Origin of the sequence: Bifidobacterium sp. N4G05, from assembly GCF_002742445.1 — a bacterium.
Taxonomy (GTDB): domain Bacteria; phylum Actinomycetota; class Actinomycetes; order Actinomycetales; family Bifidobacteriaceae; genus Bifidobacterium; species Bifidobacterium hominis.
In genome coordinates this window covers 229815-345157 of record NZ_NJNQ01000001.1, presented here as the reverse complement: position 1 = coordinate 345157, position 115343 = coordinate 229815, and the positions used below count along the sequence as shown (strand labels likewise).

The following is a 115343-nucleotide window of genomic DNA, read 5'->3' as shown; positions in this document are numbered from 1 at the left end:
ACTGCCGACATCGACCGCCCGAATCCGGATAAGATCTCCGCGCTGCAGCTAAGCACGCTCGAAAAGAACTGCAAGGATTTCGGCGTACGTCTGTGCCCGCTGGGAGACGCCGATCAGGGCGTGGTGCACGCGTTCGCGCCGGTGCTGGGCCTGACGCAGCCGGGCATGACGATCGTGTGCGGTGACTCGCACACCTCCACGCACGGCGCGTTCGGTGCCATGGCCATCGGCATCGGCACCTCCGAAGTCGAACATGTTATGGCAACGCAGACCCTGAGCCTGAAGCCGTTCAAAACCATGGCCGTGAATATCGAAGGTGAACTGCCGAAGGGCGTCACCGCAAAAGACATTATTCTTGCGATTATCGCGAAGATCGGCACCGGTGGCGGCCAAGGGCACGTCATTGAATATCGTGGTGAGGCCATCAAGAAACTGTCGATGGACGCACGCATGACCATCTGCAACATGTCGATCGAAGCGGGCGCTCGCGCCGGCATGATCGCGCCGGACGAAGTGACGTTCGAATATCTGAAGGGACGCCCGCATGCGCCGGAAGGTGAAATGTGGGACAAGGCCATCGAATACTGGAAGACGCTGAAAACCGATGACGACGCCGTATTCGACAAGGAAGTGACCATCAAGGCCGAAGATCTCGAGCCGTATGTGACGTGGGGCACCAACCCGGGTCAGGGCATCAAGATTTCCGGCGTGGTGCCGGATCCGGCTTCGTTCAACGATGAAACCGAGCGCACCGCGGCCGAGCGTGCCATTGCCTACATGGGCTTGACGCCGGGCATGCGCATCAAAGACATTGCCGTGGATACCGTGTTCATCGGTTCCTGCACCAACGGACGTCTCGAGGATCTGCGTGTGGCCGCTTCCATTATGAAGGGGCATCACAAGGCCGAAAACATTCACCGCGTGCTCGTGGTGCCGGCCTCCTCTCGCGTGCGTTTGCAGGCGGAAAAGGAAGGACTTGACAAGATCTTCAAGGACTTCGGTGCCGAATGGCGTAACGCAGGCTGCTCCATGTGCCTGGGCATGAACCCCGACAAGATGGTGGCCCGCGAACGTTCCATCTCCACTTCGAACCGCAATTTCGAAGGTCGACAGGGCAAGGGGTCGCGTACGCATCTGGCGTCGCCGGCGGTCGCCGCCGCAACGGCCATCCGCGGTACCATCTCGTCTCCGGCTGATCTGTGAATCGTTGAGAATGCTTGAAAACCTGAGAAATCTTGGATTTCCGGCATTCTGTGAATCGTTACATCGAAAGAAATAGTGAAATGGAAAAACTGACTACTCTTACCGGCGTGGCCGTGCCGCTTCGCCGTTCCAATGTCGATACTGACCAGATTATTCCAGCCGTGTTCTTGAAGCGCGTGCAGAAGTCCGGTTTCGACGACGCGCTGTTCTATGCGTGGCGTCGCGATCCGGAATTCGTGCTCAACCAGCCGGAATACAAGCGGGGCAAGATTCTCGTTGCCGGACCGGATTTCGGTATCGGATCTTCTCGTGAACATGCCGTGTGGGCATTGCATGATTACGGCTTCCGCGTGGTGATTTCATCTCGTTTCGCCGACATTTTCTACGGCAACACCGCCAAGAACGGTGTGCTGGCTGCGATTATGCCGCAGGAATCCGTTGAGTTGCTGTGGAAGCTGCTTGACGAGGAGCCGGGCCGTGATATGACGGTGAGCCTGGAGGATCGCACGGTGACGTGCGGCGACGTGACGCTGCCGTTCGAAGTGAACGACTATACCCGTTGGCGCCTGATGAACGGCTATGACGATATCGATCTGACGTTGCAGTATGAAGACGATATTGTGACATACGAGAAGATGCGTGCCGAAAAGTTCCCGTTCAAGCCGAAGACGCTGCCGGCGAAGCGTGAGCCGGAGCAGTTGATCGCGTCCGCGCGCGAAGGCGAATACCCGGATTGGCAGGGCCCGCTTGCCGATCGCGGCATCATCTGAGTTGGCGGCTGGCTAGGTGCGAGGGCTGTTTGCGGGGTGATTCCTCCAGTGGGTGGAAGGATCACTCCGCTTGCGTTGTTGCGCGGGCTGTTTGCGGGGTGATTTTTCCAGTGGGTGGAAGAATTGGGACGTCGGGATGATTGTTCGCGGGAGGATTCTTCCAGTGACTGGAAGGATTGGGATGTTATGTGATGCGTGAGCGGGAGGATTCTTCCAGTAGGTGGATGTTTTTGGACTTTGAGACGGTCCGTAGCGGGGTGATTCCTCCACTGGGTGGAGGTTTTGGGACGATTAGGGGACTCATATTGTCCGGATTCTTCCAGTGACTGGAAGGATTGGGACGTTGGGATTGCTGATTATGTGAGATTTGCGCGGGTTTTGCATATGAGACGCGCTATGGTGGGCTTATTGTTTCGTGCTTTCGTAGCTTTCGGAGAGAAAAATGAGCCAGGGTTTTGCGCCGTTTTATGATGTCAATCGCACGTATGAAGACAACTATTTGCAAGGGCCGTTCGGCGCGTTTGCCGAAGTGTTGCGGGCTGATGCGTCCGATTCTGCGGGATCGGTCACGTCTGTTGTTGCTGAGGTTGCGTCCGATTCCTCCAGTGAGGTTCAGGGCGTTCAGACCATTCAGGCCGCTCAAGCGCAGGAATTCCTTGGTTTTCGTGTGAATCTGCCGTTCGGTATTCCAGCTGGTCCGCTGCTGAATGAGCGTTTCACCACGGCCGCTTTCCGTATGGGCTTCGATCTGGCGGTATACAAGACGGTTCGTTCCCGCGCATGGGGCTGCAATGCGTTCCCGAACGTGCTGGCCGTGCATCCGCGGAATGCCGATGGTTCGCTGGTTCCGGGCAGTGTCGAACTTGACGAGGGTGTGCTTGCCGATACCCGTTATGAGCTTCCGATTTCGATTTCCAACAGTTTCGGCGTTCCCTCCCGTGATCCCGACGAATGGCAGCCGGACATGCAGAAGGCAATCGCCGCAGCCGGTGACGGCCAGCTGCTGGTGCCGAGCTTCCAAGGCTCCCGCGTGGAGGGCATGGATCGTGAAGCGTATATCGCCGATCATGTCACCACCGCGCATTTGGTTGCCGAAACTGGCGCTGGCCTGATGGAAATGAACACCAGCTGCCCGAATGAGGGACATAATCGTCTGTTGTGCCACGATCCGCATTTGGTCGGCGAGATTACGGAAGCGGTGAAGAACGAAATCGGCGATCGTCCGCTGATCGTGAAGCTCGCATACATTCCGAATGATGCCGATCTGGAAATCATGGTGAAGGAAACCGCCGGCCATGGCGCGGTGCAGGGTTTCTCCACCATTAACACAATCTCCGCGAAGCTGGTGGATGCGAACGGCAATCAGGCATTGCCAGGCGCGGGGCGTGACCGTTCGGGCGTATGTGGCAATGCGATTCGTGGTGCAGGTCTCGATATGGTTGGCCGCCTGAATGCGATTCGCGAGAAGCTGGGTCTTGATTTTGCGATCGTTGGCGTGGGCGGTGTGATTCGTCCGGAAGATTACAAGGCGTACCGCGAGGCTGGTGCAAACGCGGTGATGAGCGCTACGGGTGCCATGTGGAACGCCCGTTTGGCGCAAGACATTAAAGCCGCACTGTAGTCACAGGTTCAATTGCGCCTGATTTGCGCTCTGTTGCGTTTCACCGTCCATTTTGCCCATTCGCTGGAAGGATTAGTGCAGCACGGGGGTAGCTGTCCGTCCTGATTCTTCCAGTGACTGGAGGGTTTTGCCCGCTGAGATGCAGTTTGGTGGGATGATTCTTCCAGTGACTGGAGGTTTTTGGACGGTGGAGGGGCTTGTATCGGGAGGATTCTTCCACCGACTGGAAGTTTTTGCCCGATGGGATGCGGTTTGGCGGGTGGATTGTTCCAGTGGCTGGGAATTTTGGTCGAAAGTCGAACGAAATTGGGAGACACTGCGCTGAACGCGGCATTTCACGAGCCCACTACATGCCTTATGGCAAACTGAGGGTTAGTGTGTTTCAAGCTTGAACCGTATAAGGGAAGCGAAAGAGGTTGAGCGTGTCTGACAACAACAACGACATTCTGCACGTCGAAGGTGGCAAGCCGCTGAACGGCACCATCAAGGTGCGTGGCGCGAAGAACTTCGTGAGCAAGGCCATGGTGGCGGCGCTGCTCGCCCCGGGTACGTCCGTGTTGAAGAATGTTCCGGAGATTCGCGACGTGCATGTGGTCTCCGACTTGCTGCGTCTGCATGGCGTGGACGTTACGGTGGATGGCGATCACGGCGTGGTCACGATCGACGCCACGAATGTGCAGCTTGCCGATGTGGCCGACGTGGATACGCTGTCTGGTTCGTCGCGTATTCCGATTCTGTTCTCCGGCCCGCTGCTGCACCGTTTGGGTGAGGCGTTCATTCCGGCTCTCGGCGGATGCAATATCGGCGGTCGTCCGATTGATTTCCACCTGGAAACGTTGCGCAAGTTGGGTGCCAACGTCGATAAGGAACATAAGGACGGCATTCATATCACCGCTCCGAACGGTTTGCATGGCGCGAAGATTCACCTGCCGTACCCGTCGGTGGGCGCTACCGAGCAGACGTTGCTTGCCGCCGTGCTTGCTGAGGGCAAGACGGAGCTTTCCGGCGCTGCCACCGAACCTGAAATCATGGATTTGGTGTGCGTGCTGCAGAAGATGGGCGCGATCATTTCCGTGGATGTGGACCGTACGTTCCGCATCGAAGGCGTGAAGGAACTGAAGGGTTACACGCACACTTCGCTGACCGACCGCATCGAGGCCGCTTCCTGGGCTTCCGCGGCATTGGCCACGCATGGCGACATTTTCGTCAAGGGTGCTACGCAGCCTGAAATGATGACGTTCCTGAACGTGTTCCGCAAGATTGGTGGTGAGTTCGACATCACCGATAACGGCATTCGTTTCTGGCATCCGGGCGGCGATTTGAAGCCGGTCGCGATCGAAACCGACGTGCATCCGGGCTTCATGACCGACTGGCAGCAGCCGCTGGTGGTGGCGTTGACGCAGGCGAAGGGCCTGTCGATCGTGCACGAAACGGTGTATGAGAATCGTTTCGGTTTCACGAAGCCACTGGTGCAGATGGGTGCCACGATTCAGCTGTATCGCGAATGCCTCGGATCGCTGCCATGCCGTTTCCAGCAGCGCAATTACAAGCATTCCGCGGTTATTTTCGGACCGACCCCGCTGACCGGCCGCGATATTGACGTGCCGGATCTGCGTGGCGGCTTCAGCCATCTGATTGCCGCGTTGGCGGCAAAGGGCCCGTCCAATGTGCAGGGCATTTCGCTGATTGACCGCGGTTATGCCGATTTCCGTGGCAAGCTCGAAGCTCTCGGCGCAGATTTCGACTGATTTGTTGCTTGATTTATCGCTGATATAGCTTGATTGGCTTGGTAAGGCCGGTGTTCACAACAGTGGGCACCGGCTTTTTGCTTACACATTGCCGTTGCTCGTTCTCAAAAACTTAGTAATTCAGTGTATAAATTATTGAACTTAATTTAGGGGGTTATGGCGCATAATAGTGATGCAAAAAGTTTTATTGTTTTTGAAAATAATGCCGATTTTCGGCAGAGATTCTTTCGGAATAGCATTATGATTGTCGATATCGAATGGCGTTTGCAACGAGGTGAACAGCCGAAGATATAAGGGTTTCCCTCATCGTTATTGTGTTTACTGCATGTCCAGACGGATTCTAGGGATAGTCGCAACATCTTCGTCGTCAATCGTCCTCCAGCCTATCCACCAGTTCCGCCTTTTTCGTATATTCCGTGTTTTTGTATTTCGTGTGTGCGTCGTGCATGAGCGCAATCGTTCCAACCAAGCGGAATGGGTGGTGGCAGAATGGAACGCATGGCATCCAAAGGAAAACCCTCGCCGCGTTCCGCGGTCAAACCGTTAAGCGACGAACAAGTCGCAAAGCTCGCACAGCGTCACCATCTTGTTGACCCAACCCACGACTTTCCATGCGGGCCGCGCAAAGCCAATGAAGCCGAAATCGCGGCGCAGAATCCGAAAGCGACCCATCGTCTGCTCACCGGATGCGACATCGTATTCCGCAACCGCACCAAACTCAAGGCGTGGGGCATCGAACACGTGCCGGAAACCGGTCCGTTCATCACCGCGGCCACGCACGTCACCATGTTTGACGTGTTCGTGCCCATGATCTCCATGTTCCATCAAGGCCGCCGTCCGCGCTACATGGCCAAAGCCGAAATGGCCTCGTGGCCGCTGATCGGCAAATGGTTCCAACTGGTAGGCATGCAGCCCGTGCAACGCCGTTCGGGCAAGGCGAAAGCCATTGAGGAAACCTCCGTGGAAATCCTTACCTCCGGCCGACCCCTAACCGTATGGCCGGAAGGTACGGTAACGCGCGACCCGCAGAAATGGCCGATGAGCATGAAAAACGGCGTGGGCATGATCGCGCTTGAGGCTTCGCGCCGACTCGGCTACCAGATTCCGCTGTATTGCGCGGTAACGTGGGGCGCGGCAAGCATCAACCATTGGTGGCCGTGGCCGCGTAAAAACGTGGTCATGTGCTACGACGAGGCGCTTGATTATGCGGATCTGCTCGCCGATTGCGATTTCTGGGGTGAGGAAGTGCCGGAGGATCTCGCCAACGAACTTACCCGACGCATCCGCGTGCGTATGACCGAAGTCATGGCCGAAATCCGCGGCGAACAAGCCCCCGATGGATATTGGGATTATCGTACGATGAGCCGAGTGAAGGACTGAATCGAAGAAGGCCGAATCGAAAAAGACCGCACACGCGATTGCTGAAATGCGGTAATCGAAATACTGCCAGCCGATTGCGCATACGTATGGCGCGTATTGCGGCATATATCGCGGTGTGCGTAGCCGGCGGTAGCATAGGAAAAGCAATTTTTGAGCCAAGACTCCGGGTTATGAATGATGCCCGGAGTAATGCAAGGAGCAAATATGACGAACGTGACGGTACTGGGCGCAGGAGCTTGGGGAACCGCTTTCGGTCAGGTGCTTGCCGATGCAGGCAACAATGTGACTATGTGGGCCATCGAACCGGAGATTGTGGAAGGCATTCGCGACCACCATCACAACGGTGTTCGCCTGCCCAGCGTGAAAGTGCTGCCAAGCAACATGACCGCCACCGGCGACCGTGCCGAAGCCGTAGCCAACGCCGACATTGTGATCGTGGCCATCGCCGCACAGTTCGCCCGCGTCGCGCTCGTCGAATTCAAGGACCTGATTCCCGAAACCGCACTCGTCGCCTCGCTGATGAAAGGCATCGAACGCACCACCGGCAAGCGCATGGATGAAGTCGTTATGGAAACGCTCGACCTGCCGGCCGACCGCTTCGCCGCGATTTCCGGACCGAACCTGAGCAAGCAGATCGCCGACCGCGAGCCGGCCGCAACCGTGGTCGCCTGCGAAAATCTCGACAATGCGCGCAAGATCGCAGCCGCTTGCACCACCGACTATTTCCGTGCGTTCGTAACCCGCGACGTGATCGGCTTGGAAATGTGTGGATCGCTGAAGAATGTGGTCGCGCTGGCCGTGGGCATGGCCCGCGGCGCCGGCTACGGCGAAAATACCGCCGCCATGATCGAAACCCGTGGCCTGGCCGAACTGACCGCCCTGGGCGAGGCGGCAGGCGCCGATCCGAAGACGTTCGCCGGTTTGGCTGGCGTGGGCGACCTGATCGCCACCTGCGGATCCCCGTTGAGCCGCAACTACACGTTCGGATCCAACTTGGGCAAGGGATTGAGCGTTGAGGAAGCCACCAAGGTGAGCAACGGCGTGGCCGAAGGCGTGCCGACCACCGATGCGGTGGTGGCGCTCGGCAAGCAGTATGGCGTGCCTACACCGCTCGCCACGGCCATGAGCCACGTGCTTTCCGATGGCATCTCCTGCGCGCAGATGCTGTCCGAACTTTTCGGCGAAGGCATCAGCGAAGAATAAGCTTTCCGCAACATCGCGATTGCAGATAAGACCGCACTTTCAGGTGCGGTCTTTTTATTTTTCGAGGCATGCGATTGCGTAAAACGTCAATCGGAATGTGTCAATCGTCAATCGCCATATATTTCGGCAATAATAGTAAATCTGTATAAAAATAGTCTAATCGTGATTAGTCTAATCGTGATTAGACAAAGCGATTAAGCTCGGTTTTTCAGGTTGCAATCGCATCATTCCAACGTTTGATTCCGTATTCTATGATTCATGAAAATAGGACATGAGTGACGGGCGTGTGCAATTATGATTCGTCGTGTGTGGGCTGTGGGGTGCGGTTTGTATACTGAACTGCGATATTGCGAATGCGTGGTATCGCGGGCGAACAGAAGTGCGAACCGGCGCGATATTGCGAAGACAGACAGTACAGACAGTATTGGCAGACGGTATTGGGCGCGCGTGCGTTCAACGGACCAACTTATGGAGCATAAGACAAAGATGGCAAAACAGCGCATTGTGGTGATGTATGGCGGCAAAGCCGACGAGCATTCGATTTCCTGCATCTCTGCGGCGGGCGTGCTGCGCGCGTTGGATACTGACAAGTTCGAAGCCATTGAGGTGGGAATCACCAAGAACGGCGAGTGGATCGTAGGCGGCGAGGATCCACGCAAGTGGAACATGAGCGAAGGCCTGCCGATGGTGGAGAAGACGGATTCCTCCAAAGATGTGGTGCTGGATGTGGCACTCGGCCAGGATGGTTTCTTCGCTCGTGAAGATGACGGCACGCTGACTTCGCTTGGCCACGTGGACGCCGTGCTTCCGGTATTGCATGGTCCGTACGGTGAGGATGGCACGATTCAGGGCCTGTTCGAAATGATGAACGTGCCGTACGTTGGCTGCGGTGTGCTCGCTTCCGCCGCTTGCATGGACAAGCATTATACGAAGGTATTGCTGGCTGCGGCCGGTATTCCCGTGGCTCCAGGCATCACGTTGGATGTGCGCGATTATGATGCCGCTTCCGAATTCGCCGCCGAGGCGGACGAAATGCTTGCCGCGGTGCAGCAGGCCGGATTGCAGTACCCGCTGTTCGTGAAGCCGTCCCGCGCCGGTTCCAGCTTCGGCGTGACCAAGGTCGAACATGAGGGCGATGCGGCCGAGCTTGCCGCCGCAGTGTTCGAAGCGTCCCACCATGATTGGCGTGTGCTCGTGGAACAGGGCATCGACGCGCGCGAAATCGAATGCGCCGTGCTCTGCCCGAAGGCCGGCGAGGCTCCGCAGGCCAGCTGGCCGGGCGAAATCGTGCTTGACAAGCGTGCCGAGGGCGACGACCAGTTCTATGATTTCGACAGCAAGTACATGAACTCCGACGCAAGCCATGTGGAAGTGCCCGCAAGTCTGCCGGAAGAAACCCTGAACCGTGTGCGCGAAACCGCCAAAAAAGCGTTCATCGCGGTCGACGGCACCGGTCTGAGCCGCGTCGATACCTTCGTGACGGCCGACGGCGAAGTGATGGTCAACGAAATCAACACCATGCCGGGCTTCACCCCGATTTCCATGTATCCCAAGGCATGGGAGGCGACCGGCGTGAACTACACCGACCTGATCACCATGCTGATCGAAGGCGTGCTGCGCTAATTTCGATTGTGTGGTGGCTTGATTTATATTGGCCCGCTTTAGGCTGATTCGATTTGCATGAGACTGGCATCAATGCTGACACTGCGTTGGTGCCAGTTGACATATTTCGCCAATTTACCTGCAGTTTAGGAAAATTTAGTTTTTCCGATTCAAAATAAACTGCATATTTACTGTAAGGTCAGTATTACGTTGATTTGAGGGCTTATCTTCTTTCTTGTTGTTATGAACAAGGCATAAGAAAGATATTGATGTCCATGATTTCTCTGCGCAAACTGGCCGCCGGCTCCCTTGCGGCCGTTCTGGCTTTCTCCATGGCCGCCTGCGGATCGGGCAGCACGGATTCCTCCGCTGATTCCACTTCCGGCAAGGCTGTGAAGGTTGATGAAAAGTCTGCAAAGGCTACTTCCTTGGCTGATTTCGGTACGATGGACGATCTGGTTGCCGCCGCCGAAAAGGAAGGCCAGCTCAACGTCATCGCACTTCCTCACAACTGGTCCAACTATGGTGAGGTTATCAACGGCTTCAAGAAGAAGTATCCGAACATTAAGATCAACGAGCTGAACCCGAACGCCTCCTCCAAGGAAGAAGTGGACGCAGCCAAGACCAACAAGGGCACCGATGCTGCTCCCGACGTGTTCGACCTCGGCTTGGCCGTGGCCTCCACCAGCACCGACAACTTCGCCTCCTACAAGGTGCAGGCTTGGGATAAGATTCCGGATTCCGTGAAGAATGCCGACGGCAAGTATTACGCCGACTACACCGGCATCATGTCGATCGGTTGGAACGCCGACAAGTACGGCGACATCAACAACCTCGACGATCTGATGGATCCGAAGTTCGCCGGCACCGTGGCGCTGAACGGCAAGCCTGCCGAAGCTGGCGCCGCATTCAACGGCTACCTCATGATCAACCAGCTTGCAGGTGGTGACATCAACGACCTGCAGCCGGGCCTCGACTACTTCAAGAAGCTCAAGGACGCTGGCAACCTCACCACCGTTGACGTGACCGACGGGACCATCGACTCCGGCCAGACCGGCGTGGTGATGGACTGGAGCTACAACCAGGCCTCCTACCAGAAGAGCCTCAAGGAGAAGGGTGTGAACTGGAAGTTCAAGACCTTCAAGAACGCCCAGGTGGTCAGTTACTACAACCAGGCCATCAACGTGGACGCTCCGCACCCGGCCGCAGCACGCCTGTGGGAGGAATACCTGTACACCGCCGACGCTCAGAACGAATGGTTCAAGGGTGGCGCCAACCCGGTGCTCCTCGACTCCATGAAGGAAGACGGCACGGTTGACCAGAACACCCTGAAGACCGCCATCACCATCGAAGGCGATCCGGTGACCTATACCAACGACGATTCCACTCGCATCACCGAATGGCTCCAGAACAACTGGGACAAGACCATCGGCAACTGATTGGCAACCGCTCGTAAGCAATGCAAACGAGCGTTGGAACGCAATCGGAAACAATGTAATCCAAGGCCGGTAGACCGGCGGATACGACGGGCTGAAGCAAGTTCCCCGACGTCTTCTGCCGCAACAGCCGGCCTTGAAGCATGTCTCCAGCGCAATAGCGCAATCCCACAATCCTATGCAATCTCATCGCATATCAATCGTATGAAAGCATGCATGCAACCATGACTGCAGCAATCACCCCCAAAGCGGGAGTTATCGGCGGGCGTAACGCACGCGAAGCCCGAGGGACGCGAGAAAACGGCCCCTCCGCAACCTCCGATTTCGCTACGCATCGCCGCGAAATCGGTACATTCGTCGTGACCATCCCGTTCTTCGCCTACACCGCCTGCTTCCTGCTTGCGCCTACCGTTATCGTGATTGTCGGCGCATTCCAGAACGTCGATGGCGGATTTACCCTCAATAACTTCAGTAAACTCTTCGAAGCGAACACCATCGCCGCGTTCGCCACCTCCATTCTCGTTTCCGTGATCTCCGCACTCATCGGCGCGGTCGTGGGTGCGGTCGCCTCGTATGCGCTGGTGATTGGCAGCAAACCGAATGGACTGCTGCGCCGAATGATCAGTGCCATTTCGTCGGTGCTTGCACAGTTCGGCGGCGTGATGCTCGCTTTCGCCTTCATCGCCACCATCGGCATCAACGGTGTCGGCACCATGCTGATCCGCCAGCTGACCGGACTGACCGTCAACCCGAACTGGTTGAGCTCCCTGCCTGGCCTAATCACGGTCTACTGCTACTTCCAGATTCCGCTGATGATCATCATCTTCCTGCCTGCGGTCGATTCGATTCGTCCGCAGTGGCGTGAGGCTTGCGAGTCGCTCGGCGGCAACACCTTCCAGTATTGGACGCGCGTTACGGGGCCGATACTGGTTCCGCGTTTCATTTCCGCATTGCTGCTGCTGTTCGCCAGCGCGTTCTCCGCATATGCGACAGCCGCCGCATTGTTCTCACAGCGTTCGATTCTGGTGCCGCTTATGATTCAGGGCGCCATGCGCAACGAAATGGATCCGAATCAGCAGGGATTCGCGCAAGTTCTTGCCTTCGCGATGATCATCGTGGTCGCTCTGGTGATGATGCTGAGCCACGTTGTAGAAAAGAGGACCGGACAATGGCAGTGAATCATACTAAAACAATGCCCCCGCAGCTGCGTGCCGCCCGCGTGCGCAAGCAGCGCGTGATCAAGGCGATCATTCTCACGTTCACGCTGCTGTTTCTGTTCGTGCCACTGGTGTCTATGTTTGTGTTCACCATTCGACACCCGCTTTCCGGCAAGTGGAGTTTGGATCCGTGGATTGCGATTTTCACCGGCGATGGCAGTGCGCTTGGTGCTGACTTGTCCACATTGTGGAGCGGCCTTGGATCGTCCATGGGATTGTGTGTGGTGACCGTGGTCATCATGCTGCTGCTCATGGTACCCACTATGGTGATCGTGCACATTCGCTCCAAGCAGTTGGAACGCGCCATCGAATGGGTGGCCACCCTGCCGCTGACCATCCCCGCCATCGTTCTCGTAGTCGGCCTGGGGCCGATCTACCGTTGGCTCAGCGCCGACGTGCTCAGCACCAACCCGATCTGGCTGTGCTTCGCTTACGTTATTCTGGTGATGCCATTTGCATTCCGCGCGCTCGCCGTGGGCCTCAACTCCATTGACGTGAAAACGCTGTGCGAGGCATCCCGCTCGCTCGGAGCCTCCTGGCCGCGTGTGTTCTTCCGCGTGCTCATTCCCAACCTGTGGCAGTCGATCCTCTCCGCATCGTTCATCTCCATCGCCGTGGTGCTGGGCGAATACACCGTCGCATCGCTGCTTGGACGCATGAACCTGCAGGTGGCGCTCTACCAGCTTGGTCAATCCAACTCCCAAATCTCCACCGCCATGTCGCTGCTGGCACTACTGTTCGGCGTGATCCTGCTGGTAGCCCTCGATCTTATTTCCGACGCACTGCGTAAATCCAAAGAAAGCAACGAATCATGACTCTCGCTGATCAGAAAGCAACCATCGCACGCACTTCGGAAGCGTTCGTAGACACCGATCTGAGTGCCGAAACCGTAACCCGAGCCGCACGCGAAGTCCTCAATGACTCCGCGGAACGCGGCGGCGGCGTGCAAATGCTTAATGTAGACAAAATCTACCCAGGAGCCACCAACAAGGCGCTCGACAACTTCAACCTAGAAATCAATCCTGGTGAAATGGTCGTGCTGCTCGGCGGCTCCGGCTGCGGCAAATCCACCGCGCTGCGCTCCCTCGCAGGCTTGGAAGACATTCAGGCCGGCCGGATTCTCGTCGGCGGGCAAGATGTGACCGGCGTGCCCGTCAACAAGCGAAACATGGCCATGGTGTTCCAGGCGTACTCGCTGTTCCCGCACATGACCGCTCTGCAGAACGTGGAATTCGGCTTGGAGATCCGCGGCATGGGCAAGACGGAACGACGTAAGCAGGCCGTGGAGAAGCTGGAACTTGTAGGCCTTGCCGATCAGGCCGGCAAATACACGCAGCAGATGTCTGGCGGTCAGCAGCAGCGTGTGGCGCTCGCCCGCGCACTGGCCGTGAACCCCCGCGTACTCCTGCTCGACGAGCCGCTTTCCGCACTTGACGCCAAAGTTCGTGTGCAGCTGCGCGACGAAATCCGCCGCATCCAGCTCGAAGCCGGCACCACCACCGTGTTCGTGACCCACGATCAGGAAGAAGCGCTCGCCGTTGCCGACCGCATCGGCGTGATGAACCACGGATGTATCGAACAGATCGCCGACCCGCAGACGCTGTACCGCCGTCCGGCCAGCGAATACGTAGCCACTTTCATTGGCCTGACTAACCGGCTCCCCGGCATCACGAATGGTGAGGAAGCCGTGGTGTTCGGTCAGCGCGTGCCTCTGCTTGAAGCCTCCAAGCACGACGCCTCCACCGTGCTCGTGCGGCCGGAAAACCTTGTGATCACTCTGGCCGCAAACGATGGCAACATGGTAGGCGAGCATGGTCGCGTCGACATGGTGCACTTCCTCGGCGCGCTCGTCCGCGTTGACTTGACGGTTGCCGCAGGTGCGGGCCACCTGCCCGTCACCGTGCAGCTGCCGGCCAATGAGCTTCCTGCCGGTCTGACGGTTGGATCCGAAGTGGTGGTGGCTCCGCGTCCGATCGCCGCGCTCGCCGTATGAGCTGTTTCGTTGCGGACGCTTATGGCGACGGTCGTGAGATTGTAAGCTGATATTCAGCATTCCTGTACTAAGGTGCTGAGTATCAGCATTTTCATATATGCACTTCCGTGCACGTCGTCGCAAAGGCAGATATGACGTTTCCGCAGTACCCCCAATATCCGCAGCGGCCGCAACAACCGCAGCCGCGGCAGAATCCGCAACAACCATCCCAATATCAGCAATATTCGCAACAACCGCAGTATCCGCAGCCGCAAGCCAATCCTTATGAACTTTGGCTCAGGCGCGTGAAAAGCGTGTTCTCCCGCATCGGCGGAAGCATGTGCCTGATGGTGGTGATCTGGTATGCGCTTGCAACGGTGCTTTCCAGCGTGCTCTATCAGGTACTGCACACCACGAATCTGCCGAATTGGGCGGCATATGTGGCATCGGATGTCCCTTTGTATCTCGTGGCCATGCCGCTCGCGGTACTGATCATGGGCAAATCGTCGGTCATTGCAACACGCAAGTTCGACATGAAACCGAGCCAATTCTTCAAACTGCTGGTCATGTGCTTCCCGCTCATGTATGCGGGCAGCCTTATCGGCAATATGCTGTCGTCGCTGCTCTCCGGAGGCAACGCCAGCAATTCGGTAAGTGACCTGGCCATGCAATTCGACGTGTGGAACGTGGTGTTCCTCGTGATTCTCGGACCGTTGTTCGAAGAATGGATCTTCCGCAAGGAACTCATCCGCCGCACGCGCAAATACGGCGAAAAAACCGCGATTGTGTTCTCCTCGCTGTTCTTTGGCTTGGTGCACATGAACCTGTTCCAATTCTTCTACGCATTCGCATTGGGGCTTGTGTTCGGCTACGTGTACGTGCGTACCAGCAAACTGCGTTATTCGGTGGCCATGCACATGTTCGTCAACTTCATGGGCGGTGTGGTTGCGCCGTGGGTGGTGAAGAACATTGACATCGACAGCCTGATGAACGTGCTGACAAGTGCGGAAAACGGCGACGGAACGGCCATGATGCAGTGGATAGATCAGAATGCGACGGGAATGATGATATTCGGCATCTATATGCTGCTGTATTACGGTCTGATCATTGCGGGTGTCGTGCTGCTTATTCGTGAACGTAAGAATTTTGAATTCTATACCGCGCCCGAAGAATTGCCTCGCGGCGTTCGCACGAGCACGGCAATAATGAACGTCGGTGTAATTACTTACATTGTAGTGGCGGTTATTATTACGGCAATCAATCTAATGATGTAATAATTTCAGCATAAAAAAGTGCCGCATGTAGAATACTGCATGCGGCACTTTTTATGTATGGGCCAATCGCGATTTTCTCTGTTCGCGAGGAAATCACGATTCCTCGTTAATGGCGCGATTCTCAAGAAAATCAGCATTGGCGATGGAACGTGCCACGACGTTGATCATGTCGGAAAGTAACAATCCCGGCTTGGCAAACGCGCACACTTCAGCATTGATGCCGTAAGGGGAGTAGCCGGTCAGCCTCACTTTCGGAGGGAAGCGCGGATCAGCCAAATCGGCGGTGTCGCGCTGCACGGCCTCCACCACCTGACGGGTCATCTCGTCGATGTCAGTGCCGGCCTTGGCGGTGAACGGCACACGAACCATCATCTCATTGGATGGATTGAGTTTTTCCAGCGACGCGGTGTTCAGAATCGAATTCGGAATGATTTTGATATTGCCGTTGCGCTCGCGCACCACGGTCTGACGCCAGTTGATGTCTTCGACCACGCCATCGGTGCCCGCAACGTTTACCAGATCGCCCGGCTGGATCACACGGCCAAGCATCAGACCGAAACCGCCGATGATGTTCGCGATCGTATCTTTCATACCGAGTGACACCGCAAGACCGCCGATGCCGAGCGCGGTGAAAATCGTGGTCGGATTAATGCCGAACACAGGCTGCAGCACAGTGCCCACAGCCAACGTCCACACCACCGCACGCAGAATATTGATGAAAATCGAAGCGTTCGGCACTTGCGAACGGTCCAGCACTTTGCTCACGATTCGGGTAAGCGCCTTGTCGATAACGGCCGCAAGCAGTGCGACGACAATGAGCAGAATGATTTTTCCGGAATTGGCTTTCAGCCAATCCACAGCGATTTCAATCGGTTCCATGGTGTTCTGGAGCGTCCCTTCATAAGTTCGATTCGCAAGTATTACTGGTGCGCGACTTGCGTTCACTGCACCTGCGATGTGTGTTCGCAACTTGCGTTCGCACATATCCTACAGTGTGTGGCTGAGTCGGTTTGAGCGTGGGCGTGCGGGGAGCGCGTGCGAACATTTGGGGGAATGCGCGTGGTGACATGTGGTCGGAACTGCGGACGGGCTAGAGTTGAGGCATGGGCAATGTTGTGGATTATGTGCGCCGCGAGTTTCGCGGGTTCGGCGAATTGGCGTTCAGCAATGTCGATTCCCTGGTGCTTTCCGAGCTTTCCTACATGCGATTGCTGGGTTTGGTTCCGGCATTCGGCGAGGCCAAGTCGGTGGCGACCGTGCCGATCCGTGAATTGCTGCGCGCCGAAAGCTACGATGAGATGTTTGTTTCGAATTCCTCTGAAATGAACGATTATCGGCTTTCGATACTGCGTGCGGTTTGCGAATCGCCGCGATTCCGCGGGTTGCGGGTGGGGGAGTATGCCGAACGTTTGGATGAGGACGAGCAGCAGCAATTCGCTGCGATGACTTTCGATTTGGGTGCTGATTTCGGCTTATATGTTGCATTCCGTGGCACTGATGGCACGCTTGTCGGTTGGAAAGAGGATTTCAATATGGCGGTGCGCTGCCCAGTGCCGTCGCAAGAATCGGCATATCGATATGCGGACTCGATTTTGGACAGGACGGAACGTTTCCTTTCGGCGAAGGAATCGCCCGGCATTATGCTCGGCGGGCATTCCAAAGGCGGCAACATGGCGGTATATGCGGCCATGCAAATCGCGCAAAGCGATATTGAAGCGACCAACGAGCGCGCGCAACGGCTCGGACTGCTGCCGGCGCTCGGCGGAAGCGTGCCGGGACGTAACTGCAGAATCTTCCGCATCTTCTCACATGACGGTCCTGGAATGTCTCAAGTTATGGTGCATAGCCGCGCATATCAGGCAATCGCGGCACGAATCGACAAAACCGTGCCGGAATCCTCCATCGTCGGCATGCTGTTGCAATCACAAGTCAAACCGACCTTTGTCAAAGCCGACGCCATAAGCATTCTGCAACATATGGGATCAAGCTGGCAGGTGGCGCAATCCGGCGAATTCGAGCGGGCAAACGAGCTGACAGGCGGCGCGCAACTCATCGGCAAAACCATCGACGGATGGTTCGACCGCGTAAGCCAGGAACAGCGCGAACGGGCCATCAACCAGATATACGACATCTTCGCAGCAGCAGGGTACGGTAATATCGCTGATTTGGTGGCGAATTGGACGGATTCGCTGCCGAAAATCGTGGCGGCCGCCAGGGGTACCGACGTTGAAACGCGTGAACTCATCAAAGATGTGCTCAAGGCGATTCCGGTCAGCGCGGCGAAAGTCGCTGTCGGTGAACTGCGAACCGACGGTGAACTGCGAACCGACGGTGAACTGCGCAACGACAAGGAGATGGATGCGTGATGGGCAACATTGTGGACTACGCGCGCACGGAAACGCGCAGTTTCGAAGCATTGCCATTCCGCGAGGCCGACGCATTGGTGTTGGCGCAGCTTTCGTACGACGAAGTACCGGAATGCGTGCTGCTATTGGACGATTTGGTAGCGAAATACGGTACGTTGCAGGCGCGTGCGAAGCAATTCGATATTCGGCGTCCGATCGCATCGTTACGTATGCTGCACAAGCCCCCGTTTGGAGGTGTGACGATTGCGCGTGCCGATGACGAGCTGAACCACGACAAGCCCGTGGCCGACCATGATGTGGAGAACGTAGGATTGGTCGATCCGCAGGTGACGCACGACTTCTACCATGCTGTGGCGGCGAATCCGCGGTTTTCCGACGTTGAGATGAGTGCGTACTGCGAGCAGTTCGATGGTGGTGCGCAAACGCAGTTCGCGGCGGTGACTTTCCGGCTGCCGTCGGGAACGCTGGTTGTGGCGTTTCGAGGCACCGATGATTCGCTGGTCGGATGGAAGGAAGACTTCAACATGGCCTTCCAATACCCGGTTCCAGCACAGGTTTCCGCAGCTGAATACCTGAAAAAAGTCGCCTCGCTGTGGGATGGGCCGATACTGCTGACCGGACACTCCAAGGGCGGTAATCTGGCCGTATATGCGGCCATGAACGCCGAAGACGAGATCAAGGGTCGAATTGAACGCATCTACTCGCTCGACGGGCCGGGTTTCCCCGAGGAAGTGGTGAAAAGCTTCGAATATGCGAGCGTGAGCGATCGCATTGTGAAAATCGTGCCGGACTCCTCGGTGGTGGGCATGGTGCTGGAAACCCCCGAACGTTGTGTGGTGGTGAAATCCGACGTGGATGGCATCATGCAGCATTTCGCCTTCTCGTGGCAGATGCACGGGGGTGAATTCGCCAAGGCCGAAGACGTGGCCAACAGTTCCGTGGTGTTCAACAAGTCACTGAACGGCTGGCTTGCGGGACTTTCCAAAGAACAGCGAGAGCATGCGGTCGACGCGCTGTTCTCCGTGCTCGAGGCTTCCGGGGCGGGCAGTATTTCCGCGATTGTGGCGGCCGGGCCGAAGGTGATTCCCGAAATGCTCGGCACATATGTTGGCTTGAGCGGTGAGGATCGACGCAACATCAATCAGGCGCTGGTGATTCTGTTGCAGGCGGCGCTCGCGCGCAACCCGAAGGTGCAACGCAAGTAGGGCGCGGGCGAGTGCCGTGGGTGGCGTGCGTATGCGACGTGCGTGACGTGTGCGACGTAAGTATGGTACTGCCGGCTGTGTTGTATTTGTAAATTCGTATGCGACATTCGGTGAAAAATGGTCTAGACAACTTGTACAATAAAACGTGGTTATGAGGCAACGTGACTAATTATCAGGGGGTACTGATGCCACGACCACGTAGGGATTCGGAAATCCTGCCAGCGAAAGATCGTCTTGAAAACGCTTTCTGGGAGCTGCTTTCGGAACGCGAGTACAACAAAATCACTGTCACCGACATCGTGCGCACGGCGGACGTGAATCGCAATTCCTTCTACTACCATTTCTCCGGATTACCGGAACTGGCCGATTCCGCCATTCTGCACGCCGTCGAAAACACGCCAATGCCGGGTGTGCCAGGGCGAGATTTCGATCCTGACACCGAATGGCGCAAGCACGTCACCGCGCTGATGCGTGACCCCGAACAGCGCCAGCGTCTCGACCGATTGGCATTGCTTGCCGGTCCGCACAGCTCACCGGAACTCGTTTCGTCGCTGAAAGAATTCGGGCGTTTGACCATGATTTCCGTGCTTGGACTGGATGTGGGCCATCTCGATCTGAAAACCGATCTTATGCTCGACTTCACTGTCGGAGGTATGTTGGCGGTGTTGCAGCGCTGGCCGAAGTTGCATGAGAAACTGCCACTCGACACCGTATTCAACGAGGACGTCGCCGTGCTTGCGGCGGGCATGTTCATGTCGATGTCAAAAGCGGACATGCTTGAATATTGGCGCAGAATCTTCAGCAACGGTTTCGTGCCCGGCATGGAGGCCGCGCAGCGCAATCGACTGAGGGAAGCCGGGGAAGTCGAGGAAGCTAAAAGGACTGTCGAATAATACCGTTACATGACACCCTGCCCGCGATTGTGACAAAGCAGTGGTAGAAACGAAAGTGTTGCACGTTCGCCGCCATGAGGTGAATTCGCGATTGACTGACTGAATTGAGCCGGGCGCGGGCGTGCATGATACATGCGTCAGAAGTACGACAGTACGACAGGGAGGTTGTTCATGATCAACGAAGCCTACAAGGCCATGCTTGGCGGAAAGTCCGTGATCCGCGAGCTGAGTGAATACGCGACCGCGCGTGGCGCCGAAATCGGCTACGAGAATGTGTTCGACTATTCGCTGGGCAATCCAAGTGTGCCCTGCCCGCAAAGCTTCACCGACGAAATGATCGCCCTGTATAGGGATGCGGAACCGGTCGCACTGCACGGATACTCGCCGTCGCTGGGTATTACCTCAGTGCGCACGGCCATTGCGGAAAGCCTCAACCGCCGCTTCGACATGGACTATACGGCCGACTACATCTTCCCGACCACGGGTGCGGCCGGAGCACTGGCCCACGCGCTGCGCGTGGTGACCAAACCGGGCGACGAAGTTATCACGTTTGCCCCATACTTTCCGGAATACCAGCCGTACGTCAACGGAACCGGCGCGCACCTGACCGTAGTGCCGGCCGACACCGAAAACTTCCAGATCAATTTCGACGCATTCGAACAGGCGTTGAACCCGGAAACCGCAGCGGTGCTCATCAATACGCCGAACAATCCTTCCGGAGCCGTCTATTCCGCCGAAACGCTGACTCGACTGGCTGAAATACTGCGGGCCAAGCAGATTGAATACGGGCATGACATCTTCCTGATCTCCGACGAACCGTACCGCGAAATCGTATTCGACGGGGGCGTGCAGCCGTATCCGAGCAAGTTCTACGACAACACGCTTTCGTGCTACTCGTACTCCAAGTCGCTGTCGCTGCCGGGTGAGCGCATCGGCTATGTGGCGGTGAACCCGCGTGCCACCGACGCCGAACTGATCGTGCCCATGTGCGGCCAAGTCAGCCGCGGAACCGGACACAACTGCCCAGGATCCAGCGTGCAGCTGGCCGTGGCCAAGGTGGTGGATGAGACCAGCGACCTTTCCGTGTACGAAAAGAACATGAACCTCTTGTACGACGCGCTGGTACGCCTCGGATTCGACGTAGTACGACCGGGCGGTACGTTCTACATTTTCCCGAAGGCGCTTGAGGAGGATGCGAACGCGTTCTGCATGAAAGCCAAGGACTACGACCTGATTCTCGTTCCGTCCGACAGCTTTGGCGTGCCCGGCTATTTCCGCATGGCGTACTGCATCGACACGGAGAAGGTGGAGCGTTCCATCGCCGCGCTCGAAAAGTTTGTGCACGAAGTCTACGGCCGCTGAGTTCCTGACTGGAACCTCTGACTGGAGCAATCCGGACACAAATATGCTAAGGGGCGTGTGTCTGCCTTATATATGGCAGATACACGCCCCTGTTCGGAGCTATCTCGCTTATATATGGCAGTTCGGTTGGCTAAAACCTCCAAATCGTACCCTCGAAGTGCTGTTTCGCCGAGAGCGTCTGCCATGTATAAGCGAAATAGGCGTTCTTAAGCTGTGTGGAGTGTCCGTTTCTGCAGAATCGGACACTCATGGGCTGGTTTTGGGTGTTTGGATGTCCGATTCTGGTGAATCGGACAGTTGGGCTGCTGTTTTTGGATTCTGCTTGTCCGTTTCTGCAGAATCGGACATTCAAAGCACTCTCAGTGGGTGGCGACTTCGTCGATCTTGGTGACGTGGCCGCCGAACTGGGCGCGCATGGTGGAAACAACGCGCAGAATGTCATCCGCGCCGCCGCGGGAAGTCTGCCGCGCGTAAAGTGCGGCCGCGGTGGCGGGGGTCGGCACGCCCAGTTCGAGCGCCGCCTCGATCATCCACTTCGCCTCGCCGGACTCGTTGGCCACCGGCGGCATGGATTCCAGCGTCGGATCGGACTTGAATGCGATCGCCAGCAGATCCAGCAGCCAGGACTGTACCACGGAACCGTCTCGCCATGAAGTCATCACGGCAGCGGGATCCTTGATGAGGTCGGACTTCACCATAGTGGCGAAGCCTTCGCCGAACGCCTGCATCATGCCGTATTCAATGCCGTTGTGCACCATTTTGGCGAAATGGCCGCCGCCGACCGGGCCTGCGAGCGCCAGTCCGGAATCGCCCTCAGGCTTGAGCGCTTCGAAAATCGGTCGGGTGCGTTCGAAATCCTCTTCGCTGCCGCCCACCATAAGCGCATACCCACGGTCGATGCCCCATACGCCGCCGGAAACACCGCAATCCATGAAGTGAATGCCCTTCGGCTCAAGTTCAGCCGCGTGGCGAGCGTCATCGGTGTAGCGGGAATTGCCACCATCGATAATCATGTCGCCAGGTTCCAACAGTTCCGCCAGTTCGTTGATAGTGCTGTCGGTCGCCTCGCCTGCGGGCACCATTACCCATACGATGCGCGGCGCGGCGAGCGCGGCCACCATTTCCTCAAGGCTTGCCACAGTGCGGTCCGATTCGGGGGAGCGGTCGTATCCGACTACTTCGTGTCCGGCCGCAGCGATGCGCTTTGCCATATTTCCGCCCATTCGGCCCAAGCCGATCATTGCCAGCTGCATGATGTTCTTCTTTCTACGGTTTTTTTTGATGTGGATTTAAATTGGGATTTAAATTGGATTCGAATTGGGATTGGTGCCGCCCATCCATTTTCTGCATCTTCCGCAACGCAGAAAAGAAGATGCTTAAAAACGAATGGACGGCAAGTTTTTTGTATTTCAGATATGTTTTTCAGATATGATGCACGCGAATCGCAATCGCAATTTGTGTGCGAAATGTCGTGCGTCAAAGCACCAGCGAAAGCAGCATGACGCAACCCAAGCCGGTGACCGACAGAATCGTTTCCATCAGCGACCAGGTCTTCAATGTCTGACCGACCGACATACCGAAGTATTCCTTGACCAGCCAGAATCCTGCATCATTCAGGTGCGAGAAGAACACGGATCCTGCGCCGATGGCGAGCACCAGCAGAGCCAGATGCGTTGGGCTCATGCCGGTGGCGAGCGGCACCATGATGCCGGATGCGGTGACGGTGGCCACGGTTGCGGAGCCGGTGGCGAGACGGATGAGCACGGCGACCAGCCAGCCTGCGATCAGCGGATTCATGGCGGATTCGGTGATCGAATTAGCGATCACGTCGCCAATGCCGGAATCGACGAGCGTCTGCTTGAAGCCGCCGCCGGCGGCGACGATCAGAATAATGCCGGCGACCGAGCTGAAGGATTGGCCGACCATGCCGTTGACCGCGTCGCGGGTGAATTTCTGCATGTAACCGAGCACGACCATCGCGAAAATCGTGGTGATGAGCAGCGCGGTCAACGGAGTGCCGATGAAAGCGAGTGCACGACCCCACGCGGTTTCGCTCTGACCGGTCAGATCCACTATGGAAGAGGCGAGCATGAGTACGACCGGCAGCAGGATGACGGCGATTGCGGAAGCGAAGGATGGGCGGTTTTCCGCGGATTTCGGAGCTTCGGCCTCAGCCTTGTTTTCGGGGGCGGCGATCGGCACCCACTTGGCGGCGAGTTTGCCGAAGAGCGGGCCGGAGATGATCACGGTTGGAACGGCTACGAGCAGGCCGAGCGCCAGGGTGATGCCGAGGTTCGCATTCAGAGCGCCGATGGCGGTGAGCGGGCCGGGGTGCGGCGGCACGAACGCGTGCAGGGTGGAAAGGCCTGCGAGGGCTGGAATGCCCAGCAGGATCACCGGAGCTTTGGCGCGGCGAGCGGCAAAGAGCACCACCGGAATGAGAATGACCACGCCGACTTCGAAGAACATGGGAATGCCGACGATGAACGCGATCAGGGCCATGGCCCACGGCAGACGTTGCAACGGCGTTTTGGCCATGATGGTGTCGACGATGGTGTCGGCACCGCCCGACTTGAACAGGATTGTGCCGATGATCGAGCCGAATGCGATGAGCAGGCCGACGTTGGAAATCGTGGAACCGACGCCAGAGGTGAAGCTGTCGAACGCCTTGCCGTACTCCACTCCCGCGCACACGGCCATCGCGAACGAGCCGGCAAGCAGGGAAAGGAACGGATGCACTTTGCATACCGCGATAAGTAGAACGATGATGGCGATGCCGATGATCGCCGCTGCAATGAGGTTCATGAATCCTCCTCGATTCATGGGTTTGGTGTGCCGGATTTGTCCGATTCTGCAGAATCGGACAGTTGTGCTGCTGTTTTTGGGTTCTGTTTGTCCGTTTCTGCAGAATCGGACAAACATGTACCAGTTTTGGGTGTGTAGTTGTCCAATTCTGGAGAATCGGACACATTTGGACCGGTGGATGGTGGATTAGGAGGCTTGGGTTGCGGTTTGGGCTGCCGCGGTTGCGGCCACGGTTGCCACATAGGCGTTCAGCGCTTCGATGGCACGGTCGACCATTTCGTCGACGCTGCCTTCGATGGAAATTTCCACGCCGTTCTCTTCGGAGACGAGCGGCTCAAGAATGGCGAACTGGCTTGGCAGTAGCGCGGGTGGCATGAAATGTCCCTTGCGTTCGCTGAGCCTCTGCTGAATGAGCTCGTGGCTGCCGTTGAGATGAATGAAGAATGTGGGCACGTCTTTGGCGAGCACCTCGCGGTAGCTGCGCTTCAACGCGGAGCTGGACACCACAGTGTTTTCATCGAGCGCCTCGCGTGCCACCATCCAGGAGTTGATGACGTTCAGCCATGGCCAGCGGTCCTCATCGGTGAGTGGAATGCCGGCTGACATTTTGTCGATATTCGCTTGCGGGTGGAAGTCGTCGCCTTCCGCGTACACGTATCCGAGTCGTTCGTGGATAGCTTCTGCGACGGTGGATTTGCCACATCCTGCAACGCCCATCACCACTACGTGAATGCTCATGTTGCTCTCCTTGCTGTTGACGATCCTGTGCCGCTTCGCACCAGGAATAAGACTACTATAAACCATAAAAGTAGTATCAGTCAAATAAAAAGTACTACGAATTGGAAAAATCGTGTGACTTGCTATGCTGGAGATAGTGCAAAATAGCGGTAAATCACGCAATCGTAGATATGCGATCATCTGCGATTTGTGATTGCCGTGCATGTCGCAGAATATGTGAAACATACCGTGAAACAAAGCAGGCATGTTATGGAGTGAGCGAGGGAGGAACGGTCGATGGCTGAAGACACGGTAATCGCAGAAAATGCCGGCGGTGAACTGATGCAGGATTCGGTGAGCCGAACGCTTGCCATCGAAATGCTCGACGGCGTGTGGAAGGCTGGCGAAAGCCTTACGTTGGAAGACCTGCAAAGTCGTTTCGGTATTTCCAGAACCGTGGCGCGAGAAGTCGCGAAAACACTTGAATCCATGAACGCGGTACTTGTCAAACGTCGCATCGGACTTGTCGCACGCCCATTCGGCGAATGGCAGGCGCTCAACCATCAGGTGATCGAATGGCGTCTCCACTCCACGCAACGCGAGCAGCAGCTGTCATCCCTCACCGAACTGCGGCTAGCGGTCGAACCGGCTGCAGCGGCTTCCGCCGCACGTCTTGCCCCCATCGACGTCAAGGCGAAATTCCCCGTGTATGCGGCGAAAATGCGGCAGACCGCCGAATCCAACAAGGAAGGCGAAGCCGGACTTGCGCAATTCCATGATCTCGACGTGGAATTCCATACGTTGATCCTGCATGAAAGCGGCAATGAGCTGTTCGCCGCGCTTTCCGACACCATCGCCACCGTGCTGCGCGGACGCGTGGAACTCGGCAAATACCCGATGAAGCCGAAGCCTGACGCGCTCGACGCACATGATGCCGTAGCCGACGCAATCGCCAAGGGAGAGCCTGAACGTGCGCGCAGCGCCATGCTTGACATCGTCGACGAAGTGGCACGTGCCCTCAACTTTTTCTGATTTTCGAATCAGCATTGCTTTTCTCCGTAGACCCTGAAGAAGATTGCAATTGCGATTACTATGCGATCGACTCTTGCCATGCATGACTTTTCAGACGTGAGGCGACATCGGAAATACGACATGAAGGCAGCTGGTTGCCGAAAAACAGACAGAAGTTAAACGGCGAAACTACTTGCGGGTGGGGTCTTTTTGCACCAGGAGGAAGATGAGGGCAACGATCAGCAGGATTGCGATTGAAAGCACGCCTACAGAGGCGTTGCCTGTCAGCGAAGTGGTGGTCGCAACAAGGAAGGTGCCGATAATCGAAGCGGTTTTAGGGAAGAAACAATAGTGAGACCGGGGAACCCTTGAAATCATTGGGGAATCATGGTGGCGATGCATGCGATTAACACATGTTGTTAACACAGATGTGGAATGAGGAGGCGCGTGAGGCTCGTGGTCTGCGACGCATGAGTGTGACCGTGAGCTCCCCAGCTGATGAGCGCAAAGGCAGAGATTGGTTTCACGCGGGATTGTCTGCCGAAGAGCGGCGATTGATGCAGGGTCTGTGCGATGCTCTGCAGCAGTTGCTGAACAAGCAGTACCAGCGGCACATGTGGGACTGTTCGATAGCCTGAAAAATTTTGCCGCAGACAATCTAGGCAATGTGCTTGGCGGGGATTTCAATCTCGGTTCGATTGGTGATTTGCCGGCGGTAATCGGTGAGCATTTCAATGCCGATCAGTTGGGTGAAATCAACAGGTCGTTGGCGACCATTTGAACGCCGACCGACTTGACGAGCTGCAGGCGCTGGCGGAGGAAAACATCTCCGCCGACCAGATCAGTCAGGTCGCTGGCGCAATTCAGGAGCAGGGTGCCAATCTGGACCTCGGATCCATTGCCGAACAAGCAGGACTGCCCGCTGACATCATCAGCCAGATTTCCGGACTATTGGGCAAGTAGTCGCCTTAAGCTTTAACGCTGACGGTGTTGTCTCGGCTATTGCGTGTTTTGCGGTCGCTCAGCAAATCATATGGGTCGTAGGTAACCGATTGCGAGCGCTGCTGTACACAGATGTGTACGTGGGTCGAAGCGGATTCGTGGTGGCAGGTGAGACAAGCTGCCCTCGCATGGCTGGAAAAGCTTCGGTCTCGTGGAGTGCGATGTTAAAGCTGCTCAGGTCAACGGAATGGCGGAATTCCGCCGATGCAACTTGTGGTTGCGTTCGAATAACCGGCGATTGCAACCCAAAGATGGTGGCGGGTGACATGGACGGCATGCCATAGTGAGCCCATCGGCCGAACATGACATGATAAAGATTACGTATGAAGGGACATTCCAATGAGTTTTCGCGCTAACCTGCAGTACCTACGTGCGCAACGCAACCTGACCCAGGAACGATTGGCCATGTTGCTTGGCGTCTCGCGTCAGGCCATTTCGAAATGGGAATCCGAAAAGGCCTATCCCGAGATGGACAAGCTGCTTATGATCTGCGACCTGTTCGGCTGCACGCTTGATGATCTGGTACTTGGCGATGTGAGTCGGCCTGCCGCGTCGGCTTCTGCGGCCGGTTCGTCGAATGTTGACCCCTCGGCTGAGACGGCATCGCCTTTAGCCGCTTCTTCCAAAACGGCGGGCATAATCGCTCCTATCGCGGAGCTTGCGCAGGATATCACTGGCTACGATGAACATCGCCGCCGATTCGCGCTGCTGATTGCCGGCGGTGTTGCTGCGATTGTCGCCGGGGTTGGCATCGGCAACCTGTTCGATTCCAGCAATTCCATTCTCGGAGCGACGCCGCTCAACGATTTTCTGACGTTTCTGTGCGTCTGTGTGGGTGTGATTGCGGGGCTGGCGATGCTGATTCCAGGAGGTCTGTCGCGTATTGACTTCAAACGGCGTCACCCATACGTAGAAGATTTCTACACCGGGGAGGACCGCAGCCGAGAATTGCGGCTGCTGGTAATCGGCATCGTCGGTGGCATCTCGGCTATTCTGATTGGCATTGCGGTGACGGTGTATGCCGATGACATGCTCGGCGTCTCCGATGGCTGGCCCAACGCAATTTTTCTGCTGCTCTGTGCGCCCGGTGTTTTCGGGTTTGTCTACTGCGGCATGAGATACAGTCTGCTCAATATCAACGCATACAACAAAGCGGCCGAGGACGACCGCAAGGAGCATGCGGGCGAACAGGATTTCTATGCCAGACTGACCGGCGCGGTGTGCGGCATCATTATGCTGATAGCCACGGCGACTGGCTTGTGCCTGCTGTTTTTGAACCCTGCGGCATTGCGCGGCGATTGGTCGGCCGTCGGGTCGAGCGCCGCGGACGGGGCGATGTTCTGGCTGCCGTGGCCGATTGGCGGTGTGCTGTGCGGCGTTGCGGCCGTCGCCATTCAGCTGATCAAGGATTATCGCGAGCGTAAGTGATCAAGTGGCGATGGTCCATTGCTATTAGGGCCCGTTGCAGGGGTTGCGAGATGTCGCCCGCGGCGCAGAGTTGCCGAGGGCCGGCAAATCACTCCCGCGTCGGGTCCTTTTGCAGGAGCAGGAAAACGAGCGCCACAACGAGCAGGACGGCGATGGACAGCACGCCGAACGAAGCGTTGCCGGTCAGGGACGTGGTGGTGGCCACCAGGAAGGTGCCGATGATCGAGGCGGTCTTGCCGAAAATATCGTAGAAACCGTAATATTCGTTGGCACGATTCTTTGGAATGATCTTGCCATAATACGAGCGAGACAACGCCTGGATGCCACCTTGGAACAAGCCGACAAGAATCGCAAGAATCCAGAATTCCGTAGCGGAACGCAAGAAGAACGCGGCAAACAGCACAATGCAGATATAAGCGATCACGGCGGTGGTGATCATGGTTTTTGCGCCAAAACGCCCAGCCAGCTTACCGTACGCGATCGCGCTCGGGAATGCCACGAACTGCGTGACCAGCAGTGCCATTACCAGATGCGTGGAGTCGATGCCCAACTGCGTACCGTATGAGGTGCTCATGGAAATCACCGTGTTCACCGCGTCGATATAGAAGAAGAACGCGATCATGAACATCCACAGCGGCTTGTTGCGACGGATCGCGCGGAACGTGGTGCGAAGTTCGTGGAATGTGCCGCGAATCGCCTTGCCGGCCTGGTTCGCGGTAGCGCGGTAATGCACCTGCTTATAGCTGGTGAGCAGCGGAATGGTGAACGCAACCCACCACAATGCGGTGATTACGAACGAAGCGCGCGTGCATGCCACCGTGGACCATCCGAACAACGACGGACCGCCGAAAATCAGCGCGATGCAGGCAATGAACGGAATCGTGGAGCCAATATAGCCCCATGCGAAACCATGCGAGGACACGCGGTCCATACGCTCATTCGACGTGATATCGACCAGCATGGAATCGTAGAACGTGAGCGAACCGTTCAGTCCGACCGTGGCGAGAATGCACACCACCAAGAAAACGAGCCAGCTGAGCGGCAGCGCCATCGCACAGCAGGCGACCACGCCCGTCAGGAAGAATCCGGTGAAGAACTTTACCTTCATGCCCTGCACGTCGGCCATGGATCCGAGCACAGGCATCATCACCGCGATGATCAGCGATGCGATGGTTTGCGCGTACCCCCATGTCGACACGATATTCGATTGGCCGGCGGACTGCAGCAGCGAGTTCGCGTAGATTGGCACGACGGCGGTCGATAGCATTACGAATGCGGAATTGCCGACATCGTAGACGATCCACTTTTTTTCGCGTGTGGTGAGTTTTTCGTTGGGTTCTGGCAGATTTTCTGCAGATGTTGCAGACGTTGTGGGCGCGGAAGTTGCGGCGGGCGCAGTTATGGGCGCGGTTGCGCGTTCAGACATGATTGTTGACTCTTTCGAATAAACCGTCAATTCACTATTGTATACACTACAGTTCATCTTAAATGGGCGTAAGGGGAGCGCTCTGCCGTTACGCATGAACAATGTATGAACATTGTGACTGATGTGTGGTTGTTGTTCAGCTATTTTGAACAAGCACCATGATTCCGGGGAATCCGAGGCGATTTCTATCCACATGTCTGCGGTCTGGTTTGCGATTGGCTGGGGCTGGTTGTATAGTTGAGAAGTTGTGTGTTCTGCCGTGCATTCAGTTGCATGGTGTCGAATGCGCAGACTTGCAAGTCAATAGTAATTTATAGGGAGTCCATTATGGCAGCTCGTTGCGCAGTGTGCGGCAAGGGACCGCAGACCGGTTTCACCGTTTCGCACTCACATATTCGCAATAAGCGCACCTTCCGCCCGAACCTGCAGCCGGTTCGCACCACCATCGACGGCGAGAACGTTCGCGTTCGCGTTTGCGTCAAGTGCATCAAGGCTGGCAAGGTTCAGCGCGTTGAAGCGTGAATCGCGAAATAACAGCTTGAAACCCCGGTAGACCACTGGTCGCCGGGGTTTTGCTTTATGCGCCCAGGTCTTGAGCGTCCGGATTGTTCCAGTGGGTGGAGGTTTTGGGGCGTTGGTGGGGATCTGAGCGTACCGATTCTTCCAGTGGGTGGAACAATCTTCCCGTTGGAAGGCTGTGTTGCGTCCGGATTTCTCCAGTGGGTGGACGTTTTGGGTCGTTGAGTGGCTTGTTTGCGGGGTGATTGTTCCAGTGGGTGGAGGATTTTGCCCGTTGAAGGGCTTGTGAGCATCCGGATTGTTCCAGTGAGTGGGGAATTTTGCTCGCTGAAGCCGCATCTGTCGGCATAACTGGGGAGAATGGTGCATTATGAGCACCACACTGGAAACGCCGATTTCATCAATCGAAAGCAACCGCCGCAGAGTTGGTGCGCTGAAATCGCTTGGCGTGGTGTCCGTAGGCGACGCCCTGACCTACTATCCGTTCCGCGTAACCGACCCCGTTCCAGCACGCGCACTGCACGAGGCGAAAATCGGGGAGAAAATGGCATTCGCCGCGCACGTGCTCGAAACGCGTGTTTTCCCCATGGCTCGTCGTGGCTTCCGCCTGATCGCAACAGTCACCGACGACGATTTCGCAGCCCGTCGCAACACCCCAAAATCGTTGGCGTCGCTGGTTTTCTTCTCATATCGCAAATCGTATGTCGATTGGGTGCAGCGCAAATTGCACACGGGAGCGCTGCTGGTCGTCGCAGGCGAGCCAAGCGTGTATGACAATCGTTTGCAATTCACGCATCCCGACCTGCTTACCATCAATCCCGTGCAATCGCAGGCAGAAAGCGGGGAATGGAATGACGGTTTCAGCGATCCTGCAAATCCACCGCTTGGCAATCTGAAATACGATGCGCAAACGGTTGATGAAGCATTGAAACGAGTCTGCCGTCCGCGACCGGTATATCACGCGAATTCCAGGATTTCCAGCGAACATATTCACGAATCGGTATTGAAATACATGGATGCGTTGCGTGGAAGCGAATATTTGGCGGCGCAAACGGCAAGTAATTCCTCAGATAATATCGCGCAAGAAGGGGGGTGTGACGCTCCTCAAATAAATCGTGAAGTGCAGATTAAATCGTTGTCCGTCGCTATTCCCGACATCATTCCGGAAGATTTTCGCGAGGAATATGGGCTTATGCATCGCGCTGAAGCATTCATGGCGATTCATGATCCGGTCGATCGCAAGAATTTCGACAACGCCCTGCAAACGTTGCGATACGAGGAAGCGCTGATCTGCCAGACCGCGCTCGTCAAATCACGCGACGCATCACGCAAAAACAAGGCGAACGCATGTTCCGTAACGCAATTGAAAGACGATTTCATTGCCTCGCTGCCGTTTGCTCTGACGAGCGGTCAAAGGCAGGTTATTGCCGATATTTCCGCCGATATGACGCGCGACTACCCTATGCGACGATTGCTGCAAGGCGAGGTTGGATCCGGCAAAACCGTGGTCGCGGTCGCAGCCATGATGCAGGCTGTGGGATCGGGCGGGCAGACCGTGCTTGTAACGCCAACGCAGGTTCTTGCCGAACAGCATTATGCGAGCATTTCCAAAATGGTGGCGAAATTGGCGAATGCGGACGGTAAAACGGCTTCCGAAATCCGGGAAAATACGGCGCCAACTCAAGTGTCAGCAATCCAACAAACTGGGGAATCCACACAACAAACTATCAACAATAATGCTGTGGATAAAGGTGCACAACTCGTCGACCTGCTTGACATAGCCGAAATTTCCAATGTGGATAACTCGAATAACGACGATTTGATTACATTGCGAAGTGAGCAATCGCATATTTCCAATGCGCAAAAAACGGGTATTCCAAGCAAAGGGAACGATATATTCGGCACGAAAGATGGGGAAATTCCCGTATTTCTTCTTACGGGAGGCATGCGACTTGCCGAACGTCGCCGCGTACTCGCCGCAGCCGCATCAGGCATGCCATGTATCGTTGTGGCGACGCACGCCGCATTTTCCAAGAGTTTCCAGGCACCGAACCTCACACTGGCGGTAATTGACGAACAGCATCGCTTCGGTGTGGAGCAACGCGAATCGTTGAATTCCAAGGGGTCTACTGCTCCGCATCTGCTGGTCATGACGGCCACGCCGATTCCGCGCACCGCAGCCATGACCTGGTTCGGCGATCTTGATATTTCCGCGCTGACCGAACTTCCTGGCGGCCGCAAGCCAATTCGCACATTCGTGGTGCCGGAAAGCAATGCGTCGCTGATGGGCGAAATGTTCGCCCTGATCCGTAAACGCATTGACGCGGGGGAACGCGCCTACGTGGTCTGCCCGCGCATCGACGATGATTCCGAAAATGCGGACGACTCGTTGGCGGCGTCGGCTGCTTCGGATTCGAAAACCGCAGGCTCGCCGGTTCCTACCTTTGACGAGGCATACGATCTTGGCGAAGACGACGACCAGCGTGCGCAACGCCCCCCGTTGCATTCCGTCGCAGAAATCGTGGAGCGTCTGCAATCGTTGCCGCAATTCAAAGGCATTCGCTTCGCAACATTGACCGGGCGCGACGATGACACCACAAAATCGCAGGTTATGGCCGATTTTGAAGCCGGCATAACGCCGATTCTGGTAGCGACCACGGTAATCGAGGTCGGCGTGGACGTGGCGAAAGCCAGTTGCATCGTGATTTTCGACGCAGATCGGTACGGACTTTCGCAATTGCACCAGTTGCGAGGGCGCGTTGGCCGTGGCGGCACTGATTCGGGGGCTTTCCTGATTTCGCGTGCGCCTGCGGACAGTGATGCCGCCCGCCGTCTTGACGTGATTCAGGGCACGTTGGATGGTGCCGAAATCGCACAGGCCGATTTGGAATTCCGTGGAGCCGGCGACGTGCTCGGAGATACGCAATCCGGCGGAAAAACGGGATTGAAGCTGCTGCGTGTGGTCAAGGATGTGAAAATCATCGAACAGGCACGGACCGAGGCCACGCAGCTTGTTGCAGCCGATCCCGATTTGCTTGGATTTTTGCAGCTGGCTGGAGCGGTATTGGATTTCACACGCGGAAACGAAATGTTCCTGACCAGCAATTAGTTTGGCGCGTCTAAAAGAGCCGGGCGCGCCAAAATTAAGCCCGCCACGCTAGAGTAGTGCGTATGCGCGTAATTTCAGGACGATTCAAAGGTGTGGCATTGACCACGCCGAAGTCGGGTACCCGACCTACTACAGATCGCACCAAAGAGGCGATTTTCTCGCACCTTGATTCGTGGGGAGTGCTGGACGATGCCCGCGTGCTCGATTTGTTTGCAGGAACCGGCGCTTTGGGCATCGAAGCATTGAGCCGTGGCGCGCGAGAGCTGGTGGCGGTGGAATCCTCCGCTCCGGCGGCCGCATTGATCGCGCAGACGCTGACCGCGTTGAAGCATAACCGTTCGTGGGAACATGGCATGAGCGCCCGCGTGGTGAAGGCCCGCGCGGAAAAATACGCGTCTTCGGCTTCGGCCGTTGAACCGTTCGACATGGTGTTCATCGACCCGCCGTACGCCTTCGAAACGAATGATTGCAACCAGCTGCTCGCCGATCTTGCCAGCCGTGAACTGACCTCCAGCAACACGGTGATCATGCTGGAACGATCCACCCGTTCCGAAGCTCCCGCGGCCCCCGCAAACTGGGAAATCACCGATCGGCGCGACTATGGCGAAACCGCCGTCTACTACATTGAACCCAGCGAGCCAATCTCCGATAAAGGTCAGCACTGATCGCAAGAAAAACTTGTGATCATTCCGCGTAAAACAAACGTTTGAAAGCTAGCGTTTGCGCGGGTGGGCGGAGGAAACCTCCCAGCCGAGCGCCATCAACGTCTTGCGATCGGCTTTGTCAAGCTTGGTGCAATCCAGTGCTTCGATCAGATCTGGACGTAACTCGTCGGTTTTCTGGAGCGCCTCATCGCGGCGGAAACGATTAACTTTCGCATGATTGCCGGAAAGAAGCACATCCGGAACCTTGATGCCACGCCATTCGGCAGGTTTCGTGTACTGACGATGCTCCAACAGCGCATTATCGCCCGTATACGATTCCTCAACAATCGAAGCGGCATTGCCCATAAAACCAGGCAGCAAGCGGGTGATCGCTTCCAACATGACCGAAACCGCGACTTCGCCGCCGTTCAACACATAATCGCCAATCGAATACTCGCGCACATCAATGCCTTGCGCACGGTAATACTGCGGAATACGCGCGTCATACCCCTCGTAACGGCCGCAGCCGAACAGCAGATGATCGGCATGACTCAATTCCGTCGCATCCTGCTGTGTGAACAGTGGGGCGGAAGGATTCGGAAAAATCAACACAGGGCCTGCGGAAGATTGTGCAATATTCGTTTTTTCGGAATCGTCGGATTTTGCGGGAACTGCAACAGTTGCAGAATTGCCAGAATCGCACGTATCGTAAGTATCGCAAGAAACTGCAGAATCCTCAATATTTTTCGTATTCTCAACTACCGCCGGCTCAAGCTGCAGCAGCTCGTCGAGGCACTCGCTCCACACTTCCGGCTTCATCACCATGCCTGCGCCACCGCCAACTGGAGTGTCATCGACGGAATGATGCACGTCGTGCGTCCAGTCGCGCAAATTATGGGCGGTCACTTCCACAAGACCTTTCGCCTGCGCTTTGCCGAGCAGACTGAGGTTCAGCACTTCGAAATATTCCGGGAAAACGGACACGATATCAATCTTCATAATGGTTCCAGAATACCGGTATGTCTGCCAAATAGCAGAAAACAAAAGGTGGGCATGGAAATCCAATGCCCACCTGATAAGTAATTGCGATCACAGTCCCGGAATAAGGCCTCCGGGCGGATCGAGGGTCAGATAGCCCTCTTCAAGGTCGATGTCTGGCACGAGCTCGTCCACAAACGGCACGAGCGCGCTGTTCTCAACCACAACGCCGTCGGCATCCTTCACCGGATTGGCGAGACGAATCTTCAGCAGCCATTGGGCCACTTCTATCACGTCAACGACTTTGCCTACCACCATGCCCGGTTCAAGGCCAAGCATATTGTTTTCAGCCAGTCGCGCCTCAAGGCCAATAAGGTCTTTCGGATACCATTCGTCGGCTTCAAGCATGTCTTCCGGATCGTCCGCCTCGCCATACAGCACAATGCCGTTGGCCGCTTCGGACTGGTCGCGGTTGTCAATGCCTTCGAACTTGATGATCCAACGGTTTTTGAAGGTACGGGAGTGTTCTACCACGTACTCTTCTTCGCCGTCTTTCGTATACAACACAGCACCGGGAGCGAACCGGTATTCCGGTTCGTCCGTATAGATCTGCACGGTGACTTCGCCTTTGAGTCCCTGCGCACGCCCGATACGACAGACCCTCAGCAGCTCGGGCTGTTGAGGGTCGTCAGAATGCATATCACGCACCACGCTAGGATCTCACCTGCGCACGTCCATGATGTCGACGCGCACCTTGTGGTCGGCCAGTGCCTGTACCACGGTGCGAATCGCATTTGCCGTGCGTCCGCTGCGTCCGATGACGCGACCGATGTCTTCCGGGTTGACGCGCACGCGAATGAGTTCGCCGCGCGCGTTCTCATGGGACTTCACTGAAACATCGTCGGGGAAATCGACGATGTTCTTAATCAGATGTTCCACAGCCTGGGCGAGCATGATCACTCAGCTTCCGCAGCCGGCTCTTCGGCCGGAGCTTCCTCGGTAGCGGCGGCTTCGGCTTCAGCCTTGGCCTTGGCATCAGCTTCGGACTTTGCAGCCTTCAGCTTCTGAGCCTGAGCCTCAACGGCCTCAACGCGAGCGGCGGCATCCGGGCCAGCCTCAACGGTCTTCAGAGTGCCTTCAGCACCTTCAAGGCCCTTGAACTTCTGCCAGTCGCCGGTGATCTTCAGCAGGTGCAGCACCTGTTCGGTCGGCTGAGCGCCAACGCCGAGCCAGTACTGAGCGCGCTCGGAATCGATAACGATGGTCGAAGGCTGGGTGTTCGGATTGTAGGTACCGATCTCTTCGATGGCGCGGCCATCACGCTTGGTACGGGAATCCATGATCACCACGCGGTAGAACGCGTAGAACTTCTTACCCATGCGCTTCAGACGAATCTTGGTTGCCAAAATGGCTCTCCTTGTATAACTAGGGGTGTGCGTTTCGTTTTCTGTGTGGGGCACGGAATCCGAAACCCACATGTTCCTCACGTCACGCGATAGTTAGAGGGCCTCGCGCGCGCGAATAACTTACCAAGTATAACCGTGGGGTACGGACGGATGGGTCTTAGGATGTTTCCCGCTCTATGCGACTTTCCGAATCCGTGCAAAACCGGGAAGTCGTTTGTCTGATTCTGCGGAAACGGTCAATTATGCGGCGAATGTGATGCCTTGAATGACCGAATCGGCAGAATCGGACATTTGCTGGCATTCGTGAGATGTTTGCGTGGGTCTACATGGCGGAATCGTCGGAATCAGGCAGGCTGGCTACACTTGGAGGTTCCGAGTTTGCGTATGTCCGTTCGGAGTGAACGGTTTGCATAGGGGGAGTTGCCTGAATGATTATCGCGCTTTGGATTGCGTTGATTATTTGCGTTGTATGGATTGCGCTTGGCGAGATGCCGGCTGGTTGGGATGGCCATTTGCCGCTGCCGTACTTGATTGCGTTGATTCCGTTGCTGTGGATTCCGACGCTTGTGATCGCCGTCGCCGGTTTCGCGTTGCATGAGCCGGCTCTCGGGGGAGTCGCTGCGGTGGTCTGTCTTGCGTCGCTGCTACGCAAAATCGCATATTGGATGGAAAATCTTAATTCTCCCAATACTGCGCAGAGGGTTGCCGAAAAACTTGCGGAAAAGCGTGAAACATCTCGTGAAACAGGCAGTGAAGCTGTTACGGAATCCGCGAAACATGGCCGTTTCCGTGTGATGACGCTGAACTGCCGATTTGGTCGCGCCAACGCTGCGGCAATCGTCAGTGCGGTCAAAAAACATGATATTGCAGTACTTGCATTGCAGGAATTGACGGACGATCTGGTTGCGCAATTGGACGCTTCGGGATTGTCTGATTCGCTTCCGTACCGTCAGTTGGGGGAGAGCAAGGGAACGGACAATGGCGGATTCAACGGTGTGTGGATTCGTATTGAACCAAGCGACATGTCTCCGGTCACTGCGGTGATTCCCGCGGCCGACGTGCCGGGCGTGTGCTTCCCGATCGATTCGATGCGCGGCATCACGTTTGTTTCGGCACATCCGAAGTCTCCGATGCGCGGATGCAGGGAATGGTCCGCCGGCATCATCGGTTTGGGGGAGTTGGCGACCACTCAGAAGCAGGGCGACATCACCGTTGTGTTGGGTGATTTGAATTCCGGTACCGATCATCCAAGCTTCCGCAAGCTGCTGAATGCGGGCTTCAAGGATGCGGCCTTGTGCGAGGCGAAGGGCCGTCATGCCACGTTCCCATCATGGCTGCCGTGGCCGCGCATCATTCTCGACCATGTGCTTTTCACCAAGGGATTGGACGCTTCCGACGTGAGTTCGTTCTGCGTTGAAGGTAGCGATCATCTTGCGCTTGCTGCCACGTTGACGTTGAAGTAGTTGATGGCGATTATAAGGTAGTCGATTCAGCTGAAAACAGCTGATTGGAGTACGCAAAAAGGGGATGCGATTCGTCTTGAACCACATCCCCTTTTTATACGTTACCGTTTTCGCGTCGCTTGCTTTAGTGCAGCAAGCCGGACAGTCCGCCGCCAAAGTTCGGCGGCAGCTCACCGGCATCGCCCATCAAGTCTTGCAATCCGGCGGGAAGTGCAGGATTCTGCGGCTTCTTGGCAAAAGCGGAACCGCCGGAAGACTTACCGTCGGAGTTCTTGCCGGCAAGCTTGTCGCGCAATGCCTTCTCTTCAGCCTCGCGCTTCATCGGATTGCCGGACTTACCGCCCTTCTTCTTGCCCTTCTTGCCTTTACCCTTGCCTTTGCCCCCGCCCATGGCAGGGCCGCCAAAGCCAGGCATGCCAGCGCCGGCCTTGTTGCTCATACGCTTCATCATCTTCGCGGCCTGCTCGAAACGCTGCAACAGCGCGTTCACCTGCGAAACGGTCACGCCGGAACCGTAAGCGATACGAGCTCGACGAGAACCGTCAATAATCGAAGGATCACGACGTTCCGCAGGAGTCATCGAACGAATAATGGCTTCAGTACGATCGATTTCCCTCTCGTCGAACTGCTCAAGTTCTTTACGATGCGCGGCCATACCCGGAATCATGCCAAGCAGATTCTTCATCGGACCAAGCTTGCGCACCTGCTGCAGCTGATCGAGGAAATCATCCAAACCAAAGGAACCATCGGAAATCTTGATGGCGGCCTTACGAGCCTCTTCCTCATCGAACTGCTTCTGCGCCTGCTCGATCAGGGTAAGAATATCGCCCATATCGAGAATGCGGGAAGCCATACGATCCGGGTGGAAAACCTCGAAATCCTTCAGACCTTCGCCAGTGGAAGCGAACAGAATCGGCTTGCCGGTAACGGAGGCGACCGAAAGCGCGGCACCGCCACGGGCATCGCCATCAAGCTTCGAAAGCACCACGCCGGTAAAGTCCACGCCCTCATCGAACGCCTTCGCCGTCTGTACGGCATCCTGACCGATCATCGCGTCGATTACGAACAGGATTTCGTTCGGCTGCACGGCATCGCGAATATCGCGAGCCTGCTTCATCAGCTCTTCGTCAACGCCGAGACGGCCTGCGGTATCGATGATGACCGTGTCGTACAGCTTCTGCTTGGCCAACGCAACAGCGTCACGCGCCACCTTCACCGGATCGCCGGTAGTCAGACCCGGGGAAGCGACGGCTTCGCCACCGTCGGACTGCACACCCTTTTCCGGAGCGTACACGGGTACGCCTGCACGCTCGCCAACCACCTGCAGCTGCGTCACTGCGTTCGGACGCTGCAAATCGGCTGCGACCAACAGCGGAGTATGGCCGGAATCCTTCAACCAGTAGCCGAGTTTGCCTGCGAGGGTGGTTTTACCAGCACCCTGAAGACCGGCGAGCATGATGATGGTCGGCGGATTCTTGGCAGAATTCAGCGGGCGGTCAACGCCAGCGCCAAGCACGGCCGTCAACTCTTCGTTGACGATCTTCACGACCTGCTGGGCCGGATTCAGTGCCTGGGAAACCTCGGTGCCGAGCGCACGCTCGCGGATTCGGCCGGTGAAGGAACGCACCACGTCGAGCGCCACATCGGCGTCGAGCAGCGCACGGCGGATTTCGCGGATCGTACCGTCGATATCAGCCTCGGAAAGCTTGCCTTTGCTCTTCAAATGCTTGAACGCAGTCGAGAGCCTATCTGTCAAAGAACTAAATGCTGCCATAATGTTCCTCAGTCTAGCCGTCCCGCGGGAAATTTCGCATCGGCGTTCGGGCTGTCAATAGTGTAGACTTGCATATATGCAAGCCGATGAACTGTTACGAGAGCTTATGAAGAACGCCGGTCTGAACGCGGCGGATTTTTCGCGTGCTTCGAACATGGCTGAATCCGTTGTTTCGAGAACGTTGAGTGGCAAAACCGTTCCCACCCTCAATAAGGTTGATGCTGCGGCGCGTACTTTGGGATATGAGCTGACGCTTTCCCCCCTGGAGCGTGCGACTGTTCGCGTAATCGGCCCTGCAATGAGTGATCTCATGCAGTCGATCCAGCAGTATTCGGGAACGGAAGAGCAATGGACCCGTGTTTCAGCTGGAATGCGCAATCTGATGGAATTTCCTGATGATGAGCCTGCCGATTTTAAGAAAGTCACTAAGGGGATGGACGTGCATTGGCAGGCCTTTATGGCTGGGCTCTATGACTATCAGCACTGGAGTAAAGGGAACGTGTCCCCTCAATCGCTGAAACTTGATGCCGAGTGGACCCCGTTGCGAAAGATTTATCGGTCCGCCACGCCTCCGGATGAGTTCTTTGCATGGTACAACGTAATCATTCCGCGAGGTGAACTGCTATGGAAATGACCAGACAAAAACTGATGCAGCTTCTTAATGAGCTGATTGAAGAGTGTCATACTCGCGGAATCGAAGGAACTATCGCCATTTATGGCGGGACCGCGATGGTCTACTACGTTCCGGAATTGCGGACTACACAAGATGTCGATTCCATGTTCCGTCCTTTTTCTGAAATTCAAAGTGCGGCGGAAGTTGTCGGGAATCGTAATAATGTGCCAAATAATTGGCTTAATATGCAAATCCATGATGTTATGCCGCCCATAGGGGATGACAATCCGGAAGTAAAGATAGATTTAGGAATGACTTTTAGGTTTCTGATATGAAATTGGCCGGTCTGGAGTAGACCGGCCAACGTTCCTCTAAAAGAAGACGGGGAGGATTATTTGAGAGTCCAAGTAGAACCTTGGGGGGTGTCTTCGATGGTGATTCCGGCGGCGCCCAAGGCGTCACGGATGGCGTCGGCGCGGGCGAAATCCTTGGCCTTGCGGGCTTCGGCACGTTCTTCCAACTGTTCGGAAACCAAGCGGTCAAGCGCGGTGTGCTCAGCGGAATCGGCACCAGCTCCGGCAGTGCCGCCGGCCGCACCCTCGCTTACCCACGGTTCCGCCAACGGATCCAGACCAAGCGTATCGAGCATCGCACGCACATTCACCAAAACAGTACGCACTTCACCTTTCGCAATATCCGAATCAACACGATCGGCAAGCTTCGAAAGCAACGTGTTACCGAAACGAATCGCAGTGAAAATCGCAGCGGAAGCGCCGGAAACATTAATATCGTCATTCAGCGCGGCAACGAAATCAGCCGGCAGATCATCGGCGGAAATCGAAACGATCTCCTCACGAGACGGCTGCTCGCCAACAGCGGCACCGGCACGTTCGATGAAATTCGACACACGATCGTACGCGGACTGCGCTTCGGCCAACGTTTGATCCGACCATTCCAGCATGGAACGATACTGTACGGAACCAAGCGCATAACGCACCACCCAAGCGGAATTTTGAGTCAAAACCGCAGGAACGGACAAGCCGTTGCCCAGCGACTTCGACATCTTCTCACCCTTGGCTGTAACCCACGCGGAATGCATCCAGCGAGCTGCCGAATCGTAGCCGGCAGCGCGAGTCTGCGCCATTTCGTTCTCATGGTGCGGGAAACGCAAATCCAGTCCGCCGCCATGAATGTCGAACATATCCTTCAAATAACGGTGGCTCATCGCCGAGCATTCAATATGCCAACCCGGGCGACCCGTGCCGAACGGAGTGTTCCAACGCGCGTCGAGGGGATCGGAATCCTTCGGAGCCTTCCACAATGCGAAATCACGCGGATCATGCTTGTCTTCCGACATGTCCGCAGGATCAACCGGATTGTACTTGTCGTTGCCCGTATTGTCGACAGACGGACCCATGGCATCGGCCACCTCGGAAGCAGCATCAGCCACAGCGGTCTGCTTCTGATGCGTCAACTCGCCATAGTGCGGCCAGCTGGCAACGTCGAAATACACGTTGCCGGTAGGATTGCCGTCCTCGTCAGTCACCACGTAGCCGTGGCCATTGTCGATGATCTGCTTGATCAGATCGATCATGTCGATCATGTGGCCGGTCGCACGCGGCTCATACGTAGGCGGCTCAACACCCAACGTGTTGTAAGCCTCGGTGAACTCGCGTTCGTAGATATACGCACGTTCCCACCACTGCTGGCCGGCGGCCGAAGCCTTATCGAGAATCTTGTCGTCGATATCGGTGACGTTGCGCACGAACGTGACCTTGTAGCCCAAACGCTCGAACCAGCGACGCACCACGTCAAACGCGACAGCCGCACGAATATGGCCGATATGCGGCGAGCTTTGCACGGTGGCGCCACACACGTACATGCCGACCTGACCGGGCTTGATCGGCTTGAAATTCGACACGGCGTGCGATGCGGTGTCGTACAGCTTCAGATCGGCAGCGGCGCTCGCCACTGCGTCAACTGCGGTTGCGACGCTAGAAATGTTGATATTCTGCGGTTCTTGCGTGTTCGTCATAACCACGAGAGTATTGCCAGAATCGGACATGCATGCGAGATAAAAATGAACGTCAAAACGGTTTTTGTTGGATTTGTGAACATTGTTTACGTAGGTAATGCAACAATAGAACGTATGACGCAATCGCAGGTGCTGATTTTGCAACACGTTCCGTGGGAGAGACCGGGACGCATTTTAGACAGTCTGGATGATTTGGGACTGCAGTATCAAATCATCAATGTCGCCAAGCAGAAGAAACCGGATTTGCCTGATTTTGGCGAGGTTTCCGGCGTGGTGATCATGGGCGGCCCGATGGGTGCGCTCGACTACGACAAGTATCCGGGATTAAAGGCCGAGGCCAAGCTCGCGCGGGCTGCAGTCAGTGTGGGCAAGCCGGTGTTGGGCGTGTGCCTGGGACATCAGATTATCGCCACCGCGCTGGGGGCGAAGCTCAAGTCGGGAGAGGCGCCGGAAATCGGTTTTGCGCCGATCAAACGCATTGACAAGCATGATTATTTTTCCATGTGGAACAAAACCGTGGACGTGCTGCACTGGCATAACGACGTGGTGACGTTGCCGGAGGGCGCGCAACCATTGGCGCGATCCGAGAAGACTAAGGTGCAGGCGTTCCGTTTTGGTTCCGCTCTGGGCATGCAGTTCCACTTGGAGGTTACCCCTACCTTGTTGGAGGAGTGGCTTGACGAATCAAGCATGGTCAAGGATTTGAAGGCTGCCGGTGGGTCGAAATCGCAGTTGCGGGAGGCGTTTGCCGAATATAATCCGCAATTGCAGCCGCTCGCGGATCAGGTGTTTTCAAGTTTTGCCGCCCGTTGCAATTCGTATGGGCAGGGTTTGGCTCAGGCGCAGCAAGGCTGATTGCCGAGTTGCGTGCGGTTCCGATCGCTGCGTAGCACTGGCGGCGATTCGCAAGTTGCGGCATTGACTGTAAGTTTGGGAGATGTTCCCGCTACATTGGTGACTTATGCCGACTTATGATTTGGGACTTGAACACGTTTCGCTTGCTTTTGCGACCAAGAATATTTTCAACGATGTAACGCAGGGTGTTTTTGAAGGCGACCGCATCGGCATCGTCGGTAAGAACGGCGACGGCAAATCCACGTTGCTGCATTTGTTCAAAGGCACGCAGGAGCCGGATTCCGGCCGTGTGACCATTCGCGGAGGGCTTACGTTCGGCATGCTCGACCAGCGTGATCCGCTCGACGACAATGCCACCGTGCGCGAAGCTGCGCTCGAAGGCCGTGAAGACTACGAATGGGCTGCGGAAACCAAGTCGCGCGAAATCGTCGAAGCATTGCTTGGCGGCATTAGCTTGGAAGCGAAAATCGGTTCGCTTTCTGGCGGTCAGCGTCGCCGCGCCGATTTGGCACGCCTGTTGCTCAAGGATTGGGATATTCTCGCTCTCGACGAGCCCACGAACCATTTGGATGTGGTGACCATTCACTGGCTGGCGGAACATTTAAAGAATCGTTGGCCGGCCGGATCCGGCGCACTGCTGCTCGTCACCCACGACCGTTGGTTCCTCGACGAAGTGTGCGAATCCATGTGGGAGGTGCATGACGGCGAAATCGAGCCGTTTGAAGGCGGCTATTCCGCATACATGCTGCAGCGCGTGGAACGCGATCGCCAAGCCGACGTGCGTGAAACGAAGCGTCGCAATCTGGCTCGCAAGGAACTTGCCTGGCTTACCCGCGGCGCCCGCGCCCGTTCCACCAAACAGAAATTCCATGTGAAGGCCGCGCGTGAGCTCATCGCCGACGTGCCTCCGGTACGCAATACTCTGGAATTGAAGCAAATGGCCACATCCCGCTTGGGCAAGCAGGTGGTTGACCTGATCGACGTGACGCAGATTTTCGAACATGTGCAAGGCGAGGCTGATATCGATCCTGACGTTGCCGAAATGGAAGCGTCGGCATCGCGCGTCGATGTGGTGCCGGCCATGTACGCCGAGCCGCAAGCGCATGGTTCCGTGGAAGTTGCCGTCGATGATCTGACTGATCCGCGATTGGTGGATGCCGGTGTTGCAGCGGCGCAAGTTGCTGCGGCTGCGAAAGAATCGCAAGAAATTCAGGGATCACAAGAAAATAACACTGATGATTCTGCAGAAGAAATTACTTCTGCAGCACAAAAAATTACTGTTACCGGTCGTAAGATTCTTGACGACGTGACATGGCTGATCGGGCCTGGCGATCGTTTTGGCATTGTCGGCGCGAACGGTGCCGGAAAATCGACGTTATTGAAGATTCTTGACGGCACGATCACCCCTACTGTAGGTCATGTGAATATCGGCAAAACCGTGAAATTCGCGGTGCTTTCACAGCGTCTCGACGAGTTGGAGAAGCTCGGTAAATACAAGATCAAGGAAGTGCTGAGCCGTTATAAGCCGAGCTATATCGTTGACGGTAAGGAAACGACGCCGGGGCAGATGATGGAGCGTCTCGGATTCGAGTCGGCGCAGCTGATGACACCGATCAAAGACCTATCAGGTGGTCAGAAGCGCCGTATGCAGCTGCTGCTGATTTTGCTGGACGAGCCGAATGTGCTCATCATGGATGAGCCCGGCAACGATCTCGACACCGACATGCTTGCAGTTATGGAAGATCTGCTCGATACGTGGCCGGGCACGCTGATCGTGGTTTCGCACGACCGTTACCTGCTGGAACGCGTGACCGACCAACAGTTCGCGTTGATCGGCGGCAAAGTGCGTCACCTGCCCGGTGGCGTGCAGGATTATCTGGACATGACTGAGGCAATCAAGAACGGCAAGGATCCGTTTGCGGGCGAAAAGGCAGGTGCCGGCAAAGGCAAGAAGAGCGGTTCCGCTGGGGCTAGTGTTGCCGGTTCCACAACCGAAGGCACCGCAGGTAACTCCGCAAGTGGGTCTGCAACTGCTGAAGCATCTTCTGCGCCTTCTACGCCGAAGCTTTCCGGCAAGGCCTTCCATGAAGCCTCCAAGCGCGTATCGGCAATCGAGCGTAAACTCGCCAAACTCGAAGAGCAGAAAGCCGATCTTGAACAGCAAATGGCTGCGCACGACCCCAGTGACTACGAGGGCTTAGGCAAGCTCAACGAACAGCTTCAAGCCGTCACCGACGAGTCCGAAGAACTCGAACTCGAATGGATGGAGCTTTCCGAACAGCTCGAGTAGCATTCGTATCGCCCGCGCCAATTACCGGACAGGGTGTGTATGTTGTGGCGGCGGCGTAGCTCCTCCAGCGTTTCCGGTGAATGTTGACCATTCGTGCGACAGCGATGCGTGGCATTCCATGTGCCAATGTCATATTCTTGTTATTGCAGGAAACCTTAGCTGTTCTTGTCGGAGAGACCAATGGAGGTGCCTTATGAATCAAGTGATGCGAAGAAGCGCCTGTTGCTTGTTGTCCACCTTGTTGTTGTGGTCATGTGTTGGCTGCACGAAAGCCGTACATGAAAGTTCCGGTGATGGCTCCGTACAGAGCAGCAGCGAGAATGATGATGCCGCAAAACAGGCATATAAAGCATTTACTGTGGACGCTCTGGACCGTGTCGCCGTCGATGATCTCAATAACTCGGACAAACTGGTTCTAGTGAACAAGCTGGGCGCGAAATCCGTGCGCGGCGATGATGCTATTCCATTTGCCAAAAAGATCGATGAAAACAATATGTATTATGTCATCTCCATGTGTAAGCAGAAGGAACAAGCTCCTTATTCGTTTGTTCTCTACAAAGATGGACAGCCACACACCCTAACCACTAGGGAGGCCTGTACATCTAACGGAATAGAAACGATTTCACTTCCGGCGAAGAATTTCCCAGATGCCACCTCATTGTCCATTATCAATATCGGCAATACGGATCTTGTTGTTTCCGTATATGAAGTAAAGGAACACCATCATGAATAATTTCAGTCATAACGCTCCCTGTCGTGCTGCCATCATCATAGTTTGTGACATCACGATGAATGCTACTGGGCTAGTTGTTGCAAAACTGGCCGATTAGGTAGATGGGGTAGTAGGTAATATTGAGGTCGGTTTCGATGTTGCCGGGGCCGAAAACTAATCCTTGGCGAAGGTGATAACTTTCCTCTGCCAACACATTATTAAGCGCTCGATGAACCTTGTTTGATATCTTCTTGTGCCTGACGAACGTCTATGAGACTGTTGTTTTGCGCAAAAGATGCTACTGCATCTGGCATGCCTCCAATAATCAGATATTTTCTAAATATCGCAGATTTAACAACAAAAAAGGCTTTCCCGCGTTGAAACGGGAAGCCCTGTAGGTTTGTGATTAGGCTGATTGGATCAGCGACCGGTGATTTCGGAACCGATCACCTTTTCGCTCAGCGCCTTCGGACCTCGCGTCACGGCGACCGCACCGGAACGAACCAGCTCGATAACGCCGTAATGCTCTAAAAGCCCCAGCAGTGCGTCGATCTTGCCTTCGGCACCGGTGGCCTCGATGGTCAACGACTCCGGATTCACATCGACCACGCGCACGCGGAACAGACGAACGATCTCAAGCACGTCGGAACGGTTGGATTCGTCGGCAGCCACCTTGATAAGCACCAGTTCGCGCTCCACAGTGGTGTCCGGATCCAAATTCACGATTTTCAACACGTGCAGCAGCTTGTTAAGCTGCTTGATGATCTGCTCGAGCGGCACTTCATCCACATCGGCAGTCACCGTGACACGCGAGATGTCAGGGCGCTCGGTGGGGGAGACGGACAGCGAGTTGATGTTGAACGCACGACGGGCGAACAGGCCAGCGATACGCGCCAGCACGCCCGGACGGTTCTCTACGAGCACAGAAAGCGTATGGCGCTTGGAACCCGGCTGAGATGCAGGATACATTGGTAGACCCTTCCTTACTACTTACTCGATACTCGTTTACTCGTTGTCGGCAACAGCATTCGGACGCTGCAGCGGCTTGATTCCGGGCATATACGTGACATTATCGTTGGAATCGCCAGCTGCGACCATCGGCCACACCATGGCGTCCTTCCATACGCGGAAGTCGATAAGCACCGGACGATCGTTGATTTCGTTGGCCTTCTTGATCGCTTCGACGGCTTCTTCTTCCGTGAACGCACGCATGCCGACGCAACCATATGCTTCGGCAAGCTTCACGAAATCAGGAACATCCACGATTTCCGGCGCATTCTCGCCATCCATCAGATTGGTGGCGGAATAATGCTCGCCGTAGAACAGGGTCTGCCATTGGCGAACCATGCCATACACGGAATTGTTCAGCAGCGCGATCTTGACCGGCGTGCGGTCGTGGAATGCGGCTGCCAGCTCTTCAGACGTCATCTGGAAGGAACCGTCGCCGTCGATCAGCCACACCGGCTTCTCGCCCTCATGGAAACGTTCGGAACCGACACGAGCGCCGATGGCGGCCGGCAGTCCGTAGCCCATGGTGCCAAGGCCGCCGGAGCTCAGCCAAGAATGCGGCTTCTCGAAATCGATGAGCTGCGTGGCCCACATCTGATGCTGGCCCACACCGGTAACCCAAATCGTGTCAGGATCAGCCAGGTCGGAAAGCTGCTTGATGACCCACTGCGGGGCGAGCGAACCATCGGTCGGTTCGTCCCACTTGATCGGGTACTTTTCACGCCAATCATTGATGATTTCCCACCAATGCGAAGTGTCAGGCTTGCCATGCACAGCCTGTTCGCGCTTGATTTCTGGAATGAGATCCTTCAGCACGGTTGCCACATCGCCAACGATCGGCACGTCCGGCTGACGGTTCTTGCCGATTTCCGCCGGATCGATATCAATGTGAATCACACGTGCACCCGGAGCGAAAGCGTCAAGCTTGCCGGTCACACGATCGTCGAAACGAGCGCCGATCGCAACAAGCAGATCGCAACGCTGCACGGCGCCGGTAGCGGCAATCGTGCCATGCATGCCAAGCATGCCGAGCACCTTCGGATCGGAATCAGGCACAACACCGCGTGCGGGCAGCGTAGTGACAATCGGAGCGTTCGTGACTTCCGCCAGTTCCTGCACGAACTTGCCGGCATCGGAACGTGCCGCACCGCCGCCCACATACAGCACCGGACGGTACGACTGCTCGAACAGCTTCGCAGCGTCGGAAAGCACACGGCCGTGCGCTTTCGTAGTGGGGTTGTAGCCGGGCAGAATCATGCGCTGCGGCCACGAATAGTACATATCGCCGGTCTGCGCGGTCTTGGTGACGTCAACCACCACCGGGCCGGGGCGACCGGAACGTGCCACATAGTGCGCTTCAGCCAGCACGCGTGGAATATCCTGCGCACGCGTGACCAGATAGGAATGCTTGACCACCGGGTAGGTTGCGCCGACGATATCGGCTTCCTGGAAAGCGTCGGTACCAATGGCGTTCACGCCGACCTGGCCGGTGATGACCACCATCGGCACGGAATCCATGTTCGCGTCAGCGATCGGGGTGATCATGTTCGTGGCGCCCGGGCCGGACGTGACGATGCACACGCCGACTTGGCCGGTCGATACGGCATAGCCTTCAGCCGCGTGGCCTGCGGCCTGTTCGTGGCGCATCAGCACAAAACGGAAACCGGTCTTATCATTGATCGCATCGTAAACCGGCAGAATCGCACCGCCTGGAACGCCGAAAACATCCTTGACGCCCAGATCTTCCAGCGAACGTACCAGCGCCTCGGCGCCGGTCATCTTCTCGCCGTCAACAATGGTCTGCTTTTCAGTGGTTGCGGCTGCTTTGGGCATGCCGCTGAATGCCTGCAGAGGCGTAGGTAACACCATGTTCCCTCTCATGTTCGTTCGTGGAACTCTCTTACAGGGGTATGCTTCCGCGTTTCGGTGCACGCAATCAGCCGAACCCCATCATCGGAAAGCGGTGCAATCGCTTGTGACGACTTGCGAATCGCAATCCTTCGCTAATAATCAGTCTATGCTATCGGCTGACAGGAGAATATGCCGGATTCGTGCCATATTCTGGCGCGTTGCGTTCCACGGTGGTATGAGAGGGTGAATTCGTAGCTGTTTTTGTCCGCTTGTGACTACTGATTGTCGTTGTCGTTGCTGTTGTTGCTGTTGTTGCTGTTGTTGCCGTGCTTGTGATGATGTTTGCGATGCTTACGGACGTTTTGTGCTTCAGACTTGCGATTATCCAGCGCCTTCCAACCTTCTTCAGCTGCGGCGAGTTGCGCCTTGCGTTTGCTGGTGCCTGTGCCGGTGCTGATGATTTCGTCGCTTTCGCCCAGCATGACGTTCGCGGTGAACACTTGCGCATATTCCGGACCGGAAACCGACATCTGGTAGCGCGGCTCGCCGAAGCCCATTCCATGCGCTTTGACGGTAAGCGAGGTTTTCCAATCGAGGGCCGGGCCTTCCGTGGCGACTTCCGCAAGCGTTTCGTCAACAAGATGATGCACAACGCGACGTGCCTCGTCAATGCCGTGCTGAATGAACGTTGCACCGATCAACGATTCGACGATATCGCACAAAATCGAGCTTTTATCGGCGCCGCCCTGATCGCTTTCGCCATGACCGAGCAGAATGTACGGGCCCGCATGTAGCTTTTCGCGGGCGATTTTGCTTAGGGATTCCTCGGAAACGGCTTTCGCTCGCATTTTCGCAAGCTGACCCTCGTTCATGTCGGGGTGCGCCTTGTAGAGGGTTTCCGTGGAAACGAGCTCAAGCACGGCATCACCGAGGAATTCCAAACGTTCGTAGTTTTTCGCGCCAGGATTCTCATGCGAGAAGGAGCGGTGGGTGAGCGCTTCGACCAGCAGGTCGGGTTCGAGCGTGGTGCCAAGCGCCTCAAGCAGCGCGTTGGCGGTCACCTCGCCTTCGGAAACGGCTGATGCGTCGATGTTGTTCTTGGTCATATTCGTCCTCGGCTTCGTAGTGGGTATGGGGCGGCGAAGCTCGCCGCACGGTTTCGGGACGTTGCGTACGTGGCAAAATGCCAGCGAATCTGGCCGATTGCTATGCAAACAACGATCTCGTTCAGTTTACTCTCTGCCCACGCCTAGGCGGAATAGGGCGGAAGCAGGGCAGGAAATAGGAAAGGGACAAGCGGAAAGGGACAAGTGGAAAAGAATGGGAATGAGACGGGTATGGCCGTGCTTTCAGCCTGAATCCGGCCTGAGATATGCAAAAACCCTGCCACCCGTCGATGGCAGGGTTCTCATGCTTTATGCCGTTACTCGGCAGCCACTCACTTGGTGTGGATGGAGCGGACAGCCTCGCGGTACACGCGGCCGCGGTAGGCGCCGCAGCTCGGGCAGGCCATGTGCGGCAGCGCCGGAGCGCCACAGTTCGGGCAGGTAACGGTCTGGGCGGCCTTGGCCTTCCAGTTTGCGCGGCGAGAATGAGTATTCGCGCGCGAGGTCTTGTACTTAGGCAGTGCCATTGTGTTTCCTCTGTTTCGTTCGAACGATTGAGCTTAAGCGTTCAGTATCTTAACTTGTGCTCCGTACAAACTGCAAAACTCGATCAGAAACCCATGCAAAAACCAAGTAAAATCAGCCTTGCCTGTACCCTGCTCGTATCCCGCCTGACGCCTAGTTGCACTAGGCCGAGCCTTTATTCGTTGCCTTTCAGCTGGGCCTTCAACCCCTCCAAAGCGGCGAAACGAATATCGGTCACATCATGATGATGGTCCGGTTCCTCGTTCAAATCGGCGCCGCACTGCGAGCACAATCCCAAGCAATCCGGTTTGCACAACGGCTGCAGCGGCAGTTCCTCAACCAATGTGTCACGCAGTAAAGCCTCGATGTCGGCCCAGGAGCCGCCTTCAAGCAGCGGATACGAATCCTCCGACTCGTCTTCGCCGGCAATAATGTCGACTTCCTCTTCCTTGGCGCCGCCCTTGCCGTTTTTGCCGCCCTTACCGGATGCAACGTTTGCGGACTTGTCTTCATAGGGGAAGAACGAGGTGACGTTCACCGTCCAATCGCGCTTGATCGGTTTCAGGCAACGGGTGCATTCCGCATGCACGGGGGCGCTGATGCGGGCGTTGAAAATCAAGCCGTCAACAATCGAATCAAACGATCCGACAACAGTGACGTCAGTACCCTCTTCAACGCCGACGATCTCATCGCCGATGCCGCTCGGCGCGGGGAAAGTCGCGTCGAGCTCCTTGCTTTGTCCGGCTCGTGAAGCGACCTGCGCCACGGAAATCGCCCACGGGGAATCTTCGATACGTGCCATGTTCAGCCTTCCATTCAGCTTTCCGGATAGTCGTTTGCGTCAAGATGCGGCACATGCGTGCTCGCTTCGCGCTGGCGATCATACAGTACGTTCAATCCCGCCTGCACGTCGTTGCCAAGCTTGCCGAGCTGCTGTTGCAGCGTTTCCATCACCGTGGTGCAGTACTTGTCGGCTCCCTGCGTGAGATGGTCGGCCCTGGCTTGCGCCTGGTCGAGAATAGCACGTGCCTTCTGCCGTGCGATCTCGGTCACATTTTCCTGACCGGCGAGGAACTGCGCCTGTTCGTTGGCCTCACGTATAGTGTCGGCCGCACGCGATTGCGCGGATGACACGATGACGTTGGCTTGCGTCTGAGCGCTTTCCAAGCGTCGTTCCGATTCGCGCATCAATGCCGAGGCGCGTTCCAGCTGCACCGGCATCATTCTCTTCAACTGGTCGAGCTGTTCGGTGAACTCGTCACGGTCCACGCGCACGGTGCCGGGGAAGAACAGTATCGGTTTTGCCTCATCCAACGCCGATTCGAGCTTGTCGATGATGTCATACACGGTGGTGAACTCGTCACGGCTCAGATTGCCGGAATCCGTCAAAGGCTCGTCCGGGTCGAACGTGGTGCGCAAATCTGGCAAATCAGACATGGCGATCACCGGTCGCTGCGATGTCGTGTCATCGTCGACGCCGTCCGCAAGCGGATCATAGCCCGTGGTCTCTTCACCCATCATGCCCTCTTTTCATTGTTGAGCGCTTCGCCGAGCAGCGGAATCACGCAATCGGGCACCATGCCAGTCACATCGCCGCCGTGGCGAGCCACATCTTTCACTATCGAACTGGAAATATGTTCCAAATCAGGTGCCGCCGGCAAAAACAGCGTTTCCACATCGGCAAGCTTGCGATTGACTAACGCCATACCCAACTCGGCCTCATAATCGCCATTCTGGCGAAGACCCTTCACAATAACCGTCGCGCCGACCTTTTTGCAATAGTCGGTAATCAGTCCGGTTGTTGAAGAAACCTTGATATTGCGGCAATTCCGCTTTTCAAGCGCCTTACGGATGATCTCAACGCGGGTCTCTTCGGAAAACATCGGTGTTTTCGCCGCGTTCACCGCCACCACAACATGCACTTCATCGAAAAAACGCGCGCAACGTTCGATGACGTCCAAATGTCCGGCGGTTACTGGGTCGTACGACCCGGGGCAAACTGCAATTGTCATAGCCTCAAGCGTACCGCGGTTGCGTGAAATTACGCGAAGTGTCGGCGAATATGTGGGTTTTCATGGCTATGATGGAGGCAGTGGTGCCGCGGTTGCGGCGTATTTGAGGAGTTGATTATGGCATTTTCGATGTTTGGGGATCGCGACGGCTTCATTGACGAGGCTGATCCGGTCTCGCCGCTTTCCAATCCGGATGCTGGTACCGGCACTGCGGTGCTGGAACGTCCCGAAGAGGAGACGAAGCTGGATGATGGCGGCAATGGTGATGCGGATCGTTTCGCACATTATGTGTCGCGCGATCGCATTGCCGAGTCCCGTCGCACCGGCCGACCGGTGGTGGCGTTGTGCGGCAAGGTGTGGGTGCCGAAGCGTGATCCTTCGCAGTTCCCGGTATGCCCGGATTGTAAGCGCATCTACGACGAAATGATGAACTCCGACTTCTGATCGTTTTTCTCGTCGTATGGTGATGTTGGAATTTCACTGAAATTTCCGAAGATTGCCGAACGTGATTACATATAAAAAATCTGCCGAGATGGTCTCTGTGTCGAAATTATTTTCGATAATTCAGATTGTCTCGGCAGATTTTTATTGCTGTTGTATTTTATTGTCGGCTTGCTTTTTTGAAATATCCGCGCTTAGCGCAGCGAGATTTCGTTGATGCGACGCAGTTCCTCATCGCTGAACGTGGTGTTCTTCAACGCGCCGATATTGTCGAGCAACTGCTGCGGGCGGGACGCGCCGACAAGCACGGAGGTCACGTAACCGTCGTGCAGCAGCCATGCGAGCGCCATTTCGGCAAGCGTCTGACCACGTTCGGCGGCAAGGTCGTTCAGATCGCGGATTTGCTGCAGACGTTCCGGCGTCAACGCGCTTTCCTGCAAGAATCGGCCGTCATGTGCGATGCGGCTGTCTGCGGGCACGCCGTTGAGGTAACGGTTCGTGAGCAGGCCCTGTTCGAGCGGTGAGAACGTGATGAGGCCTTTGCCGAGCTTTTTGGCGGTTTCCTTCAGTCCGTTGCGTTCCACAGTGCGGTCAAAAATGTTGTAACGGTTCTGGTTGATGATGAACGGCACATGCAGTTCGTCAAGGATCGCGGTGGCTTTTTCGAGCGTCGGACCGTCGTAGTTGCTCAAGCCAACATATAGCGCTTTGCCGCTTTGCACGGCGGTTGCCAGTGCGCCCATGGTTTCTTCGAGCGGTGTGGAGGAATCCATGTGGTGATGGTAGAAAATGTCGACGTAGTCGAGGCCGAGACGTTCGAGGCTCTGATCGAGAGAGGCGAGCAGATATTTGCGGCTGCCGAGATCGCCATAGGGGCCGAGCCACATTTCGTAGCCGGCTTTGGTGCTGATGATCAGTTCGTCGCGATGATGATGGAAATATTCGTGCAGCAGACGGCCGCAGTTCTTCTCGGCGCTGCCCGGTTCGGGACCGTAATTGTTGGCGAGGTCGAAATGCGTGATGCCGTTGTCGAATGCGGTGAACACAATGTCACGCATGGTGGCGTATGGCGTAATATCGCCGAAATTATGCCAAAAACCGAGTGAAACCGCTGGAAGTTTCAGACCGCTTGTGCCCACATGGTTGTAGGTCATGGAGTCGTATCGGGTGGGTGACGGCGTGTAGACGGTGGTCGGTTCGAGCATTGTTCCTCCTTGAAGACTCTGCGCATTTCGCTGTGCGCCGTGCTGCTTGAGTTGGCGCATATCGTGAGTTTGTCGACGATACCATCGTCGCACTTCAAGTAAACTTGAACGCAAATATCGTCGATAGTGTGTTTTCCGATGATTGTCGTTCGCAGGAAATCGCAGGAAACTGCCGATATGGCAATCGCAAGAAATCGCACAATCGCAGAAAACGTAGAAATGAGACGGGAAGATGGCAACATATACGATTCGTGAGGTTGCACAACGATTCCATGTGCAGACGTCAACCTTGCGCTATTACGAGAATCAGGGGCTGCTGTGCAATGTGGAACGCGACGATGCTGGGCGGCGCGTGTACACCGACGCGCATATTGGGCGGCTCAAGGCGATCGCCTGTTTCAAGCATGCGGGCATGAGCATCGACGAGCTCAGGCGCTTCTTCGCATACGAAAAAGACGAGCGCGCACATATCGCGGACATGTTGGAATTGTTGGAATCGCGGCATCAGGCGATTTTGGAGCAGCGGGCCGCGCTGGAAGAAGCGTATATGCATGTGTTGCGCAAACTGCACTTGTATCGCGATATTCAGCGCAGTATCGAAACCGGCGGGCCGCACCCGGATTGGGCGAATTACGATGGCAAGGATTTTCGAGCCGACGATCGGTGAGGATTGGCGACGGTTGGTGAAGATCGGTGCCGTCCGGCGGCGTCCGGTTGGCGAAGGCCAAAACGGTGAGGTTCGGTGACGTCCGGTGAGAATCAGCAAACAAAAGGTGCGGAACCGTAAACTACGGTTCCGCACCTGATAGCAATTGTTGCGTCTTGTCTTGCAGCGGCTTGTTCGAGTTGCGGCGGCTTGTTCGACCCCGCGTCGGCCTTGCTTCTCTTACTTCAGCAAGGTGGCTACGGACGGCAGCAGAGCACGCAAGGCCTTGCCGCGGTGGGAAATAGCGTTCTTTTCGGCCGGTTCCATCTGTGCGGACGTGAGTTTCTCGCCGGCTTCGATGGCGCGGGCGGGCTGATCGTCGGGCACGAACAGCGGGTCATATCCGAAACCATGCTCGCCATGAGGCTCATGCAGCAGCACACCCGGCATTTCGCCGGTTTCCACAGTCTCGCTGCCAATCGCATAACGGCCGTTTGCACCGGCGCCAGCTTCGGTTTCCGGCACCACCAGCGCGGCCGCGCAACGGAAACGCGCAGTACGCTTGGCGTCTGGAATGTCGGCCATCTGCGCGAGCAGCAGCGCATTATTGGCTTTGTCGTCGCCATGCCTGCCTGCCCAACGTGCGGAAAGAATGCCGGGAGCATTGCCCATCACGTCCACAATCAGGCCGGAATCGTCGGCAATCGCCGGGCAGCCTGTGCGCGCGGCCACGTCACGGGCCTTGATCAGCGCGTTCTCTTGGAAGGTCACGCCGTCTTCCACCGGATCCGGCAGATTCAGCGAACCGGCGGAAACCAGCTCCACCTGAGCCGCGTCCGCACCTAGGCAATCTTCCAGAATGCGATTGATTTCAGCGAGTTTGCCTTCGTTATGGGTTGCGACGATGATTCTCACGTTCCGATTCCTTTCGTTGCTTCGTTGATGTCAGCTTGCCTGACATGCGTCTGACGTGCGTCTGACGTGCCTGGCCGACGGTCGGCTTGCGGAGGCCAGCCTACAGTCGGATTGCGTTCGGCTTGCGGCCGTTTCAGTCCTGTGCGAGCGCGGCCTGCTGCGCGGCCTGCAGTTCCTTGTTGCCCTTTTCCGCCAGATCAAGCAGCACGTTAAGCTCGGTGCGGTTGAACGGGCGATGCTCCGCGGTGCCCTGAATCTCAATGAATTCGCCGGAGCCGGTCATGGCCACGTTCATGTCGGTCATAGCCTTGCTGTCTTCGATATACGGCAGATCAAGCATCGGCTTGCCGTCGATTACGCCCACGGACACGGCGGAAACGCTGTCTTTGATCACGCGGTCGGCAGACTTGATGTGCTTGTGCTTCTCGGCCCAATGCATGGCGTCCACGAGCGCCACATATGCGCCGGTGATCGATGCGGTTCGGGTGCCGCCGTCAGCCTGCAGCACGTCGCAGTCGATCTGCACCTGGTTTTCGCCGAGCGCCTTCATGTCGACCACGCCACGCAGGCAGCGTCCGATCAGTCGGCTGATCTCGTGCGTGCGTCCGCCGATCTTGCCGCGCACAGATTCGCGATCAGTGCGGTCTGCGGTGGCTCGCGGCAGCATCGCATATTCCGCGGTGACCCAGCCCAGGCCGGAGTCCTTGCGCCAACGAGGCACGCCTGCGGTGAACGTAGCCGTGCACATCACGCGTGTATTGCCGCATTCCACAAGCACGGACCCCTCCGGAACGTCCGTGAAATGACGGGTGATACGCACCGGACGCAGCTCATCCACCTTACGTCCGTCCGCGCGAATTATCGTCTGCCCGTCCAACATGTCTTTAATCGCTACCATCGCTGATTTCTCTGCTTTCGATTGATTACACGATCAACAATCGCTTGTATTTTCCGAAAAAACAGTATCACCAGCCGAAAACCCATCTTGAGGTGCGTGAATCGTTCGTAATTGTCTTGCGATCATTTTGCGTCGTTTTCCGCGTTTATCTCACGTAATACAGGCATTCAAGCACGTATGATGGAGTGAAAACCTGTGCTTGGCCACAGTGAGGCCTACGCTCATGGTCAGTTTCACCAAAAGTCAGAAAGGCTTTGGAAATGCTGGATTATTCACCTGCGCTCATGACCGACATGTACGAATACACCATGCTTGACGCGTGTCTGAGGGACGGCACCGCCAATCGCAAGTGCGTATTCGAAATTTTCACCCGTCACCTGCCGATTGGCCGCCACTACGGAGTAGCCGCCGGGCAAGGACGCATTCTTGACGCGCTTGAAAACTTTCATCTTGACGATAATGATCTGAAATTCCTTGCAGATCGCAAGGTGGTGGGCCCTGAAACCATCAAATGGCTTGAGAATTTTCATTTCTCCGGTTCAATCAAGGGCTATCGCGAAGGTGAGATGTTCTTCCCGAATTCACCGATTCTGCAAGTCGAAGGCACGTTCGGCGAGTGCACACTGCTGGAAACGCTGCTGCTGAGCATTCTGAATTACGATTCTGCGGTTGCGTCGGCGGCGTCCCGCATGGTCAGCGCCGCGAAGGACCGCCCGTGCATGGATATGGGCGGTCGCCGAACGAACGAGTGGGCCGCCGTTGCCGCAGCCCGCGCCGCCGTAGTGGGCGGTTTCAAAGGTACGGCCAATCTGCTGGCCGCGCAAATGTATGGCTTGAAGGCCATTGGCACGGCTGCGCACTGCTTCACGCTAGTGCACGATGACGAGCGGAGCGCGTTCGAATCGCAGATCGCCGCGCTTGGCAAGAACACCACGCTGCTGGTCGACACGTACAACATTGAAGAGGCTGTGAAGACGGCGGTTGAAGTGGCCGGCCCAGAATTGGGCGGCGTGCGCATCGATTCCGGCGACTTGGCGTCGCTAGCGCAGCGTGTGCGTAACCAGCTGGACGCGCTGGGAGCCACCAATACGAAGATCACCGTCACCAACGATTTGGACGAGTATGCGCTCGCATCGCTGCAGACTGCGCCGGTCGATTCGTATGGCGTGGGTACCATGCTCGTCACCGGATCGGGCGCTCCGACCTGCGCGATGGTGTACAAGCTGACCGAACGCGAAAATTCCGCTGGTGACATGCAGCCGGTGGCCAAGAAGTCGAAAGACAAGGCCACGGTTCCGGGACGCAAGCTCGCCTTCCGCTCGTACGAATATTCGCTGGCCGACTGCGAACATGTGATTTCCGGATCCGAAAAGCAGCTTGCCTCCTATCAGCCGGAAGAAGGCTGGAAGGATCTGCTGGTCGACTATGTGACCGACGGCGAAATCAACTCCGACTATCAGGGGCACGAAGCCATCGTCAACGCGCATAATTATCGTGCTCAGGCACTGGCCGAACTGCCAATCGGCGCGCAAAGCCTTATGAAGGGCGATCCGGTGATCCCCACCGAAATCACAGTCCTTTGACTCGTGCTACCATCATGCTGGTTGCGTACGGCAATCAATCTCGTAATCAACCAGCATGAAGGGGTAGGATTACATGCGAGCATTTTCTCTGGTTACGTTGAGTCCGGAGGCGTTTGACGATTTTTCCGCACACCACCCGGACGGCAACTTCCAGCAAACCTCCGCTGCAGGCCGTCTGCGTGCCGCCCAAGGAATCGAAGTGGAATATCTTGGCGTTCAAGAAAACGGCAAAATCGTTGCGGGATCGCTGTTCGAAACGCATCGCAGCCGCCTTTCCACATTCAGTGTGGTGCATGACGGCCCATTGTGCGACTATCGTGATCGCGAATTGACCGGATACTTCATGACCCAGCTGAAGCAGCATGCGAAGGCGAAAGGTTCCGCACAGATGGAAATCGTGCCGGAAATGCCATACTGCCTGCATGATTCGCGCGGCGGCGAACTGCCAGCTGACCAAGGTGGTGCTCCTGCTGAGGATGCCGTGGAAACGTTGAAAAACCTCGGCTTCATACATGACGGCTTCACGATCGGCTACACCGCAGTGCCGCGCTGGCGCTACTTGAAAGACCTGACTGGCATTACCGACGAAAAGTCACTGCTCAAGTCGTATGACAAGCGCACGCAGTGGAGCGTGAAACGTGCCGCATCCATGGGCGTGCATGTGCGCGAACTGGGTGAAGACGAGCTGCAGGTGTTTGCCGACATCGAGCAGGCCACCGCCGAACGTCGCAATTTCGAATATCGCGGTGAAGCGTACTTCCGCAAGTTCAAACAAGCCTATGGCAGCAAAGCTCACTTCATGGTGGCGCAGATTCACATCGGCGAATACATTGCCGACATGGAATCCAAGCGTGATGTCTTGCAGAAGAAGGTCGATACGCTGCAGTCCAAATACGATGAGCATCCGACCACCAAAACGGGACGTCAGCTAGGGGAGGAGTCCCGCAACCTTGCGGCGGCGGAAAAGCGTTTGGCTGAAGCGGCCGAGTATGCCAAAGATGGTGACGTGCTTCCGGCGGCGGCCTCCCTGTTCGTGGAACATGCGCGTGAAACGGTGTATCTGTTCTCTGGCAGCGTGGAGAAGTATAAGCCGTTCTACGCTTCCGCGCTTGTGCAACATGACGCCATGCTGCACCTGTGCGTGGAGCGTGGCGTGACCCGCTACAACTTCTACGGCATCGACGGCGTATTCGATGATCCGAACAGCGAAGGCCGTGGCGTGCTCGAATTCAAGCAAGGCTTCAACGGGTATGTTGAGGAACTTATGGGTTCGTTCGTGCTTCCCGTACGCCCGTTGGCGTTCAAGTTCAAGACTGTCGTACGCAAACTCCTTCGCCGCTAGCTCGGGGGTGCTGGGGCTGCTTGGCGCGACGCGGATTTGCGCGGGGTGAGTTTTTCTGATACGCTTTGTGTCCTGTGCGCGGATGGCGTGTGCTTACCGGGCATCGCCACTTTAGCTCAGTCGGTAGAGCGGCTCACTCGTAATGAGCAGGTCGACAGTTCGATTCTGTCAAGTGGCTCCAGTGCCCTAGATGTGAAAGCATCTAGGGTTTTGCATATCAGGAGCATTTCACTCCGGTATGGCTACTTGCGCGAGTGGCGGAATTGGTAGACGCGCAGGATTTAGGTTCCTGTGTCTTTGACGTGTGGGTTCAAGTCCCATCTCGCGCACTTTCGGAAAATGGCGGAAGTCTGCCTGTTTTTGGCCATCGTAGGCCATTCAATAAGCCTTTTTGAGAACATTTTGAGAACATTTCGCACGTTTGCGTCCCGATTCTTCCGGTGACTGGGGGATTCGGGACGTTGGGGAGCCTGCGAGCGGGTGGATTGTTCCAGTGAATGGAAGAATCGGGACGTTGAGAGGCGCGCAAGCGGGAGGATTGTTCCACTCACTGGGGGATTCGGTGCGCTGAGGGGCTTGTTGGCGGGATGATTCCTCCAGTGAGTGGATGTTTTTCCCGCTGGGGTGGCTTTGGGCGGGTGGATTCTTCCAGTGGGTGGGAAATTAGGGCGCGGCAGGGAGTCGGCTTGGTGGCGTGGGATGCTCCTAAGATGACTGTGGGTAGGAAGAGGAAGAGAAGCTTAAGGATTAGGGGGAGTGTTGTGTCTGCGCTGATTCAGCCTGTTGCGTTGCTGCTGATTATCCTCGCCGGATATTTGTTCAAGCGTGCCGGTCTGTTCAAGGATCGCGATTATCGCATTATGCAGACCGCTATTTTCAATTTGGTGCTGCCGGGTGCGATCGTCTATTCGTTTGCTACGAATCCGCATGATTCCAGCCTGTTGCTGATTTCGCTGTTCGGCCTGATCGTTGCGTTCATTCCGCCGGTCGTGGTTTTCCTGACGTCCCGCCATCGTCCGGTGCAGGATCGCGCGTTCATGATGTTGAATGGCTCCGGCTTCAACGTTGGCTGCTTCTGTTTCCCCGTAGTGCAGGCTTTTCTTGGCACAGGCGCGATCGTGCCCGCCGCCATGTTCGACATTGGCAATTGCGTGATGGTTGCCGCCGGCACGAATGTGATGACGCAAACGCTGTTGCATATCAAGCCTGGCACGCCGCTTATCGAGCAGTATCAGGGCAATGCGTCCACGCTCCCGCATGTGAAGCTGAAAGACAAGGATGCCAAGTGTCTTGCCCGCAAGGCTTTGGCCCGCAATGTGTTCAAGGGGTTCTTCGGCTCGGTTCCGTTCGATACGTACTTGGTGATGATTATTCTCACGCTCGTTAACGTGAAGATTCCTGACATTATCGCCACGCTTGTGCAGCCGCTTTCGAACGCGAATTCGTTCTGCGCGATGCTGATGGTGGGCATGCTTATGGATTTGCCGTCTGGCAGGCAGGATGTGTTGAAGCTTCTCAAGGTGATTGGTTGGCGACTGCCGTTCGGTATTGCGTTTGCCGCTGCGGCTTGGCTGCTGCTTCCGTTCAGTGCTGAGATTCGTGAGACGGCCGCCATGTGCTGTCTGGCGCCGATTGCCGTGTTTTCCACGCTGTTTACCGACAAGGTGCTTGGCAATGCGAAGCTTGCTGGTTTTACGCTGTCGATTACTGCGATTATCAGTTTGCTGATGATGACCGGCGCTCACTTCTTGTTCGTCGCGCTCGCATGAGAGCGGCAAGAAGATTTTTACCGGGGCCCATGCTGAGCGCTTTGGTCTGGTCGGGTTCTGCGGTGGGGATTTGGTGCCGGCGTACGGTCGATTGCGTAGAAGTGTGACGAAGACTTACGGCGGAACTGTGCATACGATTTCAGTAAGCGTCAAAAGTATGCTTGGCGAAGATGGAAGTGGTAGGAACCGCGCTATATTGCGAATCCTAGCGAATGTGTTAACTCGGGAAACATTTTTGTGTTGTTCTGTCTTATTTTGTGAGTATCTTGTGAGGTGAAGAGATACGGAATGCGACGTACGGAAATCTACGAAGATCCGTAGCTTGTTCCGCTTCATAGTGATGATGAAAGGACCTAATACCATGGCCATCAATCCTCCTGTTGACGCCACCAAGACCCCGGAGTGGGCCGCACTGCAGAAGCACTACGATGAGCTGCAGTCCGAAGGCATCAGCCTCAAGCAGTGGTTCGCCGATGACGCCGAGCGCGTCGAGAAGCTGAGCTTCGATGCGGGCGATCTGCACTTCGACCTGTCCAAGAACCTGATCAAGCCGGAAACCCTGCAGCTGTTCGCAGACCTCGCCAAGGCCGTCAAGCTCGACGAGCGCACCAAGGCCATGTACACCGGCGTGCACATCAACAACACCGAAGACCGCGCCGTGCTGCACACCGCACTGCGCCGCCCGGCCGAAGACGAAGGCAAGTACATCGTTGACGGACAGGACACCGTCAAGGACGTGCGCGAAGTGCTCGGCCGCATCTACGCCTTCGCCGACAAGGTTCGTTCCGGCGAATGGACCGGTGTTTCCGGCAAGAAGATCGAAACCGTGGTCAACATCGGCATCGGCGGTTCCGACCTGGGTCCCGTCATGGTGTACGAAGCACTGAAGCCGTACGCTGACGCAGGTATCTCCGCACGCTACATCTCCAACATCGACCCGAACGATTTGGCCGAAAAGACCAAGGGCCTCGACCCGGAGACCACTCTGTTCATCGTCGTTTCCAAGACCTTCACCACCCTGGAAACCCTGACCAACGCTCGTGAAGCCCGCACTTGGCTGCTCGACGCCCTCAAGGCTGCCGGCGCAGTCGACGGCTCCGACGAGAAGAACGCCGAAGCCATCAAGAAGCACTTCGTCGCCGTCTCCACCAACCTGGAGAAGGTCGCCGAGTTCGGCATCGACCCGGCCAACGCCTTCGGCTTCTGGAACTGGGTTGGCGGCCGCTACTCCGTGGACGCCGCCGTCGGCACCTCCCTCGCCGTGGTGTTCGGACCGGAACGCTTCGAAGAGTTCCTGCACGGCTTCCACGAGATCGACGAATACTTCGCCAACACCCCGTTCGAGAAGAACGTGGTCGTGCTGCTCGGCATGCTGAACGTGTGGTACCGCAACTTCTTCAAGGTCGCCTCCCACGCTGTGCTGCCGTACGACCAGTACCTGCACCGCTTCCCGGCTTACCTGCAGCAGCTGACCATGGAATCCAACGGCAAGTCCGTGCGTTGGGACGGCACCCCGGTCACCTCCGAAACCGGCGAAATCTTCTGGGGCGAGCCGGGCACCAACGGCCAGCACGCCTTCTACCAGCTGATCCACCAGGGCACCCAGCTGATCCCGGCCGACTTCATCGCGTTCGTGAACACCCCGAACCCGACCAAGGACGGCGATCAGGACGTGCACGAGCTGTTCCTCGGCAACTACTTCGCACAGACCAAGGCTCTGGCCTTCGGCAAGACCGCTGACGAAGTGCGCGCAGAAGGCACTCCGGAAGAGATCGTTCCGGCCCGCGTGTTCACCGGCAACCGCCCGACCACCTCCATCTTCGGTGTGGCACTGACCCCGTTCGCACTCGGCGAGCTCATCGCCCTGTACGAGCACATCACCTTCGTTGAAGGCACCGTGTGGGGTCTGGACTCCTACGATCAGTGGGGCGTTGAGCTGGGCAAGCAGCTCGCCAAGCAGATCACCCCGGCCATCTCCCAGGATGACGAGGCTCTGGCTGCTCAGGACGCTTCCACCCAGTCCCTGATCCAGTTCTACCGCGCAAATCGCAAGTTCTGATTTCTAGGGAAACCGGAACGTTGCGTTCAGCGACGTGCATAGCGCCGTAGCGCAATAACTTCCAAAGGGCTCTGCATTTCGGTGCAGAGCCCTTTTCATTACCCCTGAATCATCATTTTCAAATATCCAAGTTTTGCATTTCGTGCGAAATCAGCACCATGAAGTTCTGCATATCGTACATGGAAGTAGCGTTTTCCGCAGAAAATAGCCATTCTTTAAATAATCAAGCATCAAGAACTTTTGCGGCGAGTTTTGGACGGCATGAGGTCTGGTGGATGAGGTATTTTTGAGTATTGCTATGCCGGGACTCAGGACGCCGCATAATCCTGAATCCCTTCGGGTCCAGCCGAAAACGATCGCAAGATTGAGTGGAATATTGCACGAACGCAAACTTTGCGAACGCAAGTTGCCGCGATTTTCGGCGGATTGGCAATCCTTCGCAGGCAGACCTGCGAAGAACATACCAGGCAGAACGATTTTGCGAAAATCGTGAAGCCCTTACCTGTGCGCTGATATGCGGCGGCGACTCGAGGAAACACAATGGTTAACGCTATTGAGGCATTTGACGCCAAGCACATGAAGCCGGCCGAGGAAATCCCGGCATTCCGTCCGGGTGACACCGTTGAAGTCAACGTGAAGATCCAGGAAGGCAACAACTCCCGTATTCAGGCCTTCACCGGCGTTGTGATCGCTCGTCAGGGCGGCGGCGTTCGTGAAACCTTCGTTGTGCGCAAGATCAGCTTCGGCACCGGTGTGGAGCGCCGCTTCCCGCTGCACTCCCCGGTCATCGACTCCATCAAGCTGGTCCGCAAGGGCCGCGTGCGTCGCGCCAAGCTGTACTACCTGCGCAACCTGCGCGGTAAGGCCGCTCGTATCGCCGAGCGCCGCGACAACTCCGAGAAGTGAGTTTCAAACGCAAATAAAGCGTGAAATTGGCCCTCAGCCTTACGGCAGGAGGGCCTTTTGCTATTCTTAGCCGCTATGATAAGGGTCAGTGTGCAAACCGGACGATAAAGGAATCATGTATGAAGCATGCCGAAGAAAAAAACAATAGCGGCGAAAGCTTTGGCTTGCGCGACACCCTGGTTTGGTGCGGAATTCCTGTTATCGTCGTGCTGCTGATACGTGTTTTCCTGATCGGATTCTACGTGATTCCTTCCGAATCCATGATGAACACCATCGAACCAGGCGACCGAGTGATCACCTCGAAACTCACCCCGAAAGTCTTCGACCTGAAACGCGGCGACGTGGTGGTGTTCAAAGACCCCGACCACTGGCTGCAGCAGGAAGACAACAGCAAATTCGGCGGCGACTACCTCATCAAACGACTCATCGGACTGCCAGGAGACACCGTAGCTTGCGAAGGGCCGGGCAAGCCGATCACCGTCAATGGCGTGGCGATTGACGAAAGCTCATACATTCGCCCAAGCGTGGACCCCAGCTCATTCGCGTTCAGCGTGACCGTGACCGAAGGACACGTGTTCGTTATGGGCGACAATCGCGCCAATTCCGCCGATTCTCGCTACCATCAGAACGATTCCTCACATGGACTCGTGCCTATTTCCGACGTAGTGGGTGTTGGACTCGCGAGATATTGGCCATTGAACCGTATCAGCGGGCTCGATTCGCACCATGAAGTGTTCGCCGACGTTCCGGAAGGAGGCTCGGCGGTCTGATGGCGGTTTCCGTAATTCCCACATTGGATTTGGAACGCGCTATTGCCGAACAGGGCTACGATGTGATCGTCGGCTTTGACGAGGTAGGGCGTGGATCTCTCGCAGGGCCGGTAATGGTTGGTGCGGCTGCGATTTGGGCGCGTGACTTGGATGGGTCGGCTGGAGCTTCGCAAGGAGACTCGCAGGAATCTTCGCCTCTGGAAGTGCCGAAAGGCGTGGCCGACTCCAAAATGCTGACCGAACACAAGCGCGAAGCCATCTTCGACGAACTCGAACAATGGTGCGCCGCATGGGCGGTCGGAGCAGCCTCCAATACGGAAATCGACGAATGGGGTATTTCGTACGCACTCGGCGTGGCGGCACTGCGGGCGCTCGCCGAAGCGGAACGCAAGCTTGGCATTGGCGGGAGTGGATCTGCTGGAATTGCAGGATCTTCTGAATCATCGGAAGCGTTGAACAATCTGAAAATCGGCGCGATTCTTGACGGTCCGAACGACTACATCACCAAAGCACTCAACACCTTCGACGCACCCGACGTGCCAATTCCGGCGGACGTGACCTGCAAAGTCAAAGGCGACCGGCATTGCGCGACCGTGGCGACGGCGGCCGTCATCGCCAAAGTCACACGAGACCGACTCATGGTCAAACTCGCCGCGCAGCCGCAATATGCGCCTTACGAATGGGCCAACAACAAAGGCTACGGATCGGCGGCCCACCGCGAAGCCATCGCCGAACATGGACCCAGCGACCTGCACCGCCTTTCCTGGCACCTCGTCTGACATACGGCATCTCATCCGCAGTCCGCGATTACGCTAATCCTTGCGGATGATGCATGCCGGAAGGAAACCTGTAAGTTCATCCCGCCGTCTGATGGCCGGCACCAATCCGTTTCCGTACCGTAGGAAACATGGAACACATACTTCAGGCGACCGATCTGGTCATGGATTATTCGACCCAACAGGCGACACCAAATGCCACACACATGCTGGCGCTCAATCACGTGGATTTCGGCATCCAGGCAGGCGAAAGCATCGCGGTCATGGGACCGTCCGGTTCCGGCAAATCGACGTTACTGCACGCACTCGCCGGCATCATCACCCCGACAGCCGGCAATGTGATGTTTCGCGGTGCCAACCTGGCGCGGCTGAGCGACGCTGACCGTACCAAACTGCGCCGCAGCGCCTTCGGTTTCGTCTTCCAATCCGGACAACTGCTGCCGGAACTGCCGGCCATCGAAAACATTGCGTTGCCGATGATGCTGGGCGGCGCAAGCTACCAGCAGGCTACTGACACGGCCATGCTATGGCTGGAACGATTGGGATTGCGCCAGCTCGCGCAACAACGTCCCGGCGAAATGAGCGGCGGCCAGATGCAGCGCATCGCCATCGCACGTGCGCTCGCCGCGCAGCCGGCAGTCATCTTCGCCGATGAACCGACCGGCGCGCTCGACCAGGCCACCGGCCACGAAATCATGAGCATTCTCATGCGGACCGCACGACAGACCGGCGCGGCCGTGGTCGTGGTGACGCACGATTCGAACGTGGCCGCATTCTGCGATGCCACCGTTACCATGCGTGACGGCAGGCTGAGCTCGCCGCAGCAATCCCAACCTACCGCCGGAGGCGCACGATGAACATGTTCCGATTATGGCGATTGTTCCACCGCTCCGGCACCCGCGGCACATCCGGCCGCACCTCTGCGCTGGCCATCGTTGCCTTCGCATCCGCCACCGCCATCTTCCTAACCGTGCTCGGAGGCCTGCATGGCTTCATCTGGCGGGCCTCCGCCGACCACACGTTCGGTTGTATGATCAATTCCAACAGGTGCGCGCCCGGTACATACGAAACATGGTCCAAAGCCCTGGCACACGCCGACAAGCTCGTCGCCACGGTCGGCGACGGCCATTGGACGGCCGACCAGGCCACAGCCGTCATGAACACCTATTCCGACGGCTATGTGATGCTCGCCGCATTCGCCAGTCTGCTACTCATCGTGCCGTTCGTGGCGCTCGCCGGCTCGGCGGCCCGTCTCGCGGCCTCCCGCAGGGACGCACGTCTCGCCGCACTGCGACTTGCGGGCGCCACCACCGCGCAGGTCACGAAACTCACCGCGCTCGATGCGGGTGGCCAGGCTCTGCTTGGCGCACTGGTCGGCATGGCCGGCTACTTCGCGCTGATACCGGCGATCATGCTGCTCGACTTCCAAAACCAGCATTTCACCTTCGAACAGTTGTGGGTGGGACTGCCTGCTCTGGCGGCCGTGATCGTCGGAGTCACGCTGCTTGCCTTGGTCTCCGCGCTGGTCGCCCTACGCCGCGTGGCCATCACCCCGCTTGGCGTGATGCAACGTACCGGACAACCCATGCCGTCCGCATGGCGCGCACTGATTTTCCTTGCCGTGTTGGCCGTAGGCTACCTGCTGCTCAACAGCATCTCCGCATTCGCGCACTTGGGTCAGATGGTGGTCTACGCCATCATCTTCGGCGTCTTCTTCCTCGGTTTCGCCATGGTGAGCGTCGTCGGTACCTGGGTGGTGGCGATGCGCGCCAGATTGCGTGCGAAACACCCGAAGGACGCGGCCACTATGATTGCCGCGCGCCGTATCCTCGACAATCCCAAGCGTGCTTGGCGCAACGTGTCCGGTGTGGCGCTCGCTGTGTTCATCGCGGGGATGACGTCGGTGTGCGGATTGCTCGCCACCGGAATCGGAGGCAACCACGACCCGTTCGACCCATCTATGCTGTACATGCGCGATATAGCGATGGGTGGTTTCCTGACGCTCGCCTTTGCCGCGGTGCTCGCCGCCGTCAGTTCCGGCGTGATGCAGACGAGCAACGTCTACGACCAGGCCGACGAGTACCGCATGCTTGCGTTGGAAGGCACGGATGAGGCGACGCTCGACAAGGCACGCATGATGGAAGTGATCACCCCGCTCAACACGGTGATGGCCGTTTCGTTGGGGTGCTCGGTGTTGTTGCTGTTTCCGATTCTGGCAACGTCGTTGCTCAATCCGGCTTCGTTGCTTACGTTGGCCGCGGGAATCGGCTTGTGTTATGTGTTGATGGTGCTCGGAGGGTGTGCCGCGAATCATGCGGCGCACGGGCTCGGTCATGCCGGCTACCGTACGGACGATTGATGGCCTCGCCGCGGCGGTCGTGGATACCGCGGCAAGGACTGGCGAGGTCAGCCGAGCAGCACCGCGATGATTGCAATGAAGATCGGTGAGGTCAGTGTCGAGAAGAGAATGCCGTCGCGTGCGAACGAGAGACCCACGTTGTACCGCGCCGCGTAGTTGTAGACGTTCTGCCCGGTCGGCAGGGCGGCGAGCACCACGCACGCGTACAATGTGGCGCCGCGGAAGCCCATCACGAAATACGACAGCAGGAACGCGATGATTGGCATCACGATGTTCTTCAACGCCGCCACCGTGAACACCGCGGGAATGTTCGACTTGTCCTGCAGCGGCTTCGTGCCGTGCAACGACATGCCGAATGCCATCAGAATCATTGGCACTGCGGAATCGCCGATCATGTCGATCGGATCGTAAATACAGTCCGGCACCACGAAATGACCGGCTTTTGCGGAAATCGCGGATACGGCGATGCCCAGCAGCGAACCGATAAGCAGCGGCTGATGCAGCGGCTGCTTCAGAATCTCCCTCGTGGAGACCTTGCCTTTGGTGGTCACATCGAGCACGGTCAGGCCGATCGGTGTGAACACCGCCTGTTGCATGACCAGAATCGGCGCGACCAAAGCGGGATTGCCCAGAATGTACGTGGCGATCGGCAGACCGATGTTGTTGGAGTTCAGATACAGCGAATTCAACGCGCCGATGGTGGCATCCGCCGCCTTCAGATGGAAGAACAGCCTATTGAGGATCAGAAACACCAATCCGACCAGCACGGCCGAGAAGAACGCCACAACAATGGAGGAGTGGAATATCTCGAAGATTCTCTCCTTGGACAGGATGGCGAACATCAGGCACGGGCTCGATACGAAAAAGCTGAACCTGTTGAGCACCATCTGCGCGGTAGGTCCGCCTATGCGCATGCGCGCGGCCACGTAACCGGTGCCGATGACGATGCCAATGACGCAGAAGCCTTCCAATGCGCTTAACAGACCCGGCATGACACTCTTCCTTTCGCTCTCGGCCGTTGGTTTGGCCGTTATCCAGTGTTGCACCATGCATATGGATAACATCCGATCCGTCTCAAAAGCGTTGTCGAACGGCGATGTCGGTTCCGGTGGTGCTGGATAATGGGCGGTATGAACGAACTTGAGATTGGATTTTCCGCTTCCGCCACCAGGCAGGAGCAGCTGAACGGGCTGATGGAACAGATCATGGGCTCCTATTCCGTGAGCGACGACGAAGGCCCGTTGACCGACGCCGTCGAAGCGTTTCTAAACAAACAGCAGCATCTGACAGTGCGCAGGCATGGCGATACGCTGGTTGCGTCCACGAATTTCGGACGTGAACGCCGCGTGATTCTCGCAGGGCATCTTGACACAGTGCCGGTGATCGACAACTTCCCGCCGCGATGGCTGGAACCAGGCGATCCGCTGATTCGCGAGGATGTTGCCGCAGGCCATGAGCAGGAGCGCGTACTATGGGGGCGCGGTGCCACCGATATGAAGGGCTCCGACGCGGTGATGCTGTATTTGGCGGCCACGTTGACAGATGCGAAATACGATCTGACATACGTGTTCTACGACCACGAAGAGGTTGCTGCCGAAAAGAACGGCCTGCGCAAGGTGGTCGAGGCGCATCCTGATTGGATTTCCGGCGATTTTGCGATTATTGGCGAGCCGACCGATTGTGGTATTGAGGGCGGCTGCAATGGAACGATGCGTTTCGACGTGATCACGCATGGCATTGCGGCACACTCGGCGCGAGCTTGGATGGGCAAGAACGCCATTCATGCGGCCGCTGAGATTCTGAACCGGCTGAACGCTTATGAAAATCGTGCGATTGAAGTGGATGGCCTGACGTATCAGGAGGGGTTGAATGCCACCCTGATTTCAGGCGGCAAAGGCACGAATGTGATCCCCGACGAATGCCGCGTGCACGTCAACTATCGTTTTGCCCCCGACAAGTCGTTGGCTGAGGCGAAAGCGCTGATGATTGGCGCGGACGCCGGTGCGGAATTGGGCAATGGCGAGCATATTGCCACAGGCGGCGTGTTCGAAGGCTTCGGCATTGAAATGAAGGACGAGTCGCCTTCCGCGCGTCCGGGGTTGACGTCGCCGCTTGCGCAGTCGCTGGTGGAATTGGTGCGCGAGCGCACTGGGCGTGAGCCTCTGGCCAAGCTTGGCTGGACGGATGTGGCGCGATTCTCGATGCTGGGCATTCCCGCAGTGAATCTAGGCGCGGGCAGTCCGTTGCTGGCACACAAGCACGACGAGCAGCTGCCGGAATCGGATTTGCTGTTGATGACCAATCTGCTTGAAGACTGGCTAAAGTAGCCGTTTCGTGACTGACGGCTGTCTGCTTGATTTGCTGATTTTGCTTGCTTTGGATTGAGATAATCAGAGATAATCAGATTTCTGCATTTGCTGTCTGCGCAAGTCTCGTCCCGTGTCTGCACAAGTCGGGAATAAGGCCTGATTGTGACTTGTGCAGACGGGGAATGCAGGTTGCGCAGGTGCAGATTGTGACTTGTGCAGACGAGGACTGGGATTTGCGGACGGGGAACGTGGGAGTCGGAAAATTTCCCGTCATGTCATGTTCCGTTATTTTTTGTGCCATACTTATAGACGGTGGTTCTGCAAATCACCAATGCATCCGATGGCGTTGATCCCCTCGCGTGAAATTCATGTGTGCCCGCGAGCGCCGGTGTCCGCCGTCGCATGATGAAGACTTTTGACGGAAGTTGCTTCCTACGGGCGCCATGATGCGCGGCCACGGTGAGAGCGTGGTGTGAGAACCGTATGAGGCCTAAGCATGGGCGGCGCGATTGCAGCGTGCCGTCGAGGAGTCATTGTGCCTAATATCAATGAGGGCTTCGATCAGGTCGAAGCCGCGGCATCGCCTGAGCATGCCGTGAATGTTGTGAAATTCGAATCGTCCCAGTCCGATTCTGCGCCGCGTCGCCGTCGTGGCGGTCGTCGTGTGGTGCGTGGGGTTGGAGCTGCCGGCGCGTCTTTGGAATTGAAGGTCGAGGAGCATGCCGCGACTCCGCTGTTCGAAGAGCCGAAGTTACCGGTTGCGCAGCCTGTGCATGGTGTCGGTGACGACGCTGTTTCCAGTGATGATGGCGATTCCGATGGCGTGTCTCGCCCGTCTCGTCGCCGTCGTCGTTCGGCCCAGTTCGACGATGATGTTCGTGAGATTGCCGATGAGCAGTCGACACATACTCGTCGCCGCCGCGCGGTGCAGGTCGAGGATGAGCGTGATGAGGATCGTCCTCGTCGTCGCCGTCGCAGTGCCGTCGATGATTCCCGCGATGAGGAATCGTATGAAGAACGTGCGCTTGATGCGGTCGATATGTTGCCGGAAGGCCATGAGGTCCGTCATAATCCGCGTCCGATGATGTCGCTGCTGTTCCAGGAACCGGTTTTGCCGTCTGCTGCGGATTCTCGTGACGGGTCCGATGACGATCGTGACGATTCCCGTGAATCTCGCAATGATCGCAATATGCGGGGTCATGACGATGCGCAGGATGAGGACCGTCCGACCCGTCGTCGTCGCCGTCGTAATCGTGACGTTGCCGACGAAGAGCGTTCCGAAGGCAATCGCAGTGAACGCAACGATCGTGACAATCGTAATGATGATGCGGAAAACGATGAGGAAGGCGGATCTCGCAAGTCCCGTCGTTCCCGTCGTTTGAACGCGCAGGAACGTCGGGCTGCGGCCGAGGTCGAGCAGATTGAAGAGGATTTGATCCTCGACGATATCACGTACGCGCCTATCGACGACGAAACACGTGGCAATCGTGGTGACGATGATGATGACGAGCAGCCGACGCGCACCCGTCGTCGCCGTCGTGGTCGTGGCAATCGTGAGGAAGCTGACGAACAGCAGCAGGAGAACGTCGAAGGTGAGTCTCGCCGTCGCCGTGAGGAGGATGACGAGGAAGAGGGCACGGTGACCCGTCGCCGTCGCCGTCGCCGTGGCGGCGCGAAGACCGAGGAGCAGGAGGAGCCGCTCGTACGCCGTTCCCGTAAGCAGCAGTACATCGACGAGATTACCGATGTCGAGGGTTCGACCCGACTTGAGGCCAAGAAGCAGCGTCGCCGTGACAATCGCCGCGAACGTAGCCGCCAAAGCCAGCTCATGGAACAGGATTTCCTGGCTCGCCGCGAGCATGTGGACCGTCTGATGGTGGTGCGCGAACGCGAACGCCACACGCAGATCTCCGTGATCGAAGACAATGTGCTTGTCGAACATTACGTGTCCGACATTCAGGAAGTCGCCACCGTGGGCAACATCTATCTTGGCCGCGTGCAGAACGTGCTGCCGAGCATGGAGGCCGCGTTCGTCGACATCGGTCAGGCTCGTAACGGCGTGCTGTATGCGGGCGAGGTGAACTGGGATTCCGCACGTTTGGAAGGCCAGCCTCGCCGCATCGAACTCGCGTTCAAGTCGGGAGACCCTGTGCTTGTGCAGGTCACCAAGGATCCGATCGGGCACAAGGGTGCACGACTGACCTCGCAGGTGACTCTCGCGGGCCGTTTCCTGGTGCTCGTGCCGTCCGGTGGCATGACGGGCGTGAGCCGCAAGCTTAGCGAGCGCGAACGTTCCCGCCTCAAGAACATCGTGTCGAAGGTCGCTCCGAAAGACATGGGCGTGATCATTCGTACCGCCGCGGAAGGCGCTTCCGAAGAGGCGATCACCAAGGATCTCGAAAGCTTGGTGCGCCAGTGGGAACGCATCACCGCCAAGCGTGACGAATTCCTGCATGGCAAGCGTCCGAAGCTGCTGCAAGGCGAACCGGACGTGGCGATCCGCGTGGTGCGAGACATCTTCAACGACGACTTCTCCAAGATGATTGTTGAAGGTGAGCGCGTGTACGGCCGTATCGAGGAATATCTCGACACCATGGCTCCCGACTTGAAAGACAAGCTTGAAAAGTGGGATCCGGCCGAACATGAAGGCAAAGACGTGTTCGACAAGTGGCAGATCGACTCCCAGCTGCGCAAGGGCATGGAACGTCAGGTCTACCTGCCGTCGGGCGGTTCGATCGTGATCGACCGCACCGAAGCCATGACCACCATCGATGTGAACACCGGCCGTTTCATCGGCCGCGGCAAGAGCCTTGAGGAGACGGTGACCCGTTGCAACCTCGAAGCTTCCGAAGAGATTGCACGTCAGCTGCGCCTGCGTGACATCGGCGGCATGGTGATGATCGACTTCGTCGACATGGTCATGCCGGCCAACCGTGATCTGGTGTTGCGCAGACTGGTGGAATGCCTGGCCCGCGACCGTACCAAGCATCAGGTGGCCGAAGTCACCTCGCTTGGCCTGGTGCAGATGACGCGAAAGCGCATCGGACAGGGCTTGGTGGAGGCCTTCTCCGAGGAATGCCCGACCTGCAAGGGTCGCGGATTCATTCTTCACGACGAGCCAACCGTGTCCGCGGATTATGATGATCCGTACGCCCTGAAGGGCGGCGACCCGTTCGTCAAAACCAACAAGCATGGTCACGGCACGGACGTGCAGGTGCCGAAAGGCTCCTCGCCGGACGTGAAGGCCAAACTCGCGCAGATCGCGGCGGCGGCTGTAGCAGCCAACAATGCGGAACTGGGCGAGGAGATATAGAAGAATAAATGATTATTCCGGTCTGTCAACCTGACACGCCGGGAACAGACTTGCGGTTGTACGCGGGTATGTGTAGATTAGATTGCTGGTGTCTGGCCGCGAGGCTCGAACGTGCCGGGCAGTAAGCTTTCCAAGTTAATAAAGGAACGGATATGTACGCGATTGTGAAGGCCGGCGGCCATCAGGAAAAGGTTGAGGTCGGTGACGTCATCTACGTCAACCGTCTCGAGGCTAAGAAGGGCGAAACCGTGGAATTCCCGGTTGCTCTCGTTGTGGACGGCTCCAAGGTTGTCCTCGGTGCCAAGGATCTCGCCAACGTCAGCGTCAAGGCTGAGGTTGTCAACGATGAGGCCAAGGGTCCGAAGATCAGCATCATGAAGTATAAGAACAAGACCGGCGTTGCTCGTCGCAAGGGCCATCGCCAGCAGCTGACCGCTGTCAAGATCACGGCTATCGCCTGATTGACGCAGGGTTAGAGTCAAGGACCGAAAGGAACAGACATGGCACATAAGAAGGGCGCGTCCAGCTCGCGCAACGGTCGCGATTCAAACGCGCAATACCTCGGTGTGAAGAAGTTCGGCGGCGAAGCCGTCGTGGCCGGCAACATCATCGTTCGTCAGCGTGGCACTAAGTTCCACCCGGGCGAGAACGTCGGCATGGGCAAGGACCACACCCTGTTCGCCCTCAAGGACGGCAGCGTGCAGTTCGGCGTTCGTCGTGACCGCAAGGTCGTCGACGTGATCGCCGCCTGAGATACGCGCAATCAACGCTTATAAGATAAAGCCGCGCCCGTTGTGGACGCGGCTTTTCTTTATTTTGATGATCGCTGAGGATTGTTTTCCTCCAGTCCGTCCCAAACGTCACGTAACGTTGCATGCAGAACATGCATGCAGACTTGCGAACGGACAATAAATCGGACCGTTTCGAACAAACGATTAAGGTAGATACATGAGTGATTTCGTCGATCGCGTGACCGTCCATGTGAAGGGCGGCGACGGCGGCAACGGCTCCGCCGGCATCCGTAGAGAAAAATACAAGCCGTTGGCAGGCCCGAACGGCGGCAACGGCGGTGACGGTGGTTCCGTGATCTTCATGGCCGACCAGAACGCCAACAGCCTGCTCGATTACCGTTTCATGCCCCACCGTGAGGCTGGGAGCGGCACCATGGGCTTGGGAGATACCAAAGACGGTTCCAAAGGTGCCGATCTGATTCTGCCAGTTCCCGTGGGCACCGTGATTTTCGAAGCCAAAGGGCCGCAAGGCAAGCCCAAGCATCCGGGCGAACAGCTCGCCGATCTGCGCCACGCCGGAGACAAGTTCGTAGTGGCGGCCGGCGGCAACGGCGGCCTTGGCAACGCCGCACTGGCCAACCGCACACGTCGTGCTCCAGGCTTCGCGCTCTTGGGTGAGCCGGGTGAGGAACGAGATGTCATCCTCGAACTCAAATCCATCGCCGACGTGGCTTTGGTGGGCTTCCCGTCCGCAGGCAAATCCAGTCTGATCGCCGCCATGAGCTCCGCCAAGCCGAAAATCGCCGACTACCCGTTCACCACACTCGTGCCGAATCTTGGCGTGGTCATGGCGGGAGACATGCGTTACACCATCGCCGACGTGCCAGGCTTGATTCCGGGAGCCTCGCAAGGCAAAGGCCTCGGCCTTGAATTCCTGCGCCACATCGAACGCACCGAAATCATCGCCCACGTAATTGACTGTGCCACGCTGGAACCTGACCGTGATCCGATGAGCGACTACAAGGCGCTCGAACACGAGCTGGCCGAATATGCAGACAAGCTGGAATTGCCATTGGGTGCGATCCCAATCCCCGAACGCCCCCGCATCATCATCCTCAACAAGGTCGATATGCCGGAAGCCAAGGAATTGGCCGAATTCGTCAAACCGGAATTCGAAAAACTCGGTCTCAACGTGTATGTCATCTCCACCGCATCCCATGAAGGTTTGAAAGAACTCAACTGGGCGTTGGCAGCCATGGTCGCCGACATGCGCAAGGAAGTCGCCAAACGCGAACAGGCCGAAGAAGAAGCGCGTGTGGTCATCAAGCCGCTTGAAGAGCCTCGCAATCGTCGCCGTCGCAACGACGAAGGCGGCACTGCGCTTGACTTCACCGTGGAACGCAAGGAAGCTGGCAACGGCGATGTCTGGTATGAAGTGCTTGGCACCAAGCCGGAACGTTGGGTCATGCAAACCAACTTCGACAACGACGAAGCGGTCGGCTACCTGGCAGACCGTCTCGCCAAGCTTGGCGTTGAAGACGAACTGCGCAACAAGGGCGCCAAGCCGGGTGATGAAGTGCGCATCGGCAAGGGTGCGCGAGCCGTGGAATTCGATTGGGATCCGACCATTGCGGCAGGTGCGGAAATGCTCGACGGCGCCCAGCTTGGCGCACGAGGCGTCGACCTGCGACTGCAGGAACAGGACGGCCGTTCGCAGCGCCGCACCAACGCGGAACGCCGTCGCCAATACCACGAAATGATGGACGCACGCCAAGCCGTGCGCGAAGCCATGATGGCCGAGCGTAAGGCCGGACACTGGGCTGATCCTTCCGTGGACGACGACCGGCATGACGAAACCAGCCTCTTCGGACGCGGTGAAACCACCGAATCCGAAAACGTGGAACAATAGAAGCAGCAATACGCCCGCTGATGTGCCGATTGGCATGTCGGCGGGTTTTCTTTTCGGCCATTCGAACGCCTGGAGGAACCATGAACACGCCATCGCAAACCCAAGTGCGCCGAGCCATCGCCGAAGCGCAAACCATCGTGGTGAAAGTGGGATCCAGCTCGCTGACCAAGCCAAGCGGCCACCTCGATCCGGAACGGCTCAACGCGCTCGTGGCGGCCATCGCACGCGTACGACTCATGGGCGGGCGTGTGGTGCTCGTCTCCTCCGGCGCCATTGCAGCCGGATTCGGTTCCCTTGGCTTCGACGCGCGACCAACCGACGTGGCTGACCAGCAGGCATGCGCGGCCGTAGGCCAAGGCCTGCTCATGGCACAATACGAAAGCGCTTTCGCACACTACGGACTGCGCGTCGGGCAGATCCTCATCACCGTATCCGACACCATCGCGCCACAACAATACCGCAACGTACGACGCACTCTCGAAAGACTGCTCGACCTGGGCGCGGTGCCAATCATCAACGAAAACGACTCGCTTGCATCCAACGAAATCCGATTCGGAGACAACGACCGCCTCTCCGCATTGATCGCCAACATCGTTGTCGCCGACGCCCTCGTACTCCTCACCGACGTGGACGCACTCTACACGGCACCCCCAAGCGAACCTGGGTCGAAACGCATCAGCTACGTACCGAACGTGGAAGATGCGCTCGCCAATGTGCAGGTCGGCGGCACAGGCTCAAATGTGGGCACCGGCGGCATGGTCACCAAAATGGAAGCAGCCCGTGTGGCGGCAGTTTCCGGCATTCCTGCAGTGCTCACCTGCGCGTCGAACGCAGGCCCGGCCATGATGGGAGACCCGGTCGGCACCGCATTCGCACCAATCAACGACCGTGGCTCTTCGCGCCGCCTATGGATTGGCTTCGCGGCCCACCCGCAAGGTACTCTGGTGGCCGACGCGGGCGCGTCCAACGCGGTGCGTGGGGGAGCGGCCAGTCTGCTCGCAGCCGGCGTGCTTGAGGTGAAGGGCGATTTCGCCGCCGGAGACGCGGTGTGGATCGACAACGAAGCGGGAGAGCATCTCGCAAAAGGCCTTGTAGGATTCGACTCCGAAGAGATCCCGCAAATGCTCGGCCGTAATACCGCCCAGCTCAAGCGTTTCCTCGGCGAAGAATACGCGCACCCCCTAGTCCACCGCGACAATCTCGTTTTGGTGTAGAAATATTTATCTTCCAGTCCCTACCGGACACCAGCCAAAGGAAAGAAAAAGGAAGCAGCACAATCGAGCAAAATGTGCCGAAGGCTGTTGTTTTTCGGGTGGGAGAGTTAGCATGGCAAGCATGACTATGGCTGACTGGCAGACTCTTTCCGAACGTATTAACCACGTGGCTCCGAGCGCTACTCTGGCCGTTGATTCCAAAGCGAAAGCGATGAAAGCCGAAGGAATCGACGTCATTGGATTTGGCGCGGGCGAGCCGAACTTCCCGACTCCGGCTCCGATCGTCGCAGCTGCGGCCGAAGCGGTGCAGGATCCGAAAAACTATCGTTACACCCCAACGGCAGGTTTGCCGGAACTGCGTAAGGCAATCGCAGAAAAAACGTTGCGCGATTCCGGTTACGAAGTCGATCCGAACCAGGTTATCGTAACCAACGGCGGCAAGCAGGCCGTGTATTCGGCATTCCAAATCCTGCTTGACGAAGGCGACGAAGTCATCATTCCGACGCCGTATTGGACGAGCTATCCGGAAGCGGTGAAACTGGCCGGAGGCGTGCCTGTCGAAGTGTTCGCCGGCGCTGACCGCAATTTCGAACCAAGTCTTGAAGATCTCGAACAAGCGCGTACCGAACGTACGAAAGCCATCATCGTGAACACGCCGAACAATCCGACGGGTGCCGTGTGGAAGCCGGAAACCGTCAAAGCGATCGGTGAATGGGCTGTGGAACATCATGTGTGGGTGATTTCCGACGAAATCTATGAGCATCTCAACTACGATGGCGCAAAAACCACGTATGTCGGCGCTGCAGTGCCCGAAGTGCGTGGTCAGCTGCTGGTGCTCAACGGCGTGGCCAAAACGTATGCCATGCCCGGCTGGCGTGTCGGCTGGATGATCGCTCCCCTCGACGTGGCCAAGGCCGCGTCCAAGCTGCAGGGGCATATGACGTCCAACGTGAACAATATCTCCCAGCGCGCCGCAATCGCGGCCGTATCCGGCTCGCTCGATGCCGTGTACGAGATGCGCGAGGCTTTCGACAAGCGCCGTCAGACCATCGTCGCCGCGCTGAACGATATCGAGGGTGTGAACTGTCCGACTCCGACCGGTGCATTCTATGCGTTCGCCGATGTGAGCGCCCTGCTGAACAAGCCACTCGGTACAAGCAAGGCCTCCTATGCGAGCACGTCCGAGCTGGCTGCGGCATTGCTTGACGAAGGCCATGTGGCAGCCGTGCCAGGTGAAGCGTTCGGTGCTCCCGGCTACCTGCGATTCTCGTATGCGCTTGCCGACGACGATTTGGTCGAGGGCATGAAACGCATGAAGCAGTGGGTCGAAGCCTGATACTGACCTGACTGAAACTTTTCGTACGATTCGCGCCACGGTGACATGCCGGGTGCGAATCTTTTTTTCGTTGGAAAATAGCGGTTTTGAAAGGTTTCTTCAAAAACCGGTTGGACTAAGTCGCAAATACCCGCTATTATTTCGACTTGGCGGTTTTGCCGCTTACTTCTTGCGTGGTTTTTCGCATAAAATCCTCGCCAGCAAGTAGAAACGGCAGAGTACACCTAGGGAAGTGGCGCAATTGGTAGCGCAACGGTCTCCAAAACCGTAGGTTGTGGGTTCGAGTCCCGCCTTCCCTGCCAAGCTTCTTGCAACAAGCTCAGCGGAGGATTATTATGGCGAAGGCAGAGAATAGCGAAAAGGCCGTTAAGCCGAACATCTTCATGCGAATTGGCTTGTTCATCAAACAGATTATCGACGAACTCCGCAAGGTCGTGACCCCGACCAGCAAAGAGCTGTTCTTCTGGGCACTCGCCGTGTTCATCTTCGTGCTGCTCCTGATGGCACTGGTCACCGGCATGGACTTCGGTCTGGGCAAGCTGACCCTGTGGATCTTCGGCTGATCAACAACTTGAAGGTGAAACTGCATGACTGACGAAGTGTTTTCCGACAACCTCGATGAGGCTCCCGAAGCTGATCTCGAGGCCGTGGCCGCCGTTGAGGCGCTACCGGCCGAAGGCGAAAGCGTTCAGGAAACTGCCGATGAGACCGTTGAGGCAGAGCCGACTGCTGAAGTCGCTTCCGACGAGTCCGAAGAGGGCGAGGAAGACGACGAGCAGGATGCCGGCGCCAAGGCCGTCGAAGACTTCTCCAACAGCCTGCGCACCCTCGAGGGCAAATGGTATGTGCTGCACACCTATTCCGGCTATGAGAAGCGCGTGAAGACCAACGTCGAATCCCGTGTGGCGAGCTTCGGCATGGAAGACAAGATCTTCCAGATCGAAGTGCCGATGGAAGAGGTCGAAAAGCACACTGAAAAGGGCAAGAAGGTCATCACCCGCGTGCGTGTTCCCGGCTACGTGCTGATTCGCATGCTTCCGGATGAGAACGCCCGTCGTATCGTTCGCGAGACCGAAGGCGTTACCGGCTTCGTCGGCCCAACCAAGGAACCGGCGCCGCTGAGCCGCAAGGAAGTCGTTTCCATGATGGCTCCGATGATCGCTTCCGAAGCGCTCAAGAAGGCTGGCGACAAGCCAGCCGCCAACAAGAAGCGCGTCCTCGAAGTCTCCTACGCAGTTGGCGATCAGGTCACCGTTACCGACGGTCCATTCACCACCATGGCAGCTGTCGTTTCCGACGTTGAGCCTACCACCCAGAAGCTCACTGTGCTCGTGTCCATCTTCGGTCGTGACACGCCGGTAGAGTTGGGCTTCAACCAGGTAGAGAAACTAGCCTGAATTTAATAATGGAGCGTTAGCTGCGTTGAGCCGTTAAGCAGACAATCCAGTGGACAGTCTGTAGGCAGAGTGAGCAGCTTGCCGTGAAGGCGCACGCATTATTGAATTTCAGTAAGTAATAAGGATTTTGAAAGACCCCGCAATGTGCGGGGTCTTTTTTTGTCTGGGGGAAGTGGGCATAATAGAAAGGCTTGTGTCTGGAGGGTTTGGCGTGCCTGAATGAGGGTACGGAATCCGCTAGCACAGCACAGCAATATACGTTGCGGAAGGAACCGGACGCGGGAGACCTACTCCGGTGCCGCTACCACCGCTTCTACAGAAAGAAGAACCATACAATGGCTCCTAAGAAGAAAGTCTCGGCGCTTCTCAAGCTCCAGATTCAGGCTGGCAAGGCCAACCCGGCCCCGCCGCTGGGCCCGGCACTGGGTTCCCATGGCGTGAACATCATGGACTTCTGCAAGCAGTACAACGCTGCCACGCAGGACAAGATGGGCCAGGTCATCCCTGTTGAGATCACCGTTTTCGAAGATCGTTCCTTCACCTTCATTCTGAAGACCCCGCCGGCGGCAGCTCTGCTGAAGAAGGCTGCGGGCATCCAGAAGGGTACCGAAAACCCGCTGACCCACAAGGTCGGCTCCGTCACCAAGGCCCAGGTCCGTGAGATCGCCGAAATCAAGATGGCTGATCTGTCCGCACGCGACGTCGAAGCCGGCATGAAGATCATCGAGGGCACCGCCCGCTCGATGGGTATCACGGTTACCGACTGAGAGGAGAGGGACAAATGGTAAAGCGTTCCAAGAAGTACCGCGAAGCTTCTGAGAAGATCGATCGCAACAATCTTTACACCGCCAACGAAGCCATCGCTCTCGTCAAGAGCATGCCGGAGTACAAGTTCGATCAGACCGTTGAGGCCGTGCTGCGCCTGAACGTCGATCCGCGCAAGGCTGACCAGCTGGTCCGCGGTTCCGTCAACCTGCCGAACGGCACTGGTAAGACCGCCAAGGTCCTCGTGTTCGCCCGTGGCCCGAAGGCCACCGAGGCTCTCGAGGCTGGCGCTGACATCGTCGGTGACGATGATCTCGTGCAGAAGGTCGCCGACGGCTTCCTTGACTTCGATTCCGTGGTGGCTACCCCGGACATGATGGGCAAGGTCGGCCGCCTCGGCCGCGTGCTCGGTCCGCGCGGCCTCATGCCGAACCCGAAGACCGGCACCGTGACCATGGATGTCACCAAGGCCATCAAGGACATCAAGGGCGGCAAGGTCGACTTCCGCGTCGACAAGAACGGCAACCTGAGCTTCCTCATCGGCAAGCTCTCCTTCACCGAGCAGGCTCTCGACGAGAACTTCAAGGCTGTTGCCGACGAAATCAAGCGTCTGAAGCCGTCCACCGTGAAGGGCCGCTACGTCACCAAGGCGACCATCACCTCCACGATGAACCCGGGCGTCCCGGTTGATCCGACGGTCATCGCCTGAGCAATATAGCTTGCAAATAGCTTCTATATAGCTTGCAAAAGGCCCGCATCCTGCCTCAACGCGAGATGCGGGTCTTTTCGTATATATCTTGTGATTATCCATCTCATTTAATAAATAATGATTCTGCAATCGCTGAATATCAAAGAATTTCAATGAAACCAGATATCAGACAGATATTAAAAACAGAAAAGTAATTTCAACGATCGCGCATACGGCCGATTGCAAGCGCGGTCATCAACACGTATGCGTCGCGCGGATCGGTCGCATCCCAACCAGTCGTTTCCGCGGCACGCTTCAAACGATAGCGCACCGTATTCGGATGCACGTTCAAATCCTTCGCGGTGTTCTCCAAAGAACTGCCGTTCCTCAAAAACGTGGAAACCGTCACAAAAGTCGGATCGTCGGGATTATCGCCATGAAGCACCCGATACACGTTCTGATACAGCTCCTCACGAGCGTAGTCATCGCCCAAAAGTGCCCTCTCAGGCAGCAATTCGTCGGCACGCAACGGGCGGGACGGCGAAGCCAAAGCGGGAGCGGCCTGCAACGAGAACAAGGTTTCACGCAACACATGCGAGGCGCCGACTACACCGGAACGTACCGGACTCAAATACACCGGCTCATCCTCGCTGAACGCGGAAATGACAGACGTGCACGTCACCTCGGCGGTGGCGGCCCCCATCTGACAGACCAGCACCAGCAGAAAACTGCCGTACGTGCCGACGATCGCGTGCTCCCCACCCAAATCACGCACCGCATTGCGCGCGACAAGCGAAGCCGAGGCGGGACTTACCTTCGGTGTGCCGCCAATCGCAAAGCAATCGAAATTTCCGCGCCATCCGAGCACGTTCATCAACGAGGCGACGCGTTCATCCGTAAGATTTGTCATCAGGCATTCGAAAGCGAGCCGTTCGATGGTCGAATCGTCGGTGTGCCCTGCCAGAAGGTCGAGAATGTCTGCCTGATCGGAGTTCATAAGCGTCAAGTGTAGCCGTCTATCCAACGAATCGCTGAACGGGCGGCGACAACAAGGTGAGGCTCATTCGGGGAGTGCCGCTATTATGCCGCTTATGAGCGAAGTCAAAAAAACCGGAAAGCGTGGCGAAAAGGTCGGTACGTTCCTCAGCTGGACGCTGGCCGTGCTGGCATGCCTGTGGGTGGCATGGTGTTGCGCCATCGGGCCGTTGTATTGGTTCGGTGGCGGACTTTCCGACTTCGGCTGGCTGAACGTGCTGTATTTGGTGGTCGCTTTCGCAATATGTTTTTCGATTGTCGTCGCGCTGGTCAGATTCGGACACGGTCGTCGCGTGCTTCCGCGATATTTCGTACGTCGGTATGAAAGACTATGCGACGAGATCGCGGGAACGCCAAGCACTGTGCTCGGCATTATGTTGCGACACCTGCATGACGCTGCGCACAGTCGCCCAGGGCGTGCCCTTCATGCGATGATTGTATGGCTTGGGCGCAAACTGACCCGTTGCACCGACTGCTGGTGGAAACTCATGCTGGTGTTCGTGATCGGCTGGCTGTGGGTGCCGACCACGCTATTGGCCGCATTCGGCGCCGACATACGTTCGCAAATCCGCGAATTCAGCTGGGCGTTGAACCAGTGGATGGGCCTGAAGCAGCCATATATCGGTTTCTTCTCGTTCGTGCCCATGGATATCTACCCGACCGCGCATTACATGTGGCCGGATAATCCCACGTACCTGACCGACCAGCATAACGTTGTGCTCACCGTGCTCTACGGCGCGGTGGCGGCGGTTTCTCGCTATTTCACCGACTCCAACGATGCGGGCATTGTGGTGCTTGCCGCATTGCAATGGCTGTTCGCCGCATTCTGCTGTTCGGCGACCGCCAACCGATTCTTCAACCTGCCGTGGCGCAGGCTCGGCGTCGGCACATTCGACTTCTCGCATCCGGAACGCCACGATTGCTGGAATATGCGCGATTACACGCATCCCGAAGCGGGCGTCGTGGCACGTCCTTCCAGACTGCGGGCCGGTGCGAAAACCCGATTCGTGATACTTCTGTTCTTCATGGTGTGCCCCCTTGCAGTGTTCGCCACGATTTCCCTGACGAAATCGCCACTGTTCGCTTTCGCATTCGTATGGTGGTTCGGCGTGTGGTACGAACTGCATATGACGCACATCAAAGCGTTGCCCACCATCAACAGCAAGCCGACTCGTCTGCGCAAACGCTCGATCATGGCGTTCACCATCTCAAGCTGCGTGATGCTCATCAGCGCGAAATACGCATGGTACATCATTCTCTTTACCCTGATCCTGGCGCTCATCAACGATCGAAAACGTTGGAAAACCTATCTTGTGGCACTGCTGCTGCCGACCATCCTCATTCATGGCGGCATCGTATTCCTTACCAACACGGGTGCCATCATCGGTGGCGACCCGATCGAAAGCCGGGGCATCCAACTGCAGCAGATCGCGCGCGTCGCCAAATACAATCCAAACGGCATTCCGGCAGACGCGACGGAAAAGCTCGAACCCGTCTTTAATCTCGACCAAATGGCCGAAGCATACTCCTGGCAGGACGCCGACCCGGTGAAATCCTCCGGCATCCAATCGAAAAAAGTCAGCTACAAGTGGCGTACCGTCACCGAAGACGACATGAAGAACTTCAACGAGGCATGGCTTGAAATCGTTGTCGCGAATCCCGTGATCGCACTCGACGCGTTTTTCGCGGAGTGTTTCGGCTATTTCGACGTGACCGACCTACCGTACGTGTCGATGGACTACTACGTGAACAACGATTATGTGCAGAGCGGCAATGAGTGGATCCATCTGTACAATCACGATTGGCGCGATGCGGTGGCTGGTTTCGCCAAAGGATGGGGCAATATTCCCGTGGTCGGCTGGGTGACGCACGGCAATCTGTACGTAACGCTGATGCTGCTGGTCGGCGCTGCCGAAGTGGTGCTGCGACGGTGGCGTTCGCTGTCGTGGCATTTGCCCTTGTTGCTGCTCATGGGCGTGATGATCACCGCTCCGGCCAACAATTTCGAACGGCATATGCTGCCGGTCGCGTTCGTGTTCGGTTTCGTATGCCTGCAATTCTGGCGTGAGTCGCGTAATGCACGGCAGGCGGTCAAGGCGAACGTGGTCAGCGAGTATGAAGCCAGCCAAGTGCGGCAGGACGAATAGCAGCTGCATGGTTGTTGCGTTGGCTGTTGCGTTGCGTCGAACATGCCGTAGTAGATAGGGGGTAATGATGGCGATTTTGGATTCGGCAATGATTATGCCGCGTACTTGTGTTGCGGCGGATCAGGTGCTGCTGCTCGACACCGTGGGATCCACGAATACGTATGCCGCGGATTTGGTGCGCGAGGGAGTGCTGTTCGGTGTGAATGGTGCGGATGGCGTGAGCAGCGCGGATGGCGTGAATGCAGGGAAGTCCGCGTGGAGCGGGCATGAAATCGTGGTCATTGCGGCGAATGAGCAGACGGCAGGCCGCGGGCGTCTCGACCATACGTGGACGAGCGTTCCGGGGGAGTCGTTCATCGTGTCGCTGGTGGTAAGCGTGCCCGTTTCGATTATGCGCGATTTATCCGTCAGCGGTTGGCTGCAAATGATCGCCGGCTGCGAGATGCGTGAGGCGATTGTCGGCGCGGTACGCGATTGCGGCGGCGGTTTTGACGAGAATATCGGGGATATTGCATTGAAATGGCCGAACGATATTTTCGTGGATGGACAGAAACTCGGTGGCGTGCTCGCCGAAATGGTGCCGATTGCGGGTTGCGAGGATCGCGTCGCCATTGTGATCGGCGTCGGTTTGAATCTTGCCATCGCACAGGAGCGGTTGCCGATAGACAAGGCCACGTCGTTGCAGTTGATTGCGCACGATCTGCCGGATGTTGCCGTTATGCGCGATGCGATCGCCGCACGTTGGGTGCGAGGCTTGCGCTCGCGGTTGGCTGATTTTGAGGAGGATTCCCATCGTGAGGCTGTGCGTGCCAGAGAGGCCATGATTCCGATCTGCTGGACGCTTGGCAAGTCTTGCGAAGCGCATTTCATGGACGGAACCACTCTGCGGGGCAAGGCCGTCGCTTTAAACGACGACGCCTCCCTGACCATTGAGGATCAGGAAGGCGTGTTGCATCAGGTCAGCACGGCCGATGTGGGCGTGTTCGGCAAGTGAGAAAACGTTCGTAACGCGTTCCACTCACTTCAGCTTGGCAAGACCTGCTACCACGGCGGAAGCGATGACGGCCTTGACCGCGTCGCCGGCAATGAATCCCATGGAAGCCACCGCAACGATCGGCAGCGCAACGCCGGTAATGGCGGACTGCACGATGAAACCAAGCAGATAGTCAAGCACAATGCAGCCGGCGACGCAGGCGAACAGATAACGTGCGGCGGTCAGTGCACCGTGCTTCAGCGAATCGGTGCGGGCCTCGCCCTTGAGCAGCGAGGTGACGACGGCCGCCGGCAGGAAGCCGATCAGGAAGCCGGCGCTCGGGCCGACCAATGCCATGGTGGAAGCGCCGCCTGCGAACACCGGCAGACCGACCGCGCCTGCCGCCAGATACATGAGCATCGCGGTGCCGGCCTGCTTCCACGGCAGCATCAGCGCGGCCAGCATCACCACAAACGTCTGCAGGGTGATCGGCACGGGCGTGCCCGGAATCGGCACGGCGCCGGCCGCGGAAGCCGCCCACATGAGCACGGCGAACAGTGCGGGCTTGAGCACGGATCCAAGAGTGCCGCTGGTAGCGGTTTTCAGTGTGGTCTTGAGCGTCAGCATTGCGTTACGCACGATAATTCTCCTTGAATTTGATTGCATTACTGTTGATGAATCGACGATTATTGGCAGCCGAAATGACGGCGATCGCAAAAGTGACGAAAATGCAGGATTTGTCAACTTATGCCCCCAATCGTAGGCTTGCTGAGTTTCGGTAACGTTTGTGGAGCCTTACAAAAAGTTTGCGTGTCTTTTGTGGGAAACGAGTTCGCGATTTTTCGTTCGTTTGGCCAAACTTGACGTTATGCCTAAAAATGTCAACAAACTTTTGGTGGCGAATCGCGGCGAAATCGCGCTTCGCGTAGTGCGCACCGCACGCGAGATGGGGATTCCCACGGTTGCGGTGTACGCGGAACAGGATCGCCATGCGCAATATGTGCAGATGGCTGACGACGCATATCTGCTTTCCGGAGATACATACAAAGACACGTATCTCAACGAGGATCTGCTGATCGACATTCTGCAGCGCAGCGGTGCCGACGCAGTGCATCCCGGCTACGGATTCCTTTCCGAAGTCGCTACATTCGCACAGAAAGTGATCGACGCGGGCGCGGCTTGGGTTGGTCCCAATCCGAAAGCCCTCGTGGATTTGGGAGATAAGATCACCGCACGTCGTGTGGCGACTTTTGCAAAAGTTCCGCCGGTTCCCGGCATTTCCCAGTCAATTTCCGACATGCGATTGCTGCTTGATTTCGCACACACGCACGGTTATCCGCTGATGCTCAAGCGTACCGATGGCGGCGGTGGTCGAGGCATCACGCTGGTACGTAATGATGATGAGCTGCGCGGCTTCTACATGAATCATGACGCTCTGCAGGGCGGTGATTTGAACGAATATTTCGTGGAACGATTCATCGACAAGGGACGTCACGTCGAAACGCAGTGCGGTCGTGATTCGCACGGCAACTTCACCGTGTATTCCACGCGCGACTGCTCCGTGCAGCGCCGCAATCAGAAGCTTGTTGAAGAGGCTCCGGCACCGTTCCTTCCCTCCGAGGTGACCGACCAGCTGGAAGCCTACTCCCGCCGACTGTTCGAAGCGGTCGATTACGAAGGCCTTGGCACCTGCGAATTCATGGTGACCGAACAAGGCAAAGTGTACTTCCTGGAAGTCAATCCTCGCCTGCAGGTTGAGCATACCGTCAGCGAGGAGGTTTGCGGACTCGACTTGGTGCGCGAGCAGCTGACCATCGCCAACGGCGGGGAATTGACCGTGAATCATCCGCTTCGTGGACACAGTTTCGAATTGCGTCTGACCTGCGAAGATCCGGCAAAGAACCTTGCGCCAAGCTCCGGCACGCTGACTTCTCTGCGTTGGCCGTCCGGGCCGGGCATCCGTGTGGATTCCGGCGTGGTCGAAGGCGACACCATCTCGCCGAAATTCGATTCGATGATGGGCAAACTCGTGGTCACCGCTTCCGACCGCGCAGCGGCCGTGGCACGTGTGCGCCGAGCATTGAGCGAACTGAAAGTGGAAGGCGTGCCGACTCCGGCAAGCCTGTTCGAACAGATCTTCAATGACGACGAATTCACCGCCGAACACGGTGTCGCATACGATGCCAGCACCAAATGGCTGGAACGCAAGTACCTCAACAAAGCAGCCGCATCGTCCCAAGGCGGGCAGCCGGCATCCGTGTCTGGCGCGACGGGCTCTCTTGACGTCGACAAAAAGGAATCCAGCGAAACCTTCGTTATCGAAGTCAACAATCGCCGAGTGTCGCTGACCGTGCCGAACGATATCGTCGCCAACCTGACGGGCGGTGCCAAAGCGCGTGACGCGAAACGTGCCATCCAGCCTCTGCGCGGTCAGGGACTGCATCATGCGCAGAAAAAACAGCAAAGCAATGACGGACAATCCGGTGTGATCGCAAGCCCAATGCAGGCCGTCGTGACACGCATCAACGTGGCCGAAGGCCAGCAGGTGGCCAAGGGCGACCTGCTCGTCGTACTCGAATCCATGAAGATGGAAAACTACGTGTACGCGCCGGTCAAGGGCGCCGTCATCAAGATTTTCGTAGGGCCTGCGGCGGGTGTGGAAGCCGGCGAAACATTGATGACCATCGATGTGACCGGAGCGAGTGGCGCGAGCGGTAACGGGCAGCAAACTGACGGAACCGCTGTTGGCGACACTGTGGAAGGGGGTAAGTGATGACTGATATCATCGCAAGCCCGGCCGTTAAAGAAGCCGTGAAAATCGTGATGGAACAGCAGGAGCGACTCGGCAAAGACGCAACCGAAGCCGTCTCCGCGGCCGACGTGCCGGGCGCGTCCCAGCCAATCCGCGCATCCGTACTGCGAGCGGCGCAACTTGCGCACGAAGCGGAAGACCATGCACGCAATCGCCAGCACGTCAAAGGCAAGCTGACGGCACGCGAACGTCTCGATCTGCTGCTCGACACCGGTTCTTTTGAAGAGATCGGACGATTCTGCGGCGGCGACATCAACGGTGGTCGTGCGGGAGCGGCGGTCATCACCGGTTTCGGCGAAGTGTTCGGGCGCAAAGTCGCCGTCTATGCGCAGGACTTCTCCGTGCGCGGCGGCACGCTAGGCGTTGCGGAAGGCCGCAAGATCTGCCGATTGATGGACAAGGCGCTCGACCTGAAGGTGCCAATCATCGCGCTCATCGATTCGGGCGGCGCCCGCATTCAGGAAGGCGTAGCCGCACTGACGCAATACGGGCATCTGTTCCGTAAAACCTGTGACGCCAGCGGTTTCGTGCCGCAGCTTTCGCTGATTCTCGGCCCTTGCGCGGGCGGAGCCGTGTACTGCCCGGCGCTGACCGACCTGATCATCATGACCCGCGAGAACTCCAACATGTTCGTCACCGGTCCTGACGTGGTCAAAGCGGCCACCGGCGAAGTGATCAGCATGGACGATCTCGGTGGCGGCTATGTGCACAACGCCACCTCCGGAGTGGCGCACTATTTGGGCGAAGACGAAGCCGACGCGATCGACTACGCACGAACCGTGCTCGCCTACCTGCCATCCAACTCCGACCTGCAGCCGCCCACCTACGCGTACGCCGCAACCCGCGCCGACCGTGACGTGTCCAAACGACTCGCCACCATCGTGCCCGACAACGATCGCCAGCCATACGACGTGCTCGACGTGATCCGCTGCATCGTGGACTACGGCGAATTCGTGCAGGTGCACGAGCTGTTCGCATGCTCCGCAGTGGTGGGATTCGCCTGCGTGAACGGGCATCCGGTCGGCATTGTGGCCAACCAGCCGAACGTCAACGCGGGCATCCTCGACGTGGATTCCTCCGAAAAAGTGGCACGATTCGTGCGTTTGTGCGACGCGTTCAACCTGCCGGTCGTCACCTTGGTGGACACCCCCGGATACAAGCCGGGAGCCGAACAGGAACATGCGGGCATCATCCGCCGCGGTGCGAAAGTGATCTACGCCTACGCCAACGCGCAAGTGCCGCTGGTCACCGTGATCCTGCGAAAAGCCTTCGGCGGTGCCTACATCGTAATGGGATCCAAAGCCATTGGAGCCGACCTCAACTACGCTTGGCCATCCAGCCAAATCGCAGTGCTCGGCGCGGCCGGAGCGGTGAACATCATCCACCGCAAAGACCTGCAGAAAGCCAAAGACTCAGGCAAAGACGTCGAAGCGCTCCGGGCCAAATACGTGGCCGATTACGAACGCACCACCGTCAACGCGAATCTTTCGCTGGAAATGGGTGAAATCGACGCCATGATCGACCCCGAGCAAACGCGAGAAACCATCATCGAATCGCTCAAACTGCTCTCCAGCAAGAAGCGCGTGCGTAAAACCACCAAACACCATGGCAACCAGCCATTGTGACAGGTGCAAAGTGCGCGGATGAATCGTAAGCAAACGTAAACGCAAGAATCGATCGCAAGAACACATCGCAAGATTTTTAAAACAAGTAAGGAACATCATGAATACTTTTTTTCTTGATCGACTGAACGGTGAGCCGCACGCGCTTGCCTTCGCCGGACAATCCACCCCATGGCCGGTGGCGCTTGCCGACCAAAGCGCCAATCCAATGCTCAGCGAAGCGCTGCGCGCCCATGTCGACGCAGCCCAGGCGCTGCTGTACCCGGTGGCAGCCGACCTGCTCGCCACCACCGGCCGCCCGGTCGACCTGTTCGGATTCGAACCGAATCCGGCACGACTCGGCGCTGCCGCGGCGGCTTCCGCCAGCGTCCCTGGCATTGCGCTCGCCCAGTTGGGTGCGCTGCTTGACGCTACTTCTCTCGGCTACAATCCCGCCGTTGCCAAGCCGGTTGCCGTGCTCGGTCACTCCCAGGGCGTGCTCGCCGTGCACATGGTGCAGGCGATCGTTGAAGCAGGTTCCGTTGAGGCGGCTTCCGCACAAATCGATGAAATTCTTGCGATTGCCACGCTGATCGGTGTTGCCGGCACCCGTCAGGCACGTCAGCTTGGTCTTGCCGCACGTCACGGCGAAGCCACGCCGATGCTGTCGGTCAAAGACATCACCCGCGCGCAGGTGGACGCGCTGATCGAGCGTGTTTCCGGCGCTCGCGGCCCGATCGCAGTGGCCGTCACCAATTCCGCCACGCATTATGTGCTCTCCGGCTACCCGGAGGACCTGGCCGCGTTCGGCGTGGAAGTGGCCAAGGAACACAAGCACCAGGCCAAGCTGCGCGAAGAGAAGGTGCGTGGCGGTCGCGTGTTCGAACCGGTGCTCGAATACCTTGACGTAACCCTGCCGTTCCACAGCCCGCTTATGGCCGAGGCTGTTTCACAGGCTGTTTCATGGGCGGAATCTTGCGGAATCAACGTCGACCACGCTCACGAGCTTGCTGCCGAAGTGCTGCTCAACCATGTGGATTGGGCCGCCCGCGTGCGCGCGCTCATGAAATCCACCGATCCAAGCGCCCTGTGGGTGCTGGATTTCGGTCCGGGAACCACCGTCGGCAAGCTGTTCTCCACCGTTGCCCAAGGCACTGGTGTCGGCGTGGTGGAAGCCTCCACCGTGGCCGATCGTGGCACGCTCTCCACGTTGGAAACCCTGCCTGAGCGCACCCAGAACTGGACCCGCTTCGCACCAAGCATCATCCACACTTCCGCCGGAGACAAGGTGCGTACCGCATTCACCGAACTGACCGGCAAGGCTCCGGTACTGCTCGCCGGCATGACCCCGACCACCGTGGAACCGGAAATCGTGGCAGCGGCCGCCAACGCCGGCTACTGGGCAGAACTCGCAGGCGGCGGCCAGGTGACCGCCAGCGTGTTCGACCGTCATGTCGCCAAGCTGGAAGAAGAGCTTGAAGAAGGCCGTACCGTTGAGTTCAACGCAATGTTCATGGACCGCTACCTGTGGAACCTGCAGTTCGGATCCCAGCGCATCGTGCCGAAGAAGCGTGCCAGCGGCACCCCGATCGACGGCGTGGTCGTGTCTGCGGGCATTCCGGAACTTGACGAGGCCGTGGAACTCATTCACAATCTCAACGCCGACGGATTCCCGTATGTGAGCTTCAAGCCGGGCACCGTCGACCAGATTCGCCAGGTGGTGCGCATCGCCAAGGCCGTCGCTCCGGTCAAGGTGCTCATCGAAGTTGAAGGCGGCTCCGCAGGCGGCCACCATTCGTGGGAATCATTGGACGATCTGCTGCTGAGCACCTATGCCGAAGTGCGTGAACAGACCAATCTGGTGCTCGTGGTCGGCGGCGGTATCGGCACGCCGGAACGCGGCGCCGACTACATCACCGGCGAATGGTCCGCAGAGTACGGCCGTCCGCTCATGCCAGTGGATGGCGTGCTCGTTGGCACTGCCGTGATGACCGCCAAGGAAGCGCACACCAGCCCTGAAGTCAAGCAGATGCTTGTCAACACTCCGGGTATTCCCGCCAAGGGAGCCGACGGCGATCCGTTCGCTCCGTTGGGCGAGCAGTGGGTGCCGAGCGGCCAAGCCAAGGGCGGCGTCACTTCCGGCCTGAGCCATCTGCATGCCGACATCTACGAGCTGGAAAACTCTTCCGCACGTTGCGGACGCCTGCTGGTGCGCGTGATGAAGCATCCGGAAGAGCTGGAAAGCCGCCGCGAGGAAATCATCGAAGCGTTGAACGCCACCGCAAAGCCGTATTTCGGCGACCTGAAGGCCATGACATATCTCGCATGGGCGCAGCGTTTCGCCGATCTCGCCTTCCCGTGGGTCGACGAAACCTACGCCGATCGCTTCCTGCACTTGCTGCAGCGTATTGAAGCCCGCGTCACCACGCAGGAAAGCGGCGAATTCGTATCGCTGTTCGCATCCCGCGCCGATGTGGAAGCCGATCCGCATGCGGCCATCGCCAAGCTTGCCGAAGCCTATCCGCAAGCCGACGAACTGACCGTCACCCCGATGGATGAAGCCTGGTTCCCGGTGCTCGTGCGTGAATACCCGAAGCCAATGCCGTTCGTGCCCGTCATCGACAACGACCTGCTGCGTTGGTGGGGTCAGGATCAGCTGTGGCAGTCCGAAGACTCCCGTTACTCCGCCGATTCCGTGCGCATTATTCCTGGTCCGATCTCCGTTGCGGGCATCACCACCGTTGACGAACCTGTAGCCGACATTCTTGGACGCTTCGAAGCGGCCATGGTCAAGCGCGTTTCCGCAGAATCGCCAAGCGCGGACAAAACTGCGTTCGCACAGCTCGGAGCGGCATCTTCCGCAGAAGAATTCATTCGCAAATCCCCGAACATCTCGTGGGTGGGCCATCTCATGGCAAACCCGGCATACGGCACCAGCAATGGCGACGACAGCTACGAAATCCGCAAGATTTCCAGCGAAGGAAGCGTCGAAAAGTACGATCTCGACATTCATCTCGATACCTACTGGGACAACGATCCGGATGGTGGCGCATCCAAGCATGCCGTACGCGACATCGTCATTCCGCTGAACGTGGACGGCAACGAGTCCGGACTTTTCCCGGTGGTCGATCGCGACCGCCTGCCGGAACACGTGTATCGTATGCTCGCAGACACTGCCGGCATTGGTAACACTGCCATTACTGGCGACAAGCTCACCGCCATGCCCGTTATTGAACAGATGGCAGACAAAGCCTCCTATCCGTTCGGTCAGGCGCATGCCAGCTACACGCTGTCGGCCAACCTCGGCTTCGACCATGAGGCAGCCACCGGCGGTGCACTGCCAAGCGATCTGGTGCCGTCCCGCATCGCACCGGACGCACTCGTCGGACCGGCATGGCCCGCCATTTACGCGGCCCTCGGATCCGTGTACGTCAACGGCTTCCCTGTAATCGAAGGCCTGCTCAACGCAGTGCATCTCGATCATCTCATCGAACTGGAAGTCAGCGAAGACGAACTGCTCAAGCATATCGGTGAACAGATCGCGCTGACCAGCTGGGCCGAAAACTACTTCGAATCGGCATCCGGCCGTGTGGTGACCATCCACGTCACCCACCGCGCGCAAGACGGCACCGTGCTTGCCAACGAAACCGAACGTTTCGCCATCCGCGGCCGCGCATACTCCGACGCACTGCCGCCGGAAGCACCGGACTATGGTGGAATCGACGCGGAAATCGAAAGCACTCCGCGCCGACTGCTGCGCCGCGTCAAGGTGACCGCTCCACACGAGATGACCGCCTTCGCACGTACTTCCGGCGATTTCAACCCGATCCATACTTCGCATCGTGGCGCTGCTGTTTCCGGTCTTACGGCACCGCTCGTGCACGGCATGTGGCTCTCCGCAACCGCGCAATACGCGGTGCAGGCGCTTGACGGCAAGGGTGCGCACTACGAAATCGCAGGCTGGACCTACAACATGTACGGCATGGTGCAGCTTGACGATGAAGTGGAAATCTCCGTCGAACGAGTCGGCCGCGTGGCACACTCCGGCATAGTGCTCGAAGTGACCAGCCGTATCGACGGCAACATCGTGTCTCGTGGCACCGCCATCGTGCGTGCGCCGAAGTCCGCGTTCGTATACCCGGGCCAGGGCATTCAGCAGCAGGGTATGGTGCTCGACGAGCGTGCCAAGTCCCCGGCCGCACGAGACGTGTGGAAGCGCGCCGACAAGGTGACCCGCGAGAAGCTTGGATTCTCGATCCTTGCCGTCGTACGCGACAATCCGAAGGAACTGACCGCCAACGGCGTGACCTACCGCCATCCGGAAGGCCTGCTCAACCTGACCCAGTTCACGCAGGTGGCGCTCGCCACCGTGGCATTCGCCCAGACCGCACGTCTGCGCGAAGCCGGCGCCGACATTTGGCCCGCCTATTTCGCAGGCCACTCGCTGGGCGAATACAACGCGCTGAGCTCCTTCGCCAACGTGATTCCGCTGGAAACCGTGATCGAACTCGTGTTCCACCGCGGCTCCACCATGCATCACCTCATTCCGCGCGATGAGAAGGGCCGTTCCAACTACCGTATGGGTGCGTTGCGTCCGAACCAGTTCGGTGTGGGCGATGACGGCGTGCGCGAGTACGTCGAATCCGTGTCGAAGGCTTCCGGCGAGTTCCTGCAAATCGTGAACTACAACCTGGCGGGCCAGCAGTATGCCGTGGCAGGCACCATCGCCGGTCTAAAGGCGCTGAAGGCCGATTCCGCCCGCCGTGTGGCCGAATATGGCGGCAAGCCCGCGTTCATGCTGGTGCCGGGCATCGATGTGCCGTTCCATTCCACGCTGCTGCGCAAGGGTGTGCCGGAATTCCGCGACAAGCTCGACGCACTCCTGCCTCAGACCATCGATTACCGTGGCCGTCTGGTCGGACGCTATATTCCGAACCTGGTCGCGGCTCCGTTCGACATGACGAAGGAATTCGCGGCCAAGATTCTCGAAGTCGTGCCGTCCGAACGTATTCAGGCTGCTTTGGATGATCCGCAGATTTGGGATTCCTATGCTGCGGATGATCAGAAGCTCGGCCGATTGCTGCTTACGGAACTGCTGTCTTGGCAGTTCGCTTCTCCGGTGCGTTGGATCGAGACGCAGGCTCTGCTGTTCGGTTCCGCCGAGCAGGGCGGTCTTGGTGTGGAAGAGTATGTGGAGGTTGGCCTCGGCAATGCTCCGACGCTCGCCAATCTGGGGTCCAAGACGTTGCGTCTGCCGCAGTTTGCCGGTCGCGATGTGACGGTGTACAACGTTGGTCGCGATGAAGGCCGCGTATACATGACCGATTCCGATTCGCTGGTTCCGGAAGAAGATGCTGACGATTCTGCAGTTGCGACTTCTGCCTCTTCTGCGGCTGCTGCTCCGGCTGTTGCCTCGGCTCCTGCAGCTGCTCCTGCTGCTGTTGCGGAAGTTCCGGTTGCTGCAGCTCCCGCCGGTGCTCCGTCTGGCGCTGCCGTCGCGGATATTCCATTCAAGGCATCCGATGCGATTGCCACATTGCTGGCTTACTCGGCTAAGGTTCGCCCCGATCAGATCGGCGAAAGCGATACCACCGATACGCTGACCAATGGTGTGTCTTCTCGCCGTAATCAGCTGCTTATGGACATCAGTTCCGAACTGGGTGTGGCTTCCGTGGATGGCGCTGCCGAGGCGACGGTCAAGGCACTGAGCGCTCTGGTCAACAAGGTCGCTCCGAACTACAAGGCGTTCGGTCCGGTGCTGTCTGACATTGTGCGCGACCGTGTGCGTGGCATGTTCGGCGCCGCCGGTGTGAAGCTCGGCCAAATCACTAAGCGTGTGACCGACACTTGGCAGCTTGGCGAAGGCTGGGCCAGCCATGTGGTGGCTGCTCTCGTGCTCGAAACTCGTGAAGGCGCAAGCTCCCGCGGTGGCGATCTTGCCTCCCTGAGCACTGACGCGGCTTCCAATGCGGCCACAGCCAATGCGCTGATCGATGCGGCCGTGCAGAAGGTTGCCGCCGATAAGGGCATCACCGTTGCCATGCCGAGCGCTGGTGGTGCCGCCGGTGGCGCAGTTGTCGATTCCGCTGCTTTGGATGCATTCGCGGCCAAGGTGACCGGCGCCGATGGCGTGCTCGCCTCCACCGCGAAGTTCGTGCTGAACCAGCTGGGCGTTGCCGCTCCGGTTACCGAAGACGCAACCGACGAGAATGCCGCTGTTGTGGCCGCGGTCGAAGCTGAACTTGGCGCCGACTGGCCGAAGCAGGTCGAACCTCGTTTCGACGAGCGCAAGGCCATTCTGTTCGACGATCGTTGGGCTTCCGCACGTGAGGATCTGGCACGCGCCTACTATAACAACGACGAATCCGCGTTGAACGGCAGCTTCATCGGTCTTGGTGAGACCATTGCCGACGAAGCCGCCTGGTATGCGGACAAGAGCGATAGTGCGGATCTGAAGGCCGCTTTCAAGCGTGTTGCCGACGAAGCCATTCAGAACGCTTCTGAATCGGCGGAAACCAGCCGTTTCGCTGGAGATATCGCCGTGGTGACGGGTGTTGCCCCGAATTCCATCGCAGCGCAGGTGGTCAACGGCCTGCTTGCCGGTGGTGCCACCGTGGTTGCCACCTCGCACAGCTTCAAGCCGAGCGTGAAGGCGTGGGCTAAGCAGACCTACCGTGAGCATGCGGCGGGCGATGCCAAGCTGTGGCTGGTTCCTGCGAACCTCTCGAGCTACCGTGACGTGGACGCGTTGGTCGCTTGGGTTGGCAATGTGCAGAAGAAGACTTCCGGTGCGACCACCACGATTCTCAAGCCTGCTTACGAGCCGAGCCTATTCTTCCCGTTCGCGGCTCCGCCGGTGCATGGCAGCCTCGCTGATTCCGGCGAGCTGTTCGAATCTCAGGCTCGCCTCATGCTGTGGGGTGTTGAGCGTGCGATTGCCGGACTTGCGAAGATCGGTGCCGACACTGATGTGCAGCATAAGTTGCATGTGGTGTTGCCGGGCTCTCCGAACCGCGGTATTTTCGGCGGAGATGGTGCTTACGGCGAGGTGAAGAGCGCATTTGATGCGATTGTGAATCGTGCTCGTGCTGAAAAGGTGTGGTCGAGCCGTGTGACCTTCGCCCATCCGAAGATCGGCTGGGTGCGTGGCACCGGCCTGATGGGCGGCAATGATCCGCTGGTAGAAGTGGTGGAACGTCACGGTCTGAAGACTTACTCCACCGCCGAAATCGCGGTTGAACTGCTGAACCTCTCCACCCGCGAATCCCGTATCGAAGCGGCCAAGGCTCCGCTCGACGTGGATCTGACCGGCGGACTCGGCAACGAGCCGATCGATATCAAGGCACTGCGTGCGGAAGCCATGGAAGACGCGGCTCAGGCGGAAGCGGCGAATGCCAAGAACGCAATCGCAGGTAACGAATCCGATACTGCGGTCAAGACGCTCATCAAGGCGCTGCCAAGCCCGCGTGCTCCGCGTCAGGCCAAGGTCGATCTTGCCGATTGGCAGAACGTCAGCGCACGTCCGGAAGACGAAATCGTCATCGTGTCCGTGGGTGAACTTGGCCCATGGGGCTCCGGCCGCACCCGCTTCGAAGCCGAACTCGGCATCCATTCCGACGGCCAAGTGGATCTGTCTGCCGGCGCGGTGCTCGAACTGGCGTGGAACATGGGCTTGCTGGCGTGGAACGACAGTCCCAAGCCGGGCTGGTACGACGTTGACGGCAACCTCGTGCCTGAGGAGGATATCGCGGAACGCTACCATGACGAGGTTGTGGCCCGCTCCGGTGTGCGTCCGTTCGATGAAGGCATGGGCAACGACTATAGGGACGGCACCGACGAGGAAGAGGCCGAGGTGTTCCTTGACCACGATGTGACCTTCTCGGTTCCGACTCGTGAGATCGCCGAAGAGTACGTCAAGCTCGACGAAGCCCACACCAGCTTCGCGGCCGATGCCGAATCCGGTGAATGGAACGTCACCCGCCATGCTGGCTCCATGATTCGCGTGCCTCGTCGCGCGGCAATGACCCGCACGGTCGGCGGCCAGTTCCCGAAGGGCTTTGACCCGGTCAAGTGGGGCATTCCGGCTTCCATGGTCGGCGACGTCGACAAGATCGCCCTGTGGAACATCGTCACCACGGTTGATGCCTACCTGTCCGCAGGCTTCACGCCGACCGAAATCCTCGAAGCGGTGCATCCGTCGATGGTCGCCTCCACGCAGGGTACCGGTTTCGGCGGCATGGCCTCTATGCGCAAGCTCTACCTGGATCGCTTCCTCAACCACGAGATCCCGACCGACATCCTGCAGGAAGCCCTGCCGAACGTCGTCGCGGCGCACGTGATGCAGTCTTACATCGGCGGTTACGGCAACATGATCCAGCCGGTTTCCGCCTGCGCCACCGCCGCCGTCTCCCTTGAGGAAGGCGCCGACAAGATCGCGCTCGGCAAGGCCGACTTCGTGGTCACCGGCGCAATCGACGACATCGGCGTCGAATCCGTGATCGGCTTCGGTAACATGAATGCCACCGCCAACTCCGAGGAGATGTACGCCAAGGGCATCGACGCGCGATTCTTCTCCCGTGCGAACGACCGTCGTCGCGGCGGATTCGTGGAATCCCAGGGTGGCGGCACCGTTCTGCTGACCCGTGGCGATATTGCGTTGAAGCTCGGCCTGCCGGTTGCCGGCGTGATCGGATTCGTGCACTCCTACGCCGACGGCGCGCACACTTCCATCCCGGCTCCGGGCTTGGGCGCGCTTGCAGCGGGCATGGGCGGCAAGGATTCCAAGCTGGTGCGCGATCTGGCCCGTCTCGGCGTCACTCCGGATGACATCGCCGTGGTTTCCAAGCACGATACGTCTACCAACGCCAACGATCCGAACGAATCCGAACTGCACAACACGTTGGCCCACGCCATTGGCCGTGCTGACGGCAACCCGCTGTTCGTGATCTCGCAGAAGACGCTTACCGGCCATGCCAAGGGCGGTGCCTGCATCTTCCAGGTCAACGGTCTGACCCAGCTATTCAAGTCCGGTGTGATCCCGGCCAATGCCGCCCTTGACTGCGTTGATCCGAAGCTCATGCGCGACGACCACATGGTCTGGCTGCGCGAGCCGCTGAAGGTCGGCTCCGTTAAGGCAGGCCTGGCCACGTCGCTCGGTTTCGGTCACGTATCTGGCTTCGCTGCGATCGTCAATCCGGGCGCATTTGAAGCTGCGGTGGCCAACACCGCGGGCGTCGAGGCGCTGAATGCATGGCGTGATCGCGCCAACGAGCGTCTGGCCGCTGGTCAGCGTCGCCTTGAGGAAGGCATGATGGGACGCGCCGCGCTCTACGAGCCGATCGACAACCGTCGCTTCCATGAAGATGGCCGCGGCTACAACGCGCACGAAGTGGAGAAGGCCATGCTGCTCGATCCTAACGCGCGTCTGAGCGCCTCCGGCTACTTCGAAGCCTGATCCCCGCGTCTGAGCGCCTGAAATTTCTGGCGCTCAGCGCACGATTATCAATCACGTATCTGTCGCAATCTCAGCATTTCGCGGCAGATACGGGATTTTCATATTCTTGAATCACCTTACTGCCCGTCTGCACAACTCCCGTTCCATGTCTGCACAGTGCGGACGACAGAGGATGAAGCGCTTAAGTATGATGGTATCCTTGCATGAAAACGAAGTGTCGCCCGCCTGTTTTGCGGAAGTCGACATGGTTCGTTTCTTCCTGAAAACTTTCGAAAGGCTGGAAAATGCTGGGTTTGGGGCATGACGTCGTGGATGTGCCTGCGTTCGCCGAGCAACTGGGCGAACCTGGGTCGCGCATGCGAAACCTGTTCTCCGCGCGCGAGCTATGGCAGACCACTCAACGGGCGCGGGTCAAGCGGGATGGCGAGGCGGTGCATCTTGCGGCCCGCTGGGCGGGCAAGGAGGCCTTCCTCAAGGCGTGGTGCGAGGCGATTTCGTGTAGGGCGAAAGGAGATGGCGACATTGCATATCCGTACACGCTTGACGATTTTCCTTGGTCGCGCATCGAAATACTTGACGATTCCCACGGCGTGCCCCACGTCATGCTCTCACCCGAGGTGCGATGCAAGTTGCGGCAATCGTTGGGGTTGCCGGTTGACGGGGATGGCCAATCGTGCGAAATGCATATTTCCATCAGCCATGACGGAGCTGTTGCATCCGCGGTGGTGACAATAGAAGCGTGAATGGCGATTGCGCAATCGCGGGCAATCGCACAATAACCAGTAATTTCGTCAATCGATTGACATTGGTCGTCAAAACGCCTCGAACCGGTTTGATAAAACCGTTGATTCACGTTACACTTGTGCCAGCATCGCAGCAATGAAAGCAGTGAAACCCAATACTCATAACAACGAGGTTCCCTGAGAAGAGGAGTAGAGGAATGGCACGTTCCAAGTCCGACCAAGCGTTTGACGAGCGCATCGCGAAGAACAGCGAAGAACTGCATGAACTGCTGACGGAACTGTACGGAGAACAGGCCGACGAAGCCTTCCGAAACCTCACCGAGCTGATGAAGGCGTCGCATGCGGCGCGCCCCGCCGATTTGAAACGCCTCGACACCAAGCGTCTTGCCGATCCGGAATGGTACAAGCGCGGCAACATGTTCGGCATGACCATGTACACCGATCTATTCGCCGGAGATCTAAAGAAACTCGCAGACAAGGTGCCATATCTGAAAGAGCAGAAGCTCACGTATCTGCACCTGATGCCGTTGCTGAAAATGCCGCATCCGCAGAACGACGGCGGTTATGCGGTGGAAGATTTCGACACCGTCGATCCGTCGCTCGGTACTAATGAAGACCTCGCGGCGCTCACCAAAAAACTGCGTGCGGCCGGCATCAGCCTGTGCCTCGACTTCGTGATGAACCACACCGCATCCAGCCATCGTTGGGCTAAGGCGGCTCAAGCGGGCGATCCGAAATATCAGGATTACTACTACTGTTACGACGACCGCACTGTTCCCGACCAGTACGACGCCGTGGTGCCGGAAGTCTTCCCGGCCACCGCCCCCGGCAACTTCACCTGGAACGAACGGATGCACAAGTGGGTGCTCACCTCGTTCTACCCGTTCCAGTGGGATCTGAACTACCGTAACCCGAACGTACTCGTGTCGGTGCTCTCCAGCGTGCTCGGCCTCGCCAATCTTGGAGTCGAAGTGTTCCGCATCGACGCCGTGCCTTACATCTGGAAGGAACTCGGCACCAACTGCCGCAACCTGCCGCAAGTGCACACCATCGTGCGCATGTTGCGCATCGTGCTCGAATGCGTCTGCCCGGCCGTAGTGCTGAAGGGCGAAGTGGTGATGGCCCCCAAGGAACTCGCCGCCTACTTCGGCACGCCGGAAAAGCCGGAATGCCACATGCTCTACAACGTGTCGGTCATGGTGAATCTATGGAGTGCGCTTGCCAGTGGAGATGTGCGCCTACTCAAAGACCAGCTCGACAAGCTTAACGCGCTGCCGGAGAACTGCTGGTTCGTCAACTACCTGCGCTGCCATGACGACATTGGCTGGGGCTTGGACGAGCCGGTGGAGGAGAGTCTCGGCATCGACCCGCTCAAGCACAAGGAATTCCTGTACCACTTCTACGAGGGCTCGATGCCCGGCAGCTGGGCCATGGGCGAGCTGTACAACTACGACGAGGCGTCGAAGGATGCGCGCAGCTGCGGCACCACGGCCAGTCTGTGCGGTGTGGAACGCGCTCTGATCACGCATGACAAGCCGTTGCTCGACATTTCGATGAAACGCGATTTGATGATGCATTCCGCCATGTCGTTCCTGCGTGGCTTCCCCATGTTGAGCTGCGGCGACGAAATCGTGCAGCTCAACGGCTGGGAATACAAGGAAGATCCTGACCGCGTCGAGGATTCGCGTAATCTGCATCGCAGCCCCTTCAATTGGGAGAATGCGGCCAAGCGCAAGCAGACTGGCACCCTGCAGAAGCAGATGTGGGACGGATTGAAGAGCGTTCGTGAGATGCGCGACGATCCCGCTTTCGCGCCCGAAGCATGGGTCACCACTTGGGACGCGCATAATGATGCGGTTCTTGCGGTGGTGCGCCATGTTGAAGGACGCACTGTTCTCGGATTGTTCAATTTCTCGTCCGCACGTCAGATCGCACGTCTTGATTCGGATGGCGACATCGTGCTTCCCGCTGAGGTCGCGTTGGAACCGTACCAGGTTTGCGTGGTCGAAAAATAATTATTGCGATTTCGACTTGCGATTGTTGAGGGAATGTGTATAATAGCTCGAGTCGTTTCATGTTGACTTCGGTCGGCATAGACGGTGCGCGGATGTAGCTCAATGGTAGAGCCTCAGTCTTCCAAACTGATTACGCGGGTTCGATTCCCGTCATCCGCTCCACACAATCGTTAGAGAAGAAGAAAGGCGTGCTTAATGGCACGCCTTTTGCATACCTGCCGTGCGATTGCTTCGACGACTGGGTATGCTGGACGTGTCGTGACAGCGGCGTGACGGTCGCAGCAGGCGGTAATCGCAATACAACGGAGCGGGTATGGCACAAACGCAAGGCAACAAGGTGACGGAAGTCGTCGACGGCGTGATCGAACAGGTCGACGTTTCCAAGCATCCGACGGCGTCCATTGAAGCGTCTGATCTTTCCTTGGCCGACATCGAGCGTCGTAAATCGCATCCGGCACACTGGGTGCTGTTCATCGCTCTGGTGCTGGTGGCTCTGATCGTGCCCTACTGGTGGGGACGTTTTCTCGCGGTCAAGGATGCGGCTTGGATTGTCGGCAACCTCGGTTTCCTTGATCCCAAGGGTGTTGCGTTGATTTCGTGGACTGTCACCATCATGGCGATGACCGGCTTGGGATTGATGGTCGCCGATGTGAAGAAATGGCTGTGGGGCACGGTTTTTGTGGTGGGACTCGCCGCCGAGCAGTTCGTTGCCGGCATGTGCCTGCTGAGCTTCAACTTCTGGAACGCCACTTATGTGATGTATGGCGATTCCTCGGGGCTTGCCAACGCCGCGAATCTTGGCATTATCGCGGCCGGATGCGGTGTCGCCGTCTACGCGGTGCTGTGGGTTGGACTGCTGGTCTGCATCAAAAAGGAATCGAAATTCAATGTGCTTACGCGCAGTTGGGCGTCGTTTTTGCTGTTTTTCGTGATTGAGAGCATTTCGCTCGCGGTGGTGCTGTTCGGCGGGCTGCTGAACGTGGTCTGAAGCGTCGCTTGCGGAATGGTCTGATTTGGTCTGCCCCTCGTGTATGATTTCCCTTTGGCGTATTTCGCCCGCGGATAGAGAGCGCGTCGGTATTGGACCGGCAGCACCGCGCAGCAACATAAGGAGGATGCCGTGGCACTTACGGCTGAGGAAAAGCAGGAAATCATCAAGACTTACGCTACCCACGAGGGTGACACCGGCTCCCCGGAGGTCCAGGTTGCTCTGCTGACCAAGCGTATCGCTGATCTGACCGAGCACCTCAAGGAGCACAAGCATGATCACCACTCCCGTCGTGGTCTGCTGCTGATGGTCGGCGATCGTCGTCGTATGCTTGATTACCTCAAGCGCGTTGACATCAACCGTTACCGCTCCCTGATCGAGCGTCTGGGTCTGCGCCGATAGTTAAATTCTTCCGCCCGAATGCCTTCCTTGGCGTTCGGGCGTTTTTGCATGACAGCCGCGTTGAGGAAAAGACAGTTTGAAAGCCCAAGGTTTAGGGCGCATGAGGTCTAGAATCTAAAGATGAGGAAGCGACGAAGGTAACGTCGCGTCACGCATGCAGAAATCGGTTGGAGTCCGCTGAAGAGGACTGCCGATAGTTGGTAAAAGAAAAGAAAAAAGGAGGAACCCTATGGAGGGTCCCGAAATCAAGGCTGTTGAAGCCGTAATCGATAATGGTTCATTCGGTAAGCGCACGTTGCGCTTCGAGACTGGTCGTCTCGCCCAGCAGGCGGATGGTGCCGTCGCCGCCTATCTTGACGATGATTCGATGATTCTGTCGACCACCACCGCCGGTTCCAGCCCGAAGGAGAACTACGACTTCTTCCCGCTTACCGTGGACGTGGAAGAGAAGATGTACGCCGCCGGCAAGATTCCGGGATCGTTCTTCCGCCGTGAAGGCCGCCCGAGCTCCGAAGCTATTCTCGCTTGCCGTATCATCGACCGACCGCTGCGCCCGCTATTCCCGCACACGCTGCGCAACGAAGTGCAGGTTGTGGAAACCGTGCTCGCCGTCAACCCGGACGATGCTTACGATGTTATCGCTCTGAACGCTGCTTCCGCTTCCACCATGATTTCCGGTCTGCCGTTCGAGGGTCCGGTTTCCGGCGTTCGTCTGGCTCTGATCGACGGTCAGTGGGTCGCTTTCCCGCGTTGGAGCGAGCGTGAGCGCGCCGTGTTCGAAATCGTGGTTGCCGGCCGCGTGGTGGAGAACGGCGATGTTGCCATCGCTATGATCGAAGCTGGCGCAGGTAAGAACGCCTGGCACCTCATCTACGACGAAGGCCAGACCAAGCCGGACGAGGAAGTCGTTGCCGGTGGTCTTGAAGCCGCCAAGCCGTTCATCAAGGTGATCTGCGAGGCTCAGGCCGAACTCAAGAACATCGCTGCGAAGGAAACCAAGGAATTCCAGCTCTTCCCGGAGTACACCGAAGATCTGTACAACCGCATCGACGAAATCGCCCACGCTGATCTCGACGAGGCTCTCTCCATTGCCGAGAAGCTGCCGCGTCAGGATCGCATTCATGAGATCAAGGAAGGCGTCAAAGCCACTCTCGCCGGTGAATTCACCGACATGGACGATGCCGAAAAGGAAAAGGAGATCGGCAATGCGTTCAAGGAGCTGCAGCGCCAGATCGTGCGTCGCCGCATCCTGACCCAGGATTACCGCATCGACGGCCGTGGTCTGCGCGACATCCGCACCCTGTCCGCTGAAGTGGACATCGTTCCGCGCGTGCACGGTTCCGCACTGTTCCAGCGTGGCGAAACCCAGATTCTGGGCGTCACCACCCTGAACATGCTCAAGATGGAACAGCAGATCGACGCACTGTCCGGTCCGCAGTCCAAGCGTTACATGCACAACTATGAGATGCCGCCGTACTCCACCGGTGAAACCGGCCGTGTCGGCTCCCCGAAGCGTCGTGAAATCGGTCACGGTGCTCTGGCCGAGAAGGCTCTCGTGCCTGTGATGCCGAGCCGTGAAGAGTTCCCGTACGCCATCCGTCAGGTCTCCGAAGCCATTGGTTCCAACGGTTCCACCTCCATGGGTTCCGTGTGCGCTTCCACCCTGTCGTTGCTCGCCGCAGGCGTGCCGCTGAAGGCTCCGGTTGCCGGCATTGCCATGGGCCTCGTGTCCGGTGATGTTGACGGCCAGCACATCTTCAAGACCCTGACCGATATTCTCGGTGCCGAAGACGCATTCGGCGATATGGACTTCAAGGTCGCCGGCACTTCCGAATTCATCACCGCCCTGCAGCTTGACACCAAGCTCGACGGCATTCCGGCAGACATTCTGGCCTCCGCTCTGCAGCAGGCCAAGGAAGCCCGCACCACCATTCTCGAAGTCATCAACGAGTGCATCGACGGCCCGGCCGAGATGAGCCCGTATGCTCCGCGCATCATCACCACCACCGTTCCGGTCGACAAGATCGGCGAGGTCATCGGCCCGAAGGGCAAGATGATCAACCAGATTCAGGAAGAGACCGGTGCGGAAATCGCCATTGAAGATGACGGTACCGTGTTCATCTCCTCCGAGGGTGGCGACGGCGCTGAAAAGGCCAAGCAGATCATCGACCAGATCGCCAACCCGCACGTTCCTGAAGCCGGCGAAACCTACAACGGTAAGGTTGTGAAGACCACCTCCTTCGGTGCCTTCGTGAACCTGACCCCGGGCACCGACGGTCTGCTGCACATCTCCCAGATTCGTAATCTGGCCAACGGCGAGCGTATCGATGCCGTCGAAGACGTGCTCAAGGAAGGCGACACCGTTGAGGTGGTCGTGCAGGGCGTTGACGATCGTGGCAAGATCTCCCTGGCCATTCCGGGCTACGAAGATCAGGAATCTTCCGCTCCGCGTCGTGAGCGTTCCGATCGCGACGACCGTCGCAGCAGCCGTGGCCGTCGTGATGACCGTCGTGATGACCGTCGTTCCGATCGTGACGATCGTGATTATGATGATCGTCCGCGCCGTCGTCGTTCCGATCGTGACGATGACCGCGACTACGATGATCGTCCGCGCCGTCGTCGTTCCGATCGCGATGACCGTGATTATGATCGTGATGACCGTCGTTCCGATCGTGACGATCGTGATTATGATGATCGTCCGCGTCGCCGTCGTTCCGATCGTGACGATCGTGATTATGATCGTGATGATCGTCGTTCCGACCGTCGCCGCAGCAGCCGCCGCGACGACCGCAATCCGCGTTACGCAGCCGACGAGAACTACGACGAGTACCGTGCCGATCGCGAAGAGCGTTCTGAGCGTCCTCGCCGTCGCGTCCGCCGCGACTTCGATCCGTTCGAAGACTGACGTCCTCAAGAGGATCCCTCGCAGCATAACTGCATAACTGATTGACTGAAGTGCCCTGTGCCGAAAGGTGCGGGGTACTTTTCGTTTCGTGCAGAATGTATGAAAATGAGATACGGGGGCATGGATTTTGTCATAACATGCCTAGGTGCATGCAAGAATGGTTTGAAGAGCCATTAACGAAGGAGTCATCATGGTCGTTGGCATCATCATTGCCGTCATCGTTGTTCTCATCGTGCTTTGGGCCGTTAGCGCCTACAACGGGCTGGTCACACTACGCAATCGTGTGAGGAATGGCTGGGCGCAGATCGATGTGCAGCTCAAGCAGCGTGCCGATCTTATTCCGAATCTGGTGGAAACGGTCAAAGGTTATGCGGCCCACGAATCCCAAGTGTTCACGCAGGTCACGCAGGCCCGTGCCGGCGTGGTGCAGGCCGCGCAAAGCGGTGACGTGGCGCAGCGCATCGCCGCGGAAAACCAGCTGAGCCGCGCGCTCATGAATCTGCAGGTTGTATCTGAAAACTATCCGCAACTGCAAGCCAATACGAATTTCATGGATCTGCAGAGTCAGCTGAAATCGTTGGAAGAGAAAATCGCTTACGCACGCCAGTTCTACAACGATGTCGTGCAGAAGTACAATACCCGGATTGAAGTCGTGCCAACCAACATCATCGCAGGACTGTTCCATTTCGAACAGGCCCCCTACTTCCAGGTGGACGAAGCGGATCGTCAGGTTCCGCAAGTCAAGTTCTGACATGCACGTAAAGCCCCGTCCGATAACGATGGGGTTTTACTGTTCAGTTCGACTTGTACGGCCGTCTGTTGTACGGACATCTGAGAGAAGAAGAAATGAGAAAGAGGGATCATGGCGGCCAAACAATACGCATCACGAGGAGTGCGCAGCGTTTTTATCGCGATTGCCGCCACCATCGGCGTTGTGGCGATCATGTTGCTGGCAATAGCGCTGGATGATGGCAGCGCCGACTTAAGCTACAAAACGCTCGACTACGATGTGCAGGTGCAAAGCAATGGCGATTTGAAGGTCACCCAGCATATCGACATGAAACTCGCTGACCGCAGCGATGACGACGGCGATCATCCGTGGAAGCAGCTGTACCAGCAGTACATGCTGAAGGAAAGCGATCTGACCAATATCACCGATATCAGTGTGCGCAATGTGACAACGGGGGAAACCTATCAGCAGGGCGATATCGCAATCCCAAGCAGCTACAGCACCGGCGAATGGAATCAAGAACATGCGAAGCAGTGGTATATCGCCGATGTTTCGCAAGGTGACAGCAATCCGCAACCGTTCGATCCAGCAAAAGACGGTCTTGTTGCCGGCAATACCGACGATCGTTCCAAGAAGATCGAAATCGGATGGAACATTCCCGTCACCACGTCGGCAAGCAGCATGAAATTCGACATCACCATGACCATGCAGGGCGTGACCACCGCCTATCAAGACGTGGCCACGTTCCAATGGGAGCCGTTCGGCGCGAACAATCAGATTCCCATCGGCAAAGTCACCGGCACCATCACGTTCCCGAACGACATCACAGCAGATAATTCATGGGCTTGGCTGCACACCGAACGCACGTCAACCACTGAACGTGGTGATAAAGGGTCGCTGCAGTTCACCGTGCACGACGTTCGTGCCGGCGACTATGTTGACGTGGTCGCCATGTTCGATGTCGATGCGACCAGCGGTGTGGCACGCACTCGTGATACCACCATCAAAAACGGCATCATGAAAAGCGAGGCCCGACAGGAGCAGCAGTGGCGTGATCAGCAGCGCAAAAAAGCGCGTATCCGCTTGATCACGTGGATCGCCATCTCTGTGATCGGCCTGGTGTTGTGTGTGATCGCCGTTGCGCTCGCATTGCGCAGTTTCAATCGTTCGCAATACCACGGTGACATCGAGTATTGGCGTGACGAGCCGGAAATGAGTCCTGCCAGTGCTGCGGAGTTGCTGCATATGGTCGACGACAAGCATTCGAAGACATTGTCGAGCAGGAAAATGTCGGCTTCCGTGCTCTCGCTCGCTTCGCGTGGAGCGATCGCCATCTACCCGGGTGTGGCCGCCATGTATCAGGGCATTGATATGAGCCAGGCGAACAATGCCGATATTGCACGGCTGATCGCCAACGATCCCGCTCGAACCCGCGATGTGGGCAAAACCAGCACGGTGGTGATACTTCCCGTGGTGTTTGACAACGTGCAATCGTTGCGGTTGTGCCCGAGCGAGCAGGCTGCGCTCGACTTGCTGGTGACGGCGTCCGAACGCATCGGCTCTCCGGTGTTCGATTTGGATCAGATGAACGAGAATTTCTCCGATTGGGAGAACGGTTACAAGCTTCAGGAGAAGTTCACGAATACGTGCGACAATGAATTCGCCATGCTGGGTGCCACGTCGATATGCGGTGGGGGAGCGTTTGCTGCGGGCATTTGCGCTGTGATGCTGGCATTCCTGTCCATGCTGTATTTCGGAGCCATCGGCAATCTTGCGTTGCTCGCGGTAATTTCCGTGCCGATGATGTTCGCATCCGTGTTTGCGTTGAGCTACCTCAAATTGAAGGGGCTTACCGATAATGGGCAGTATCTTGCTGGCCAGGTGCTCGGATTGAAGCATTATATGGAGGATTTCAGTGAATTCAAGGATCGCGGTGTGGCCGATATGACGTTGTGGGGCCGGTACATGGTGTATGCCACCGCGTTCGGCATTTCCGAAAAGGCGATGAAGCAGATGTTGAAGGCGTATCCGCAATTGGCTGATCCGAATTGGCTTGATGCCAACGCTTCCGATTCGTTGCTCTACTGGAGTTACCGTTCATGGTATTTCAACCATCGTTACGCCGGTCCTGCTTCGGTTGAGACGAATTCGATGGATTTCTCGCAATTCAGCGCCAATTTTGGTGATATTGGCGCGCAGTTGGAATCAGGTTTCGCGGATATTCAATCGACGATTTCGGCGGCGTCTACGTCCGGAAGTTTCAATGGTTCCGGCGGCAGTTTCTCCGGTGGCGGTTTCGGCGGTTCGTCCGGCGGTTCCGGTGGCGGTAGCTTCGGCGGTCGCTGACCTGCGGCATTACGCGCATGTTTAGTGGGTTTGCTGTCTGCTGAGGCGGGTCGGCTGGTAAGGTTGCATTCGGAAAGACACTCTGTACGTTGTTGAAGGAGATCGGGATGGCTTTGTTCCGTAATCTTGGACCGTTCCACACCACGGCTATCGGTCATGGCGAAATGCCATTGACCATTGAAAACAATCGTGGTCACGATGTCGGTATCGAAACATTGCACGCCTCGTTGGATGCCGGCTGCCGTCATATCGACACCGCTTGGGCGTACTACACGCCGGGCGAAGAGGAACAGACCGGCGAAAAGCTGGTGCGTGAGGCGCTTGACTCGTGGAAGGGCCCGCGTGAGGAAGTCACCGTGGCCACCAAGGTGGGCTTGCGCCGCGCTTGGGAGGGTGACAAGCCGGTTTGGCCACGAGACGGCAAGCCGGAGCATCTGATCGAATATGGCAAGCAGTCCGCGATGGCGCTTGGCGTTGACAGCATCGATCTGCTTTACCTGCACCGTCATGATCCGGAAGTGCCGTACAACGAGTCCTGCGAAGGCATCAAGGCGTTGCTCGATCAGGGTGTGGCCCAGTGGGCGGGCGTTTCCAACGTGAGCATCGAACAGTTGAAGATCGCGCAGGAGATCCTCGGCGACAAGCTTGTGGCCGTGCAGAACCAGTATTCTCCGATTCATCTGGACACCCAAGATACGCTTGACTATTGTGCCGAGCAGGGTCTGGCATTCGTGTGCTGGAGTCCGTTGGGCGGTTATCGTCACCCGTATGACGAGCACCTGTTCGATCCGTTCCGCGAGGTGGCTGAAGCCCGTGGCGTGAGCTATCAGCGTGTGGTGCTCGCTTGGGAGCTGGCCAAGGGCGACCATATGTTCGTGATTCCCGGCGCTCACCGACCGGAAACCATTCTTGATTCCCTCAAGGCCGACGAGCTTGAACTCACCGAAGAGGAACTTGCCAAACTCGGCTGAGTGTCATATTCGCAACGATTTGCATAAAGGCGTCCGTCTTATCGATGGACGCCTTTGTTTTCCGCATGTGTTTTTCAGTGCATGTATTTCCCGGATGCGGCAGAAGTGTCCCGTGAATAGTTGAGAATATAGAGCGACAAAATCGAGCAAGAGGAACAAGCGTGCAAAGAAGAAACAAGCCTGAAGTATTGGCTCCAGCAGGCAATCTGCGAGGACTGAAAACCGCCGTCGATTACGGTGCGGACGCCGTTTATTGCGGAGGCAAGGCGTTTGGTATGCGTTCGGCGCCGAAGAACCTGAGCTTGGAGGATTTCGAAGAAGGTTCCCGTTACGCGCACGAGCGTGGCGCTCGCGTGTACGTGACCTGCAATGTGCTTCCACGCAACAATGAAGTCGAAGCGATGCGCGAATACATCGGCCAGCTCAAAGACACCGGCGTGGATGCGCTGATCGTTTCCGACATTGGCGTGATGCTTATGGCTCGTGAAGTGGCGCCGAATCTGGAACTGCATGTGAGCACGCAGGCCGGAGTCACCAACTATCAGGCGGCGAACGCCTTCTACCAGCTGGGCGCACGCCGTGTGGTGCTTGCCCGCGAAATGGATCTGCAGGCCGTGCGAGACATTCGTGCACGCATTCCCGACGATCTTGACATCGAATGCTTCGTGCATGGCGCGATGTGCATGGCGTTCTCCGGTCGTTGTCTGTTCTCCAACTATCTGACCGGACGTGACGGCAATCATGGTGAATGTGCGCAACCGTGCCGCTGGAAGTATTCCATCGTCGAAGAAAAGCGACCCGGCCAGTATTTTCCGATAGAACAGACCAAGGAAGGCGCGTATCTGTTCAATTCGCAGGATATGAACATGCTTGCTCATATCGACGATCTGCTTGATTCGGGCGCTACCAGTCTGAAAATCGAAGGTCGTTCCAAGAGTGCCTACTATATTGCGGCGATGACGAACGCTTACAAGACCGCCGTTGACGCATACATGGTGCAGCGCGGTTTTGAAGACGAGGATGGCACTGTGTTGAAGCCGTTCCACGATCGCGTGATTCGCCCGTCCGATCCGGATTACGGCAAGCCGGAAATCACGGATTCGATTATGGAACATGCGGATGGCGCGTTCGCAGGGAAGCCGGATATTGCAGCCGTTCCTATTACGTCTGCTGGCGAACCCGATGATCTGAGCTATCACGCCCGCAGTACAAGGCGTAAGTCGAACATGGCTGCCGAAATTCTGCCGGAAGGCTGGTATCACGCCGGAGTGCGCCCCGCGGAGCATGTGTCTTTGCCTGACTGGCTGCTGGACGAGCCAGACAAGGTGGCACACCGCGACTATTCCACCGGCTTCTATTATCCGGAACACAAAGTGCAGCAAAGCACCGATCGTTCCGCGTATTTCCGCGCATGGCTGGTGGTCGGCGAAGTGCTTTCGTGGAGTCCGGAAGACGGCGGTCGCGTGACCATTATGAGCCGTAACAAGATCGAAGCCGGTCAGGAGGTTGAATTCGTGCTTCCGGGTGCGGCGCCGCTCGCTTATACCATTCCGGCCGGCGGATTCCGCGACGCGGAAGGTCACTGGGTTGAAGCCATCAACAATCCGGCGCATGTGTTCTCCATGCCATGCCCTCAGGAAGTGCCGGTGAACGCTGCCATCCGATCGCGCACCAAAAAGCCGACGCTCAAAGCGGAATAATTGCGAAAAATATCGTGTAGACGCAGAAAATCATCAGAAATTAGTTGAAATAATCGTAGAACAATCAAGGAAAACAGAAAAATGACCGACAAGCAGTATGATGACGCGATTCTTGACAGCAATGCGATCGACCCGACCGACGTGGACGGCAATCCGATTCCGGTGACCATTCCGATCATGCTTGCGCCGGGCGTCAAAGTCGTGTACACCACGCGACTTGGCGGTACCAGCGAAGGCGACTATGCGCACTGCAATCTCGGTGGTAAAAGCGGCGATGATCCGAACCATGTGCTCGCCAATCGCGTGGCGCTCTCCAATGCCATCAATGCGAAACTGAGCTTGGTCAGCCAGGTGCATTCCGGCATTGCCGTCGATGTGGACGAATCGTTCGTAATGAACCGTCCGTTCGGCTTCGACGTGTCCGGCAGCAAGGGTGAAAACGCCCAGCAGATGACCGAAACCGCGGATGAGCCGGCAGTGGTCGAGGCCGACGGCCAGGTGACCGCGCAGAAGAACGTGGCGCTCGGCATGTTCGCGGCCGACTGCCTGCCGGTGCTCATGGCCGATGCGGAAGCCAGTGTGATCGGTGCCGCGCATTGCGGTCGTCGTGGCCTGCAGAACGGTGTGATCGGCGCCACCATCGAGAAGATGGTGGCCAAGGGAGCCAAGCCGGAACGTATTGTCGCCACGCTCGGTCCGTGCATCTGCGGCGACTGCTACGAGGTTGGCGGAGACATTGCCGACGAATTCGACGCGCAGTTCCCGGGAACCTTCACACTGAGCCGTTTCGGCCAGCCGGGCATCGATATTGCGGCCGCTGCGCTACAGGAGCTTGCCAAGGCCGGAATTCCAGCCGACAATGTCATGTCTTCTCGCCCCCGCGTCAACGCGGCCACCCAGTATCTTTCCGAAGATGAGGAATTGGCGGAAATCTGCCAGTCCGATGGCGAAGGTGAACCGCAGCTCGCGGAACGTTTTAAGAAAATCCGCCGTAGCCTGTGCACGCTGGAAAATCCGCTCTGGTTCTCGCATCGCCGTGCCGCCATCGCAGGCAAAGCGCACGAAGGCCGTATGCTTGCGCTGATCGTACGCGAATAGTGGGAGAGCGACGCGCTGTTGCGGATTGCGTGCAGAACGTGAGGCAAAGCGCGTTGCAAACCGATTCGGGGGTTTACGGTGGGATGTATGAGTGAGAGAGAGCAGATGCAGGAACAGAAGATGCCGGTTGTGGCCGTGGTGTTGGCGGCCGGTTTCGGCACGCGATTCGATGAGAACAATCCCAAACAGTTGGTCTCGGTGGAAGATAAACCGATCGTCTGCTGGAGCATTGAGGCGTTCGAGTGCAACGATCGCGTGAGCGACATCATCGTCGTGGTCAACGAGCGTGTCGGCAACATGGTGAACATGCTGATCGACGAAGCCGGCTATACCAAGGTACGTGCGGTGATTCCGGGTGGCTCCGAGCGTGTGGACAGCACCCGCGCCGCGCTTGACCTGCTCAAGCAGGCGGGCATTCCCGATGGTGCGAAGATCCTCATCCACGATTCCGTGCGACCGTTCGTCGAACAGCAATCCATCGACGGCTGCATCGACAGTCTCGATCAGTTCAACGCGGCGACCGTGGCATACGCGTCCACCGACACGATTCTGCTGACCGAAGATCTTGGAGAGCGTAAGGTGGTGCGCTCCGTGCCCGATCGTACGAACGCATTCCGCGCGCAAACTCCGCAGGCCTTCCGTTTCGGCACCATTACCAAGGCTTACGAGCTTGCCACCGCCGATCCGGACTTCCACCCGACCGACGACACCCGCGTGGTGGTGGACTATCTGCCGAACGAGCCGGTCGCCATTGTCGCCGGATCCGAAACGAATCTCAAAATCACCACACAGGCCGATATGCCGATCGCCGAGAACATCGCGCGCAGCCTCGACCCGGAACACGCCAAACAAGAAGCGAAAGCACGCATGCACGCGGTGTTCGCCGAAGCGTTCTCGCAAATGCATAAGCACTGATCGTAAACGAACCTACCTTTCGACCACGTACACTGGAACACATGCAGCAGATCAACATCGTCATCTCAGGTTTCACCCCGTACGACGGCATCGACGTGAATCCGGCCGTACTTGTTCCTGCGGCGCTCGCCGAATATTGGAATGATCCATCTCAATCCGTGGCGTTGTCCGACGATCTTCTGCAGGATGTTTCCATTAGCGTGACGACGGTGACGCTTCCGGTCAGTTTCGCCAACGCCTGGCCCATGCTGTTGAACGCCATCGAACAGGCGAATCCTGACATTGTTATCGCCACCGGTTTGAAGCGTTCTGCCCGTGGCGTGCTGTTGGAACGATGCGCCACGAATCTGATGGACGCGGCCAAGCCTGACGCCGACAATGTGATTCCGCCTCGCCGTCCGATCAATCCGGAAGGCCCGGCTGCATATTGGACGCGTTTGCCGCTGCGTTCGATTCTGCGCGATTTCGCCAAACATGAGATTYCCGCCGCATTGAGCTCGGATGCGGGCACGTTCGTCTGCAATTCGCTGTTCTACCATCTGCTTGACTGGTCGGCAGCGCAGGAAAAGCGCATTCTGTCGGGTTTCGTAAGTCTGCCGATCGTCAACGAGCAGCCGCATCCGCAACATGGACTGT

93 protein-coding genes, 4 tRNA genes and 2 pseudogenes (2 of these 99 cut by a window edge) are annotated in these 115343 nt (G+C 57.4%); 74 read left to right on the top strand and 25 right to left on the bottom strand.

From position 1 onward, the window contains the following. The 12 genes from leuC to CE153_RS01555 form a co-directional block, all read left to right on the top strand. Nucleotides 1-1203: the 3' portion of a 3-isopropylmalate dehydratase large subunit gene (gene leuC / locus CE153_RS01610; RefSeq protein ID WP_004220236.1), read on the top strand. 201 nt of this gene lie to the left of the window's left edge; the window shows 1203 of its 1404 coding nt (coding positions 202-1404); its start codon lies off the left edge, out of view; the stop codon is at nucleotides 1201-1203. An 80-nt stretch (nucleotides 1204-1283) separates the two neighbouring features. Then, nucleotides 1284-1973: a 3-isopropylmalate dehydratase small subunit gene (gene leuD / locus CE153_RS01605; RefSeq protein WP_004220235.1), complete on the top strand. Its 690-nt coding sequence runs from the start codon at nucleotides 1284-1286 to the stop codon at nucleotides 1971-1973. Nucleotides 1974-2415: 442 nt separating this feature from the next. Continuing rightward, on the top strand, nucleotides 2416-3594 hold the full coding sequence (locus tag CE153_RS01600; RefSeq protein ID WP_099594916.1) for a diguanylate cyclase: 1179 nt from the start codon (nucleotides 2416-2418) through the stop codon (nucleotides 3592-3594). Between the two features lie 422 nt (nucleotides 3595-4016). Further along, entirely contained in the window at nucleotides 4017-5342 is a 1326-nt protein-coding gene (gene murA / locus CE153_RS01595; RefSeq protein ID WP_004220229.1) for a UDP-N-acetylglucosamine 1-carboxyvinyltransferase, read from the top strand. Nucleotides 5343-5840: 498 nt separating this feature from the next. Then, on the top strand, nucleotides 5841-6722 hold the full coding sequence (locus CE153_RS01590; RefSeq protein WP_099594915.1) for a lysophospholipid acyltransferase family protein: 882 nt from the start codon (nucleotides 5841-5843) through the stop codon (nucleotides 6720-6722). A 204-nt stretch (nucleotides 6723-6926) separates the two neighbouring features. Then, on the top strand, nucleotides 6927-7925 hold the full coding sequence (locus tag CE153_RS01585; protein WP_033524192.1) for an NAD(P)H-dependent glycerol-3-phosphate dehydrogenase: 999 nt from the start codon (nucleotides 6927-6929) through the stop codon (nucleotides 7923-7925). Nucleotides 7926-8411: 486 nt separating this feature from the next. Next, complete coding sequence (locus tag CE153_RS01580; RefSeq protein WP_099594914.1) at nucleotides 8412-9548, top strand: D-alanine--D-alanine ligase family protein; 1137 nt, start codon at nucleotides 8412-8414, stop codon at nucleotides 9546-9548. Nucleotides 9549-9802: 254 nt separating this feature from the next. Further along, a complete protein-coding gene (locus CE153_RS01575) occupies nucleotides 9803-10966 on the top strand; it encodes an ABC transporter substrate-binding protein (RefSeq protein ID WP_099594950.1) in 1164 nt (387 codons plus the stop codon). Nucleotides 10967-11187: 221 nt separating this feature from the next. Continuing rightward, nucleotides 11188-12141 carry an ABC transporter permease gene (locus CE153_RS01570; protein ID WP_236824422.1) on the top strand — a complete coding sequence of 318 codons (954 nt, stop codon included), beginning with the start codon at nucleotides 11188-11190 and terminating at the stop codon, nucleotides 12139-12141. Then, on the top strand, nucleotides 12132-12995 hold the full coding sequence (locus CE153_RS01565) for an ABC transporter permease (RefSeq protein ID WP_099594913.1): 864 nt from the start codon (nucleotides 12132-12134) through the stop codon (nucleotides 12993-12995). Before CE153_RS01570 ends, CE153_RS01565 begins: the two co-directional genes overlap by 10 nt. After that, the gene (locus CE153_RS01560; RefSeq protein ID WP_099594912.1) at nucleotides 12992-14173 is read left to right on the top strand and encodes an ABC transporter ATP-binding protein; all 1182 of its coding nucleotides are present in this window, start codon (nucleotides 12992-12994) and stop codon (nucleotides 14171-14173) included. Before CE153_RS01565 ends, CE153_RS01560 begins: the two co-directional genes overlap by 4 nt. A 131-nt stretch (nucleotides 14174-14304) precedes the next feature. Beyond that, entirely contained in the window at nucleotides 14305-15426 is a 1122-nt protein-coding gene (locus tag CE153_RS01555; protein ID WP_099594911.1) for a CPBP family intramembrane glutamic endopeptidase, read from the top strand. A 93-nt stretch (nucleotides 15427-15519) separates the two neighbouring features. Here CE153_RS01555 and CE153_RS01550 read toward each other — a convergent pair whose 3' ends face one another. Beyond that, a complete protein-coding gene (locus CE153_RS01550) occupies nucleotides 15520-16305 on the bottom strand; it encodes a mechanosensitive ion channel family protein (protein ID WP_099571053.1) in 786 nt (261 codons plus the stop codon). Between the two features lie 224 nt (nucleotides 16306-16529). Between CE153_RS01550 and CE153_RS01545 the strand changes: the two genes are divergently transcribed. The 4 genes from CE153_RS01545 to CE153_RS01530 all read left to right on the top strand — a co-directional run bounded on the left by CE153_RS01545 (nucleotide 16530) and on the right by CE153_RS01530 (nucleotide 21252). Then, nucleotides 16530-17792 carry an Mbeg1-like protein gene (locus CE153_RS01545; RefSeq protein ID WP_236824292.1) on the top strand — a complete coding sequence of 421 codons (1263 nt, stop codon included), beginning with the start codon at nucleotides 16530-16532 and terminating at the stop codon, nucleotides 17790-17792. Beyond that, on the top strand, nucleotides 17792-18997 hold the full coding sequence (locus CE153_RS01540) for a DUF2974 domain-containing protein (protein WP_099571052.1): 1206 nt from the start codon (nucleotides 17792-17794) through the stop codon (nucleotides 18995-18997). The genes CE153_RS01545 and CE153_RS01540 overlap by 1 nt, the downstream gene beginning before the upstream one ends. Before the next feature lie 185 nt (nucleotides 18998-19182). Further along, the gene (locus CE153_RS01535; protein ID WP_099594910.1) at nucleotides 19183-19890 is read left to right on the top strand and encodes a TetR/AcrR family transcriptional regulator; all 708 of its coding nucleotides are present in this window, start codon (nucleotides 19183-19185) and stop codon (nucleotides 19888-19890) included. A 171-nt stretch (nucleotides 19891-20061) separates the two neighbouring features. Further along, on the top strand, nucleotides 20062-21252 hold the full coding sequence (locus CE153_RS01530) for a pyridoxal phosphate-dependent aminotransferase (RefSeq protein WP_099571050.1): 1191 nt from the start codon (nucleotides 20062-20064) through the stop codon (nucleotides 21250-21252). Nucleotides 21253-21611: 359 nt separating this feature from the next. On the opposite strand, the gene gnd is transcribed toward CE153_RS01530, so the two are convergent. The 3 genes from gnd to CE153_RS01510 all read right to left on the bottom strand — a co-directional run bounded on the left by gnd (nucleotide 21612) and on the right by CE153_RS01510 (nucleotide 24795). Next, the gene (gnd, locus tag CE153_RS01525; RefSeq protein WP_099594909.1) at nucleotides 21612-22505 is read right to left on the bottom strand and encodes a phosphogluconate dehydrogenase (NAD(+)-dependent, decarboxylating); all 894 of its coding nucleotides are present in this window, start codon (nucleotides 22503-22505) and stop codon (nucleotides 21612-21614) included. Nucleotides 22506-22728: 223 nt separating this feature from the next. Next, a complete protein-coding gene (locus tag CE153_RS01520; protein WP_099571048.1) occupies nucleotides 22729-24057 on the bottom strand; it encodes a GntP family permease in 1329 nt (442 codons plus the stop codon). Nucleotides 24058-24243: 186 nt separating this feature from the next. Continuing rightward, nucleotides 24244-24795, bottom strand: a complete 552-nt coding sequence (locus CE153_RS01510) for a gluconokinase (RefSeq protein WP_099594907.1) — start codon at nucleotides 24793-24795, stop codon at nucleotides 24244-24246. Between the two features lie 276 nt (nucleotides 24796-25071). On the opposite strand from CE153_RS01510, the gene CE153_RS01505 reads away from it, so the two are divergent. Beyond that, on the top strand, nucleotides 25072-25806 hold the full coding sequence (locus CE153_RS01505; RefSeq protein ID WP_099594906.1) for a FadR/GntR family transcriptional regulator: 735 nt from the start codon (nucleotides 25072-25074) through the stop codon (nucleotides 25804-25806). A 168-nt stretch (nucleotides 25807-25974) separates the two neighbouring features. Here the strand turns inward: CE153_RS01505 and CE153_RS01500 are convergent, their stop codons facing one another. Beyond that, nucleotides 25975-26163 carry a Vacuole effluxer Atg22 like protein gene (locus CE153_RS01500; RefSeq protein WP_099594905.1) on the bottom strand — a complete coding sequence of 63 codons (189 nt, stop codon included), beginning with the start codon at nucleotides 26161-26163 and terminating at the stop codon, nucleotides 25975-25977. A 35-nt stretch (nucleotides 26164-26198) separates the two neighbouring features. On the opposite strand from CE153_RS01500, the gene CE153_RS01495 reads away from it, so the two are divergent. From CE153_RS01495 to CE153_RS01475, 4 genes are all read left to right on the top strand, one after another. Beyond that, nucleotides 26199-26423, top strand: coding sequence for a hypothetical protein (locus tag CE153_RS01495; RefSeq protein ID WP_234895605.1), 225 nt, complete (start codon nucleotides 26199-26201; stop codon nucleotides 26421-26423). After that, on the top strand, nucleotides 26402-26566 hold the full coding sequence (locus tag CE153_RS01490) for a hypothetical protein (protein ID WP_007054783.1): 165 nt from the start codon (nucleotides 26402-26404) through the stop codon (nucleotides 26564-26566). The genes CE153_RS01495 and CE153_RS01490 overlap by 22 nt, the downstream gene beginning before the upstream one ends. Beyond that, nucleotides 26563-26748 carry a hypothetical protein gene (locus CE153_RS01485; RefSeq protein ID WP_007054784.1) on the top strand — a complete coding sequence of 62 codons (186 nt, stop codon included), beginning with the start codon at nucleotides 26563-26565 and terminating at the stop codon, nucleotides 26746-26748. Before CE153_RS01490 ends, CE153_RS01485 begins: the two co-directional genes overlap by 4 nt. 378 nt (nucleotides 26749-27126) lie before the next feature. Beyond that, complete coding sequence (locus CE153_RS01475; RefSeq protein WP_099594903.1) at nucleotides 27127-28215, top strand: helix-turn-helix transcriptional regulator; 1089 nt, start codon at nucleotides 27127-27129, stop codon at nucleotides 28213-28215. An 88-nt stretch (nucleotides 28216-28303) separates the two neighbouring features. Here the strand turns inward: CE153_RS01475 and CE153_RS01470 are convergent, their stop codons facing one another. After that, on the bottom strand, nucleotides 28304-29641 hold the full coding sequence (locus CE153_RS01470; RefSeq protein ID WP_236824421.1) for an MFS transporter: 1338 nt from the start codon (nucleotides 29639-29641) through the stop codon (nucleotides 28304-28306). Between the two features lie 327 nt (nucleotides 29642-29968). Here CE153_RS01470 and rpmB point away from each other — a divergent pair, with 327 nt between their 5' ends. The 3 genes from rpmB (at nucleotide 29969) to rsmD (ending at nucleotide 33934) form a co-directional block, all read left to right on the top strand. Beyond that, nucleotides 29969-30163: a 50S ribosomal protein L28 gene (rpmB, locus tag CE153_RS01465; RefSeq protein WP_003807649.1), complete on the top strand. Its 195-nt coding sequence runs from the start codon at nucleotides 29969-29971 to the stop codon at nucleotides 30161-30163. A 367-nt stretch (nucleotides 30164-30530) separates the two neighbouring features. Next, on the top strand, nucleotides 30531-33269 hold the full coding sequence (locus tag CE153_RS01460) for an ATP-dependent DNA helicase RecG (RefSeq protein ID WP_099594902.1): 2739 nt from the start codon (nucleotides 30531-30533) through the stop codon (nucleotides 33267-33269). Between the two features lie 56 nt (nucleotides 33270-33325). Then, entirely contained in the window at nucleotides 33326-33934 is a 609-nt protein-coding gene (rsmD, locus tag CE153_RS01455) for a 16S rRNA (guanine(966)-N(2))-methyltransferase RsmD (RefSeq protein ID WP_294446473.1), read from the top strand. A 48-nt stretch (nucleotides 33935-33982) separates the two neighbouring features. Here rsmD and trmD read toward each other — a convergent pair whose 3' ends face one another. The 4 genes from trmD to rpsP form a co-directional block, all read right to left on the bottom strand. After that, complete coding sequence (gene trmD / locus CE153_RS01450) at nucleotides 33983-34912, bottom strand: tRNA (guanosine(37)-N1)-methyltransferase TrmD (protein ID WP_099594901.1); 930 nt, start codon at nucleotides 34910-34912, stop codon at nucleotides 33983-33985. A 90-nt stretch (nucleotides 34913-35002) separates the two neighbouring features. Next, a complete protein-coding gene (rimM, locus tag CE153_RS01445; RefSeq protein ID WP_180753359.1) occupies nucleotides 35003-35590 on the bottom strand; it encodes a ribosome maturation factor RimM in 588 nt (195 codons plus the stop codon). Nucleotides 35591-35611: 21 nt separating this feature from the next. Next, nucleotides 35612-35845: an RNA-binding protein gene (locus CE153_RS01440; protein WP_003811858.1), complete on the bottom strand. Its 234-nt coding sequence runs from the start codon at nucleotides 35843-35845 to the stop codon at nucleotides 35612-35614. Nucleotides 35846-35847: 2 nt separating this feature from the next. Next, the gene (gene rpsP, locus CE153_RS01435; RefSeq protein WP_099594900.1) at nucleotides 35848-36297 is read right to left on the bottom strand and encodes a 30S ribosomal protein S16; all 450 of its coding nucleotides are present in this window, start codon (nucleotides 36295-36297) and stop codon (nucleotides 35848-35850) included. Nucleotides 36298-36725: 428 nt separating this feature from the next. On the opposite strand from rpsP, the gene CE153_RS01430 reads away from it, so the two are divergent. Continuing rightward, nucleotides 36726-37760 (top strand): endonuclease/exonuclease/phosphatase family protein, encoded by a 1035-nt coding sequence (locus CE153_RS01430; protein ID WP_099594899.1) that lies wholly within the window; start codon nucleotides 36726-36728, stop codon nucleotides 37758-37760. 124 nt (nucleotides 37761-37884) lie between these two features. Here the strand turns inward: CE153_RS01430 and ffh are convergent, their stop codons facing one another. Further along, entirely contained in the window at nucleotides 37885-39534 is a 1650-nt protein-coding gene (gene ffh, locus CE153_RS01425) for a signal recognition particle protein (protein ID WP_099594898.1), read from the bottom strand. 76 nt (nucleotides 39535-39610) lie between these two features. Here ffh and CE153_RS01420 point away from each other — a divergent pair, with 76 nt between their 5' ends. Both CE153_RS01420 and CE153_RS01415 read left to right on the top strand, forming a co-directional pair. Further along, complete coding sequence (locus CE153_RS01420) at nucleotides 39611-40168, top strand: helix-turn-helix domain-containing protein (RefSeq protein WP_143433053.1); 558 nt, start codon at nucleotides 39611-39613, stop codon at nucleotides 40166-40168. Next, nucleotides 40159-40482: a hypothetical protein gene (locus tag CE153_RS01415; RefSeq protein ID WP_143433051.1), complete on the top strand. Its 324-nt coding sequence runs from the start codon at nucleotides 40159-40161 to the stop codon at nucleotides 40480-40482. The genes CE153_RS01420 and CE153_RS01415 overlap by 10 nt, the downstream gene beginning before the upstream one ends. A gap of 56 nt (nucleotides 40483-40538) precedes the next feature. On the opposite strand, the gene cysS is transcribed toward CE153_RS01415, so the two are convergent. Further along, entirely contained in the window at nucleotides 40539-42182 is a 1644-nt protein-coding gene (cysS, locus tag CE153_RS01410; protein WP_099594946.1) for a cysteine--tRNA ligase, read from the bottom strand. Between the two features lie 114 nt (nucleotides 42183-42296). Between cysS and CE153_RS01405 the strand changes: the two genes are divergently transcribed. The 3 genes from CE153_RS01405 to CE153_RS01390 all read left to right on the top strand — a co-directional run bounded on the left by CE153_RS01405 (nucleotide 42297) and on the right by CE153_RS01390 (nucleotide 46060). After that, nucleotides 42297-43037, top strand: coding sequence for a type 1 glutamine amidotransferase (locus tag CE153_RS01405; RefSeq protein ID WP_099594895.1), 741 nt, complete (start codon nucleotides 42297-42299; stop codon nucleotides 43035-43037). 106 nt (nucleotides 43038-43143) lie between these two features. After that, nucleotides 43144-45327: an ABC-F family ATP-binding cassette domain-containing protein gene (locus CE153_RS01400; RefSeq protein ID WP_099594894.1), complete on the top strand. Its 2184-nt coding sequence runs from the start codon at nucleotides 43144-43146 to the stop codon at nucleotides 45325-45327. A gap of 193 nt (nucleotides 45328-45520) precedes the next feature. Then, nucleotides 45521-46060 (top strand): hypothetical protein, encoded by a 540-nt coding sequence (locus tag CE153_RS01390; protein WP_099594893.1) that lies wholly within the window; start codon nucleotides 45521-45523, stop codon nucleotides 46058-46060. Nucleotides 46061-46459: 399 nt separating this feature from the next. On the opposite strand, the gene ilvN is transcribed toward CE153_RS01390, so the two are convergent. The 7 genes from ilvN to coaD form a co-directional block, all read right to left on the bottom strand. Further along, on the bottom strand, nucleotides 46460-47008 hold the full coding sequence (gene ilvN, locus CE153_RS01380) for an acetolactate synthase small subunit (RefSeq protein WP_099594892.1): 549 nt from the start codon (nucleotides 47006-47008) through the stop codon (nucleotides 46460-46462). Nucleotides 47009-47044: 36 nt separating this feature from the next. After that, a complete protein-coding gene (locus CE153_RS01375; RefSeq protein ID WP_099594891.1) occupies nucleotides 47045-48916 on the bottom strand; it encodes an acetolactate synthase large subunit in 1872 nt (623 codons plus the stop codon). Nucleotides 48917-49173: 257 nt separating this feature from the next. Beyond that, on the bottom strand, nucleotides 49174-50004 hold the full coding sequence (gene rnc / locus CE153_RS01365; protein ID WP_099594890.1) for a ribonuclease III: 831 nt from the start codon (nucleotides 50002-50004) through the stop codon (nucleotides 49174-49176). 332 nt (nucleotides 50005-50336) lie between these two features. Beyond that, a complete protein-coding gene (gene rpmF, locus CE153_RS01360; RefSeq protein ID WP_004220165.1) occupies nucleotides 50337-50531 on the bottom strand; it encodes a 50S ribosomal protein L32 in 195 nt (64 codons plus the stop codon). A gap of 173 nt (nucleotides 50532-50704) precedes the next feature. Then, nucleotides 50705-51331, bottom strand: coding sequence for a YceD family protein (locus CE153_RS01355; protein WP_099594889.1), 627 nt, complete (start codon nucleotides 51329-51331; stop codon nucleotides 50705-50707). A gap of 14 nt (nucleotides 51332-51345) precedes the next feature. Beyond that, nucleotides 51346-52050: a cell division protein gene (locus CE153_RS01350; protein ID WP_099594888.1), complete on the bottom strand. Its 705-nt coding sequence runs from the start codon at nucleotides 52048-52050 to the stop codon at nucleotides 51346-51348. Continuing rightward, the gene (gene coaD, locus CE153_RS01345; RefSeq protein ID WP_039196906.1) at nucleotides 52047-52541 is read right to left on the bottom strand and encodes a pantetheine-phosphate adenylyltransferase; all 495 of its coding nucleotides are present in this window, start codon (nucleotides 52539-52541) and stop codon (nucleotides 52047-52049) included. Before coaD ends, CE153_RS01350 begins: the two co-directional genes overlap by 4 nt. A 117-nt stretch (nucleotides 52542-52658) precedes the next feature. On the opposite strand from coaD, the gene CE153_RS01340 reads away from it, so the two are divergent. Next, the gene (locus tag CE153_RS01340) at nucleotides 52659-52985 is read left to right on the top strand and encodes a DUF3039 domain-containing protein (RefSeq protein ID WP_180753358.1); all 327 of its coding nucleotides are present in this window, start codon (nucleotides 52659-52661) and stop codon (nucleotides 52983-52985) included. A 191-nt stretch (nucleotides 52986-53176) separates the two neighbouring features. Here CE153_RS01340 and CE153_RS01335 read toward each other — a convergent pair whose 3' ends face one another. After that, nucleotides 53177-54187 (bottom strand): aldo/keto reductase, encoded by a 1011-nt coding sequence (locus CE153_RS01335; protein WP_099594887.1) that lies wholly within the window; start codon nucleotides 54185-54187, stop codon nucleotides 53177-53179. 232 nt (nucleotides 54188-54419) lie between these two features. Here CE153_RS01335 and CE153_RS01330 point away from each other — a divergent pair, with 232 nt between their 5' ends. Further along, entirely contained in the window at nucleotides 54420-54854 is a 435-nt protein-coding gene (locus CE153_RS01330; RefSeq protein ID WP_099594886.1) for a MerR family transcriptional regulator, read from the top strand. Nucleotides 54855-55073: 219 nt separating this feature from the next. Here the strand turns inward: CE153_RS01330 and CE153_RS01325 are convergent, their stop codons facing one another. Both CE153_RS01325 and rph read right to left on the bottom strand, forming a co-directional pair. Next, complete coding sequence (locus CE153_RS01325; protein WP_099594885.1) at nucleotides 55074-55748, bottom strand: non-canonical purine NTP pyrophosphatase; 675 nt, start codon at nucleotides 55746-55748, stop codon at nucleotides 55074-55076. Between the two features lie 133 nt (nucleotides 55749-55881). Continuing rightward, a complete protein-coding gene (gene rph / locus CE153_RS01320; RefSeq protein ID WP_099594884.1) occupies nucleotides 55882-56646 on the bottom strand; it encodes a ribonuclease PH in 765 nt (254 codons plus the stop codon). A gap of 260 nt (nucleotides 56647-56906) precedes the next feature. Here rph and CE153_RS01315 point away from each other — a divergent pair, with 260 nt between their 5' ends. The 11 genes from CE153_RS01315 to CE153_RS01265 all read left to right on the top strand — a co-directional run bounded on the left by CE153_RS01315 (nucleotide 56907) and on the right by CE153_RS01265 (nucleotide 68210). Next, a complete protein-coding gene (locus tag CE153_RS01315) occupies nucleotides 56907-58229 on the top strand; it encodes a nicotinate phosphoribosyltransferase (RefSeq protein ID WP_099571025.1) in 1323 nt (440 codons plus the stop codon). Nucleotides 58230-58302: 73 nt separating this feature from the next. Then, nucleotides 58303-59571 carry an aminoacyltransferase gene (locus tag CE153_RS01310; RefSeq protein WP_099594883.1) on the top strand — a complete coding sequence of 423 codons (1269 nt, stop codon included), beginning with the start codon at nucleotides 58303-58305 and terminating at the stop codon, nucleotides 59569-59571. A gap of 105 nt (nucleotides 59572-59676) precedes the next feature. Further along, nucleotides 59677-59752: transfer RNA gene (locus CE153_RS01305), tRNA-Thr, on the top strand. Between the two features lie 67 nt (nucleotides 59753-59819). Further along, nucleotides 59820-59900, top strand: a tRNA-Leu gene (locus CE153_RS01300). 432 nt (nucleotides 59901-60332) lie between these two features. Then, the gene (locus CE153_RS01295; RefSeq protein WP_099594882.1) at nucleotides 60333-61340 is read left to right on the top strand and encodes an AEC family transporter; all 1008 of its coding nucleotides are present in this window, start codon (nucleotides 60333-60335) and stop codon (nucleotides 61338-61340) included. 361 nt (nucleotides 61341-61701) lie between these two features. Then, nucleotides 61702-63399 (top strand): glucose-6-phosphate isomerase, encoded by a 1698-nt coding sequence (gene pgi, locus CE153_RS01290; RefSeq protein ID WP_003836153.1) that lies wholly within the window; start codon nucleotides 61702-61704, stop codon nucleotides 63397-63399. Between the two features lie 540 nt (nucleotides 63400-63939). Continuing rightward, nucleotides 63940-64305: a 50S ribosomal protein L19 gene (gene rplS / locus CE153_RS01285; protein ID WP_099571022.1), complete on the top strand. Its 366-nt coding sequence runs from the start codon at nucleotides 63940-63942 to the stop codon at nucleotides 64303-64305. Nucleotides 64306-64424: 119 nt separating this feature from the next. Continuing rightward, nucleotides 64425-65075, top strand: a complete 651-nt coding sequence (gene lepB, locus CE153_RS01280) for a signal peptidase I (RefSeq protein WP_099594881.1) — start codon at nucleotides 64425-64427, stop codon at nucleotides 65073-65075. Beyond that, complete coding sequence (locus CE153_RS01275) at nucleotides 65075-65854, top strand: ribonuclease HII (protein WP_099571020.1); 780 nt, start codon at nucleotides 65075-65077, stop codon at nucleotides 65852-65854. The genes lepB and CE153_RS01275 overlap by 1 nt, the downstream gene beginning before the upstream one ends. 161 nt (nucleotides 65855-66015) lie before the next feature. Continuing rightward, nucleotides 66016-66708, top strand: coding sequence for an ABC transporter ATP-binding protein (locus CE153_RS01270; RefSeq protein WP_229027217.1), 693 nt, complete (start codon nucleotides 66016-66018; stop codon nucleotides 66706-66708). Continuing rightward, nucleotides 66705-68210 (top strand): ABC transporter permease, encoded by a 1506-nt coding sequence (locus CE153_RS01265; RefSeq protein WP_099594880.1) that lies wholly within the window; start codon nucleotides 66705-66707, stop codon nucleotides 68208-68210. Before CE153_RS01270 ends, CE153_RS01265 begins: the two co-directional genes overlap by 4 nt. A gap of 47 nt (nucleotides 68211-68257) precedes the next feature. Here CE153_RS01265 and CE153_RS01260 read toward each other — a convergent pair whose 3' ends face one another. Then, nucleotides 68258-69202 (bottom strand): AEC family transporter, encoded by a 945-nt coding sequence (locus CE153_RS01260; protein WP_099594879.1) that lies wholly within the window; start codon nucleotides 69200-69202, stop codon nucleotides 68258-68260. Between the two features lie 138 nt (nucleotides 69203-69340). On the opposite strand from CE153_RS01260, the gene dapE reads away from it, so the two are divergent. From dapE to rplA, 12 genes are all read left to right on the top strand, one after another. Further along, nucleotides 69341-70537, top strand: coding sequence for a succinyl-diaminopimelate desuccinylase (dapE, locus tag CE153_RS01255; protein ID WP_099594945.1), 1197 nt, complete (start codon nucleotides 69341-69343; stop codon nucleotides 70535-70537). 478 nt (nucleotides 70538-71015) lie between these two features. Then, entirely contained in the window at nucleotides 71016-73832 is a 2817-nt protein-coding gene (locus CE153_RS01250) for an Rne/Rng family ribonuclease (RefSeq protein ID WP_099594878.1), read from the top strand. A gap of 152 nt (nucleotides 73833-73984) precedes the next feature. Next, nucleotides 73985-74293 carry a 50S ribosomal protein L21 gene (gene rplU / locus CE153_RS01245; RefSeq protein ID WP_003836136.1) on the top strand — a complete coding sequence of 103 codons (309 nt, stop codon included), beginning with the start codon at nucleotides 73985-73987 and terminating at the stop codon, nucleotides 74291-74293. Between the two features lie 39 nt (nucleotides 74294-74332). Beyond that, the gene (gene rpmA, locus CE153_RS01240) at nucleotides 74333-74584 is read left to right on the top strand and encodes a 50S ribosomal protein L27 (RefSeq protein ID WP_099571017.1); all 252 of its coding nucleotides are present in this window, start codon (nucleotides 74333-74335) and stop codon (nucleotides 74582-74584) included. Nucleotides 74585-74780: 196 nt separating this feature from the next. Further along, nucleotides 74781-76472 (top strand): GTPase ObgE, encoded by a 1692-nt coding sequence (obgE, locus tag CE153_RS01235; RefSeq protein ID WP_099594877.1) that lies wholly within the window; start codon nucleotides 74781-74783, stop codon nucleotides 76470-76472. 80 nt (nucleotides 76473-76552) lie between these two features. Beyond that, on the top strand, nucleotides 76553-77686 hold the full coding sequence (gene proB, locus CE153_RS01230) for a glutamate 5-kinase (RefSeq protein WP_099594876.1): 1134 nt from the start codon (nucleotides 76553-76555) through the stop codon (nucleotides 77684-77686). A gap of 112 nt (nucleotides 77687-77798) precedes the next feature. Next, nucleotides 77799-79022, top strand: coding sequence for a pyridoxal phosphate-dependent aminotransferase (locus CE153_RS01225; protein ID WP_099594875.1), 1224 nt, complete (start codon nucleotides 77799-77801; stop codon nucleotides 79020-79022). A 226-nt stretch (nucleotides 79023-79248) separates the two neighbouring features. Beyond that, nucleotides 79249-79324 (top strand) — tRNA-Trp (locus CE153_RS01220). Nucleotides 79325-79357: 33 nt separating this feature from the next. Next, the gene (gene secE, locus CE153_RS01215; protein WP_099594874.1) at nucleotides 79358-79585 is read left to right on the top strand and encodes a preprotein translocase subunit SecE; all 228 of its coding nucleotides are present in this window, start codon (nucleotides 79358-79360) and stop codon (nucleotides 79583-79585) included. 24 nt (nucleotides 79586-79609) lie between these two features. After that, entirely contained in the window at nucleotides 79610-80419 is an 810-nt protein-coding gene (gene nusG / locus CE153_RS01210) for a transcription termination/antitermination protein NusG (RefSeq protein ID WP_099594873.1), read from the top strand. Between the two features lie 335 nt (nucleotides 80420-80754). After that, on the top strand, nucleotides 80755-81186 hold the full coding sequence (gene rplK, locus CE153_RS01205) for a 50S ribosomal protein L11 (RefSeq protein ID WP_022245020.1): 432 nt from the start codon (nucleotides 80755-80757) through the stop codon (nucleotides 81184-81186). A gap of 14 nt (nucleotides 81187-81200) precedes the next feature. Continuing rightward, the gene (gene rplA / locus CE153_RS01200; protein WP_004220116.1) at nucleotides 81201-81893 is read left to right on the top strand and encodes a 50S ribosomal protein L1; all 693 of its coding nucleotides are present in this window, start codon (nucleotides 81201-81203) and stop codon (nucleotides 81891-81893) included. Nucleotides 81894-82089: 196 nt separating this feature from the next. On the opposite strand, the gene CE153_RS01195 is transcribed toward rplA, so the two are convergent. Beyond that, nucleotides 82090-82869, bottom strand: coding sequence for a PucR family transcriptional regulator (locus CE153_RS01195; RefSeq protein ID WP_099594872.1), 780 nt, complete (start codon nucleotides 82867-82869; stop codon nucleotides 82090-82092). Between the two features lie 85 nt (nucleotides 82870-82954). Here CE153_RS01195 and CE153_RS01190 point away from each other — a divergent pair, with 85 nt between their 5' ends. Both CE153_RS01190 and CE153_RS01185 read left to right on the top strand, forming a co-directional pair. Further along, entirely contained in the window at nucleotides 82955-85054 is a 2100-nt protein-coding gene (locus CE153_RS01190; RefSeq protein WP_099594871.1) for a DUF6020 family protein, read from the top strand. A gap of 64 nt (nucleotides 85055-85118) precedes the next feature. Further along, complete coding sequence (locus CE153_RS01185) at nucleotides 85119-86048, top strand: biotin--[acetyl-CoA-carboxylase] ligase (protein ID WP_099594870.1); 930 nt, start codon at nucleotides 85119-85121, stop codon at nucleotides 86046-86048. A gap of 24 nt (nucleotides 86049-86072) precedes the next feature. Here the strand turns inward: CE153_RS01185 and CE153_RS01180 are convergent, their stop codons facing one another. Further along, on the bottom strand, nucleotides 86073-86654 hold the full coding sequence (locus tag CE153_RS01180; RefSeq protein ID WP_164519384.1) for a biotin transporter BioY: 582 nt from the start codon (nucleotides 86652-86654) through the stop codon (nucleotides 86073-86075). Nucleotides 86655-86895: 241 nt separating this feature from the next. On the opposite strand from CE153_RS01180, the gene CE153_RS01175 reads away from it, so the two are divergent. The 17 genes and pseudogenes from CE153_RS01175 to CE153_RS01100 all read left to right on the top strand — a co-directional run. Further along, nucleotides 86896-88800 (top strand): ATP-binding protein, encoded by a 1905-nt coding sequence (locus CE153_RS01175; protein ID WP_099571176.1) that lies wholly within the window; start codon nucleotides 86896-86898, stop codon nucleotides 88798-88800. Continuing rightward, a complete protein-coding gene (locus CE153_RS01170; protein ID WP_099594869.1) occupies nucleotides 88800-90464 on the top strand; it encodes an acyl-CoA carboxylase subunit beta in 1665 nt (554 codons plus the stop codon). The genes CE153_RS01175 and CE153_RS01170 overlap by 1 nt, the downstream gene beginning before the upstream one ends. 97 nt (nucleotides 90465-90561) lie before the next feature. Then, a pseudogene (locus CE153_RS09140) lies at nucleotides 90562-93564 on the top strand (fatty acid synthase subunit beta domain-containing protein); the annotation flags it as partial. A 132-nt stretch (nucleotides 93565-93696) separates the two neighbouring features. Then, nucleotides 93697-99894 (top strand): annotated as a pseudogene (locus tag CE153_RS01165) (acyltransferase domain-containing protein); the annotation flags it as partial. 284 nt (nucleotides 99895-100178) lie between these two features. Further along, nucleotides 100179-100637, top strand: a complete 459-nt coding sequence (locus CE153_RS01160) for a holo-ACP synthase (protein WP_099571005.1) — start codon at nucleotides 100179-100181, stop codon at nucleotides 100635-100637. Nucleotides 100638-100834: 197 nt separating this feature from the next. Beyond that, nucleotides 100835-102652 carry an alpha-amylase family protein gene (locus CE153_RS01155; RefSeq protein WP_099594867.1) on the top strand — a complete coding sequence of 606 codons (1818 nt, stop codon included), beginning with the start codon at nucleotides 100835-100837 and terminating at the stop codon, nucleotides 102650-102652. An 88-nt stretch (nucleotides 102653-102740) separates the two neighbouring features. Next, a tRNA-Gly gene (locus CE153_RS01150) sits at nucleotides 102741-102814 on the top strand. A gap of 151 nt (nucleotides 102815-102965) precedes the next feature. Beyond that, nucleotides 102966-103640: a hypothetical protein gene (locus CE153_RS01145; RefSeq protein ID WP_099594866.1), complete on the top strand. Its 675-nt coding sequence runs from the start codon at nucleotides 102966-102968 to the stop codon at nucleotides 103638-103640. A gap of 132 nt (nucleotides 103641-103772) precedes the next feature. Continuing rightward, on the top strand, nucleotides 103773-104042 hold the full coding sequence (gene rpsO / locus CE153_RS01140) for a 30S ribosomal protein S15 (RefSeq protein WP_003807806.1): 270 nt from the start codon (nucleotides 103773-103775) through the stop codon (nucleotides 104040-104042). Nucleotides 104043-104271: 229 nt separating this feature from the next. Continuing rightward, the gene (locus CE153_RS01135; protein WP_099594865.1) at nucleotides 104272-106947 is read left to right on the top strand and encodes a polyribonucleotide nucleotidyltransferase; all 2676 of its coding nucleotides are present in this window, start codon (nucleotides 104272-104274) and stop codon (nucleotides 106945-106947) included. Nucleotides 106948-107137: 190 nt separating this feature from the next. Beyond that, entirely contained in the window at nucleotides 107138-107698 is a 561-nt protein-coding gene (locus CE153_RS01130) for a LemA family protein (RefSeq protein ID WP_236824419.1), read from the top strand. A gap of 111 nt (nucleotides 107699-107809) precedes the next feature. Continuing rightward, a complete protein-coding gene (locus CE153_RS01125; protein ID WP_099594863.1) occupies nucleotides 107810-110023 on the top strand; it encodes a DUF2207 domain-containing protein in 2214 nt (737 codons plus the stop codon). Nucleotides 110024-110130: 107 nt separating this feature from the next. Continuing rightward, the gene (locus CE153_RS01120) at nucleotides 110131-110994 is read left to right on the top strand and encodes an aldo/keto reductase (RefSeq protein ID WP_099570999.1); all 864 of its coding nucleotides are present in this window, start codon (nucleotides 110131-110133) and stop codon (nucleotides 110992-110994) included. Between the two features lie 161 nt (nucleotides 110995-111155). Next, on the top strand, nucleotides 111156-112694 hold the full coding sequence (locus tag CE153_RS01115; RefSeq protein ID WP_099594862.1) for a peptidase U32 family protein: 1539 nt from the start codon (nucleotides 111156-111158) through the stop codon (nucleotides 112692-112694). Between the two features lie 81 nt (nucleotides 112695-112775). Continuing rightward, nucleotides 112776-113792, top strand: a complete 1017-nt coding sequence (locus CE153_RS01110) for a polyphenol oxidase family protein (protein ID WP_099594861.1) — start codon at nucleotides 112776-112778, stop codon at nucleotides 113790-113792. An 87-nt stretch (nucleotides 113793-113879) separates the two neighbouring features. After that, nucleotides 113880-114707: an IspD/TarI family cytidylyltransferase gene (locus tag CE153_RS01105; protein WP_099570996.1), complete on the top strand. Its 828-nt coding sequence runs from the start codon at nucleotides 113880-113882 to the stop codon at nucleotides 114705-114707. Nucleotides 114708-114748: 41 nt separating this feature from the next. Beyond that, nucleotides 114749-115343: the 5' portion of a pyroglutamyl-peptidase I gene (locus CE153_RS01100; RefSeq protein WP_099594860.1), read on the top strand. It continues 95 nt past the right edge of the window; only the first 595 of its 690 coding nucleotides appear in the window; the start codon lies at nucleotides 114749-114751; its stop codon lies off the right edge, out of view.

What these genes read in the sequence shown, in the direction of transcription:
- leuD (WP_004220235.1), top strand. Translation starts at nt 1,284, where the DNA reads ATGGAAAAACTGACTACTCTTACCGGCGTGGCCGTGCCGCTTCGCCGT.
- CE153_RS01600 (WP_099594916.1), top strand. Translation starts at nt 2,416, where the DNA reads ATGAGCCAGGGTTTTGCGCCGTTTTATGATGTCAATCGCACGTATGAA.
- CE153_RS01590 (WP_099594915.1), top strand. Translation starts at nt 5,841, where the DNA reads ATGGCATCCAAAGGAAAACCCTCGCCGCGTTCCGCGGTCAAACCGTTA.
- CE153_RS01585 (WP_033524192.1), top strand. Translation starts at nt 6,927, where the DNA reads ATGACGAACGTGACGGTACTGGGCGCAGGAGCTTGGGGAACCGCTTTC.
- CE153_RS01580 (WP_099594914.1), top strand. Translation starts at nt 8,412, where the DNA reads ATGGCAAAACAGCGCATTGTGGTGATGTATGGCGGCAAAGCCGACGAG.
- CE153_RS01575 (WP_099594950.1), top strand. Translation starts at nt 9,803, where the DNA reads ATGATTTCTCTGCGCAAACTGGCCGCCGGCTCCCTTGCGGCCGTTCTG.
- CE153_RS01570 (WP_236824422.1), top strand. Translation starts at nt 11,188, where the DNA reads ATGACTGCAGCAATCACCCCCAAAGCGGGAGTTATCGGCGGGCGTAAC.
- CE153_RS01565 (WP_099594913.1), top strand. Translation starts at nt 12,132, where the DNA reads ATGGCAGTGAATCATACTAAAACAATGCCCCCGCAGCTGCGTGCCGCC.
- CE153_RS01560 (WP_099594912.1), top strand. Translation starts at nt 12,992, where the DNA reads ATGACTCTCGCTGATCAGAAAGCAACCATCGCACGCACTTCGGAAGCG.
- CE153_RS01555 (WP_099594911.1), top strand. Translation starts at nt 14,305, where the DNA reads ATGACGTTTCCGCAGTACCCCCAATATCCGCAGCGGCCGCAACAACCG.
- CE153_RS01550 (WP_099571053.1), bottom strand. Translation starts at nt 16,305, where the DNA reads ATGGAACCGATTGAAATCGCTGTGGATTGGCTGAAAGCCAATTCCGGA.
- CE153_RS01545 (WP_236824292.1), top strand. Translation starts at nt 16,530, where the DNA reads ATGGGCAATGTTGTGGATTATGTGCGCCGCGAGTTTCGCGGGTTCGGC.
- CE153_RS01540 (WP_099571052.1), top strand. Translation starts at nt 17,792, where the DNA reads ATGGGCAACATTGTGGACTACGCGCGCACGGAAACGCGCAGTTTCGAA.
- CE153_RS01535 (WP_099594910.1), top strand. Translation starts at nt 19,183, where the DNA reads ATGCCACGACCACGTAGGGATTCGGAAATCCTGCCAGCGAAAGATCGT.
- CE153_RS01530 (WP_099571050.1), top strand. Translation starts at nt 20,062, where the DNA reads ATGATCAACGAAGCCTACAAGGCCATGCTTGGCGGAAAGTCCGTGATC.
- gnd (WP_099594909.1), bottom strand. Translation starts at nt 22,505, where the DNA reads ATGCAGCTGGCAATGATCGGCTTGGGCCGAATGGGCGGAAATATGGCA.
- CE153_RS01520 (WP_099571048.1), bottom strand. Translation starts at nt 24,057, where the DNA reads ATGAACCTCATTGCAGCGGCGATCATCGGCATCGCCATCATCGTTCTA.
- CE153_RS01510 (WP_099594907.1), bottom strand. Translation starts at nt 24,795, where the DNA reads ATGAGCATTCACGTAGTGGTGATGGGCGTTGCAGGATGTGGCAAATCC.
- CE153_RS01505 (WP_099594906.1), top strand. Translation starts at nt 25,072, where the DNA reads ATGGCTGAAGACACGGTAATCGCAGAAAATGCCGGCGGTGAACTGATG.
- CE153_RS01500 (WP_099594905.1), bottom strand. Translation starts at nt 26,163, where the DNA reads ATGATTTCAAGGGTTCCCCGGTCTCACTATTGTTTCTTCCCTAAAACC.
- CE153_RS01495 (WP_234895605.1), top strand. Translation starts at nt 26,199, where the DNA reads ATGTTGTTAACACAGATGTGGAATGAGGAGGCGCGTGAGGCTCGTGGT.
- CE153_RS01475 (WP_099594903.1), top strand. Translation starts at nt 27,127, where the DNA reads ATGAGTTTTCGCGCTAACCTGCAGTACCTACGTGCGCAACGCAACCTG.
- CE153_RS01470 (WP_236824421.1), bottom strand. Translation starts at nt 29,641, where the DNA reads ATGTCTGAACGCGCAACCGCGCCCATAACTGCGCCCGCCGCAACTTCC.
- rpmB (WP_003807649.1), top strand. Translation starts at nt 29,969, where the DNA reads ATGGCAGCTCGTTGCGCAGTGTGCGGCAAGGGACCGCAGACCGGTTTC.
- CE153_RS01460 (WP_099594902.1), top strand. Translation starts at nt 30,531, where the DNA reads ATGAGCACCACACTGGAAACGCCGATTTCATCAATCGAAAGCAACCGC.
- trmD (WP_099594901.1), bottom strand. Translation starts at nt 34,912, where the DNA reads ATGAAGATTGATATCGTGTCCGTTTTCCCGGAATATTTCGAAGTGCTG.
- rimM (WP_180753359.1), bottom strand. Translation starts at nt 35,590, where the DNA reads ATGCATTCTGACGACCCTCAACAGCCCGAGCTGCTGAGGGTCTGTCGT.
- CE153_RS01440 (WP_003811858.1), bottom strand. Translation starts at nt 35,845, where the DNA reads ATGCTCGCCCAGGCTGTGGAACATCTGATTAAGAACATCGTCGATTTC.
- CE153_RS01430 (WP_099594899.1), top strand. Translation starts at nt 36,726, where the DNA reads ATGATTATCGCGCTTTGGATTGCGTTGATTATTTGCGTTGTATGGATT.
- ffh (WP_099594898.1), bottom strand. Translation starts at nt 39,534, where the DNA reads ATGGCAGCATTTAGTTCTTTGACAGATAGGCTCTCGACTGCGTTCAAG.
- CE153_RS01420 (WP_143433053.1), top strand. Translation starts at nt 39,611, where the DNA reads ATGCAAGCCGATGAACTGTTACGAGAGCTTATGAAGAACGCCGGTCTG.
- CE153_RS01415 (WP_143433051.1), top strand. Translation starts at nt 40,159, where the DNA reads ATGGAAATGACCAGACAAAAACTGATGCAGCTTCTTAATGAGCTGATT.
- cysS (WP_099594946.1), bottom strand. Translation starts at nt 42,182, where the DNA reads ATGACGAACACGCAAGAACCGCAGAATATCAACATTTCTAGCGTCGCA.
- CE153_RS01405 (WP_099594895.1), top strand. Translation starts at nt 42,297, where the DNA reads ATGACGCAATCGCAGGTGCTGATTTTGCAACACGTTCCGTGGGAGAGA.
- CE153_RS01400 (WP_099594894.1), top strand. Translation starts at nt 43,144, where the DNA reads ATGCCGACTTATGATTTGGGACTTGAACACGTTTCGCTTGCTTTTGCG.
- CE153_RS01390 (WP_099594893.1), top strand. Translation starts at nt 45,521, where the DNA reads ATGAATCAAGTGATGCGAAGAAGCGCCTGTTGCTTGTTGTCCACCTTG.
- ilvN (WP_099594892.1), bottom strand. Translation starts at nt 47,008, where the DNA reads ATGTATCCTGCATCTCAGCCGGGTTCCAAGCGCCATACGCTTTCTGTG.
- CE153_RS01375 (WP_099594891.1), bottom strand. Translation starts at nt 48,916, where the DNA reads ATGGTGTTACCTACGCCTCTGCAGGCATTCAGCGGCATGCCCAAAGCA.
- rnc (WP_099594890.1), bottom strand. Translation starts at nt 50,004, where the DNA reads ATGACCAAGAACAACATCGACGCATCAGCCGTTTCCGAAGGCGAGGTG.
- rpmF (WP_004220165.1), bottom strand. Translation starts at nt 50,531, where the DNA reads ATGGCACTGCCTAAGTACAAGACCTCGCGCGCGAATACTCATTCTCGC.
- CE153_RS01355 (WP_099594889.1), bottom strand. Translation starts at nt 51,331, where the DNA reads ATGGCACGTATCGAAGATTCCCCGTGGGCGATTTCCGTGGCGCAGGTC.
- CE153_RS01350 (WP_099594888.1), bottom strand. Translation starts at nt 52,050, where the DNA reads ATGATGGGTGAAGAGACCACGGGCTATGATCCGCTTGCGGACGGCGTC.
- coaD (WP_039196906.1), bottom strand. Translation starts at nt 52,541, where the DNA reads ATGACAATTGCAGTTTGCCCCGGGTCGTACGACCCAGTAACCGCCGGA.
- CE153_RS01340 (WP_180753358.1), top strand. Translation starts at nt 52,659, where the DNA reads ATGGCATTTTCGATGTTTGGGGATCGCGACGGCTTCATTGACGAGGCT.
- CE153_RS01335 (WP_099594887.1), bottom strand. Translation starts at nt 54,187, where the DNA reads ATGCTCGAACCGACCACCGTCTACACGCCGTCACCCACCCGATACGAC.
- CE153_RS01330 (WP_099594886.1), top strand. Translation starts at nt 54,420, where the DNA reads ATGGCAACATATACGATTCGTGAGGTTGCACAACGATTCCATGTGCAG.
- rph (WP_099594884.1), bottom strand. Translation starts at nt 56,646, where the DNA reads ATGGTAGCGATTAAAGACATGTTGGACGGGCAGACGATAATTCGCGCG.
- CE153_RS01315 (WP_099571025.1), top strand. Translation starts at nt 56,907, where the DNA reads ATGCTGGATTATTCACCTGCGCTCATGACCGACATGTACGAATACACC.
- CE153_RS01310 (WP_099594883.1), top strand. Translation starts at nt 58,303, where the DNA reads ATGCGAGCATTTTCTCTGGTTACGTTGAGTCCGGAGGCGTTTGACGAT.
- pgi (WP_003836153.1), top strand. Translation starts at nt 61,702, where the DNA reads ATGGCCATCAATCCTCCTGTTGACGCCACCAAGACCCCGGAGTGGGCC.
- rplS (WP_099571022.1), top strand. Translation starts at nt 63,940, where the DNA reads ATGGTTAACGCTATTGAGGCATTTGACGCCAAGCACATGAAGCCGGCC.
- lepB (WP_099594881.1), top strand. Translation starts at nt 64,425, where the DNA reads ATGAAGCATGCCGAAGAAAAAAACAATAGCGGCGAAAGCTTTGGCTTG.
- CE153_RS01275 (WP_099571020.1), top strand. Translation starts at nt 65,075, where the DNA reads ATGGCGGTTTCCGTAATTCCCACATTGGATTTGGAACGCGCTATTGCC.
- CE153_RS01270 (WP_229027217.1), top strand. Translation starts at nt 66,016, where the DNA reads ATGGATTATTCGACCCAACAGGCGACACCAAATGCCACACACATGCTG.
- CE153_RS01265 (WP_099594880.1), top strand. Translation starts at nt 66,705, where the DNA reads ATGAACATGTTCCGATTATGGCGATTGTTCCACCGCTCCGGCACCCGC.
- CE153_RS01260 (WP_099594879.1), bottom strand. Translation starts at nt 69,202, where the DNA reads ATGCCGGGTCTGTTAAGCGCATTGGAAGGCTTCTGCGTCATTGGCATC.
- dapE (WP_099594945.1), top strand. Translation starts at nt 69,341, where the DNA reads ATGAACGAACTTGAGATTGGATTTTCCGCTTCCGCCACCAGGCAGGAG.
- CE153_RS01250 (WP_099594878.1), top strand. Translation starts at nt 71,016, where the DNA reads ATGGGCGGCGCGATTGCAGCGTGCCGTCGAGGAGTCATTGTGCCTAAT.
- rplU (WP_003836136.1), top strand. Translation starts at nt 73,985, where the DNA reads ATGTACGCGATTGTGAAGGCCGGCGGCCATCAGGAAAAGGTTGAGGTC.
- rpmA (WP_099571017.1), top strand. Translation starts at nt 74,333, where the DNA reads ATGGCACATAAGAAGGGCGCGTCCAGCTCGCGCAACGGTCGCGATTCA.
- obgE (WP_099594877.1), top strand. Translation starts at nt 74,781, where the DNA reads ATGAGTGATTTCGTCGATCGCGTGACCGTCCATGTGAAGGGCGGCGAC.
- proB (WP_099594876.1), top strand. Translation starts at nt 76,553, where the DNA reads ATGAACACGCCATCGCAAACCCAAGTGCGCCGAGCCATCGCCGAAGCG.
- CE153_RS01225 (WP_099594875.1), top strand. Translation starts at nt 77,799, where the DNA reads ATGGCAAGCATGACTATGGCTGACTGGCAGACTCTTTCCGAACGTATT.
- secE (WP_099594874.1), top strand. Translation starts at nt 79,358, where the DNA reads ATGGCGAAGGCAGAGAATAGCGAAAAGGCCGTTAAGCCGAACATCTTC.
- nusG (WP_099594873.1), top strand. Translation starts at nt 79,610, where the DNA reads ATGACTGACGAAGTGTTTTCCGACAACCTCGATGAGGCTCCCGAAGCT.
- rplK (WP_022245020.1), top strand. Translation starts at nt 80,755, where the DNA reads ATGGCTCCTAAGAAGAAAGTCTCGGCGCTTCTCAAGCTCCAGATTCAG.
- rplA (WP_004220116.1), top strand. Translation starts at nt 81,201, where the DNA reads ATGGTAAAGCGTTCCAAGAAGTACCGCGAAGCTTCTGAGAAGATCGAT.
- CE153_RS01195 (WP_099594872.1), bottom strand. Translation starts at nt 82,869, where the DNA reads ATGAACTCCGATCAGGCAGACATTCTCGACCTTCTGGCAGGGCACACC.
- CE153_RS01190 (WP_099594871.1), top strand. Translation starts at nt 82,955, where the DNA reads ATGCCGCTTATGAGCGAAGTCAAAAAAACCGGAAAGCGTGGCGAAAAG.
- CE153_RS01185 (WP_099594870.1), top strand. Translation starts at nt 85,119, where the DNA reads ATGATGGCGATTTTGGATTCGGCAATGATTATGCCGCGTACTTGTGTT.
- CE153_RS01180 (WP_164519384.1), bottom strand. Translation starts at nt 86,654, where the DNA reads ATGCTGACGCTCAAGACCACACTGAAAACCGCTACCAGCGGCACTCTT.
- CE153_RS01175 (WP_099571176.1), top strand. Translation starts at nt 86,896, where the DNA reads ATGCCTAAAAATGTCAACAAACTTTTGGTGGCGAATCGCGGCGAAATC.
- CE153_RS01170 (WP_099594869.1), top strand. Translation starts at nt 88,800, where the DNA reads ATGACTGATATCATCGCAAGCCCGGCCGTTAAAGAAGCCGTGAAAATC.
- CE153_RS01160 (WP_099571005.1), top strand. Translation starts at nt 100,179, where the DNA reads ATGCTGGGTTTGGGGCATGACGTCGTGGATGTGCCTGCGTTCGCCGAG.
- CE153_RS01155 (WP_099594867.1), top strand. Translation starts at nt 100,835, where the DNA reads ATGGCACGTTCCAAGTCCGACCAAGCGTTTGACGAGCGCATCGCGAAG.
- CE153_RS01145 (WP_099594866.1), top strand. Translation starts at nt 102,966, where the DNA reads ATGGCACAAACGCAAGGCAACAAGGTGACGGAAGTCGTCGACGGCGTG.
- CE153_RS01135 (WP_099594865.1), top strand. Translation starts at nt 104,272, where the DNA reads ATGGAGGGTCCCGAAATCAAGGCTGTTGAAGCCGTAATCGATAATGGT.
- CE153_RS01130 (WP_236824419.1), top strand. Translation starts at nt 107,138, where the DNA reads ATGGTCGTTGGCATCATCATTGCCGTCATCGTTGTTCTCATCGTGCTT.
- CE153_RS01125 (WP_099594863.1), top strand. Translation starts at nt 107,810, where the DNA reads ATGGCGGCCAAACAATACGCATCACGAGGAGTGCGCAGCGTTTTTATC.
- CE153_RS01120 (WP_099570999.1), top strand. Translation starts at nt 110,131, where the DNA reads ATGGCTTTGTTCCGTAATCTTGGACCGTTCCACACCACGGCTATCGGT.
- CE153_RS01110 (WP_099594861.1), top strand. Translation starts at nt 112,776, where the DNA reads ATGACCGACAAGCAGTATGATGACGCGATTCTTGACAGCAATGCGATC.
- CE153_RS01105 (WP_099570996.1), top strand. Translation starts at nt 113,880, where the DNA reads ATGAGTGAGAGAGAGCAGATGCAGGAACAGAAGATGCCGGTTGTGGCC.